General features: G+C 69.9%; 92 protein-coding genes, 7 tRNA genes, 1 other RNA gene and 4 pseudogenes (1 of these 104 running past the window's edge). 58 read left to right on the forward strand and 46 right to left on the reverse strand.

The window, feature by feature from the left end:
- From ACZ7L9_RS09510 to ACZ7L9_RS09520, 3 genes are all read right to left on the reverse strand, one after another.
- On the reverse strand, positions 1-1,004 hold the 5' portion of the coding sequence (locus ACZ7L9_RS09510; RefSeq protein WP_471413952.1) for a radical SAM protein. Its footprint begins 115 nt before the window's first position; the window shows 1,004 of its 1,119 coding nt (coding positions 1-1,004); its start codon is at positions 1,002-1,004; the stop codon falls past the left edge of the window.
- Positions 992-1,246: a hypothetical protein gene (locus ACZ7L9_RS09515; protein WP_471413953.1), complete on the reverse strand. Its 255-nt coding sequence runs from the start codon at positions 1,244-1,246 to the stop codon at positions 992-994. The genes ACZ7L9_RS09510 and ACZ7L9_RS09515 overlap by 13 nt, the downstream gene beginning before the upstream one ends.
- 74 nt (positions 1,247-1,320) lie before the next feature.
- On the reverse strand, positions 1,321-1,515 hold the full coding sequence (locus tag ACZ7L9_RS09520) for a hypothetical protein (RefSeq protein WP_471413955.1): 195 nt from the start codon (positions 1,513-1,515) through the stop codon (positions 1,321-1,323).
- A gap of 123 nt (positions 1,516-1,638) precedes the next feature.
- Between ACZ7L9_RS09520 and ACZ7L9_RS09525 the strand changes: the two genes are divergently transcribed.
- Positions 1,639-2,985 carry a hypothetical protein gene (locus tag ACZ7L9_RS09525; RefSeq protein ID WP_471413957.1) on the forward strand — a complete coding sequence of 449 codons (1,347 nt, stop codon included), beginning with the start codon at positions 1,639-1,641 and terminating at the stop codon, positions 2,983-2,985.
- Here the strand turns inward: ACZ7L9_RS09525 and ACZ7L9_RS09530 are convergent.
- The 3 genes from ACZ7L9_RS09530 to ACZ7L9_RS09540 all read right to left on the reverse strand — a co-directional run bounded on the left by ACZ7L9_RS09530 (position 2,963) and on the right by ACZ7L9_RS09540 (position 5,054).
- On the reverse strand, positions 2,963-3,496 hold the full coding sequence (locus ACZ7L9_RS09530; RefSeq protein ID WP_471413958.1) for an NUDIX hydrolase: 534 nt from the start codon (positions 3,494-3,496) through the stop codon (positions 2,963-2,965). The genes ACZ7L9_RS09525 and ACZ7L9_RS09530 overlap by 23 nt on opposite strands.
- Before the next feature lie 167 nt (positions 3,497-3,663).
- On the reverse strand, positions 3,664-4,758 hold the full coding sequence (locus ACZ7L9_RS09535; RefSeq protein ID WP_471413959.1) for an LPO_1073/Vpar_1526 family protein: 1,095 nt from the start codon (positions 4,756-4,758) through the stop codon (positions 3,664-3,666).
- Positions 4,755-5,054 carry a hypothetical protein gene (locus tag ACZ7L9_RS09540; protein ID WP_471413960.1) on the reverse strand — a complete coding sequence of 100 codons (300 nt, stop codon included), beginning with the start codon at positions 5,052-5,054 and terminating at the stop codon, positions 4,755-4,757. Before ACZ7L9_RS09540 ends, ACZ7L9_RS09535 begins: the two co-directional genes overlap by 4 nt.
- Positions 5,055-5,418: 364 nt before the next feature.
- On the opposite strand from ACZ7L9_RS09540, the gene ACZ7L9_RS09545 reads away from it, so the two are divergent.
- Entirely contained in the window at positions 5,419-6,573 is a 1,155-nt protein-coding gene (locus ACZ7L9_RS09545; protein ID WP_471413962.1) for a hypothetical protein, read from the forward strand.
- A 474-nt stretch (positions 6,574-7,047) separates the two neighbouring features.
- Here ACZ7L9_RS09545 and ACZ7L9_RS09550 read toward each other — a convergent pair whose 3' ends face one another.
- Positions 7,048-7,959: a bifunctional DNA primase/polymerase gene (locus ACZ7L9_RS09550; RefSeq protein ID WP_471413963.1), complete on the reverse strand. Its 912-nt coding sequence runs from the start codon at positions 7,957-7,959 to the stop codon at positions 7,048-7,050.
- Positions 7,960-8,287: 328 nt separating this feature from the next.
- Between ACZ7L9_RS09550 and ACZ7L9_RS09555 the strand changes: the two genes are divergently transcribed.
- The 8 genes from ACZ7L9_RS09555 to ACZ7L9_RS09590 all read left to right on the forward strand — a co-directional run bounded on the left by ACZ7L9_RS09555 (position 8,288) and on the right by ACZ7L9_RS09590 (position 16,216).
- The gene (locus ACZ7L9_RS09555) at positions 8,288-8,599 is read left to right on the forward strand and encodes a hypothetical protein (RefSeq protein WP_471413965.1); all 312 of its coding nucleotides are present in this window, start codon (positions 8,288-8,290) and stop codon (positions 8,597-8,599) included.
- A gap of 235 nt (positions 8,600-8,834) precedes the next feature.
- On the forward strand, positions 8,835-10,010 hold the full coding sequence (locus ACZ7L9_RS09560; protein ID WP_471414133.1) for an acyl-CoA dehydrogenase family protein: 1,176 nt from the start codon (positions 8,835-8,837) through the stop codon (positions 10,008-10,010).
- The gene (locus ACZ7L9_RS09565; RefSeq protein ID WP_471413968.1) at positions 10,007-10,966 is read left to right on the forward strand and encodes a bifunctional MaoC family dehydratase N-terminal/OB-fold nucleic acid binding domain-containing protein; all 960 of its coding nucleotides are present in this window, start codon (positions 10,007-10,009) and stop codon (positions 10,964-10,966) included. The genes ACZ7L9_RS09560 and ACZ7L9_RS09565 overlap by 4 nt, the downstream gene beginning before the upstream one ends.
- A 1-nt stretch (position 10,967) precedes the next feature.
- Positions 10,968-12,047 carry an acyl-CoA dehydrogenase family protein gene (locus ACZ7L9_RS09570; protein WP_471413970.1) on the forward strand — a complete coding sequence of 360 codons (1,080 nt, stop codon included), beginning with the start codon at positions 10,968-10,970 and terminating at the stop codon, positions 12,045-12,047.
- Complete coding sequence (locus ACZ7L9_RS09575; protein ID WP_471413971.1) at positions 12,044-12,463, forward strand: MaoC family dehydratase; 420 nt, start codon at positions 12,044-12,046, stop codon at positions 12,461-12,463. Before ACZ7L9_RS09570 ends, ACZ7L9_RS09575 begins: the two co-directional genes overlap by 4 nt.
- Positions 12,460-13,626: a lipid-transfer protein gene (locus tag ACZ7L9_RS09580; protein ID WP_471413973.1), complete on the forward strand. Its 1,167-nt coding sequence runs from the start codon at positions 12,460-12,462 to the stop codon at positions 13,624-13,626. Before ACZ7L9_RS09575 ends, ACZ7L9_RS09580 begins: the two co-directional genes overlap by 4 nt.
- A 142-nt stretch (positions 13,627-13,768) precedes the next feature.
- Positions 13,769-14,422: a SigE family RNA polymerase sigma factor gene (locus ACZ7L9_RS09585; RefSeq protein WP_471413974.1), complete on the forward strand. Its 654-nt coding sequence runs from the start codon at positions 13,769-13,771 to the stop codon at positions 14,420-14,422.
- 144 nt (positions 14,423-14,566) lie between these two features.
- Positions 14,567-16,216, forward strand: coding sequence for a long-chain fatty acid--CoA ligase (locus ACZ7L9_RS09590; protein WP_471413975.1), 1,650 nt, complete (start codon positions 14,567-14,569; stop codon positions 16,214-16,216).
- 95 nt (positions 16,217-16,311) lie between these two features.
- Here ACZ7L9_RS09590 and ACZ7L9_RS09595 read toward each other — a convergent pair whose 3' ends face one another.
- Together ACZ7L9_RS09595 and ACZ7L9_RS09600 are read right to left on the reverse strand one after the other, a co-directional pair.
- Positions 16,312-20,331 (reverse strand): response regulator, encoded by a 4,020-nt coding sequence (locus ACZ7L9_RS09595; RefSeq protein ID WP_471413977.1) that lies wholly within the window; start codon positions 20,329-20,331, stop codon positions 16,312-16,314.
- Positions 20,332-20,512: 181 nt separating this feature from the next.
- Positions 20,513-20,959 carry an SSI family serine proteinase inhibitor gene (locus ACZ7L9_RS09600; RefSeq protein ID WP_471413978.1) on the reverse strand — a complete coding sequence of 149 codons (447 nt, stop codon included), beginning with the start codon at positions 20,957-20,959 and terminating at the stop codon, positions 20,513-20,515.
- Positions 20,960-21,159: 200 nt separating this feature from the next.
- On the opposite strand from ACZ7L9_RS09600, the gene ACZ7L9_RS09605 reads away from it, so the two are divergent.
- Together ACZ7L9_RS09605 and ACZ7L9_RS09610 are read left to right on the forward strand one after the other, a co-directional pair.
- Positions 21,160-21,250 (forward strand) — tRNA-Ser (locus ACZ7L9_RS09605).
- Between the two features lie 207 nt (positions 21,251-21,457).
- Positions 21,458-21,530 (forward strand) — tRNA-Arg (locus ACZ7L9_RS09610).
- 171 nt (positions 21,531-21,701) lie between these two features.
- Here the strand turns inward: ACZ7L9_RS09610 and ACZ7L9_RS09615 are convergent.
- Positions 21,702-21,959: pseudogene (locus ACZ7L9_RS09615) on the reverse strand (site-specific integrase); the annotation flags it as partial.
- Between the two features lie 330 nt (positions 21,960-22,289).
- Here ACZ7L9_RS09615 and ACZ7L9_RS09620 point away from each other — a divergent pair.
- Both ACZ7L9_RS09620 and ACZ7L9_RS09625 read left to right on the forward strand, forming a co-directional pair.
- On the forward strand, positions 22,290-23,654 hold the full coding sequence (locus tag ACZ7L9_RS09620; protein WP_471413980.1) for a beta-propeller fold lactonase family protein: 1,365 nt from the start codon (positions 22,290-22,292) through the stop codon (positions 23,652-23,654).
- A 559-nt stretch (positions 23,655-24,213) separates the two neighbouring features.
- Positions 24,214-25,242, forward strand: coding sequence for a YVTN family beta-propeller repeat protein (locus ACZ7L9_RS09625; protein WP_471413982.1), 1,029 nt, complete (start codon positions 24,214-24,216; stop codon positions 25,240-25,242).
- A gap of 410 nt (positions 25,243-25,652) precedes the next feature.
- On the opposite strand, the gene ACZ7L9_RS09630 is transcribed toward ACZ7L9_RS09625, so the two are convergent.
- Positions 25,653-26,849 carry an NAD(P)/FAD-dependent oxidoreductase gene (locus ACZ7L9_RS09630; RefSeq protein WP_471413983.1) on the reverse strand — a complete coding sequence of 399 codons (1,197 nt, stop codon included), beginning with the start codon at positions 26,847-26,849 and terminating at the stop codon, positions 25,653-25,655.
- 94 nt (positions 26,850-26,943) lie between these two features.
- Complete coding sequence (gene sigJ, locus ACZ7L9_RS09635) at positions 26,944-27,888, reverse strand: RNA polymerase sigma factor SigJ (protein WP_471413985.1); 945 nt, start codon at positions 27,886-27,888, stop codon at positions 26,944-26,946.
- Positions 27,889-28,232: 344 nt separating this feature from the next.
- Between sigJ and ACZ7L9_RS09640 the strand changes: the two genes are divergently transcribed.
- The 3 genes from ACZ7L9_RS09640 to ACZ7L9_RS09650 all read left to right on the forward strand — a co-directional run bounded on the left by ACZ7L9_RS09640 (position 28,233) and on the right by ACZ7L9_RS09650 (position 30,913).
- Entirely contained in the window at positions 28,233-29,114 is an 882-nt protein-coding gene (locus ACZ7L9_RS09640) for a DUF2797 domain-containing protein (RefSeq protein ID WP_471414134.1), read from the forward strand.
- Positions 29,115-29,192: 78 nt separating this feature from the next.
- Positions 29,193-30,071, forward strand: coding sequence for an amidohydrolase family protein (locus ACZ7L9_RS09645; RefSeq protein ID WP_471413986.1), 879 nt, complete (start codon positions 29,193-29,195; stop codon positions 30,069-30,071).
- A gap of 101 nt (positions 30,072-30,172) precedes the next feature.
- A complete protein-coding gene (locus tag ACZ7L9_RS09650) occupies positions 30,173-30,913 on the forward strand; it encodes a response regulator transcription factor (protein ID WP_471413987.1) in 741 nt (246 codons plus the stop codon).
- A 180-nt stretch (positions 30,914-31,093) separates the two neighbouring features.
- Here ACZ7L9_RS09650 and ACZ7L9_RS09655 read toward each other — a convergent pair whose 3' ends face one another.
- On the reverse strand, positions 31,094-31,963 hold the full coding sequence (locus ACZ7L9_RS09655) for an endonuclease/exonuclease/phosphatase family protein (protein WP_471413989.1): 870 nt from the start codon (positions 31,961-31,963) through the stop codon (positions 31,094-31,096).
- A 133-nt stretch (positions 31,964-32,096) separates the two neighbouring features.
- Between ACZ7L9_RS09655 and ACZ7L9_RS09660 the strand changes: the two genes are divergently transcribed.
- Positions 32,097-33,626 (forward strand): MFS transporter, encoded by a 1,530-nt coding sequence (locus ACZ7L9_RS09660; RefSeq protein ID WP_471413990.1) that lies wholly within the window; start codon positions 32,097-32,099, stop codon positions 33,624-33,626.
- 122 nt (positions 33,627-33,748) lie between these two features.
- Positions 33,749-34,516: a TetR/AcrR family transcriptional regulator gene (locus ACZ7L9_RS09665; RefSeq protein ID WP_471413991.1), complete on the forward strand. Its 768-nt coding sequence runs from the start codon at positions 33,749-33,751 to the stop codon at positions 34,514-34,516.
- 143 nt (positions 34,517-34,659) lie between these two features.
- Here the strand turns inward: ACZ7L9_RS09665 and ACZ7L9_RS09670 are convergent.
- The 4 genes and pseudogenes from ACZ7L9_RS09670 to ACZ7L9_RS09685 all read right to left on the reverse strand — a co-directional run.
- Positions 34,660-34,878: pseudogene (locus ACZ7L9_RS09670) on the reverse strand (pyridoxamine 5'-phosphate oxidase family protein); the annotation flags it as partial.
- Between the two features lie 7 nt (positions 34,879-34,885).
- On the reverse strand, positions 34,886-35,701 hold the full coding sequence (locus ACZ7L9_RS09675; RefSeq protein ID WP_471413992.1) for a YceI family protein: 816 nt from the start codon (positions 35,699-35,701) through the stop codon (positions 34,886-34,888).
- Positions 35,702-35,856: 155 nt separating this feature from the next.
- Positions 35,857-38,256: an MFS transporter gene (locus ACZ7L9_RS09680; protein WP_471414137.1), complete on the reverse strand. Its 2,400-nt coding sequence runs from the start codon at positions 38,254-38,256 to the stop codon at positions 35,857-35,859.
- A 104-nt stretch (positions 38,257-38,360) separates the two neighbouring features.
- Positions 38,361-38,882, reverse strand: coding sequence for a MarR family winged helix-turn-helix transcriptional regulator (locus ACZ7L9_RS09685; RefSeq protein WP_471413993.1), 522 nt, complete (start codon positions 38,880-38,882; stop codon positions 38,361-38,363).
- A gap of 446 nt (positions 38,883-39,328) precedes the next feature.
- On the opposite strand from ACZ7L9_RS09685, the gene ACZ7L9_RS09690 reads away from it, so the two are divergent.
- Complete coding sequence (locus tag ACZ7L9_RS09690) at positions 39,329-39,538, forward strand: hypothetical protein (protein ID WP_471413995.1); 210 nt, start codon at positions 39,329-39,331, stop codon at positions 39,536-39,538.
- A gap of 41 nt (positions 39,539-39,579) precedes the next feature.
- Here the strand turns inward: ACZ7L9_RS09690 and ACZ7L9_RS09695 are convergent, their stop codons facing one another.
- The 9 genes from ACZ7L9_RS09695 to ACZ7L9_RS09735 all read right to left on the reverse strand — a co-directional run bounded on the left by ACZ7L9_RS09695 (position 39,580) and on the right by ACZ7L9_RS09735 (position 45,365).
- Positions 39,580-40,437, reverse strand: coding sequence for a hypothetical protein (locus ACZ7L9_RS09695; RefSeq protein WP_471413996.1), 858 nt, complete (start codon positions 40,435-40,437; stop codon positions 39,580-39,582).
- Between the two features lie 90 nt (positions 40,438-40,527).
- Positions 40,528-41,394 carry an RNA polymerase sigma factor SigF gene (locus tag ACZ7L9_RS09700; protein WP_471413998.1) on the reverse strand — a complete coding sequence of 289 codons (867 nt, stop codon included), beginning with the start codon at positions 41,392-41,394 and terminating at the stop codon, positions 40,528-40,530.
- 236 nt (positions 41,395-41,630) lie between these two features.
- Positions 41,631-42,515, reverse strand: a complete 885-nt coding sequence (locus ACZ7L9_RS09705; protein ID WP_471413999.1) for an RNA polymerase sigma factor SigF — start codon at positions 42,513-42,515, stop codon at positions 41,631-41,633.
- A 197-nt stretch (positions 42,516-42,712) separates the two neighbouring features.
- Entirely contained in the window at positions 42,713-43,006 is a 294-nt protein-coding gene (locus tag ACZ7L9_RS09710; protein ID WP_389984150.1) for a Dabb family protein, read from the reverse strand.
- Positions 43,007-43,015: 9 nt separating this feature from the next.
- Positions 43,016-43,180 carry a hypothetical protein gene (locus ACZ7L9_RS09715; protein WP_471414000.1) on the reverse strand — a complete coding sequence of 55 codons (165 nt, stop codon included), beginning with the start codon at positions 43,178-43,180 and terminating at the stop codon, positions 43,016-43,018.
- A gap of 479 nt (positions 43,181-43,659) precedes the next feature.
- Positions 43,660-43,744 (reverse strand) — tRNA-Ser (locus ACZ7L9_RS09720).
- A gap of 45 nt (positions 43,745-43,789) precedes the next feature.
- The gene (tadA, locus tag ACZ7L9_RS09725) at positions 43,790-44,218 is read right to left on the reverse strand and encodes a tRNA adenosine(34) deaminase TadA (RefSeq protein WP_471414001.1); all 429 of its coding nucleotides are present in this window, start codon (positions 44,216-44,218) and stop codon (positions 43,790-43,792) included.
- A 159-nt stretch (positions 44,219-44,377) separates the two neighbouring features.
- Positions 44,378-44,950, reverse strand: a complete 573-nt coding sequence (locus ACZ7L9_RS09730; protein WP_471414138.1) for a tRNA adenosine deaminase-associated protein — start codon at positions 44,948-44,950, stop codon at positions 44,378-44,380.
- A 187-nt stretch (positions 44,951-45,137) separates the two neighbouring features.
- Positions 45,138-45,365 carry a hypothetical protein gene (locus ACZ7L9_RS09735; RefSeq protein WP_471414003.1) on the reverse strand — a complete coding sequence of 76 codons (228 nt, stop codon included), beginning with the start codon at positions 45,363-45,365 and terminating at the stop codon, positions 45,138-45,140.
- Positions 45,366-45,467: 102 nt separating this feature from the next.
- Between ACZ7L9_RS09735 and upp the strand changes: the two genes are divergently transcribed.
- Positions 45,468-46,103, forward strand: a complete 636-nt coding sequence (gene upp, locus ACZ7L9_RS09740) for a uracil phosphoribosyltransferase (protein WP_093900065.1) — start codon at positions 45,468-45,470, stop codon at positions 46,101-46,103.
- A gap of 64 nt (positions 46,104-46,167) precedes the next feature.
- On the opposite strand, the gene ACZ7L9_RS09745 is transcribed toward upp, so the two are convergent.
- The 3 genes from ACZ7L9_RS09745 to ACZ7L9_RS09755 form a co-directional block, all read right to left on the reverse strand.
- Positions 46,168-46,755 carry a LytR C-terminal domain-containing protein gene (locus ACZ7L9_RS09745; RefSeq protein ID WP_471414140.1) on the reverse strand — a complete coding sequence of 196 codons (588 nt, stop codon included), beginning with the start codon at positions 46,753-46,755 and terminating at the stop codon, positions 46,168-46,170.
- Positions 46,756-46,944: 189 nt separating this feature from the next.
- Positions 46,945-47,241 (reverse strand): type II toxin-antitoxin system VapB family antitoxin, encoded by a 297-nt coding sequence (locus ACZ7L9_RS09750; protein ID WP_072488263.1) that lies wholly within the window; start codon positions 47,239-47,241, stop codon positions 46,945-46,947.
- A gap of 261 nt (positions 47,242-47,502) precedes the next feature.
- Positions 47,503-48,120, reverse strand: coding sequence for an HhH-GPD-type base excision DNA repair protein (locus ACZ7L9_RS09755; protein WP_471414005.1), 618 nt, complete (start codon positions 48,118-48,120; stop codon positions 47,503-47,505).
- A gap of 187 nt (positions 48,121-48,307) precedes the next feature.
- Between ACZ7L9_RS09755 and ACZ7L9_RS09760 the strand changes: the two genes are divergently transcribed.
- Positions 48,308-49,138 carry an eCIS core domain-containing protein gene (locus ACZ7L9_RS09760; RefSeq protein ID WP_471414006.1) on the forward strand — a complete coding sequence of 277 codons (831 nt, stop codon included), beginning with the start codon at positions 48,308-48,310 and terminating at the stop codon, positions 49,136-49,138.
- 6 nt (positions 49,139-49,144) lie between these two features.
- On the opposite strand, the gene ACZ7L9_RS09765 is transcribed toward ACZ7L9_RS09760, so the two are convergent.
- On the reverse strand, positions 49,145-50,479 hold the full coding sequence (locus tag ACZ7L9_RS09765; RefSeq protein ID WP_471414008.1) for a COG1470 family protein: 1,335 nt from the start codon (positions 50,477-50,479) through the stop codon (positions 49,145-49,147).
- Positions 50,480-50,690: 211 nt separating this feature from the next.
- Between ACZ7L9_RS09765 and ACZ7L9_RS09770 the strand changes: the two genes are divergently transcribed.
- From ACZ7L9_RS09770 to ACZ7L9_RS09800, 7 genes are all read left to right on the forward strand, one after another.
- Positions 50,691-51,317: a helix-turn-helix transcriptional regulator gene (locus ACZ7L9_RS09770; protein WP_471414010.1), complete on the forward strand. Its 627-nt coding sequence runs from the start codon at positions 50,691-50,693 to the stop codon at positions 51,315-51,317.
- A gap of 290 nt (positions 51,318-51,607) precedes the next feature.
- Positions 51,608-53,566, forward strand: coding sequence for an HYR domain-containing protein (locus ACZ7L9_RS09775; RefSeq protein ID WP_471414011.1), 1,959 nt, complete (start codon positions 51,608-51,610; stop codon positions 53,564-53,566).
- A gap of 28 nt (positions 53,567-53,594) precedes the next feature.
- The gene (locus ACZ7L9_RS09780) at positions 53,595-54,416 is read left to right on the forward strand and encodes a Pvc16 family protein (protein ID WP_471414012.1); all 822 of its coding nucleotides are present in this window, start codon (positions 53,595-53,597) and stop codon (positions 54,414-54,416) included.
- Positions 54,413-56,464 (forward strand): ATP-binding protein, encoded by a 2,052-nt coding sequence (locus ACZ7L9_RS09785; protein WP_471414014.1) that lies wholly within the window; start codon positions 54,413-54,415, stop codon positions 56,462-56,464. Before ACZ7L9_RS09780 ends, ACZ7L9_RS09785 begins: the two co-directional genes overlap by 4 nt.
- 121 nt (positions 56,465-56,585) lie before the next feature.
- Positions 56,586-57,365, forward strand: a complete 780-nt coding sequence (locus ACZ7L9_RS09790; protein WP_471414015.1) for an alpha/beta fold hydrolase — start codon at positions 56,586-56,588, stop codon at positions 57,363-57,365.
- The gene (locus ACZ7L9_RS09795) at positions 57,362-58,741 is read left to right on the forward strand and encodes a cytochrome P450 (RefSeq protein WP_471414016.1); all 1,380 of its coding nucleotides are present in this window, start codon (positions 57,362-57,364) and stop codon (positions 58,739-58,741) included. The genes ACZ7L9_RS09790 and ACZ7L9_RS09795 overlap by 4 nt, the downstream gene beginning before the upstream one ends.
- A gap of 151 nt (positions 58,742-58,892) precedes the next feature.
- Positions 58,893-59,465, forward strand: coding sequence for a hypothetical protein (locus ACZ7L9_RS09800; protein WP_471414017.1), 573 nt, complete (start codon positions 58,893-58,895; stop codon positions 59,463-59,465).
- A gap of 12 nt (positions 59,466-59,477) precedes the next feature.
- On the opposite strand, the gene ACZ7L9_RS09805 is transcribed toward ACZ7L9_RS09800, so the two are convergent.
- Positions 59,478-62,993, reverse strand: coding sequence for a phage tail protein (locus ACZ7L9_RS09805; RefSeq protein WP_471414018.1), 3,516 nt, complete (start codon positions 62,991-62,993; stop codon positions 59,478-59,480).
- 263 nt (positions 62,994-63,256) lie between these two features.
- Here ACZ7L9_RS09805 and ACZ7L9_RS09810 point away from each other — a divergent pair, with 263 nt between their 5' ends.
- The 13 genes from ACZ7L9_RS09810 (at position 63,257) to ACZ7L9_RS09870 (ending at position 75,392) form a co-directional block, all read left to right on the forward strand.
- A complete protein-coding gene (locus tag ACZ7L9_RS09810) occupies positions 63,257-64,807 on the forward strand; it encodes a phage tail sheath family protein (RefSeq protein ID WP_471414019.1) in 1,551 nt (516 codons plus the stop codon).
- 78 nt (positions 64,808-64,885) lie between these two features.
- On the forward strand, positions 64,886-65,329 hold the full coding sequence (locus tag ACZ7L9_RS09815) for a phage tail protein (RefSeq protein ID WP_072488539.1): 444 nt from the start codon (positions 64,886-64,888) through the stop codon (positions 65,327-65,329).
- Positions 65,329-65,799: a hypothetical protein gene (locus ACZ7L9_RS09820; RefSeq protein ID WP_471414020.1), complete on the forward strand. Its 471-nt coding sequence runs from the start codon at positions 65,329-65,331 to the stop codon at positions 65,797-65,799. The genes ACZ7L9_RS09815 and ACZ7L9_RS09820 overlap by 1 nt, the downstream gene beginning before the upstream one ends.
- Positions 65,796-65,939 carry a DUF6760 family protein gene (locus ACZ7L9_RS09825; RefSeq protein ID WP_093896703.1) on the forward strand — a complete coding sequence of 48 codons (144 nt, stop codon included), beginning with the start codon at positions 65,796-65,798 and terminating at the stop codon, positions 65,937-65,939. The genes ACZ7L9_RS09820 and ACZ7L9_RS09825 overlap by 4 nt, the downstream gene beginning before the upstream one ends.
- 29 nt (positions 65,940-65,968) lie before the next feature.
- Positions 65,969-67,744, forward strand: coding sequence for a hypothetical protein (locus tag ACZ7L9_RS09830; RefSeq protein ID WP_471414021.1), 1,776 nt, complete (start codon positions 65,969-65,971; stop codon positions 67,742-67,744).
- Between the two features lie 51 nt (positions 67,745-67,795).
- Positions 67,796-68,233: a phage tail protein gene (locus ACZ7L9_RS09835; protein ID WP_356483220.1), complete on the forward strand. Its 438-nt coding sequence runs from the start codon at positions 67,796-67,798 to the stop codon at positions 68,231-68,233.
- Positions 68,234-68,238: 5 nt separating this feature from the next.
- Positions 68,239-69,042, forward strand: a complete 804-nt coding sequence (locus ACZ7L9_RS09840) for a CIS tube protein (protein ID WP_471414023.1) — start codon at positions 68,239-68,241, stop codon at positions 69,040-69,042.
- The gene (locus ACZ7L9_RS09845) at positions 69,042-71,030 is read left to right on the forward strand and encodes a VgrG-related protein (protein WP_471414024.1); all 1,989 of its coding nucleotides are present in this window, start codon (positions 69,042-69,044) and stop codon (positions 71,028-71,030) included. The genes ACZ7L9_RS09840 and ACZ7L9_RS09845 overlap by 1 nt, the downstream gene beginning before the upstream one ends.
- A 36-nt stretch (positions 71,031-71,066) precedes the next feature.
- The gene (locus ACZ7L9_RS09850) at positions 71,067-71,360 is read left to right on the forward strand and encodes a PAAR domain-containing protein (RefSeq protein ID WP_471414026.1); all 294 of its coding nucleotides are present in this window, start codon (positions 71,067-71,069) and stop codon (positions 71,358-71,360) included.
- Positions 71,361-71,366: 6 nt separating this feature from the next.
- Positions 71,367-71,780, forward strand: coding sequence for a GPW/gp25 family protein (locus ACZ7L9_RS09855; RefSeq protein ID WP_471414028.1), 414 nt, complete (start codon positions 71,367-71,369; stop codon positions 71,778-71,780).
- A complete protein-coding gene (locus ACZ7L9_RS09860; protein WP_471414030.1) occupies positions 71,777-73,735 on the forward strand; it encodes a putative baseplate assembly protein in 1,959 nt (652 codons plus the stop codon). Before ACZ7L9_RS09855 ends, ACZ7L9_RS09860 begins: the two co-directional genes overlap by 4 nt.
- A 5-nt stretch (positions 73,736-73,740) precedes the next feature.
- Positions 73,741-74,274: a phage tail protein gene (locus ACZ7L9_RS09865; RefSeq protein ID WP_471414032.1), complete on the forward strand. Its 534-nt coding sequence runs from the start codon at positions 73,741-73,743 to the stop codon at positions 74,272-74,274.
- A 575-nt stretch (positions 74,275-74,849) separates the two neighbouring features.
- The gene (locus tag ACZ7L9_RS09870; protein WP_471414033.1) at positions 74,850-75,392 is read left to right on the forward strand and encodes a discoidin domain-containing protein; all 543 of its coding nucleotides are present in this window, start codon (positions 74,850-74,852) and stop codon (positions 75,390-75,392) included.
- A gap of 48 nt (positions 75,393-75,440) precedes the next feature.
- Here the strand turns inward: ACZ7L9_RS09870 and ACZ7L9_RS09875 are convergent, their stop codons facing one another.
- The 6 genes from ACZ7L9_RS09875 to ACZ7L9_RS09900 all read right to left on the reverse strand — a co-directional run bounded on the left by ACZ7L9_RS09875 (position 75,441) and on the right by ACZ7L9_RS09900 (position 83,800).
- Positions 75,441-76,784, reverse strand: coding sequence for a diaminopimelate decarboxylase (locus tag ACZ7L9_RS09875; RefSeq protein ID WP_471414034.1), 1,344 nt, complete (start codon positions 76,782-76,784; stop codon positions 75,441-75,443).
- 175 nt (positions 76,785-76,959) lie between these two features.
- Positions 76,960-78,627 carry a PucR family transcriptional regulator gene (locus tag ACZ7L9_RS09880; RefSeq protein ID WP_471414036.1) on the reverse strand — a complete coding sequence of 556 codons (1,668 nt, stop codon included), beginning with the start codon at positions 78,625-78,627 and terminating at the stop codon, positions 76,960-76,962.
- Between the two features lie 36 nt (positions 78,628-78,663).
- A complete protein-coding gene (locus tag ACZ7L9_RS09885; protein WP_471414037.1) occupies positions 78,664-79,902 on the reverse strand; it encodes a cytochrome P450 in 1,239 nt (412 codons plus the stop codon).
- 60 nt (positions 79,903-79,962) lie between these two features.
- Complete coding sequence (locus ACZ7L9_RS09890) at positions 79,963-81,357, reverse strand: NAD(P)/FAD-dependent oxidoreductase (protein WP_471414038.1); 1,395 nt, start codon at positions 81,355-81,357, stop codon at positions 79,963-79,965.
- Positions 81,347-81,598, reverse strand: coding sequence for a ferredoxin (locus tag ACZ7L9_RS09895; protein ID WP_471414039.1), 252 nt, complete (start codon positions 81,596-81,598; stop codon positions 81,347-81,349). Before ACZ7L9_RS09895 ends, ACZ7L9_RS09890 begins: the two co-directional genes overlap by 11 nt.
- A 687-nt stretch (positions 81,599-82,285) precedes the next feature.
- Positions 82,286-83,800 carry a carboxylesterase/lipase family protein gene (locus tag ACZ7L9_RS09900; RefSeq protein WP_471414041.1) on the reverse strand — a complete coding sequence of 505 codons (1,515 nt, stop codon included), beginning with the start codon at positions 83,798-83,800 and terminating at the stop codon, positions 82,286-82,288.
- A 67-nt stretch (positions 83,801-83,867) separates the two neighbouring features.
- On the opposite strand from ACZ7L9_RS09900, the gene ACZ7L9_RS09905 reads away from it, so the two are divergent.
- Positions 83,868-84,467: a TetR/AcrR family transcriptional regulator gene (locus ACZ7L9_RS09905; RefSeq protein WP_471414042.1), complete on the forward strand. Its 600-nt coding sequence runs from the start codon at positions 83,868-83,870 to the stop codon at positions 84,465-84,467.
- Positions 84,468-84,983: 516 nt separating this feature from the next.
- On the opposite strand, the gene ACZ7L9_RS09910 is transcribed toward ACZ7L9_RS09905, so the two are convergent.
- Complete coding sequence (locus ACZ7L9_RS09910; protein ID WP_471414044.1) at positions 84,984-87,755, reverse strand: hypothetical protein; 2,772 nt, start codon at positions 87,753-87,755, stop codon at positions 84,984-84,986.
- A 937-nt stretch (positions 87,756-88,692) separates the two neighbouring features.
- On the opposite strand from ACZ7L9_RS09910, the gene ACZ7L9_RS09915 reads away from it, so the two are divergent.
- From ACZ7L9_RS09915 to ACZ7L9_RS09925, 3 genes are read left to right on the forward strand one after another with little or no spacing between them, the layout of a single operon-like run.
- Positions 88,693-89,538: a hypothetical protein gene (locus ACZ7L9_RS09915; protein ID WP_471414045.1), complete on the forward strand. Its 846-nt coding sequence runs from the start codon at positions 88,693-88,695 to the stop codon at positions 89,536-89,538.
- On the forward strand, positions 89,531-92,701 hold the full coding sequence (locus ACZ7L9_RS09920; RefSeq protein WP_471414047.1) for a hypothetical protein: 3,171 nt from the start codon (positions 89,531-89,533) through the stop codon (positions 92,699-92,701). Before ACZ7L9_RS09915 ends, ACZ7L9_RS09920 begins: the two co-directional genes overlap by 8 nt.
- A gap of 9 nt (positions 92,702-92,710) precedes the next feature.
- Positions 92,711-97,807 (forward strand): hypothetical protein, encoded by a 5,097-nt coding sequence (locus ACZ7L9_RS09925; RefSeq protein WP_471414049.1) that lies wholly within the window; start codon positions 92,711-92,713, stop codon positions 97,805-97,807.
- Here ACZ7L9_RS09925 and ACZ7L9_RS09930 read toward each other — a convergent pair.
- Complete coding sequence (locus ACZ7L9_RS09930) at positions 97,728-98,231, reverse strand: histidine phosphatase family protein (protein ID WP_471414141.1); 504 nt, start codon at positions 98,229-98,231, stop codon at positions 97,728-97,730. The genes ACZ7L9_RS09925 and ACZ7L9_RS09930 overlap by 80 nt on opposite strands.
- A 10-nt stretch (positions 98,232-98,241) precedes the next feature.
- A pseudogene (locus tag ACZ7L9_RS09935) lies at positions 98,242-98,592 on the reverse strand (SDR family NAD(P)-dependent oxidoreductase); the annotation flags it as partial.
- Between the two features lie 367 nt (positions 98,593-98,959).
- Here ACZ7L9_RS09935 and ACZ7L9_RS09940 point away from each other — a divergent pair.
- Both ACZ7L9_RS09940 and ACZ7L9_RS09945 read left to right on the forward strand, forming a co-directional pair.
- The gene (locus tag ACZ7L9_RS09940) at positions 98,960-99,139 is read left to right on the forward strand and encodes a helix-turn-helix domain-containing protein (RefSeq protein ID WP_471414142.1); all 180 of its coding nucleotides are present in this window, start codon (positions 98,960-98,962) and stop codon (positions 99,137-99,139) included.
- Positions 99,140-99,147: 8 nt separating this feature from the next.
- Positions 99,148-100,149 carry a tyrosine-type recombinase/integrase gene (locus tag ACZ7L9_RS09945; RefSeq protein ID WP_471414143.1) on the forward strand — a complete coding sequence of 334 codons (1,002 nt, stop codon included), beginning with the start codon at positions 99,148-99,150 and terminating at the stop codon, positions 100,147-100,149.
- A gap of 64 nt (positions 100,150-100,213) precedes the next feature.
- On the opposite strand, the gene ACZ7L9_RS09950 is transcribed toward ACZ7L9_RS09945, so the two are convergent.
- Positions 100,214-100,301, reverse strand: a tRNA-Ser gene (locus ACZ7L9_RS09950).
- Positions 100,302-100,434: 133 nt separating this feature from the next.
- Between ACZ7L9_RS09950 and ffs the strand changes: the two genes are divergently transcribed.
- From ffs to ACZ7L9_RS09980, 6 genes are all read left to right on the forward strand, one after another.
- Positions 100,435-100,529, forward strand: an RNA gene (ffs, locus tag ACZ7L9_RS09955) — signal recognition particle sRNA small type.
- Between the two features lie 74 nt (positions 100,530-100,603).
- Positions 100,604-102,799, forward strand: a complete 2,196-nt coding sequence (locus ACZ7L9_RS09960; RefSeq protein ID WP_471414050.1) for a DNA polymerase III subunit gamma and tau — start codon at positions 100,604-100,606, stop codon at positions 102,797-102,799.
- Between the two features lie 116 nt (positions 102,800-102,915).
- Positions 102,916-104,166 (forward strand): phosphoribosylamine--glycine ligase, encoded by a 1,251-nt coding sequence (purD, locus tag ACZ7L9_RS09965; RefSeq protein WP_471414052.1) that lies wholly within the window; start codon positions 102,916-102,918, stop codon positions 104,164-104,166.
- A gap of 283 nt (positions 104,167-104,449) precedes the next feature.
- A complete protein-coding gene (locus ACZ7L9_RS09970; RefSeq protein WP_471414053.1) occupies positions 104,450-106,255 on the forward strand; it encodes a M48 family metalloprotease in 1,806 nt (601 codons plus the stop codon).
- Between the two features lie 372 nt (positions 106,256-106,627).
- Positions 106,628-108,091 (forward strand): N,N-dimethylformamidase beta subunit family domain-containing protein, encoded by a 1,464-nt coding sequence (locus ACZ7L9_RS09975; RefSeq protein ID WP_471414054.1) that lies wholly within the window; start codon positions 106,628-106,630, stop codon positions 108,089-108,091.
- A gap of 119 nt (positions 108,092-108,210) precedes the next feature.
- Entirely contained in the window at positions 108,211-109,125 is a 915-nt protein-coding gene (locus tag ACZ7L9_RS09980; RefSeq protein ID WP_471414055.1) for a phosphoribosylaminoimidazolesuccinocarboxamide synthase, read from the forward strand.
- 255 nt (positions 109,126-109,380) lie between these two features.
- Here the strand turns inward: ACZ7L9_RS09980 and ACZ7L9_RS09985 are convergent.
- From ACZ7L9_RS09985 to ACZ7L9_RS10005, 5 genes and pseudogenes are all read right to left on the reverse strand, one after another.
- Positions 109,381-109,453: transfer RNA gene (locus ACZ7L9_RS09985), tRNA-Gly, on the reverse strand.
- Positions 109,454-109,475: 22 nt separating this feature from the next.
- A pseudogene (locus ACZ7L9_RS09990) lies at positions 109,476-110,054 on the reverse strand (response regulator transcription factor).
- Positions 110,055-110,142: 88 nt separating this feature from the next.
- A tRNA-Gly gene (locus ACZ7L9_RS09995) sits at positions 110,143-110,215 on the reverse strand.
- A gap of 98 nt (positions 110,216-110,313) precedes the next feature.
- Positions 110,314-110,385 (reverse strand) — tRNA-Gly (locus ACZ7L9_RS10000).
- A gap of 198 nt (positions 110,386-110,583) precedes the next feature.
- Entirely contained in the window at positions 110,584-110,919 is a 336-nt protein-coding gene (locus ACZ7L9_RS10005) for a histone-like nucleoid-structuring protein Lsr2 (RefSeq protein WP_471414056.1), read from the reverse strand.
- 393 nt (positions 110,920-111,312) lie between these two features.
- On the opposite strand from ACZ7L9_RS10005, the gene purS reads away from it, so the two are divergent.
- The 4 genes from purS (at position 111,313) to ACZ7L9_RS10025 (ending at position 115,330) form a co-directional block, all read left to right on the forward strand.
- Complete coding sequence (gene purS, locus ACZ7L9_RS10010; RefSeq protein ID WP_037695153.1) at positions 111,313-111,573, forward strand: phosphoribosylformylglycinamidine synthase subunit PurS; 261 nt, start codon at positions 111,313-111,315, stop codon at positions 111,571-111,573.
- Positions 111,570-112,250: a phosphoribosylformylglycinamidine synthase subunit PurQ gene (gene purQ / locus ACZ7L9_RS10015; protein WP_093894672.1), complete on the forward strand. Its 681-nt coding sequence runs from the start codon at positions 111,570-111,572 to the stop codon at positions 112,248-112,250. Before purS ends, purQ begins: the two co-directional genes overlap by 4 nt.
- Positions 112,247-114,496, forward strand: a complete 2,250-nt coding sequence (gene purL, locus ACZ7L9_RS10020; protein WP_471414057.1) for a phosphoribosylformylglycinamidine synthase subunit PurL — start codon at positions 112,247-112,249, stop codon at positions 114,494-114,496. Before purQ ends, purL begins: the two co-directional genes overlap by 4 nt.
- 195 nt (positions 114,497-114,691) lie before the next feature.
- Positions 114,692-115,330, forward strand: coding sequence for a TetR/AcrR family transcriptional regulator (locus tag ACZ7L9_RS10025; RefSeq protein WP_471414058.1), 639 nt, complete (start codon positions 114,692-114,694; stop codon positions 115,328-115,330).
- Positions 115,331-115,343: the final 13 nt, after the last annotated feature.

Raw genomic sequence — 115,343 nt, forward strand, 5'->3', positions numbered from 1 at the left:
CCGCAGCCACCGGTGCGAAGCATCTGGGCATCGGCGATGCCGGGCAGACGGAGGAGTCCGTCCAAGCCCTCGGTCATGAGGTTGATGGGGTTCTCGCGGCCGACCTTGCACATGGTCGCCAGACCGTGCGGGTCGACGTGGAAGAAGGTGTGACCGGCGGGGCAGCCCTTGAAGACGCTGCTCTTGTCCAGGAAGCCAGGGGCCTGCGCGGCGAGGGGTTCGGGCGTGCCCGTGTACGTGGGGGAGATCGTGCCGTACTCCTGACGGCTTGCCCCGTACCGCTCCGCGAGGGCGCGCATGGCGTCCAGCTCGTGGGCGTTGTGCCGGGTGATGATCAGCGCCAGTTCCAGCGCGATGCCGGCCTCGCGTGCCGCGACGAGCCCCTTCTCGACCAGCTTGAACGCTCCCGCCTTCCGGGTGAGCGAGTCGAAACTGTCGGGGGTCGCCCCGTAGAGGGAGACGGTCACCTTGTGCGGCGGCAGGTCGCGCAGGAGCTCGATGATCTCGGGGCGGTGGAGCCGGGAGCCGTTGGTCAGGATCTCGATCAGCATCCCCGAGCGGTGGGCGAGCGCGTACGCGTCCAAGAAGTCCCGGTCGATCAGCGGCTCGCCGCCGGTGAACTGGAGCCACAGCACTCCGGCGTCCCGCAGCAAACGCAGGAGCCGGACCTTGTCCGGCCAGGGCAGTCCCTCGAACTTCCGCTCCGCGAGGTAGCAGTGCTCGCAGTTGAAGTTGCAGCCCTTGTTGATCTCGTATGTGGCACGGCCGTAGCCGAGACGGGTCTCAGGGCGTACGAGCACGGCGTCCCGCATGGCCGTGTCCGCCAGTTCCACGTTCCAGGCCGCTCGGGCGTGGTCGAGGAGCCAGGCGGGCAGAGGGCTGCTGCTCTCTGCGGTCGAGGCCAGCTCTTCGTACAGCGTCCGGGGGATGCGCATGCCGCCCTTGGAACCGGGGCGGGCGATCAGGAACGTTCCGTTGTACGGGCTCGCGATCAGCTGGGGCACGGGACCTCCTCCAAGGTGTCTTCCCAGGTGTGCTGATCGGAGTGGTCGGCGAACAGGCAGCAGCCCTCACCGTCGGGCCCCGGGGCGACCGCCGGGCAGTCCGGCAGTACGGCCAGCTCCAACGCCGTCGTACCGGGCCAGCGGAGCCACAGCGCGGTCCCGTACTCGCCGGCGTCCGCAAGGAGGCCGAAGTGCTCACCGTCGTCGTGCGCGGACAGCTGGCACTGCACGGCCCTGTCCACACACTCCGCAGCCGACCTCTCCCGCGCTTCCCGCGCCAGATCCATGGGCACCCAGCGCCAGTGCGTGCACCGCATCACGACACCCGCCGAAGGGCGCCCACCGAGTACTGCTCCGCGCACCGACGGCAGGCGCACGGCGGGAAGCCACCCGGGTTGTCCGGGAGTGCCGGGTCGTCATCCACGCGTACCTCGGTAAGAGGCCCCCACGTCTGGCCGGAGTCGCGCGAGACCCGCAGCGTCATCCGTACGTCGTCCTGTCCGTTCGCCATGGTCAGGAGCATCGCGATCCGGAGGCTCCACCAGAAAGGCCAAGCGGATTACCCAACTTGGGTACCATCAACCTTGGTTGACCAAGTGCAGCGATCCGTAGTCCTCATGCCGGAGCGTGCCCGATGCCCGAGCCACCTCGCTCGAAGGAACTCCCGGTCAGCCTGCTCACGGATCCAGCGATGATCGAGGCATGCCGGGCGAGGGACTTCGGCCGCGTCTTTCAGCTGGTCAAAGCGCGAGCAGGCATCTATCCGTCGATGATCGCGCGTCGCTGCGACCTCACCCCGAGCCGTGTGGGTGAAGTGATCGCCGGACGAAGGCAGTTGCTGCACATGGACGTGATCGAACGGATCTCGGACGGGCTGCGCATCCCCGGGCACATGCTCGGCCTTGCCCGACGCTCCTGGGAGACCCCGCAGAGTCTGACGGTCACGCCCCGAGAACCGGCCGAGGCCCCGGTCCCAGTTGTCGAGCCCCTGGCCGCAGGGCTGCCGGGAGCGGATGTGGACAGCATCCTCGCCATGGCGGCCGAGCGGGACCTCAGCCCGTCGACTCTGGACGCGCTGCACTCGTCGATCGCGGACTACTGGCGCCGGGACGACGAACACGGTGGCGAGACCTTACGGCCCGCGGTCGTCGGCCAGCTCCGGTACGTCGTCGATCTCCTCAAGGAGCAACGTCCAGCTCCTCTGCGGGACGGCCTGCACAGCATCGCCGCCGAACTGGCCCGGCTCACCGGATGGACCTACTTCGACGCCCGCCAGTACAACCAGGCACGCGCCTACTTCACCGAATCCCTCGGCCTGGCCAAGGCCATCGACGACCATCGGTTCATGGCCAACGTCCTCGCCTGCATGAGCCTCCAAGCCACCTACCAGGACAAGCCCGGCGACGCCCTCGCACTCGTCACGGCGGCCCAGGACCAGGCCCGAGCGGTCACAGGGACGACACCGCGCGTCCTAGCCATGCTCGCGATGCGCGAAGCCTTCGCCCACGCCACCCTCGGCAACCGCAGCGCCACCCATACGGCGATCTCGGAGGCCCACACCCACTTCGGTCGGATCAGCACCGGCGATCCGGACCCGGCTTGGGTCGCCTACTTCGACGAGCCGAAGCTGATCGTGGACACCGGCATCGCGCACGGCCGCCTCGGCGAAGCCGCCCTCGCCGAACCACTGATCGCGGACGCCCTACGCCGTGAACACGAATCGAATCACCGAGGCCGCGCCTTCCACGCTTTCTGGCTCGCCCGTACCCAGCTCCAGCGCGGCAAACTCGACGAGGCGTGCCACACGGCCATGGACGCCTTGGCCCCGGCGGCGGCCGTCAGTTCGCAACGAGTCGCAGGCCACCTCAGTGAGTTCTACGAGCAGTTGGAGCCTTTCCGCCGGGATCCGGCCGTGGTGGCGTTCGAGGCCCGGCTTCGGGAAGTGCTGCCCCGTCAGGTCAGCGGATCGCCTCGTCCATGAGCACGTAGAGCAGCCCGACGAGGGAGCCGCTGCTGACGATCTCGCGGCGGTCGATCATGCCCCGTACATCGGCCAGCGGGATCCACTCGATCCGGTCCGACTCGTTCTTCTCGGTCGGCGGTCCTTCGTACGTCGCGCCGTCGGCCCGGAAGACGTGGTGCTGGGAGTCGGTGATGCCGTTGGCCGGCTCGGCGTAGATGAGCGGCTTGATAGGGCCGGGCCGCCAGCCGGTCTCCTCAAGAACCTCACGCGCGGCGGCGTCGGCGGGACTCTCCCCTTCCTCGACGAGACCCATCGGCAGTTCCCAGGCCCACGAGTCCGTGATGAAGCGGTGCCGCCACATCATCAGGATCTCCTGCCGCTCGTTGACAACGGCAGCCACGGCCAGGTGCCGAAGCTTGACGACGTGGTACTCCCATCGGCGTCCGTCCGGTTGCTCCACATCGGTCAACCACAGGTTGACCCACTGGTTCTCGTAGATCGGACGTTCCCCGTGGATCTTCCACTGCATCGCTGCGGCCCCTCTCGATCGGCGTCCAGCATCGCAGAGCCGCCTGCGCTCTGCGACTGTCGTCTGGCAGTCAATAGAGCTGATTTGCTGCCCAATGTGACTGGGCTCTGGGATGGGGGGGAATCGGTTTGATATCAGCCCGGGCTTGGGTGGACATCTTCCGAGCGTCAGACGAAGCGGGGTGGTCTGACTCTCGGGGTCTCCTTCAGGAGAGAGTCGAAGGGCAAGTAAAATTCTGGGACTGCTCGTCGCATGTTTGCGTGGCCAATGGCCGAGCCTATTGCAGTGTTGAGATATCCAGGGATGCCCAAGGTGTTGCAAAGGTCGAGGGCGTGGGATAGCTCGGCTGATTCGATAGAAAGAAGTCTTTCAATCTCGTGTTCATTGATAACTGGCCCCACGAGTGCGCGCATCGCCGTCTCTTCGATGTCCTGCATTCCGTGGACTTCGAGGAGATCTAGGAGCTCTATCTTAGTGATAGCGTTTACCGTGTAGCGATACTCGTCGGCCTTTGTCAATCTAGCGATAGGGGTGCCCATCAAAAGGTGGGCGTCGATCATCTCCTTATCCGTAAAGCCTCGATTGAAGAGCCCGGGAAGGTTCATTCCGGCATATTTGCCCAAGGTTAAAGTTCCCATGGTGGGGATGACGCACCCCAAGCCCGCAAGATAATCTAGATCCGATGGCCGGATTGACTCGATGCTCTCGATGAGCGGCCTGAGCATGCCAGCTATTGCTGATGCTATTTCGCTAACACTGCTCGCATGTGCTGGCATAATTTGCTTCATCAAGAGATTGCAGGAGAGAAGAGCGAGGTGCGGACCAGAAAGACTCTCCGCCAGGTCTATCGCCTTGGATACAGCTAGCTGTGCCGTACTTCTCTCTTGATTATGTTTCAGTCGCTCGAATAGCAATTCGATCAAAACGTCGCCAAGCTCAGGATCTCCGCTTTTGGCGTAACCTGACTGAGCGGAGAACAGCACAGACTGTATGCCAGGGTCATTTAGTTGACCGAGAGGAGGGTTATCCCATCCGTAGATCCCGTCGATGAAGTGATCGATGAACTCTCCAGCACGGAGTTGGGCTGTGCTCCATGCCTCATTGGCCAGCCGGGTGAAGTTTTCCCGAAACACCTCCATGGCCGTTTCCCTTGCGATATCTTTCGCATCTCGGTATCCGATCCCGATGTGGACCCCCCCGCCAGCCTGAACGTTGATCGACTTATCGCCGCTTGATTGCTTCTGGGTGATCCACTTCCTCATCGCGGACTGCCGAATCTGTTATCATTGCCGATCGAAATGTCGGACCCGGCTTGAATGTTTACGGAACTTGCGCCGCTCTGCTGTGACTGTCGCGTGGGGTTATTTTGTACAGCATTTTCACGCGTGCTGAATAGCTGATGGAACCCGATGGCGGCCGCAGTAAGGCCGAAAATGGATCCGACGATGCTGCCTAGCATCGCGGCCCTTTCGAGCCCGAGCCACACGCTGAGACCGATGATTCCGATACCGGTGATGGCGGTCCCGCCCCAAAGCATCCGCCGTTGAGTGATCGTCATGGTCCAAGTTTCCACGCGTCTCCTTGGCCTGTCAGCTGTTTGACGGAAGAAGTTGGCTCCTCTACGCCGGTGCTGCTCGTGTTGCGAAGTCGGTGAGATGCGTACATGTGACGACCAAAGTGGCTGGAGTCCGGGACGGTGAGCTGAACGAGGAGCCGGCGGCATAGCAACCTCTGAGATCTTCAGTCGCCAACCGGCTGCGCTATCTCTTACAGCGGAGGTGGCATCACGGCTCGGCGCCCACCTGTGGTAACCGCAGCAGTCTGTTTGCCTCAGAGGTTGCCGGCCGCACCCGCACGGACATCCCCAAGCCAAAGTTCAGAAAGGCATACCCTAAGCACCGTCCGCCTGTAATAATGCGAAAATGAATTCTTCGGCGGCGCTAGAGCTGAGCCCGGGTTCCCTTCAGGCGATCGTTATTGATGCAAATGCTTTTGGTAAAGGTCTACCCAACCTGGACCTTCTGCGTCGATTGGCTGACCTGGCTACTCGTGTTGGGATTGAGACATGGGTGCCTGAGCCGGTGGCATGGGAGTGGGCTGAGCATTTGTCCCGAGAAGTTGAGGCTTTTCGCGTGACGGTCTCGCCCATATTTCGCACAATGCAGAAGGGGGGCCTTGCAGCAAAAATGCCTATTCTGCCTCAAGGGGGCGATAGAGGAATTTCTGGGGAGTTCCTCGGGAATCTCTCTGCTGTCCCTGGAATCACTCTTGTCAAACTTACTGGTGACTCGGCGATGGAAGGTCTGCGTGATCAGATACTTCAAACAGGGCCGGGGCGTCGCAAGGACGGCGTCAAGACCGGCGCGTCGGATTCCGCTTGGTTGAGGGATGTTTTGCGCAAGGCTGGGGGAGACTTTGAGAGCATTGTGCTCCTGAGTAGCGATCGGGATGTCGCGGCGACGTGTAGAGAGCTTCGTGTGAACCCTCCGCGTATGCTGAACATCCATGATCTGAATAAGACCCTATTCCAGTTTGTGAGCGGGCCTGAAGGTTTGGCCCGTCGAATTGAGCTACACTTCGCCGAATTGATTTCTGATCTGCGGGCGAACACCTATGATGGCTGGGTGGAGCCAGATATCGATCTCGGCCATTTTGATGCGGATCCGAGCTTCCTTTTGGAAGACCTCCAGGGGGCTCAGTGTCAGATTCACAGCGTTACGCTCCGTCATCTGCATGAGGTTCTTAGTGTGACGGACATCGGAACCGAATTCGAGTTCGACGAAGAACGTGGTGAAGGTGAATCCGGAGCGCTTAGGGATCTCACTCTGGATGCCGTTGTTGAATTTCGTGCAGACATCGATGTGTCTATCTATGATATTGACGCCGATGGTGAGATTCAGATGGATGTGCATTCGCTCTACGATGTGAGGATTGTTGCTTCGCTTCTCGTGGAAATCTCGCAGGGGGTAATCAGCTACTGCACTCCGCTAGCGAACTCTCGCATCGAAGCCCTAGAGAAGCCTCAACGACTGGCGCCATCGTTGACGCCATGGCCGGCGGGCCGCGTGTTTGAGTGACGCGTACCCAGTTGTTCCTTGTGGGCGTAGTGCTGGAGCCGGTGGACCAGGCATGGACCACGTCGGAGAGTACCCGGGCAGGGAAGAGGCAAAGGGCCAGTTCAGACGAGTGAAGTTATCCGTAGTACAACTCTCTTGAAAACCGTCGTGGCAGCGATGTCACCGTGGGTTCAAATCCCACACCCACCGCCACACGTCGGCGAGCGCGCTGACCGGAAGGGGCGCCCCTCATCAGGGGTGCCCCTTTCTCGTGGGGCCGGGCGTTCTGGGCCGGTGGTCCACAAGTCGTTCGGCCTGTGCGCCTGCGGGGCCACTCCGAACGGTCCGGGCTTCGGCGGCGGTGGTACGGGCAGCGGAAGGTTCTGTGCTCCTGGCGTTGCCCCGTACGCATTCGGCCCGACGCACGGGTGGGGACCGTTGAGTACGTCGGTGTCCGCTCGATGAGAGACCAGATGCAGTCGATCTCGTTGCCTGTCACGTCGTCGGGCTCGACGGTCCGGACGGGGCGGTCCCGGGCCCGTTCTCGTAGCTCGTGGCGAGGCGGGCTGCCGAGGCGATGGTGGAGCGGGCTTCGCGTTCGGTGAGGCCGGTGCGGACGGCGGCGTGGGTGAGGGCGTCCGCCAGGGCGTCGCCGAAGCCGTGTTCGTAGGCGCGGCAGGCTGCCCAGAAGAGCCGTGTGTTGCGCTGGCCCTCGTGTGCCGCGAGGACGAACCGGACCAGTCCCCGGCCCTGTTCGGGCCGGGCCGCGGGGTGGTGAGGGCGTGCGGGGGGCTTGAGCAGGTGCAGGAGTGCGCGGGGGCAGGGGGCCGGCGGGAGGTCGGCGGTGCCCGGGGCGAGCCGGTACGTGCCATGGGCGGTGACCGAGCCGGGGCCCACCAGGTAGCCGCCGGCGCCCCGGACGTCGATGCCGGGGGCGAGGCGGCTCGCGGAGTTCGGTACCCAGACGCCGGGCGGGCCGGTCAGCCAGATGTGGCGGCCGCCGCTGGGCGTGAGCACGATGACGGTCGGCGGGATGGTGAACAGGTGGTGCAGCGCGAGTTGCCGGAGCGATGCGGCGGAGTCGCTTCTGCCGGTGGTGTCGATGTCCAGGTCGATGCCGATGAGGTGGTGCGGGGGCCGGCCGCACGCGATGCCGTAGCCGGTGGCCCAGGGGGCGGCGGCGAAGAGGGCGCGGACGGCGGCAAGGTTCGTGGTGGCGTCGTGGACGCCGTGTCCGGGAAGGCCGCAGGCGCCCCGGCAGGTGACCGGCCGGTCCTCGTTCCGGTGCGGAGAGGGCAGGGCGGGGAGCTTTCCGGCGGAGAGCGGGATGACGGGGAGCCCGCGCTCGGCGGCGGAGAGTGCGTGAGCCAGGGCCAGGGTGGCGGTCTGCCGGTCGATGGTGGCCATGGCTTTATTTTCGTACAGATGTTCGAGGAAGGGAAGAGTGTGAGGGTGTCGGTCGGCTGGGGTGCCGGAACGCTTCTTCTCTTGCGGGGTACGGGATCGGGCGGGGCCGGTGGCTGTGGGAGGGGGTGCGGGAGCGGTGCGAGCCGAGGCTTTGGCGGCGCTCGAGGGTTTATCAGATGTTCCTCACGCTTGCGGGGGAATCGGATCGTGTGGGTGGTTCGACGGGGATCCGGTGGGCAACTCTGCCGTCGCGACGTCGTGACCAAGCCGGGGCGGTCGGCCAACTGCCCCGGAACAAGCCGTACTTTCGGTTCCTGGAGGAATTGACATGGCAAGCATCCGTACCGCTCGTGCCGTCGCCGTTGTTGCAGCCCTGCCTCTCGCCGCCGCACTTTTCAGCGGCGTGGCCCAGGCCGACAGTGGCTCGTTCGCGAACGACGGATCGAACGCGGCTGTTGCCACGATCGCCGGCAGCGGCGTCGGCGGTAACAACTCCGGCAATTCGTCCACATCGCAGCAGCAGGCCGTCGGCTCCGGCGCGTCGAACCGGAGCAACTCCGCGCAGGTGAACGGATCGGCGTTCACCGTGGTCGACCAGCACAACGAGTACCTCGCGGTGAACTTCACCAAGCTCTGGTGAGCCGGGGCCCGGTCATGGGCCGGTCGGGGGGTCGGTTCACGGCTGGTTGAACGGCGGCCTGCGCGAAAGCACCTGGGTGCACTCGCGCAGGCCGCTTCGCGTTGTACCGGTGGCCGTGTCGGGGTGTCGTCGACCTTGACAGGGCAGGCGGATCTGACGGACAGTCAGAAACCCTGAGTGTGTGCCCGAATCCGTACGTCCGTATCCGTACGCCTGTGTCCGGGAGGCAGCTGTCGTGCACCTCGCCCAGACGGAGCGTCAGCAACAGCTGCGCGCCGAACTCCGTACGTACTTCCGCAAGGTGATGCCCAGGAGGGATGCGGGGGCGGCGCCCGGGGCCGAGGCCCCGGCCGGGCAGCGCCGTCTGCTGCGCCGGATCGGCGCGGACGGGATGCTCGGACTCGGCTGGCCAGTCGAGTACGGCGGCCAGGGCCGCGGAGCCGACGAGCAGTTCGTCTTCTTCGACGAGGCCTACCGGGCGGGGGCGCCCGTCTCGATGGTCACCCTCAACACCGTCGGACCGACGCTGATGAAATACGGGACCGACGAGCAGAAGGCGTACTTCCTGCCCAGGATCCTCCGCGGCGACCTCGTCTTCGCCATCGGCTACAGCGAGCCGGAGGCCGGTACGGACCTCGCGGCGCTGCGCACCAGGGCCGTGCGGGACGGTGACTCCTGGGTGATCGACGGGCAGAAGATCTTCACCAGCAACGCGCAGAACGCGGACTGGATCTGGCTCGCCTGCCGTACGGACCCGGATGCGCCGAAGCACCGGGGCATCTCGATCATTCTGGTTCCGACGGACGCCCCCGGGTTCTCCTGGACGCCGATCGAGACCGTGGGTGGGCTGACCACGACGTCCACCTACTACGACGGGATACGGGTGCCCGTGACCCATCTGGTCGGCGCGGAGAACGACGGCTGGGGGCTGATCACCAACCAGCTGAACCATGAACGGGTTGCTCTCGCCGCCATCGGAATGCAGGCCGAGGACTTCTACGAGGCGGCACTCGCCTTCGCCCGCACCCCCGACCCGGTCACGGGCCGGCGTCCGGTCGACGAGCCGTGGGTGCGGACCCGGCTGGCCGAGGCGTACGCCCGGCTGGCGGCGACGCGCCTGCTCAACTGGCGCCTGGTGGGGGATGTCGGCGCGGGTTCCCTGGCGCCCGGCGAGGCGAGCGGCGTGAAGTTCGTGGGGACCGAGAGCGCGGTCGAGGTGTACCGGATCTGCCAGGAGATCACGGGCGAGGCCGGGACGATCCGGGGCGGTTCGCCCGGCGCCTTCGGGGACGGGGAGCTGGAGCGGATGAACAGGGCGGCGCAGATCAACACCTTTGGGGGCGGAGTGAGCGAGGTGCAGCGGGAGATCGTCGCGACCATGCGGCTCGGCATGAAGAGGGGCAAGCGGTGACGGGCGCGCGGGAACGGCGGGCGGAACGGGGCGGGCCGGACCGGTTGTACGAGCGGCTCAAGGTGTTCGAGGGGCGGGCCGCCGCGACCGCGGGCGTCGGCAAGGATCCGGTCAACGAGCCGATGATCAGGCACTGGTGCGAGGTGATGGGGGACACCGGCCCCGCCTACGCGGGACCGGACGCGATCGCCCCGCCGACGATGCTGCAGGTGTGGACGATGGGCGGTCTGTCGGGGCACACCGACCGCTCCGAGGCGTACGAGGAGCTGTTCGGGCTGCTCGACGGCGCGGGCTGCACCTCGGTGGTCGCGACCGACTGCGAGCAGGAGTATCTGCGGCCGCTGCGGCCCGGCGACCGCATCACGTTCGACGCGGTGATCGAGTCCGTCTCGGAACGCAAGACGACCAAGCTGGGGACGGGGTACTTCGTGACGACGCGCATGGACGTCCGCGCGGAGGGGGAGCTCGCCGGGACACACCGCTTCCGGATCCTCAAGTACGCGCCGGCCGCGGCGAAGGGGGCGACGCGTCCCGGCGGCCGGAGCCCGCGCCCGAGGCCGGTGATCAACCGGGACAACGCCGGGTTCTGGCAGGGCGTCGCCGAGCACAGGCTGCTGATCCAGCGGTGCGGCGAGTGCGCCACGCTGCGCTTCCCCTGGCTGCCCGGCTGCAACGCGTGCGGCTGCCAGGAATGGGACACGGTCCAGGCGAGTGGCGACGGCACGGTTTTCAGCCACGTTGTGATGCACCACCCGCCTTTCCCCGCCTTCAGCGCCTCCGACGGGGGCGGGCCGTATGCGGTGGCGCTGATAGAGCTGGCGGAGGGGGTGCGGATGGTCAGCAATGTGATCGGGGTGCCGTACGACAAGGTGCGGACGGGAATGCCGGTGCGGCTGGAATTCCTCCGCGCAGACCCGGAGTTGGAGCTTCCGGTCTTCCGGGGAGGCGAGGGCTGACATGGACTTCGTACCCACCGAGGAACAGGCCGCGGCGCAGGGGCTGGCGGCGCGGATCTTCGGGGATCTGTCCACGCACGAACGCCTGGCCGGAGCCGGCACGGGGACGGACGCCGAGCTGTGGAAGGAACTCTGCGCGACCGGACTGACCGCGGCGGTCGAGGAGATCGGGCTGCTCGGCCTGGTGCTCCTGCTGGAGGAGCAGGGCCGGACGACGGCGCAGGTGCCGTTCGCGGCGAGCTGTGTGTACGGGCTGCTCGCCGTCGCCTCGCACGGCACCGACGAGCAGCGGGACCGGCTGCTGCCTCCGCTGCGGGACGGCACGGCCGTCGCCACCGGGGCGTTCCCGGCACGCGGCGGGACGCGGGCGGACGGCGAGGGGTGGCTGAGCGGCAGCGTGCCGTACGTGCCGTGGCTGCGGGACGCGTCCCTCGTCCTCGTCGCGGACTCGGACCGGGGGCTGTGGATCGTACGGACCGATGATCCGGGTGTGGCGACGGAGCCGGTCGAGACCACGGCACCGTGGTCGGCCGCGCGGCTCGTCCTGGACCGGGCGCGCGGGGAGCGGCTCGGTGGTGACGGGGCGCCCGACGCCGTCGGCGCGCCCGAGCCGCTCGGGCGCGCCGGGGCGTACGAACACGTGCTGGCCGCAAGCCGGATCGCGTTCGCCGGGCTGCAGGCAGGGGTGTGCGCCGGTTCGCTGGCCCGGGCCGTCGCCCACACCAACACCCGGGAGCAGTTCGGGCGTCCGCTCTCCACCAAGCAGGCGGTACTGCTGCGCGCCGCCGACGCCCATATGGACACCGAGGCGATCCGGGTCACCGCGTACGAGGCTGCCTGGCGGCATGACGCGGCGCTGCCGTACGGACCGCAGGCGCTGACCGCCGCCTGGTGGGCGTCGGAGGCCGGGAAACGGGTCGTGCACGCCGGACAGCATCTGCACGGCGGAACGGGCGCGGACCTCGACCACCCCGTACACCGTCACTTCCTCTGGGGCCGTCAGCTCGACGCCTATCTGGGATGCGGCAGCGAAGTACTTCAGCAACTCGGCCAGTCACTGGTGAAGGAGGGACCGGAGTGAAGGTCGGCGAGAAGCTGGCGCCGCTGGAGATCGCGGTGACCCGCACCCTGATCGTGGCGGGGGCCCTCGCCTCCCGCGACTACCAGGACGTGCACCACGACGCGGAACTCGCCCGGGAGAAGGGCTCCCCGGACATCTTCATGAACATCCTGACGACCAACGGCCTGGTCGGCCGGTACGTCACCGACCGCTTCGGCCCGTCGGCCGTGCTCCGCAAGGTCGCCATCAGACTGGGCGCGCCCAACTACCCGGGGGACACCATGGTCCTGAGCGGCACGGTCACCGCCATCGGGGACGACGGGACGGCCGAGGTCTCGGTCGTCGGAACCAACGGTCTGGGCAGGCATGTTACGGGCACGGTGACCGTGACCGTGCCCGCTAGGGCGACCGGCAGCGTTCCCCAGGGGGCGGCATGAGCCTGCGCAGAGCCGACGTACTCGGCGGCAAAGCGGCGGTCGTGGGGATCGGGGCGACCGAGTTCTCCAAGGACTCCGGTCGCAGCGAACTCAAACTGGCCGTCGAGGCGGTGCGGGCCGCCCTCGACGATGCCGGGCTGACCCCCGCCGATGTCGACGGTCTGGTCACCTTCACCATGGACACCAGCCCCGAGATCACCGTCGCGCAGGCGGCCGGCATCGGTGAACTGTCGTTCTTCTCCCGTATCCACTACGGCGGCGGGGCGGCCTGCGCCACCGTCCAGCAGGCGGCGATGGCCGTGGCGAGCGGAGTGGCCGACGTCGTGGTCTGCTACCGCGCGTTCAACGAACGTTCCGGGCGCAGATTCGGCTCCGGCGTGCAGCAGCGCGAGCCCACCGCGGAGGGCGCGGCGCTCGGCTGGAACATCCCCTTCGGGCTGCTCACGCCGGCCTCCTGGGTCGCCATGGCCGCCCAGCGCTACCTGCACGCGTACAACCTGACGCCGGAGGTCTTCGGCCATGTCGCGGTCACCGACCGGCGCCATGCCGCCCGCAACCCCGCGGCGTACTTCTACCGGAAGCCGATCACCCTGGCCGACCATGCCGCGTCGCGGTGGATCGTCGAACCCCTGCGGCTGCTCGACTGCTGTCAGGAGACCGACGGCGGGCAGGCGATCGTCGTCACCAGCGCGGAACGGGCCCGGGACCTGCCCCAGCCGCCCGCCGTGATCGTCGCCGCCGCCCAGGGGGCCGGGCGGGCTCAGGAACAGATGACCAGCTTCTACCGCGACGGTCTGACCGGGCTGCCGGAGACGGGGGTGGTCGCCCGGCAGCTGTGGCGCAGTTCCGGTCTCTCCCCCGCCGACATCGATGTGGGCATCCTCTACGACCACTTCTCACCGTTCGTCCTGATGCAGTTGGAGGAGTTCGGCTTCTGCGCACCGGGCGAGGCGGCCGACTTCGTCGCGGCCGACGCGCTGCCCCTGAACACGCACGGCGGCCAGTTGGGGGAGGCGTATCTGCACGGGATGAACGGCATCGCGGAGGCGGTCCGGCAGATCCGGGGCTCATCGGTGAACCAGCTGTCCGGGGCGGCCCGCACCCTGGTCACGGCAGGAACCGGCGTACCCACCTCGGCGCTGATACTGGGCGCGGACGACTGACTGGGGGATCGACCCTGAGCCCTGAAGACGACGGATCCACCTACAGGAGGTCCAGCAGGCCCCACCCCTACACCCTGAGGCGGACGCCGTTTCGGGACCTGGGGCCGATCCCCGGGGCGGCACCCGCTCCTAGCGTGGAGCCATGACCACGCCAGTCTGCACGGGCACCTCCGGGGGAGCTGCCATCACCGGACACATCCCGCACGGCTCGCACGCGGCGCACGCGGCGCACGCCGCGCAGGCGGCGCAGGCGCCGTTCGCCTCGCGCGCTTCGTCGTACGCCTCACGGGCTCCGCACGCGCCGTATCCGTCGTTCTCCTCGTTCGTAAGGGCACGGGGGCCCGTACTGCTGCGCGCCGCCCGCTCGCTCACCGCGAACCCGAGCGATGCCGAGGATCTGCTGCAGACCGCTCTCACCAAGACGTATGTCGCCTGGGAACGGATCGAGGACCACCGGGCGCTCGACGGCTATGTCCGCCGGGCACTGCTGAACACCCGGACCTCGCAGTGGCGCAAGCGCAAGGTCGACGAGTACGCCTGCGACGAACTGCCCGAGCAGGAGGCTCCCGGAACCCCCGACCCGGCCGAGCACCAGACGCTGCACGACGCGATGTGGCGTGCCGTGCTGAAGCTCCCGGACCGGCAGCGCGCGATGGTGGTCCTGCGGTACTACGAGGATCTGAGCGAGGCCCAGACCGCCGAGGTGCTCGGGGTGTCCGTCGGCACGGTGAAGAGCGCGGTGTCGCGGGCGCTCGGCAAGCTCAGGGAGGACCCGGAGCTGGCCCCGGTCCGTTGACCCCGGGCGACGACGGCGCGGCCGGCGGACCCGGTTCTGCCGGACGACACCGATTCGTACTCCCCGGACTAGTGACATACCGCTTGGTATGTGAGCAGAATCAGCGGAACCCTACTGCCACGTAGCGCCCACCGGGAGGACGCCGTGCTGAGCACCATGCAGGACGTACCGCTGACTGTCACCCGCATCCTCCAACACGGGATGACCATTCACGGGAAGTCGCAGGTCACGACCTGGACCGGCGAGCCCGAGCCGCAGCGGCGCAGCTTCGCCGAGATAGGCCGGCGGGCCACCCGGCTGGCGAACGCGCTGCGCGACGAGCTCGGTGTCGACGGCGATCAGCGGATATGCACCCTCATGTGGAACAACGCCGAACATGTCGAGGCGTACCTCGCGATCCCCTCGATGGGCGCCGTCCTCCACACCCTCAACCTCCGGCTCCCCGCCGAGCAGCTGATCTGGATCGTCGAGCACGCCGACGACAAGGTCGTCATCGTCAACGGCTCCCTGCTGCCGCTGCTCGCGCCGCTCCTTCCCCATCTGACGTCGATCGAGCACGTGATCGTCACGGGGCCGGGCGACCGTTCCGTCCTGGACGGCGCGGCGGCCCGGGTGCATGAGTACGAGGAGCTGATCGCCGGCCGCCCGACCAGCTACGACTGGCCCGAACTCGACGAACGCCAGGCCGCCGCCATGTGCTACACCTCCGGCACCACCGGCGACCCCAAGGGCGTCGTCTACTCCCACCGCTCCATCTACCTGCACTCCATGCAGGTCAACATGGCGGAGTCGATGGGGCTGACCGACAAGGACACCTCGCTGGTGGTCGTCCCCCAGTTCCATGTGAACGCCTGGGGGCTGCCGCACGCGACGTTCATGTCCGGCATCAACATGCTCATGCCGGACCGGTTCCTGCAGCCCGCCCCGCTCGCCGACATGATCGAGCGCGAGAGGCCGACCCACGCCGCGGCCGTTCCCACCATCTGGCAGGGGCTGCTCGCCGAGGTCACCGCCAACCCGCGCGACCTCACCTCCATGGCCCGCGTCACCATCGGCGGCGCCGCCTGCCCGCCGTCTCTCATGGAGGCGTACGACAAGCTCGGCGTCCGCCTCTGCCACGCCTGGGGCATGACGGAGACGTCGCCGCTCGGCACCATGGCCAACCCGCCCGCCGGGCTGACCGAGGAAGAGGAGCGGCCCTACCGCGTCACCCAGGGCCGCTTCCCGGCCGGCGTCGAGGCGCGCCTGGTCGGCCCCGGCGGCGAGCTGCTGCCGTGGGACAACGAGTCGGCCGGTGAGCTGGAGGTGCGCGGCGCCTGGATCGCCGGGGCCTACTACGGGGGCGCGGACGGCGAGGACCTGCGCCCCGAGGACAAGTTCAGCGAGGACGGCTGGCTGAAGACCGGCGACGTCGGTGTGATCAGCGACGACGGCTTCCTCACCCTGACCGACCGGGCCAAGGACGTCATCAAGTCCGGCGGCGAATGGATCTCGAGCGTCGCGTTGGAGAACGCCATCATGGCGCACCCGGAGGTGGCCGAGGCGGCGGTCGTCGCCGTCCCGGACGAGAAGTGGGGCGAGCGTCCGCTCGCCACCGTCGTGCTCAAGGACGGCGCCACCGCCGACTACGAGGCGCTGAAAGGGTTCCTCGAAGAGTCCGGCATCGCCAAGTGGCAGCTCCCGGAGCGCTGGACGGTCATTCCGGCGGTGCCGAAGACGAGCGTCGGCAAGTTCGACAAGAAGGTGATCCGCAAGAAGTACGCGGAGGGCGAGCTGGACATCACTCGGCTCTGACCGGGCCCGGGCCCGGACGGGGTTGTATGACGAGGGCGGCACGGGAGAACCCGTACCGCCCTCGTCGTGACCCCCGGCCGTCCGCCGGGCAGTGGTCAGTTCGTGCCGATCTTCGCGAGCAGGTCGACGATGCGCGACTGCACCTCGTCGCTCGTGGAACGCTCGGCCAGGAAGAGCACGGTCTCGCCCGAGCTGAGCTTCGGCAGCTCGGACCCGGTCATGTCGGCGGAGGTGTAGACGACCAGCGGGGTTCGGTTCAACTGGCCGTTGGCGCGCAGCCAGTCGACGATCCCGGCCCGGCGGCGGCGTACCTGCATCAGGTCCATCACCACCAGGTTGGGTCGCATCCGAGTGGCGAGCGTCACCGCCTCGTTGTCGGTGGAGGCCCGCGCGACCTGCATGCCGCGCCGCTCCAACGTGTCCGCCAGCGCCAGCGCGATCTCCTCGCGCTCCTCGATCAACAGCACCCGCGGCGGATGCTGTTCGCTGTCGCGCGGGGCGAGCGCCTTGAGGAGTACGGCCGGGTCCGCACCGTATGCCGCCTCCCGCGACGCCTGCCCCAGACCGGCCGTCACCAGCACCGGGACCTCGGCCGCCACGGCGGCCTGACGCAGTGACTGCAGTGCCTTGCGGGTGATGGGACCGGTGAGCGGGTCGACGAAGAGCGCGGCGGGGAACGCCGCGATCTGGGCGTCGACCTCCTCGCGGGAATGCACGATCACCGGCCGGTAGCCGCGGTCGCTCAGCGCCTGCTGGGTGGAGACATCGGGCGCGGGCCAGACGAGCAGCCGGCGCGGGTTGTCCAGCGGCTCCGGGGGCAGCTCGTCGTCGACCGGCTGCGGCGACGGACGGTTGGCGACCTCGACCGCGCCACCCGGACCGTCCAGTGGCTCCGGCCCCTCGGCGCCCTCGTCGGGCGCCCCTATGGCGTACGCGCGTCCCTCGGCCTCCGGAGGAGCCGACAGCAGCTGCCCCGAACCCGGGTTCGGGCCCTGAGCGGCGTCGGACGGAGCGGCCGGGGACGGAGCGGCCAGGGAGGGCGCGGCCGGGGTGGGCGCGGCCGGGGAGGGCACGGTCTGCGGCGGTGCGGCCTGCGGGGTGCGCTCGCCCTCCGGCGGGGCGGCGAGCTTACGGCGCCGTCCGGCACCACCGAGCGTCTGGTTCTGCTGGTGCGCGATGCGCTGGGCGAAGGGGACGCCCTGCCCGAGCGTCCGCACGCTGAACGCGCGCCCCTGCGTCGAGTCCGACGAGCCGCCGGGCATCGGAGCCTCTGCGGGCAGCGGCTGCCTGCGCGCGTCCGGTACGGGCGCGATGTTCTGGGGACGGCTCTCCGCGACGCCGGTGGAGTCGGCGGCGCCCGCGACCGCCGTGGTGCCGGTGGTGTGTGTGGTGTGCCCGGCCGCGGGCCACTCCGGATCGCCGCCGGGGTGGCTGTCGGGCCGGTCGTCGGCCTGCGGGGTCTGCGGGGCCTGCTGAGGCGCGTCGGCGTGACGCGCCCGGCGCCGCCCGGTCGGTGCGGGGTGCGCCTGGGGCGGGGTGTGCTCCTCGTCCGGTGCGATGCGTACGGCGTCGTGGCGTCCGGGCAGTGACGCGTCCGCGTCGACGGCCGCGGACGGGGCCCGGTCGGCATCCGCGGGCGGCAGAGCGAACGCGGTACGGGGCCCGGCCGGCTCGGCCTGGGCGGACCGCTCCTGCGTGGCCGCCAACGCCCGCCGCGCCCGCCGCCCGGTCGGCTGAGGCGCCGGTGCGGGCACAGCCCCGTCCCCGACCTGCGAGAGGCCTTCGGAAGCGGCGGCGGAAGCGGAATCGGAATCGGAGGAGGCGGCAGAAGCGGAAGCCGGCAGTGCCAGCTGGTTCTCGCCGCCCTGGCGCGCCCGGTGTCCACCCGCGGACACCGGTATCGGCCCCTCGGCCGGAACCGGAACACCTTGCGGCGGCACGGTCCGGCCACGCTGCGGACGGCCACTGCCACCCTGTGCGCCCTCGGCCGCCGTCACCACCGCCCCTTCGGACGGCGCGGAGGCGGCCGTAGGCAGCGCCAGCGCCTGCCCCGTCCCTGCCCCCTGCTGCTCGACAGCAGACTCCCCGGGCCGCGGGCCCTGCTCGGGCAGCTGAGCGGGAAGCCCATGCTGAGTACCGGTCTCGGCCGGGCTCGGCCGCCCCCGCCTGCGCCCCGAGCCCTCGCCCTGCTGGACGGGAATCATGTCGTGCGCGTCCTGCGTCTCCTGGGCCGCCGGTTCACGACGCGCCCGGCGCCGCCCCGTCGGCTCGGCTGCCGCGGTATCCCCGGAACCGGAACCGGACTCGCTTCCCGCCCCGGAACCACCCACAGGGCTCTCCAGGAACGCGTCCGTGGACGCCCGCCGCGCCCGCCGCCGTCCACCTCCCGCCGTACCCTGACCGGCCATCGGCTCAGCCCCCGGCTCAGCCCCCGGCTCGGGCACAGACCCCGCCTCCGGCTCGGGCGCCGGTGGCATCACCGTTCCCGAGCCCTTGCCCAGCGGCACTTCGAGTACGTACGCGCTGCCGCTCATCCCCGGCACCTCGTGCGTCTGGAGCACGCCGCCGTGTGCCCGTACGATCCCGCGCACGATCGGCTCGTGCACCGGGTCTCCCCCGGCGAACGGTCCGCGCACCTCGATCCGTACGACCTCACCGCGCTGCGCGGCCGCGACGACGACCGTCGAGTCGACGTAGCCGCCGCCCGGCACCACGCGGGCCTTGCCGGTCGAGTCGACCCCGGCGACATCCGCGACCAGATGGGCGAGCGCGGTCACCAGCCGGGCCGCGTCCACCTCGGCCTCGATCGGCGGGGCGTGCACCGCGAACTGGGCCCGCCCGGGACCGATCAGCTCGACGGCCGCATCGATACCGGCCGTCACGACCGAGTCGAGCAGCACGTTCGCCTTGACCAGGTCCTCCGAGCCGGCGTCCAGGCGCTGGTAGCCGAGCACGTTGTCGACGAGCGTGGTCATCCGGGCGTAGCCCGCGGCCAGGTGGTGCAGGATCTGGTTTGCCTCCGGCCACAGCTGGCCGGCCGGGTCGGCGGCGAGCGTGGAGAGTTCGCCGCGCAGCTCCTCCAGCGGCCCGCGCAGCGACTCGCCGAGCACGGCGGTGAGCTGGGTGTGCCGGGCGGTCAGCGCGGCCAGCTGTTCGGCCTGCGCTTCCAGTTCGGCGGTGTACCGCTCGGCCCGGTCGGCCTGTTCCGCGCTGTGCCGTTCCGTCAGGGCGGTGACCTCGGCGGTGTGGCTCGCGGTCAGTTCGTCGACCTCGGTCCCGTGCTGCTCGCGAAGCTCCTCGTACGGGCGGCGGTCGGTGAACGTCATGACCGCACCGACCAACTGGTCCCCGTCCCGGACCGGCGCGGTGGTCAGGTCGACCGGCACCTGCGCACCGCTCTTGGACCACAGCACCTGCCCGCGAACCCGGTGCTTGCGGCCGGACCGGAGGGTGTCGGCGAGCGGCGACTCCTCGTACGGGAACGGCTCGCCCTCCGCCCGCGAGTGCAGGATCAGCGGATGCAGCTCCTGGCCGCCCAGATCGCTGGCGCGGAAGCCGAGGATCTGCGCGGCGGCGGGGTTGACCAGGACGACCCGGCCGTCCGTGTCCGTACCGACGACACCCTCGGCCGCGGCCCGCAGGATCATCTCGGTCTGCCGCTGCGAACGGGCCAGTTCGGCCTCGGTGTCGACCGTGCCCGACAGGTCCCGTACGACGAGCATCAGCAGCTCGTCACCCGTATAGCTGCCGCTGTAAGTGCTCTGGAAGTCGTTGTACGCGGCCTGCCCGTCCTCAAGGCTGGCGCTGGTGACCTCGACCGGGTACTCGGTGCCGTCGGTCCGCCGTGCGGTCATCCGCGTCGGCTTCGTACGGCCCCGGTCGTCGGCGGACTCGGGGCGGCGCATCGACCCCGGGATCAGCTTGGAGTCGAACTCCGGCAGCAGATCGAGGAGCCCGCGCCCGACGAGTGCGGTGCCCGGTGTCTCGAACATTTCGAGGGCGATCGTGTTGGCGTTGACGACCGTGCCGTTGCAGTTGACGAGCAGCAGCCCGTCGGGGAGTGCATCGAGTATGGCTGCGAGGCGAGCAGCGCCTCGGGATGGCCTGCTGCTCACGACGACGCTTCCTCCCTGGTTACCGCACCTTGCCGACAGCGGGCCCCATCTTGCCCCTCGGGCCGCAGGCTGTCACGGAAGGAGTCTAAAGGCAGCGAAGGGGCGCAGGTCGGCGGATGAGGAGGAGCTCTCACCAAGGTTGTGTGCACGGGGTGCTGCGGAAAGGCGTACAGACCCCCGCTCATCGGACGTTGGGGAGCACGGGCCGCAGATTGTTCCAGCGTGAGATCTCGCAGCCGCTGCTCCGCGCGAAGACGGTGTCGATGCTGCGCCCGCGCCAGGTCCCGGTGACCCGGGCGGTGGCCGGCCCCCCGAATTGCTGCGTGCACATCGCGTCCCGGGGCACCGGTGCGAACGGGGCCGCGCCCTCGTCCGCCAGCGCCTCCAGCCGGTCGCAGGCCTGCTGCGCCGCCGGGTGGCTGCCACCCGTCGGTCCGCACTCCAGCTCGAAGACGCCGTCGGCCGCGAGGTCCCCCGAATCCAAGACGGTCACCGTCAGCCGGGTGCGGGCATCGTCCCCGTGCGGCAGCGGCAGCGGCAGGGACCCGGTGGCTGCGGTCGCGGCCGGCATGGCGGCGGACAGCGCGGCGAGGGACGCGACGGCGGTGAGGGCGAGACGGCGCAACATGCGGACTCCTGTGCTCGAGCACTTCGACGGGGGGCGAACAGCCTCCGCCCTCACTAACGCTCCGCACGCCACGGCGTTGCGCAACCGCAGGCGCTTTGCCCTCGTGCCCGCCTGCCTAGTACCGTAGGCAGCGGTTGGTGACGCGGCGCTCAGTTGTGTCATCATCTGCACGCACCACTCGCGCTCGCGCGAGGTGTGCTGGAGGCGTCGCCTAGTCCGGTCTATGGCGCCGCACTGCTAATGCGGTTTGGGTCTTAAAGCCCATCGAGGGTTCAAATCCCTCCGCCTCCGCTCCATCACCGAAGCCCCGTGCCACTGGCACGGGGCTTCGGTCGTATCCGGACCCGGGCGGCGTACGGCGTGCGCCGCCCGGCACCGCCAAAACAGGGTGTTTTCGCAGGTCAGAGGTGGTGTGGCTTAAGGATTTCGCGCTACGGCGCAGGTCATGTAATGTTGTTCCCGCAACGCCGACCAGGCAGAAAAGCCCGGAACGCACAAGCACTCGTAGCTTAACGGATAGAGCATCTGACTACGGATCAGAAGGTTGCAGGTTCGAATCCTGCCGAGTGCACATCAGGCGAGAGGCCCTCAGGAGAAATCCTGAGGGCCTCTCGCGTTGCCCGTACAGCAGCGAAGTGCAGCAACCGTGTCAGCCGGTACCGCCCATCGCGTCGGACAGTCGGCCGATCGCGTCGCGCACCTCTTCCTCACTCGCTTCGGCGTAGACCTCCATCGTCATGGCGAAGTCGATGGACTTCCACGTCGGCCCCAGCACCTCCCCGCGCCGCAGGCCGGGCGTCAGCACGAGAACCCAGGCTGCGAAGAGGTGGTCATCGCGAGCGGCAGCGTCCGCGAGGAACTGGCCGGCCTCAGCGACGGACCACGGCTTGATCCGGCGGCGACGCGGCTTGGGCACCTTCACCGGCGACGCGACGTTCTTCCCGATCTCCTCTTCCGTGACCGCGTGGGTCAGTGCGGCCCACAGGGCGTCGCGGGAGGCCGACCGGCCTCTCGGGCCCGAGCCGGAGACGGCGCCCCCGTCCAATCGACCAGACGAACCGGCAGGAACGTGTCATACCGTCACAATCATCCCATGAGTACTAAGCTCACCCGCGGTCACAGTGAGTGATCCGCGGTCTGTCGACGGCGCCAGTGGCGTAGGCCGGAGGCCGCTCCGATCAGCGAGGTGGAGGTGCCGGTGAATAGGCGCAAGCGCAAGCAGACTGGGTCCTACCACGGTCCGGGGCCCAAGAAGGACGGACTTCGACCGCGGCCATGGGCCTGGGCGTGGCTGCGCGCCTGCATCGCAGGGCTAGCCATGCTGACGGGAGTGGCCTTGCCGACCCTGGCCACGTCCCCGGCCTGGGCCGCGCCAGGCCCGAACGCCTACGTCACCAACTTGGGCTCGAACAATGTGTCGGTGATCGACACCGCCACCAACACGGTCGTGGGCAGCCCCATCACCGTCGGCACCCGCCCGGAAGGAGTCGCGATCACTCCGGACGGCAAGCACGCCTACGTCACCAACAGCGGCTCGAACAATGTGTCGGTGATCGACACCACCACCAACACGGTCGTGGGCAGCCCCATCACCGTCGGCACCACCCCGATCGGTGTGGCGATCACTCCGGACGGCCTCCGCGCCTACGTCACCAACGACAACTCGAACAATGTGTCGGTGATCGACACCACCACCAACACGGTCGTGGGCAGCCCCATCACCGTCGGCTCCAGCCCGTTCGGTGTGGCGATCACTCCGGACGGCCTCCGCGCCTACGTCACCAACAACGGAGGCAGCACGGTGTCGGTGATCGACACCACCACCAACACGGTCGTGGGCAGCCCCATCACCGTCGGCACCAACCCGTCAGGTGTGGCGATCACTCCGGACGGCCTCCGCGCCTACGTCACCAACAGCAACTCGAACAATGTGTCGGTGATCGACACCACCACCAACACGGTCGTGGGCAGCCCCATCACTGTCGGCACCAACCCGAGGGGTGTGGCGATCACTCCGGACGGCCTCCGCGCCTACGTCGCCAACTTGGGCTCGAACAATGTGTCGGTGATCGACACCACCACCAACACGGTCGTGGGCAGCCCCATCACCGTCGGCACCAACCCGATCGGTGTGGCGATCACTCCGGACGGCAAGCACGCCTACGTCACCAACTTCAGCTCGAGCAATGTGTCGGTGATCGACACCACCACCAACACGGTCGTGGGCAGCCCCATCACCGTCGGCACCCAACCGGCCGGTATCGCGATCACCCCGGCCAGCAAGCAGCCTTCCTTGACCATCACCAAGAGCCACACCGGGAACTTCACCCAAGGCCGGGACGGCGTCTACACCATCACCGTCGGCAACGCCACTGGGGCCAGCCCGACCAACGGCACCACGGTCACCATGCACGACATCCTCCCTGCAGGGCTCAGGGCCGAAAGCATCCGCGGCAAGGGCTGGACCTGCACCCGGTCCACCCTCACGTGCACCCGCAGCGATGTCCTCCCCGCCGGGAGCAGCTACCCGCCCATCACCTTGAAGGTTGACGTCTCCTGCGCCGCCCACGATCGCGTGACCAACACTGCCACGGCCACCGGAGGCGGCGACGCCACCACCCACACCGCCACCGACCCCACCAAGATCAAGCGCCATAAGTACGACAAGCGCTGCGATCACCACGACCACTGGTAGAGCGAGTTCCCTTGAGATCCTGCGTGTCTGACTGCGTGACAACGATCGCGCGCCCCCGTCGCGCACCAGGATTGCTTCGGGAGTAAACGGCCGTGTCGACACAATTCGAGGTCCTGGCGCGGTGGTCACGGCTGGTTGCTGTACAGCAGCGAAGTACAGCAACCACAGGAACCAACCCCGTCCGATAGCGTCCCTGGGAGGCCTCGGCGCGACCGCCATGACCGTCATTGACCGATCCACATAGAGCTACGAATCAGAAGGTTGCAGATTCGAACCCCGCCGAGTGCACACCAGACCAGAGGCCCTGTGGAGTGATCCACAGGGCCTCCTCGATACGAGGGAGCCGGGCCCGGAGCAGGAGGCGCCCTTGCTCCAGTTGCCTGCACTTGACCGTCCTCGTCATGCGGTATCGGGGCGTGCCTCTCAGGCGTTCGCCATCAGGCGTGATGAACTCCCCAACAATTCGGTCACTTGTCTTCGGCGCCTCCGTGACTTGGCAGGACGTCGCTGCTCGCCAGCGTCGGGGGAACGAGGGGAGCCGGTTCGAACGGAGGTTGAGATGCGTCAACGTGCGGCTTCGGGTCCCAGACGATTCCAAGCCCGCTTCGTCGGGCTCGCCTTGCTGCTGGTGGGCTGGCTGGTGGGCTCGGCGGGCATGGCTTCCCAGGCAGCGGCCGGCGGACAGCACTGCGTGAAGGCCTACGTGGCCAACACCGACTCGGACAACGTATCCGTGATCAATACCTGCGCCAACACGGTTGTCCACACCGTCGGTACGGGCCCCGGCCCCGATGGCGTAGCGGTCACCCCGAACGGCAAGACCGTTTATGCCGCCAACAACAGCACGAACACAGTGTCAGTCATCGACGCACGCACCGACACCGTCAGCGCCACCATCACCGTCGGCGCCAATCCGCGCGGGGTGGCGGCCTCACTGGACGGCGAACACGTCTACGTCGCCGACTTCGGTTCAGGGGACGTGTCGGTCATCAGCACCCGCACCAATACCGTCACCGCCACCATCGCCGTCGGCGACCATCCGATCGGCCTCTCGGTGACACCGGACAACCGTCGGGTGTACGTCTCCGACTTCTCCACCGGCACCGTGTCGGTGATCAGCACCCGCACCAACACCGTGACCGCCGGCGTCGCCGTCGGCCTCTTCCCGGTCGGTGTGGCAGCGTCCTGGGACAAACGCCACGTCTACGTCGCCAACCAAGGCTCGGGCACCGTGTCGGTGATCGACACTCGTACCAACACCGTGACCAACTCCATCACCGTCGGCCCCGTTCCCCAAGGACTGGCCGTTGCCCGGCAGGGTCATCGGCTCTACGTAGCCAACTTCGGCAATGGCACTGTCTCAGTGATCAACACCCGCACCAACACCGTCACCGACACCGTCACCGTCGGCACTCAGCCGCTCGGCGTCGCGATCACCCCGGACAGCCGCCACGTCTACGTCGCCAACTCCGGTGACGGCACGGTCTCGGTGATCAACGCCCGAACCGACCGGGTCACCGCCACCATCACCGTCGGCAGCAGCCCGCACGGCGTGGCAATCCAGCAATCCCAGGGCTCCGTGGGATAGTCCCGCAGCCCCGTTCGCGCGATCGTGGAGCACCGTCCTGGAAGCAACGCCGCCCGAGGGCGGCGCGAGCGAGGACCGGGCCTTCGCACAACGGCCTGCCCGATCCTACGGACCAGAAGGTTGCAGGTTCGAATCCTGCCGAGTGCACAGCAGGTCAGGGGCCCTCAGGAGAAATCCTGAGGGCCCCTGGCTTCTGTGCCGGCGGCAGTCTTGACGGGCCGTGGAGCAAAAGTGCGCCGAGGCCGGGCGGTCGGGGCGAGCGCCCAGTTCGAGTCGGCGAGCCGGAATCCGCGGTGATCCTTCGCGGGTTCCGGCGGCCACGTGGCCGGGGCGGCAGACCTGCGCGGCTTCACCCACCTGTTCGGGCCGGGGCCCGAGTTGTCGTCCATGTGCGCAGAGGCCCGGCCGGATCAGGCCGACGCCTTGACGGCAGAGCCCGCCCGGGCCCGCTCCTGCACGACGCGGCGGCGCCGGGCCGGCATCCCGAGCGTCGGGTTGGCGACGCCCCAGGCCGCGCCTTTGCAGACCAGCTCCTTGTAGACGGCGGCGAGCCGTCCGGTCAGGGCCGCCCGGACGGCGCGGTCGTCGGCGGTGACGTACTGGATCACGCCTTCCTTGCGGCCCAGTGAGATGCACTGGTTGAAGTAGCGGAGCGGCGCGTTCGGGAGCTTCCCGCCGGTCAGGCGTGCCGCGATGGCGTCGGCGGCCTGCCACGCGGTGGGGGTGCCCGAGGCGCACGACATCCGCAGCGGCTTGTCGCCGGGGCCCATCACCATGGCCGCGTCGCCGATGGCGTACACGTCCGGGTGCGAGACCGAGCGCATGGTCCCGTCGACCACGATCCGGCCTGTGCCGGTGACCTCCAGAGAGGTGGCCTTCGCGATCGGGTGGACCGCGAAGCCGGTGGTCCACACGGTGACCGCGGCCGGGACGGACCTGCCGTCGGCAGTGGCGACGCGGTCGGCCTCCACGCCGGTGACGGCGGTGTGCTCGTGCACGGTGATGCCGAGCCTGTCGAAGACCTTCCGCAGGTGGCGGCGGCCCCTGGGCGAGAGCCAGTCGCCGAGCCCGCCGCGGGCGGCGAGGGCGACGTCGAGGTCCGGGCGGGACTCGGCGATCTCGGTCGCGGCCTCCAGGCCTGTGAGGCCGCCGCCGACGACGACCACGGGCTGTCCGGCGTCCAGGCCGGCCAGGCGCTCGCGCAGCCGGAGCGCTCCGGGGCGGCCGGCGATCTCGTGGGCGTGCTCGGCGGTGCCGGGGACGCCTTGGCTGTTCCAGCCGCTGCCGAGGGCGTACACGAGGCTGTCGTACCCCAGCTCCTCGGCGCCGTTCGCGTCGATGACGGCGACGGTCTGGCGGTCGACGTCGACGCCGGTGACCTTCGCGAGCTTCAGTTCGACGCCGGTGCCTGCGAACATCTCGCTGAAGGGCCGGGGTTCGAGGTCCTGGCCGACCGCCAACTGGTGCATCCGGACGCGCTCGACGAAGTCGGGCTCGGCGTTGACGAGGGTGATGGCGACGTCCTCGCGGCGCAGCCGCTTGGCGAGGCGCCCGGCGGCGATGGCTCCGGTGTATCCGGCTCCGATGACGATGATGCGGTGCTGCATATCCTGGCTCCTGTCTCGCGCGGGTTCGCCACTTGAACCGGGCAGCCCGCCGTTTACTGACAGGAACGCGGTGTGAAGCACCTCACATCGGGAGTCAGAAGGCGTGGAGCAGAGGCTCCCCGTGGTCGGTGGCCGCCCACCGCTGGGTCGCGCGTTCGAGCTTGTCGGGGTTGACCTGGTTACGGAACGCTGCGATGCCCTCGGCGGTGACCTCCAGGCACATGATGCCGATGACCCGGCCGTCGAGGACCGCCACGACGGCGGGGGCGCCGTTGGCGGTCGTGGCGTAGACCTCGGGGGAGCCGCCGGCGATGGCGCGCTTGGCCTTGCCGGGTTTGAACAGGCCCCGCATGAACTTCGCGACCGCGAGGGCGCCCTCGAACGCCTTGGCACGGGCGGGGACCTTTCCGCCGCCGTCGCCGATCGAGATGGCGTCTTCGGTGAGCAGCCGCACGAGCGGCTCGGTCCGGCCGCTGGTGGCGGCCGCGAGGAACCCCTCGATGATCCGCCGGGCGGCGGCCTCGTCGATCTCGGTGCGGGCCTTGCCGTCCGCGATGTGCTTCTTGGCGCGGTGGAAGATCTGCTGGCTGGCGGCCTCGGTGATGTCGAGGATCTCCGCGATCTTCCGGTGCGGGTAGTCGAAGGCCTCCCGCAGCACATACACCACCCGCTCGTTGGGGGAGAGGCGTTCCATGAGGGTGAGGACCGCGTACGAGACCGATTCGCGCTGCTCGGCGGTGTCGGCCGGGCCGAGCATCGGGTCCCCGGCGAGCAGCGGCTCGGGCAGCCATTGGCCCACGTAGGTCTCGCGCCGGGCACGGGCCGAGGTGAGCTGGTTGAGGCACAGGTTGGTGAGGGCCTTCGTCAGCCAGGCCTCGGGGACCTCGATGCGGTCGATGTCGGCGGCCTGCCAGCGCAGGAACGTGTCCTGCACGGCGTCCTCGGCATCGCTCGCGGAGCCGAGGAGGCGGTAGGCGATGGCCTTCAGGCGGGGCATGGAGGCCTCGAACCGGTCCATGTGGTTCACGGTCAGAGCCATGGCCCGGATCCTAGCTCTCACGGCGCGCGACGGGCCCTGGGCTGCGGCCGTGCGCCACTCGACCGATGCTGTTCGACCTGCCGGACGCAGTGGATCGCGGTGACCGGATCGAACGCTTCATCCTTCGTGCCTACGGGGACAAGGCGCGCTTGCCGCATTGAGCGGCGTACAGCAGCCGAGTACCGCAACCCGGCACCGTTCCCGTCCGCTACCGTCTCTCCGGGGCCTCGTAGCGGCCGGAATGGCCGTCGCCGACCGATCCGGCCAGAGCTACGGATCAGAAGGTTGCCCTCTTGGCTTTCCCTCCACAGGAATCGGAATCCGGGAGTTCACGCATGGGGTGCATGGGGTGGCAGTGCACCGGACTGCGATGGCCGGACGCACAGGGGGTGCCCGTGCTGGGGTGGCGGCGGGGCGGGGCCGTGCGGGTTAGTGCCCAGGCGTACGGGACGGAGCTCGGGTTCCGGGCCGTGGGGCAGCGGCACTGTGCCGGGGCACGCGGGAACGCGTGTCCGGTGGGGGCCGTGGTGTCGGGGCGGAGCACGGGAGCGCGGTGTCCGGAGTGTGCGCGGCTGGACCGGGCGCACTCGGTGGCCGCCGACACGATTGCCGACGACCCTCGGACGTACCGCGTGTATCTCGCCTGGTTCGGGCCGGGGATGGTGAAGGTCGGCATCACCGCCGAGGAGCGGGAGGCGGCGCGGCTGCGCGAGCAGGGGGCCGTGGTGTTCAGCTGGCTGGGGCGGGGGCCGTTGATGGCGGCGCGGCGGACCGAGGAGCTGCTGCGGTCGGCGCTCGGGGTGCCGGACCGGATTCCGTACGCCAGGAAGCGGGCCGTGCGCGCGGCGCTGCCGGGGGCGGCGGAGCGGCGTGCCGAGGTGGCGGAGCTCTACGCGCGGGCTGCGGCGCTGGAGGGGGCCGGGTGGCCGGAATCGTTGGAGCGGCTGCCGTTCGAGCCGGTCGATCACGCCGGGGTGTTCGGGCTGGACGGCGCGGTCGAGGTGGCGTGGGCGGTGACCGAGTTGGTGGACGGGGGAGTGGTCGCGGGGCGGCTGGTGGCGGCGGCCGGGCCCGATCTGCATCTGGAGACGGTGACGCACGGGGTCGTGGTGCTGGACACCCGGCTGATGACCGGCTGGGAACTGGGCGGCGCCGACCCGCGGGCGGGGGTGGGCGTGCCGGTGGCCGACATCGGGGGCGGCGGCGTGCAGGACGGGCTGTTCTGAGATCGTCGGGACCGGATGGTCAAAACCGTCGGGGCGGACGTGGGAATCGTCGGGTCCGGGCGGTGAAAGGGGCGAGTGATGAGTGGTGACGCAGACGACGTCGTACGGTTCCGGGAACGGCTGGGGCTGCCCGGGATCATCGACGTCCATACGCACTTCATGCCGGATCGGGTGCTGCACAAGGTCTGGGCGTACTTCGACTCCGCGGGGCCGCTGACCGGGATGGAGTGGCCGATCGAGTACCGGCACGACGAGGACGAACGTCTCGCGCTGCTGCGCTCGTTCGGCGTGCTCCGGTTCACCTCGATGCTCTACCCGCACAAGGCGGGGATGGCGGCCTGGCTGAACGGCTGGGCGGCCGACTTCGCGCACCGGGTGCCGGACTGCCTGCACACCGCGACGTTCTTCCCGGAGGAGGGCGTGGAGCGGTACGTGCGCGAGGCCGTGGAGGCGGGGGCGCGGGTCTTCAAGTCGCACGTCCAGGTGGGCGCGTACGACGCCAACGACCCGCTGCTGGAGCCGGTGTGGGGGCTGCTCGCGGAGGCCGGGGTGCCGGTCGTGATGCACTGCGGCTCGGGGCCGGCGCCCGGTAAGCACACGGGTCCCGAACCGGTCGGCCGGCTGCTCGCCCGGCATCCGCGGCTGCGGCTGATCGTGGCGCACATGGGGATGCCGGAGTACGCGGAGTTCCTGGAGCTGGCGGAGACGTATCCGGAGGTACGGCTCGATACGACGATGGCCTTCACGGACTTCACGGAGGACTTCATGCCGTTCCCAGTGGCCGAGCGGGGGCGGCTCGCGGCGCTCGGGGACCGGATTCTGCTGGGCACGGACTTTCCGAACATCCCGTATCCGTACGCGCATCAGCTGCACGCCCTGGAGCGGCTGGAGTTGGGGGACGACTGGCTGCGGGCGGTCTGTCACGGCAACGCGAGCGCGTTGTTCGACGTGCGCTGACGGGTGCGGGAGGGCGCTGACGGTCGGTGGAGGGCCGTTTTCTCAGGGAATTCACAGAATCGGGAAAGGGCCCTCTCAGAGGAGCCTCACAGGGTGGGGCCATGACGACGACGACCTCGCCCCAGGGGCGTACCGAACTGCTGAGGACGGACCGCACCCCCGTCCGTGTGCTGGTGGTGGACGACGAGGCTCCGCTCGCCGAGCTGCTCTCCATGGCGCTGCGCTACGAGGGCTGGGAGGTGCGCAGCGCCGGCGACGGGGCCGGTGCCGTACGCATGGCGCGCGACTTCCGGCCCGACGTGGTGATCCTCGATGTGATGCTGCCCGACACGGACGGCTTGGCCGTACTCGGCAGGCTGCGGCGGGAGCTGTCCGAGATCCCCGTGCTGTTCCTGACCGCGCGCGACGCGGTGGAGGACCGGATCGCGGGGCTCACGGCGGGCGGCGACGACTACGTCACCAAGCCGTTCAGCCTGGAGGAGGTCGTGGCGCGGCTGCGCGGGCTGATCCGGCGGTCCGGTACGGCGGCCGTGCGCAGCGAGTCGACCCTCGTCGTCGGCGATCTGGCGCTGGACGAGGACAGCCACGAGGTGAGCCGGGGCGGTACGTCCATCCACCTCACCGCGACCGAGTTCGAGCTGCTGCGCTTCCTGATGCGCAATCCGCGGCGGGTGCTGAGCAAGGCGCAGATCCTGGACCGGGTGTGGAACTACGACTTCGGCGGGCAGGCGAACGTCGTCGAGCTGTACATCTCGTATCTGCGCAAGAAGATCGACGCCGGACGGTCGCCGATGATCCACACCCGCCGCGGGGCGGGGTATCTCATCAAACCCGGTGAGTAGGCGCACATACCGGCGGCGGAGGCCGTGGACGCTGCGGAAGTCACGGCCGGCAGCGCCACCTTCTACGACCTGACCCGGCCGAAGAGCGGCGCCCAGGTCCTGTCCTGCCGATCTTCGCGGCCCCGGGCCGATCCGCGAAGATCGACAGGACAGGACCTGGGCGAGCAGTCGGGCAACGGCTCAGCGCCGCAGCAGCAGATCCGCGACAACCGGGCGGTGGTCCGAGGCGAGAGTCTCGGCCACCGCCGCGTCGCGTACCCGTACGGAATCCTTCGACACCGCCACGTAGTCGATCCGCTGCGCCGGATCCTGCGCCGGGTACGTCGGCCCGCCCGGCTCCACGTCCGTCAGTTCCTTCCACAGCGGGGCGAGTTCGGGAGCGGCCGGTGCCGCGTTGAAGTCGCCGAGCAGGATCTGCCGCACCTTCTGCCGCCCCGCCCCGGCCCCCGGTGCCTCGTCCTCGGCCATGATCCGGCGGGTGTCGGCGACCTGGGCGGCCCGTACGGACGGGTCGGCGCGGTAGTCGAGATGCGTCACATACACATGCACGGGCAGCCCCTTCACCCGCAGGACCACCTCGCCGAAGCCGGGCGCGAGGGCCGGTACCGGGTTCGGGTCCTGGGTGGAGAGCCGGGTGATCTCGTGGTTCTCGGCGCTCACGATCCGGTGCCTGGACAGCACCGCGACTCCGAATTCACGCCGGGGCGCACCGGGTGCCGCCGGATCGAGACTGTAGATCGGGGCGAACGAGACGTACATGTGCAGCCGCTCGGCCAGCTCACCCGCCAGATCGCGCCACTCGCTGCGGGTGCCCCAGTGGACGTCGACCTCCTGGAGCCCGATCACATCGGCGTCCAGTGCGCGCAGTGCGGCCGTCTGCCGGTCGAGATCGAAGACGTTGTCCATGCCGGCGCCCGCATGGATGTTGTACGTGACCACGCGCAGCGGTACCGCGGATCCCTGCCCGGCGGCCGATGCGGGAGGCGCGAGGACGGCCCCCGAGAGGCCCGCTGCGATGAGGACGACCACCGTACGACGACGCAGTGACATACCACTCCAGCCCTTGTCGGATCAGCGGCGAGCACGGTATCGCGCGGAAATGAGTTGTACACCGTACGAGGCGGCTATACGGTGTACGTCTTGCACCTGTACACCGTATAAGAAACCAGGATCAGGAGTCCGCATGACGGCGACCGCCGCCGAGCAGCACCACTTCTCGCCGCCGAGCCATCCGCAACGCTGGCTGATTCTCGGCGTCATCTGCCTTGCCCAACTCACCGTGCTGCTCGACAACACCGTGCTCAATGTGGCGATCCCCTCCCTCACCCGGGAGCTGGACGCCTCCACCGCCGACGTGCAATGGGTGATCAGCGCCTATTCGCTGGTCCAGTCGGGTCTGCTGCTCACGGCCGGCAGTTGTGCCGACCGCTACGGCCGCAAGAAGATGCTCACCGCGGGGCTCGCCCTGTTCGGCATCGGTTCGCTGGTGGCCGGGCTGGCCCAGTCGTCCGCGCAGCTGATCGCCGCCCGCGCGGGCATGGGCATCGGCGGTGCGCTGCTGATGACGACGACCCTGGCCGTCGTCGTGCAGATCTTCGACGACTCCGAGCGGGTCAAGGCGATCGGCATCTGGTCGACCGTCAGCTCGCTCGGCTTCGCCGTCGGACCGCTGATCGGCGGCGTGATGCTCGACCACTTCTGGTGGGGTGCGATCTTCCTGATCAACATTCCGGTCGCCGTCATCGGCCTGGTCGCCGTCATCCGGCTCGTCCCGGAGTCCAAGAACCCCAGCAGTGAGCGCCCCGACGTGCTCGGCGCGCTGCTCTCCACCATCGGCATGGCATCCGTCGTGTACGCGATCATCTCCGGTCCGGAGCACGGCTGGGCGTCGGGCCGGGTGCTGCTGACCGCCTTCATCGGGGTCGCCGTACTGACCGGGTTCGTGCTGTGGGAGCTGCACATCCCGTACCCGATGCTGGACATGCACTTCTTCCGGAACCAGAAGTTCATCGGAGCGGTCGCGGGCGCGATCCTGGTCGCCTTCGGGATGGGTGGTTCGCTGTTCCTGCTCACCCAGCAGCTCCAGTTCGTCCTCGGCTACGGGGCGCTGGAGGCCGGTCTGCGTACGGCTCCGCTGGCGCTGAGCGTCGTCGCCCTGAACCTCACCGGGCTGGGCGCGCGGCTGGTGCCCAAGCTGGGCACGCCGGTCACCATCGCGGCCGGGATGAGCCTGCTGGCTGCCGGACTCGCCGCGATCGCGCTGCTCGGCGGCAACGGCTACGGCGGCATGCTGCTCGGCCTGGTCGTGATGGGCGCGGGCATCGCGCTCGCCATGCCCGCCATGGCCAACGCGATCATGAGCGCCATTCCGCCGGAGAAGGCGGGCGTGGGCGCCGGGGTCAACGGCACGCTCGCCGAGTTCGGCAACGGCCTCGGGGTCGCCGTGCTCGGCGCGGTGCTCAACTCCCGGTTCGCGACGCTCGTGCCCGCGGCCGTCGGGGCCGCCTCGCTGCCTGCCGCACTGGCCTCGGCCACCGATGCCGGCGAGCGGGGGCGGATCACGGACGCCTTCGCCTCGGGGCTGGAGACCAGCCAGCTCGTCGGGGCGGTCGCGGTACTGGCCGGCGGCCTGCTGGCCGCAGCGCTCCTGCGCCGTGCGGAGCGGGGGGAATCCACCCGGGCGGACTCGGCCGGGGCCGCGACGGCGGCATAGCATCGAGGCGGGGCGCATCGGACCGTACGAATCCGCTTCGGGCGCGCAGGTACACAACCGGGCCGTGCGCGCGAAAGATACGTATCCGATCCGCCCCGCCGGCAAGACGAGGAGAGTACGCCATGGTGTCCGCGGCCGACCGTGCGAAGAACCCTGCCAGGACCAGTGTGTGGTTGGAGCAGCGGACACCGTCGCGCGCCCGTAAATCGGACCAGCCGGCCGGCCTCGACCGGGAGAAGATCACCGCGGCGTCGGTCCGGCTGCTGGACGCCGAGGGCCTCGCCAGGTTCTCCATGCGCCGGCTCGCCGCCGAGCTGGACGTCACCGCGATGTCCCTCTACTGGTACGTGGACACCAAGGACGATCTGCTGGAGCTGGCCCTCGACTCGGTCTACCGCGAGATAGCGCCCCCTCGCGAGGACGCGCACTGGCACGAGCGGCTGCGCGAACTCGCCGTCTGCTACCGGGAATTGCTGGTCCGCCATGTCTGGGTGTCCCCGCTCGCCGGTCACTTCCTCAACATGGGCCCGTACTCGATGCTGTTCTCGCACGCCATCCAGGACGTGATCCGGGCGACGGGGCTGCCGCTGCACCAGCAGACGGGCGCGCTCTCCGCGGTCTTCCAGTTCGTCTACGGATTCGGCACCATCGAGGCCCACTTCGTGCAGCGCAGCGTGGAGACGGGGGTCAGCCAGGACGAGTTCTTCCAGCAGGCGTTGGGCGCCATCCGGAGCCAGCCGCAGCTCAGCCGGATCGTCGAGGACTCGAAGGACCTGATGGACGCCCGCGGCGGCGACACGGTCGAGGAGATGCGCGACCGGGACTTCACCTTCGCCCTGGACCTGCTGATCGCCGGCATCGAGGCGATGCGGGACCGCGAGGGCCGCTGAGCTCGTCCCTCAGTACCCGCGCACGGCCGACGGCGAGCTCGGATACGACGGAGGCGTCCACCGTCGGTGCGGCCGGCAGCCGGGCCCGCGCGAGCAGGTCCGGCGCCGGAACACGTATGCGGGTGCGGGCGCGCATCCGGCCGTCAGCTGCCGGACGCCAGATGGGCGGGGAAGCCGCCGGTGGCGACCGGACCCCACCGCTCCGGGGTGATCCGGTTGATCGACTTCCCCTGCTTCACCATTGCCGCCCGGTACTCGTCCCAGTCCGGGTGCTCACCCGAGATGTTCCGGAAGTACTCGACGAGCGGCTCGACCGAATCAGGTGAATCGATCACCTCGGCCGAGCCGTCGATCTGCACCCACGCCGGACTACGACGGCAGGGACTCACCCTGCACGGCCTGGATGTCGAGCCCCACCCGCAGCGTCGTACCGATCGCGGAGATGCCCGCCTGCACCACCTGGTTGTAGTTCATGGCGAAGTCCTCGCGGCGCAGCTCCGCCGTCGCGCTGAACGCCGCGCGCACCCCGCCCCACGGGTCCGGGCCCGTCCCGAGGTAGCTCAGGTTCAGGTCGACCGGGCGCACGATGCCGTGCATCGTCAACTCGCCGTGGACCAGCCAGCGGTCGGGGCCCGCCGGAGTCAGGCCGTTCGAGCGGTACGTGATCTCCGGGAACTGGTCCGCGTCCAGGAAGTCGGGCGAGCGCAGGTGCTTGTCGCGCATGCCGTTGCCGGTGTCGATGCTGGCCGCGCCGATGACGGCGTCGACCCGCGACTGCTGTACGTCCTCCGCGATCTCGATCCGGCCGCCGAACTCGGTGAACCGGCCGTGCACGCTGGAGATCCCCAGGTGCTGCGCGACCGCGCCCACCGAGGAGTGCGCCGGGTCCAGCGACCAGACGCCCGGCGGCGGCAGCTCCACGCCGCCCTGGCGGGCCAGCACCACCGTGCCGGCCTCGACCCGCCCGCTCGCCGTGACGAGGGCGGTGGAGGCGGCGGGGGCGTACCCGACCGCCGTGACGATCACCGTGTACGCGCCGGCCGGCAGCGGGGTCTCGGTCCGCACCGCCCCGTCCTCGTCGGCGGTGGCCCGCAGCACCTGCGCGCCGGTCATGTCGGTGACCGTCACGACCGCGTGCTGGACCGCCCAGCCGTCCCGCGTACGTACCTGTGCGCGAAGTCCCATCCCGTTTTCTCTCCTTGCTCAATGACTCAATGAGTCGGGCCCCGGGGCAGGGGACGGCAGGCCGTCCCCTGCCTGCCGTCCCCACCACCGGGGCCCATTTCCACCGGCCGGTACAGCGTCTCCGCTCGAAACGCCGACCCGCCAGGGGTCTGTGGTTACTCGCCGGGGTGGGCGAGCTCGATGTCGTGGCCGTCGACCCCGCGACCGGCCACGGTCAGTGCGCCGGCCACCGGCGGGTAGCCGGTCGCGATGACCGAGTACTCGCCCGCGTCCAGGTCGGTGAAGGCGTACGCCCCGTCCTCCCCGGTCGTCGAGGTGGCGACCACATTGCCCGCCGCGTCGACCAGCGTGACCCGCGCGTCCGGCAGTGGCCGCCGGCCGGAACCGGCCCGCACGACACCCTGCACCAGCGCACCGGACTGCAGCGCGGCCTCGATCCGGGTGACGCCCTGGCCGCCGATCTCCACCGGCAGCGCCAGCGGACGGAACCCGGCGGCGTTCACCGCGACGGTCACCGAACCGGGGACCAGCCCACCGAAGGTGAACTCGCCCGTCTCACCGGAGTTTCCGGTGGCCAGCACATCGCCGCGCACATCGGTCACGATGACCATGGCGCCCGCGACGGGCGCGGCGGTCTCGGCGGTCCGCACGATCCCGGCCAGACCGCTCGTACCGGAGAGCAGGATGTCGTACGAGAGCGGCTCGTCACCGACGACCACGGTGGACGCCTGCGGCTGGAAGCCGTCGGCGGACGCGATCAGGACGTAGGAGCCGGAGCCCGGCGCGTCCAGACCGTAGCTGCCGTCGGCCTGGGCGACGGAGCGCCCCAGCTGCCGGCCGGCCAGCGAGATCAGCGTGACGGCGGCCCGGGCGACGGGCGCACCTTCGGAGCCGCGCACCACACCGTGCACGGCCGTGCCCTGCAGGGTGGCGACGGGGGCTTCCAGGGTGGTGACCGATGCGGCCGGGGACACCACCGGGGAGGACGGAGCGGTGGCCGGAGCCTCGACCGCCTCCGCGACGGGGGCCTCGGCCGTGGCCGGGGCGTCGCTCACGGCGTTCTTCTTCAACGCGACCTCCTTGATGAAGATGGTGATCAGGAAGGCGATCAGCGCGGCCGGGGCGGCGTACAGGAAGACATCGCCGACACCGTGACCGTAGGCGCTCTCGACGACCGTGCGGAACGGTTCGGGCAGCGCCTGCACGTCGGGGATGCCCCCACCGCCGGTGCCGCCGTGGCCCATGGCAGCGCCCTTGGGACCGAGCTCCGCGAGGCCGTCCTTGACGTAGTGGGTGACGCGGTTCGCCATGATGGCGCCCAGCGCCGAGACGCCGATCGCACCACCGAGGGAACGGAAGAAGGTGACGACGGAGCTGGCCGAGCCGAGGTCGGACGGAGCGACCTGGTTCTGCGTGGCGAGCACCAGGTTCTGCATCATCATGCCGATGCCGAGACCCATGACGGCCATGAAGACCGCGATGTGCCAGTACGTGGTGTCGTACCGGATGGTGCCCAGCAGCCCGAGCCCGGCGGTGACCAGGAAGCCACCGGTGACCAGCCAGGCCTTCCAGCGGCCCGTCCTGGTGATGATCTGGCCGGAGACGGTCGAGGAGATGAACAGGCCCGCGATCATCGGGATCGTCATGACACCGGACATCGTCGGCGACATGCCGCGCGCCAGCTGGAAGTACTGGCTGAAGAAGACGGTGCCCGCGAACATCGCGATACCGACGAACAGCGAGGCCAGCGAGGCCAGCGTGATGGTGCGGTTACGGAAGAGGCGCAGCGGGATGATCGGCTCGCTCGCCTTGGACTCGACGGCGATGAAGACCAGAGCCAGCACGGCGGATCCGGCGAGCATCACGCCGGTCTGCCAGGACAGCCAGTCGTACTTGTCGCCCGCGAAGGTGACCCAGAGGAGCAGCAGCGACACGGCGGCGCTGATGAAGAACGCGCCGGTCCAGTCGACCTTGACCTCACGCTTCACGACCGGGAGCTTCAGGGTCTTCTGGAGCACGATCAGCGCGATGACGGCGAACGGCACACCGACGTAGAAGCACCAGCGCCAGCCCATCCAGCTGGTGTCGGTGATGACACCGCCGAGCAGCGGACCACCGACGGTGGCGACGGCGTACACCGCACCGATGTATCCGCTGTAGCGACCGCGCTCACGCGGGGCGATCATGGCGGCCATCACGATTTGCGCGAGGGCGGAGAGCCCGCCGACGCCGATGCCCTGGACGACACGGCAGGCGATCAGCATGCCGCTGCTGGTCGAGAGACCGGCGACGACCGAGCCCGCGACGTAGATGAGGAGCGCTATCTGGACCAGCAGCTTCTTGCTGAACAGGTCGGAGAGCTTGCCCCACAGGGGGGTGGTGGCGGTCATGGCCAGCAGCGAGGCCGTGACGACCCAGGTGTAGGCGCTCTGGCCGCCGCCGAGGTCGGAGATGATCTCCGGAAGGGCGTTGGAGACGACCGTCGACGACAGGATCGCGACAAACATACCGAGCATCAGCCCGGCCAGCGCTTCCATGATCTGACGGTGAGTCATCGGCGCGCCGGACGGGGTGTCGGAAGATCCCCCGTGCTTGGCGTGGCCGCCCCGCACACCGGCTGGTGTGGTCGTAGCCATTGAGTTCCTTGTCTTTGCTTCTGTTACACAGGTGTACGGGTGTGCAGGTCGTTGTCGCTGCCGGCGGGCCGCGGGCGACAGTCGCCGATGTGCTTTCCCGGGGCGCACTCCCCGGGGCCGCGGCAGTCGAAACTGGTGCGCAGCCGGGCGAGCAGCGTGATGAGCTGTCCGACTTCGTCGTCGGACCAGTCGGAGAGGTTGTGGACGAACAGTTCCGTGATCCGCTGGTTCAGCTCGATGAGCAGGTCGTGTCCGGCGGGGGTCAGCCGCAGGATGCGGGACCGCTTGTCCGCCGGGTTCGAGGACCGCTCGATCCAGCCGTGCTCTGCCACATGGGCGACATGGCGGCTGGTCACGGACATGTCGACGGCCATCAGCTCGGCGAGCCTGCTGATCCGCATTTCGCCGTGCTCACGGAGGAGTGCCAGTACGGCGGCGGAGCCGCCAGGACATTCGGGGGGCAGCATGCGGGCAAGACCCCGCTTGACGACTCCGACGGCGCTGAGCTGCCGGGCCAGTTCTTCGTACTGACTTCGTACGGCCACGGGCCCCCCAGACATCTCGGTACATCTTGTTGCTTAGGGCAACCATAGAAGCCGTTGGTTGCTGAAGGCAAACGAAAGAGGGCTTGCAGAAGTAAAGGAACGCAAAAGGCTGCGTAGGGCTCGGGTCAAACGCCCAGCGTGCGGGGGGAGGGCCGGGGCGGGTGTGTCTCCTGCCACAGGTGGGGCGATCGGGTGCGCGTTCCAGGGCGCGTGCGCGGCGGTCCCGCGGCGCACGCAGGGGTGCTGGGGCGATGGGGGGCACGCGCTGCGCGGGGACGCGGGTACGCGCGGTGCACGGGGCGCCGGTACGCGGGGTATACGCCCCTTTCGCACAGACTTCGCGGCGGGGTGCGCGTCGCTCCCGGAGCCGGTCCCCGCTTCCGGCCACGGTCCTTCGGTGACCCGGGGGTTGGGCCGTAACGCCGAGTTCGCTAGGGTCCTGGCCCATGGCAAATATCCCCCACGCCCCGCAGGGCCCCGAGGGCAATAACGACCCGGCCGGCAGTACTCAGATGTTCCGCGCCTTCGTCGACGAGGGCGAGCCGCAGCGCCGGCAGCAGCCGGCCGCTTCGGCCGGACCGAGGACCGGAGTGATCGCCGTCGTCGTCGCGGTGATCGTGGTCCTCGGGGCGGTCGCCTGGCTCGCGCTCGGCTGACCGGCGCACCGGTTTCCCCGTAGCGCTTCCGCCTCCACCCGTCACTTCAATACGGCGGTGACCTCCCGGGTCTCGACATGCATCCCCAGGGGCACCCGCCAGGCGTCCACGCAGACGGTGTACGTCTTCGTCCGTGCGGCTCCCGCGTCGATCGGCGCGGGCAGCGGCGCGGACGACTCGACGGTCGCCCAGTCGATCCCCAGCCCGCCGATGACGTGCGTGGCGAAGGTGACCGTCCCGGACCGCGCCGGTGATCCTCCGGTGTTACGGAACTCCACGGTCACCTTCTCGCACCAGCGCTCGTCCGCGGCCGCCCGCTCCGGGGCGCCCACCACCAGCACGGCAGGCCCCGCGGGCGGGGTGGAGCCGGGTGCGGGTGCGGATGGGGGCGCGGGGTCCGTGGAGCCGCTTCCCGTACCGCCTGAGCCGCCCGTACTGCCGCCTCCGCTCTTGCTACCGCTTCCGCTGCTCGTACCGCCCGTTCCGCCCGTGCTGCCCGCACCTGCCGTGCCGGGAGCCCCCGGCGTCCGGCCGGTTCTGCCGCCCGCGGCGCCTGTACCCCCGTCGGCGGAACCGTCGGCGGAACCGTCGGCGGAGGCGTCCGGCGAGGGCCCGCCGTCGGTCCGGCCCCCGGCACTCCCGCCGCCCTTGTCGCCCTTGCCGTGCTCGCCGTCCTTGCCGCCCCTGCCGAGCGGCACCAACGTCACTTTCCCCGACGGCGCCACCGCCCCGGAAAGCGGTCTCTCCGGGCCCGTGCCCGCCGCGCCGATCGCCACGTAGCCGTCGTTCGCCGTACCGCCGCCGCAGGCGGCCAGCGTGCCGCCCAGACACAGCACGGCCGCCGAGGCGGCGATCACGGAGCCCCGGCGGCCGGTCGAGTCGCGTATCTGACGTCGCATCGCGCCAGTGTGGCTGACGGTCCGTCAAATCGGAAGCCTTGCGCCGCGGTGCTGCGGTCCGCGGCGCTTAGAAGATCGGCAGGACAGGGCCTAGTCGGCGATGAGCCCTTCCCTGAGCTGGGCGAGCGTACGGGTCAGCAGGCGCGAGACGTGCATCTGCGAGATGCCGACCTCCTCGCCGATCTGCGACTGGGTCATGTTGGCGAAGAACCGCAGCATGATGATCTGGCGTTCGCGCGGCGGAAGCTTGGCCAGCAGCGGTTTGAGCGACTCGCGGTACTCGACGCCCTCCAGCGCCGAGTCCTCGTACCCCAGCCGGTCCGCCAGGGAGCCCTCGCCGCCGTCGTCCTCGGGCGAGGGCGAGTCCAGCGAGGAGGCGGTGTACGCGTTGCCGACGGCCAGGCCGTCGACCACGTCCTCCTCGGAGACGCCGAGGGCCTTGGCCAGCTCCGGCACGGTCGGCGAACGGTCGAGCTTCTGGGCGAGCTCGTCGCTGGTCTTGGTCAGCGCGAGGCGCAGCTCCTGGAGCCGGCGCGGGACGCGCACCGACCACGAGGTGTCGCGGAAGAAGCGCTTGATCTCCCCGACGACGGTCGGCATCGCGAACGTCGGGAATTCCACGCCTCGTTCGCAGTCGAACCGGTCGATCGCCTTGATCAGGCCGATCGTGCCGACCTGGACGATGTCCTCCATCGGCTCGTTGCGGCTGCGGAACCGTGCCGCGGCGTACCGCACCAGCGGGAGGTTGAGCTCGATGAGTGTGTCCCGTACATAGGCACGCTCCGGGCTGTCCGTTCCGTCGGGGCCCGGTACGGGCTCCAGCGCGGCGAGCCGCAGGAACAGGGAGCGGGACAGGGTGCGGGTGTCGATGGCTTCCGGCGAGCTGGTGAGCACAACGGGTGCGGGTGCGCTCTTCGTGAGCGTGAGCACCTTCGAGCTGCCCTGTTCTGCGGACATGCCACCCCCTTGAGGTCGCGGTCGGTCGCGTGGAGCCGCGACCATCGGAGGAACGCAGCCTCCACCTGAATACCGGAGGCGGGGCCACGGCAAACGCGGTTCCCGCAGAATGTCACATGTCGGCAACACGCTGTAGTGACATGTCGACAAGTCTTTGTCGCATCTGCGCAGTTAACGGGGGGTGTGACGCAATTCCGGCCGTCCGAACCGAACTTCGAGTGCTCTACCCGAACCGGTTAGGCCTCGATCCTGTTTGCGGATCGAAGTCGGGCGAAGCTACGGGCCAGCAGCCTTGACACGTGCATCTGGGAGACCCCCAGTTCCGCACTGATCTGCGACTGCGTCAGATTGCTGTAGTAGCGCAGCAGCAGGATGCGCTGTTCGCGTTCGGGCAGTTGTACGAGCAGGTGCCGGACCAGGTCACGGTGCTCGACCCCGGCCAGGGCCGGGTCCTCGTAGCCGAGCCGGTCCAGCAGTCCGGGCAGACCGTCGCCCTCCTGGGCGGCCTCCAGTGAGGTCGCGTGGTAGGAGCGGCCCGCCTCGATGCAGGCCAGCACCTCGTCCTCGGAGATCTTCAGCCGCTCGGCGATCTCCGCAGTGGTGGGCGAGCGGCCATGAGCGGTCGTCAGGTCCTCGGTGGCGCCGGTGACCTGGACCCAGAGTTCATGCAGCCGACGCGGGACGTGGACCGTGCGTACGTTGTCCCGGAAGTACCGCTTGATCTCGCCCACGACGGTCGGCATCGCGAAGGTCGGGAACTGGACACCGCGTTCGGGGTCGAACCGGTCGATGGCGTTGATCAGGCCGATCGTGCCGACCTGGACGACGTCCTCCATCGGCTCGTTGCGGCTCCGGAAGCGCGCGGCGGCGTACCGCACGAGGGGCAGGTTCGCCTCGATCAGCGCGGCCCGTACCCGGCCGTGCTCCGGAGTGCCCGGCTCCAGGTTCTTGAGCTGTCCGAAGAGGACCTGGGTCAGTGCCCTGGTGTCGGCGCCCCTGGTCCTGCCGGGCGTCGTCGCGGTGCTGTCGGGGGTCTCGGTCTGGACCGTCCGGGCTGCTTGGGCCGTCTCGGCGGTCTGGACGGTCTGGGGAGGCACTTGAGGCGCTGTACTGGCCGGCACGATGACGCCACCCCTTTGCGGTCAACTTCGGTCAACTCATCCGTCAAAAGCGGTCATAGCATCACAAGACATGTCCACTGTGTGCAAGCACCGCATAGCGTCGTGTTGGGATCAACTTGGTTTAAACACTAAGAAAAGCCCCTCACCGCAATGGTGAGGGGCTCGGGGGACCGGCTACGGCAGGCGGAGCAGGCGGATCAGAACGGATAGTCGGCAATCACCCAGGTGGCGAACGCGCGCCACTGAGCGGCGGCGGCCTGATGGGCCGGATGCTCGATGTAGCGCTTCAGGGCGTCCTCGTCGGCGACCGCGGAGTTGATGGCGAAGTCGTACGCGATCGGCCGGTCGGTGATGTTCCAGGCGCACTCCCAGAACTCCAGCTCGGGGACCTGCCCCTCCAGTTCCCGGAAGGCCTGCGCCCCGGCGACGACCCGCGGGTCGTCCCGCTCGACGCCGTCGTTCAGCTTGAACAGGACCAGATGGCGGATCATGGGGTACTCCTACTTCACGAGCTCGGACATGAAGTCGCCGACGCCCTGTGCGGCACTCGAAATGCCCTCGAACCCTACCTGGACAAGTTCCGCCGCCCGGGCCGGGGACGTGATGATCGTGTACGCCACGAAGCCGACTATCACGTAGAGAGCTATCTTCTTCGCTTGCACCATCAGCCCCTGCCTCCCCTTCGATCCCCTGTGCAGTCGGGCGAGTCTATCCGCACGAATGGCCGTATCCCTCTGTGGTTTCCGACCACTCACAGGGCCTTTAAGGACCAAGGGCCCGGCCATCGGGGTCCTTTGCCCGCTCGCGGGGCCTCTGCGAAGCCGCAGGATGGAGGCTGGGCCCCGCGGATCCGGCAGGAATTCCGAGGGGCGAGGGACAGGACCGTCACTGTGGGGTCCTCGCCGCGAGCTTTCCCCCCTGACCGCGGCGAGGGCTTGAACGGCCTGTTCTTCCCGGGGGAAGCGGCTTGTCCCCCCGATGCCGCTTCCCCCGACCAGGACTTCGCGGACCGGTTGTGGTCCCGGTACGACGACCGTCGCGCCCGGGCCGGCAGCCGGTCCGCGTGCGTATCGGGACGAGTCGGTACGAGTCGGTGCGGAAAACTCGAAGGGCCCGACGCGATACGCCGGGCCCTTCACAAGAGCGGTAGCGGAGGGATTTGAACCCTCGGTGAGTTTCCCCACACTCGCTTTCGAGGCGAGCTCCTTCGGCCGCTCGGACACGCTACCGAGACAGAGCTTAGACCATCGGGGAGCGTGGACAGAAATCCGATGTCAGAGGTCGCGGAAGAACGCCGTCAGCCGGTCGGCGCAGATGTCCTCCAGCACTCCGTGGATCACCTCCGGGCGGTGGTTGAGCCGTCGGTCGCGTACGACGTCCCAGAGCGAGCCCGCCGCGCCCGCCTTCTCGTCGCGCGCTCCGTAGACCACCCGGTCCACGCGGGCCTGGACCAGTGCCCCCGCGCACATCGTGCAGGGCTCCAGGGTGACCACCAGGGTGCATCCGGACAGCCGCCACCGGCCGAGTGCCGCCGCGGCACGGCGGAGGGCGAGGACCTCGGCGTGCGCGGTCGGGTCGCCGGTCGCCTCGCGTTCGTTGTGTCCCGTGGCGAGCAGGGTGCCGTCCGGGCCGAGTACGACGGCGCCGACCGGCACATCGCCGGCCCGCGCCGCCAGGTCGGCCTCGGCCAGGGCGCGGCGCATGTGCGCCCGCCACGGGTCTCTTACGGGATCGTGCGGATCTTCTAGGGGGTCGTGCGGGCCTCTTGTGGGCTCGCACGGTTCGCGTGGTTCACGCGGTTCGCGTGGTTCACGCGGTGCCGGTGGTCCTTGCGGGTGCGGTGGTTCGCTCACCCGCGGACCCTAACGGACAGCCTCCATGACCTCGGCCGCACCCAGCGCGTCCGCGATCTCCACCAGTGCGTCCGTACGCAGCATGAGCAGCTCCGCCTCGGGGAGCCCGAGGTCGGCCAGGACCCCGGTGTCACCGAGCGGGCCCGCCGGTACGGCGTCGGCATCGAGTCCGTCGTCGTCATCGTCGTTGGTGTCGTCGTTGTCGTTGTCGTTGTCGGGGGTGATGTCCGGTTCGCCGTCCTCCGTACCGTCGAGGCCGACGAGCTCTTCGAGGGCGGCAATCGTGTCGTCGGCCCCGGGTTCGCGGCCGAGCAGTTCATCGGTGAGCAGGATCTCCCCGTACGAGGAGCGGGCGGCGGCGGTGGCGTCCGAGATGAAGATACGGGGGTCTTCCTCACCGTCCACCCGGAGGATGCCGAACCAGGCGTCCTCCTGCTCGATGAAGACGAGCACCGTGTCCTCGTCCACCGAGGCCTCGCGGGCCAGATCCGTCAGGTCGGACAGGGTCTCCACATCGTCGAGTTCCGTGTCGCTCGCTTCCCACCCGTCTTCGGTGCGCGCGAGCAGTGCGGCGAAGTACACCGTGACTCTCCCACTGGTCATAGGGGCGTCGGTCCGGCGGGAGGGCAGTCGGTGGTCCGGCTGTCCTGCGTCCCGCCCATCGGAATCGTGGCAGAAACAAGGCCTTTGCGAGAGGAGTTCGGCCGTTGCGTCGGCCATCAGTTCTCCTGGACGCCGCCACCAGGGGGACGCCGGGCCGCCGTCCGACCTACCAGCGGAAGGTCCGCATCCGCATGGCCTGGCGCATCCGGGCGGCTCGCACCCGGCGTGGCTGGACCCGGTCGCGGAGCGCCTTCGCCTCATGAAGCTCGCGCAGGAAGTGGGCGCGCCGCCTGCGGCGCGCCGCCTCGGTCTCCTGCGGGTCCTGCGAGTCCTCGGCGTCCTGCGGGACCGGCGTGTCCGGCTGGTCCCGCTCCCGCTGTTCACTGTCCGGCATCGGCTCATCACCCCAAGGCTGGGTCGTATGCCACCACCTTCCCTCCGAACGTGCGGTTGATGCCAGCGCACGAGTGCGGGAGGCCCGGTTACTGTTGAGCCCATGCGGATCCACGTCGTCGACCACCCACTGGTCGCGCACAAACTCACCACCCTGCGCGACAGGCGCACCGACTCCCCGACCTTCCGGCGGCTCGCCGACGAACTGGTCACCCTGCTCGCCTACGAGGCCACCCGGGATGTGCGCACCGAACAGGTCGACATCGAGACCCCGGTCACACCGACGACCGGTGTGAAGCTGTCGCACCCGCGGCCGCTGGTCGTACCGATCCTGCGGGCCGGTCTCGGCATGCTCGACGGCATGGTGCGGCTGCTGCCGACCGCCGAGGTGGGTTTCCTGGGCATGATCCGCGACGAGGAGACGCTCCAGGCGTCCACGTACGCGACGCGGATGCCGGAGGATCTCTCGGGCCGCCAGGTGTACGTCCTGGACCCGATGCTGGCCACCGGCGGCACGCTGGTCGCGGCCATACAGGAGCTGATCAAGCGCGGTGCGGACGATGTCACCGCGGTCGTGCTCCTCGCGGCGCCCGAGGGCGTCGAGGTGATGGAGCGCGAGCTGGCGGGTACGCCGGTGACCGTGGTCACCGCCTCGGTCGACGAGCGGCTCAACGAGAACGGCTACATCGTCCCGGGCCTCGGTGACGCGGGCGACCGGATGTACGGCACGGTCGACTAGGACCTTTGTCCGGATCAGGCCCGAGCGAGTCGTGCCGGGCTGCCGGGGCCCGGCCCGGCAGCCGTCAGCAGGACGGTGCGGGGGACGGATTCGTAAGGGCCGTGAGCGCATCGGCGGCCGACCGGGGCGTGCTGAACGCCGTGAACTTCGTACCGAGAATCAGATCGACGTCCGCCGTCCGGCGGGCGTCGGTCTTGAGGACGGCCCCCTGCAACTGCGTGCCGAGGACCGGGAACGAGCCGTTCGTGGCCGACGGAGCGCCGAGCAGCACCCCCGGGCCGGCGACCTTCTTGTCGTACGCGGCCGGGGCGTTCCCCACCTTGCCGATGGTGAAGCCGCGCTTCTTCAGCTCGTCGGCTGCCTTCTTGGCGAGGCCGCTGCGCGGTGTCGCGTTGTAGACGTTGACGGTGATCTTCGCGGGCTTCGGCAGCGCCTTCGCGGGCGGCTTGGCTGACGGGCAGTCCGTCTTGTGGTCGGCGGCGCTGGCCTTCCTGTCGCCGCCCGTGAAGACGTCGATGAGCTGCATCGTGCCCCATCCGGCCAGCCCGAGGGCGACCACGGAAGCGGTGGCAGCGAGGATCAGTTTGCCGCGACGCCGAGGGCGGCGCATGCGCGGGTACTTGTCGCCCGTGATGCGGTACTTTCCGCCCATGCCGGGGGGAGTGAGCATGCTCATGGGCGCAGCGTAGTGCGGCCCGGTGATGATGCCTACTAAATGATCAATGGATCGCACCCGTCCGGGTGCGAAAGCACCCGAACGAACCCGGAGCGGGCCGTCCACAGGGCTTGCGAGTCCGTACGGGGCTCCGCGGGGATTCCGCGGCGCACCCGCGAGCCTTCGTCAGCCGAGTTCGAGCACCCGGGCGTGGAGTACCTGGCGCTGCTGAAGCGCGGCGCGGACCGCGCGGTGCAGTCCGTCCTCCAGGTAGAGGTCGCCCTGCCACTTCACGACGTGCGCGAACAGGTCGCCGTAGAACGTCGAGTCCTCGGCGAGGAGGGTCTCCAGGTCCAGGTTGCCCTTGGTGGTCACCAGCTGATCGAGGCGGACCGGGCGCGGCGCGACATCCGCCCACTGCCGGGTGCTTTCCCGGCCGTGGTCGGGATATGGCCGCCCATTTCCGATGCGCTTGAAGATCACACGGAAAGCCTACCGGGCAAGAGCCCCCGGGCGCAGCCATGCGACGGGACTGCGGTGCTGGTGATATCGCCATAAACACAGGCATTCCGGAATGGTGGCCGTGATGAGTGGCACGGCACGGGTGGAGGCGCGGGTTCGGACACCGGCGGCGCCGGAGTGTTGCCGGCGCAGGAGATGTTCTCGGCGGCGGGCGCGCGGCGCTCTTGTCTGCGCGCGGCGTCGTAGCGCGTCGTCAACTCGGTGTCGTCTACTCGGGCTCGTCTACTGCTCGGCTGCGCGTTTGGCCGCCCTGGCCGCCTGTTTGGCCTGCTGCTTGTACGCGCGGACCTCGGCGAGTGAGTCCGGGCCGGTGATGTCGGCGACCGACCGGTGCGAGCCCGCCTCGCCATACGGTCCGGCCGCCTCCCGCCAGCCCGTCGGCCGGACCCCGAACTGCTTGCCCAGCAGAGCCAGGAAGATCTGCGCCTTCTGCGTGCCGAACCCCGGCAGGGCGTTCAGCCGTTTTCGCAGCTCGGCCCCGGTGGAGACATCGCTCCACACCGCGCTCGCGTCGCCGTCGTACTCCGCCACCAGGTATTGGCACAACTGCTGCACCCGCTTGGCCATGGAGCCCGGATAGCGGTGCAGGGCGGGTTTGGTGGTGAAGAGTTCGACGAAGGCCTCCGGGTTGCAGGCGGCGATCTCATGGGCGTCCAGGTCGTCTCCGCCCATCCGTACGGCCAGGGCGTACGGGCCGGAGAAGGCCCATTCCATCGGCACCTGCTGGTCCAGCAGCATGCCGACCAGAGCGGCGAGCGGGCTGCGCGCCAGGAGCTCGTCCGCCGCCGGCTCCTGGGCGATCCGCAGGGTGATGTCCTGGTCCTTGTCGCTCTTGGTCATGCCTTCGATCATCCCGACGGTGGAGTGGCCCGGCCACTCGAGCGCGTCCCGGGTGCCCGAAGGGGCAGCGGCGGCTGCCCCCGGCCGGCGGGATCCGGGCTGGACGAGGCAGTGGCACGTCGTGAAGGTGGAGTGGTGAGGCCATCACGACGCGCCTTCGACCGGGGCGCGGTCAGGAGAGACGACGATGCACGCACAGGAATGGGACCAGGAACACGACCACGAGCGTGATCACGGGTACGGCCAGGAGCAGGTCCACGACGACGCCCCGCACGAAGCGAGGGCGGCCGGGGGCCGGGAGGCCGCGGACACCCCGCACCTCTACCGTGCGGCGGCCGCGGGGCGGGCCGATGTGGTCGGCGCCGGCGGCATGAGCGTGCTCCAACGGGCGGTCGGCAACAGCGCCGTGGGATCGATGCTCCAGAGGCAGGAGGAGGACGAGCGCTCCCCCGTGCACAACGTGATCTCGTCCGGCGGCGGGCAGCCCCTGGACACCGATACCCGCACCGACCTGGAGGGGCGGATGGGCGCGGACTTCTCCGATGTGCGCATCCACACCGACTCCGCCGCGCACGAGTCGGCGAAGGGCGTGGGCGCCCACGCGTACACGGTCGGCAACAACGTCGTCTTCCAGCGTGACGCGTACGATCCGTCCTCGCCGCAGGGCCGCACCACGCTCGCCCATGAGCTCACCCATGTGATTCAGCAGCGCAACGGCCCGGTGGAGGGTACGGAGGCGCCGGGCGGTATCCGGGTGAGTGACCCGTCCGACCGCTTCGAGCGGGAGGCCGTCGCGAACGCCGACCGGGTGCTGTCGGACCCGGCTCCGGCGTCGGATTCGGCTCAAGTGGCTCCAGCCGGCGCGGCAGGGCATGAGGCACCCCCGGTCGCGTCCCCCGCTGTGCAGCGGGCGGCGACGGAGGACGAGGACGAGCAACCCGCCGATGTGCAGGGCTCCTTCGTCCAACGGGCGAAGGAAGGGGCCGAAGAGGAGGAAGAAGAGGCCCCGCCCGCCTGACCGGAGTCAGCCCGCGGTGTCCGTCCGCATCGTGCCGCCGAGGAACAGCGACTCCGCACACCGCGAAGGCGTCGGCGCGTTCACCGGCTTGCCCACCTTCCGGCAGTCGACGGTCATCGTGACCTTGCCACCGGCGGGCACCAGGATCGGCGTGACGAAGTGGTAGTCGGAGTCGCGGAAGTTCTCCAGCGCGAGCCGGAGCACGGGCGTGTCCCGCCCGGAGGAGACCACGAGCGTGCCCGCGTCGCCCTGCGGGTTCTGGACCACGATGTCGGTCAGCTGGAAGGTGTGCCCGGTGGGCACCTGCAGGGCCGTCGAGGTGTTCGACCCACCGCCCACCGAGTCCTTGACCTGCACCTGCGCACTGGTCGGGGCGGCGGCCGCCGAGCCGTCGGAGGCGCCGTCGGACGCGCCGGGGTTCGGCGAGGTACTCGGCTTCGGTGAGGCGCCGTTCGCACCGGAGGAGTCGCCGCCGCCCGAATCCGCCCCGGCCGTGGGGCCGGGGCTCGGGGCGTTGCTCTTGTCGGCCGCGGCGGCGGACCGTACCGCTTCCGGCGTGATCGCCTCCCGGGCCGCCGACTTCACGGCCGGTCGCAGCAGCGCGTACCAGAGCCCGACCAGCGCGATCAGCAACACAGCCGCGGTGATGAGGGCCCGGGGAAGCCAGCGCGGCAGGATCGGCTCCTGCTGGTACGAACCGTCCAGGACCACCGGCGCGACCGGGTCCTGACCCTCCGCCACGTCCGGCGTGGCGACGACCTGGAAGGGATGCGTGACCGGTGTACCACGCCACACGCGCTTCGCCGGCCGGATCCGCAGCCTTCCGAACTCTGCCCGGCCGGGCGCGATCTGCAGCGTGTCCGCCGCGAACGTGACCCGGGCCCGCTCCGTACCCGACCGGGCCCCCAGCCGCACGGTCGCGGGGGTGTTTCCCCGGTTGTCGACGGCGAGTTGGTGCCTGCCGCGCCACGCACCGTGCGAGCTGCGCGGTACCAGCTCGGCGGTCGTCTCGGTGAACGGGAGTACGGTCACCCGTCCCTCGGGCACCACCGTGTCGCCCTGCTCGCTGGTGGGCACCACCCGGATCCCGAAGGGCGTCTCCCCTGTGAGTACGGTCGAGTCGCGGGGCGGACGCAGGACGAGAGAAACGGCTTGGGTGTCGCCCGGATACAGCGACAGGGTCGCCGGCTCCACCGTCGACCAGTCGGCACAGGCGCCGACCACCTCGAAGCGGTATTCCTCGACGGTGCTGCCGGAGTTGAGGATCCGCAGGGGGAGGGCCGTCTCCTCGCCCGGTGCGGCAGTGACGGACGAATCGTCGAGGCTTGCCGTGAGACTCATAGGGCGCACCGTAGGGTCGGCGCCGAACGTCGACATCGGCCGTGAAGGAACACTTCCGGGCAGATTCTGTGCCCGGATCGGCTTTCTTGTTTCCCTGTAGGTATACGCGGGAATCTTTTGACCGCCTCAAGACGAATGAGGCACACCAGAACAGCCGTGTTGGTTGTGTTCAGTGTGATGCCATCGGCTGTTGCCCAGGGGGAGCATTGCCATGGAGCGCATCACTGTCGCATTACGGGCCCAGGATCCGATCTCACAGGCGGGCGTGGCCAGTCAGTTACGAGCCCGGCCGGAGGTCAGCGTGACGGACTGGGGGGAGGGCGACTCCTCACCCCAGATCGTGGTCGTCGTCGTGGACGCGGTCGATGACGAGGTGCTGACGATGCTGCGCCACATCCAGCGGACCAGCACCTCACGCACCGTCCTCGTCACCACGGACATCGACGAGCAGAAGCTGGTGAGCGCCGCGGAGTGCGGTGTCGCCGGTGTGGTCAGGCGTTCCGAGTCGACCCCGGAGCATCTGGTCCAGGTCATCAGGACGGTGGCGCGGGGGGAAGGCCATCTCCCGTCCGACCTGCTGGGCAGGCTGCTGGAGGAGGTCGGACGCCTCCAGGGACAGGTGCTCGGTCCGCGCGGACTGCACTTCACCGGTCTCGCGGCCCGCGAGGTGGATGTGCTGCGCCTGGTCGCGGAGGGGTACGACACCGCCGACATCGCGACGAAGCTGGCCTATTCCGAGCGCACGATCAAGAACGTGCTGCATTCGGTGATGACCCGGCTGCAATTGCGGAACCGGTCGCATGCGGTGGCGTACGCGATGCGGCAAGGGCTGATCTGAGCCGACCCGCGCGGGTTCGCGCGGCACTTCGGTAGATCCCCCGCTGCACGAAAGGGCAGCGTGGGCTTCCCGAGGGTGTGACTCCCGCACCGCTGTGCGTCCGCCGCCGGTGCAGGACCCTGACGTCCGGTATGCCGATCGGGCGAGGGTGGGGGAGGACTTCCGTGCGCTGGTTCCAGCCGCTTCGGCGGGTGCCGCGGTCGCGGCGGGACGGATCGACCCGGACCAGGCCGTCCGCTTCGCGCCGCACCCTCACCGCGCTCCGGGTCCCGGCCCTTGCGTTACTTCTCGTGGCCACCGGCATCGCCCCCGGTTCGGCCGTCACGTCGGGGGCGCCGTCGGTGGCGGAGCCCGAACCCTGGGTCACTCCCGCCGAGTTCACCGACGCGGTCGACCCGGGCGGCTCCACGGGCGTGGACAAGCAGGTGCGTACGCCGGCGATTCCGCCGAGGCCCGATGTGATCCTGCTGGTGGACGGCACGGGCAGCATGGAGGTCCCCATCCAGCGGGTGAGGGAGCGGATCCCCGAGATCACGAAGGCGATCCGCGACGAGCAGGCGGATTCGCGCTTCGCCGTGGCCACCTTCGGCGACCAGCAGGTGGACCCCGACGCCGGCTTCAAGGTGCTGCAAGGACTGACCTACGACCTGGGCGAGGTGCAGACGGGCGTCGACCAGCTCAAGGCCGACATGGGCAGCTACAGCATCGGCCCGCCCGAGGACTGGATCTACGCCCTGTGGAAGCTGGCCAACGGTGGTGACGGAAAGACCGTGTTCCGTCCCGACTCCAGCCCCGTCGTCGTGCTGGTCGGTGACGCGTCGAGCCACGACCCCAGCAACGGCCGGTCGTTCAGCGACGCCGAGTTCGCCCTTCAGGACGCGGGGGTGCGGCTGATCGCGGTCGGTCTGACCAGTGACAAGGGCGACGGCCTCAACGGCAACGGTCAGATACCCGAGTACCCCAATGACAAAAAACATGATCCGGACCAGGCCCTGCGACTGGCGACCGCCACCAATGGCCGGATGATCGAAGGCATCGAGGGCGATGACGTCGTGGACGCCATCATCGAGGGGTTCCGCAACCTCCCCACCAATGTGAGTTACCGCCTCGACAACTGCGATCCGCATCTGTCCGTCAGCCTCGACCCACCCACTCAGCAGCTCACCAGCGGGGACACGGCGCACTTCGCCGAGAACATCGACGTCTCCGCGGACGCGCCCCAAGGCACCCGGCTGACCTGCACCGTCCAGTTCCTGATGGGCACTCAGTCCCCGGGTACGGACACGATCGGGCCGGCCGCGGCGGCCGATCCCGACTTCCAGGAACAGATCAACATCGATGTGAACGACATCGACGCGCCCGTCGTCACCGTGGACGACCTGACCGTCCGGGCCAAGGACAAGAAGGGCGCGCGAGTGACGTACGACGCCACCGCCCAGGACGCCACCGACGGCACGCTTCCGGTGACCTGCACCCCTGCCTCCGGTTCCCTCTTCCCGGTCGGACGCACCACGGTGACCTGCTCGGCGACCGACTCGGCGGGCAACACGGGGACGGACACGGCGGAGATCGAGGTCCTGGAGGCCCCCGTCCTGCCCTCGGCGGATGTGGCGATGAAGGTCGACGTCAGCCCGGACCGTACGTACACCGGCCGCCCGGCCCGTGCGCGCTTCGTCATCACCAATGCCGGTCCGGACCCGGCGACCGGCGTGGTCATCGGCTCCACCTGGCCGAAACCGTCCAAGGGGAAGGACCGCAGCCTGCCCGCGCTGACCCGTTGCACAGCGGCGAAACCGTGCACCATCCCGGCCGGTGGCCGCATCGAGGTGACCCAGACCGCGACGTACCGCGCGGCGATCACCGGGGACGTACGGGCCACCGTGCGCGGCACTCTGCCGGACCGCCGCAAGGCCAACAACCAGGACACCGACCGGCTGCGCGTCCTGAAGCCCTCGCTGACCGTCACCCCGCAGGTCGCCAAGCCGGGCCAGCCGGTGCTGGCCCGCGGCAAGGACTACCCGCCGGGAGCGACCGTACGTTTCACGTGGAACACCGGCATCACCCCCGGGGGAGCGACCGCCACGGTGGGCCGCGACGGCACCTTCGAGGTGCAGGTCCTGGTCCTGCGCAAGGACAAGCTGGGTCCGCGCAAGCTGAGGGCGGACTCGCGCGACCTCGACCGGCTGCAGAAACCGGTCCTGGTGGTGCAGCGGAATCTTCAGCCACCGGACTTCGCGGGTCGCGCATGAGCGCCTGTGACCACACGGGAGTGATCGGGTGATCCACGAGGTCGACGACGTACTGCGGGCGTTGATCAGGGCAGAGGTACTCGAAGGCGGCCAGATCGCGGTGGTCTTCGACGCCCCGACCCGGGAATGGGCGGCGAAGGTCAACGCGCCCATGGTCAACCTGTATCTCTACGACATCCGCGAGGACATGCGCAGGCGCGAGCGGGGTCTCCACAACGACTACGACGAGCGCGGCACGATCATCGCGCGCCGCCGCCCGCCTCGGTTCTTCAAGCTGTCGTACCTGATCACGGCGTGGACGAAGCGCCCCGAGGACGAACACCGGCTGCTCTCCTCGCTGCTCGGCTGTCTGCTGCGTTACGAGGCGCTGCCCCCGGAGCGGCTGGCGGGCACCCTGGCGGAGATCGGGGCGCCCGTACCGATGTCGATCGCGCTGCCGCCGCCGGAGGACCGCTCGTTCGCCGACGTGTGGAGCGCGCTGGGCGGAGAGTTGAAACCCTCGCTCGACCTGGTGATCAGCGTGCCGGTGACGGCGTCGCCCAGCTATGTGGTCGGGCCGCCGGTGGGGGACGAGGGGCTACAGGCCCGCTTCGGGGACGTACCGGAGGGGACCGAGCCCGTATCGGAAGCGATGCCGGGCCGCGGGGGCCTCCCGGTGTACGGAGGCCGTCCGGGGCGGCCGGGCGGGGATGCCGCCTCGCGCATCCCCGATGCGGAACGACGACGCGGCCTGTCCCTCCGCATCACGGAGACCCGGAAGGCCCGTACGGAGACCCGGAAGGTCGGTACGGAGGCCCGGGACTCTCGCACGGAAACCCGGAAGGCCCGTACGGAGGACAGCGCCGAATGACCACCGCGGGTGATCCGAACCTGCGCCATCTCCTCGCCCGCGCGGTGGCGGTGGAGCAGCGCATCCGACGGGCGGTCGAGGCCCGGCAGCTCACCGATCCGGACCCGGACGACGCCTTTCGCGGCCTCTACCTCACGGACGAGAACATCGCCCGCCTGCTGGACGAGAACGAGGCCCGCGCCTTCCCGTACCCCGTACCGTCCTCCGCTCCGGACTACGACGAAGCGTCGGCGGGACAGGGACAGTCCAGACTCACGTCCCTGGCCGACGAGTTCGGCCTCACCGCCCTCGACATCGAGATCCTCCTCATCACGCTCGTACCGGACCTCGACGACCGCTTCGAGGCGTTCTACGGCTACCTGAACGACGACGTCACCCGCCGCCGCCCGTCCATCGGCCTGACGCTGGGCCTGTGCGGGCTGTCCCCAGCCGACCAGCTGGCGCGCGGTCGGCTGTCGGCCCGTGCCCCGCTCCGCGAGGGCCGCCTCCTCCTGGTCGAGGACCTGGACCGTCCGTTCCTGACCCGGGCGCTGCGCGTCCCCGACCGGGTCACCGCGCACCTCCTGGGCGACGACACCCCCGACCCTCGGCTGGCCGATCTCCTCGCCCCCTGGCACGCCGTACCGGGCGTCGGCGACCCGGCCCCGCTCGCCGGGGCCCTCGCCCACGGTGCCTCGCTGGCCTACCTCCGCGAGGACCAGGGCGGTGCGGGCACGGCCCTCGCGGCCTCCGCGCTGACCCGGGCCGGCCACCGGGTCCTGGGCCTGGACCTGGCGCGGCTCGCCGAGGACCCGGCCCCCGCCGAGGCGGTCCGCTCCCTGGTCCGCGAGGCCCGGCTGACCGGAGCGGGCGTGGTCTGCGCCCCCCTCGACGCGGTCTCCCGCGAACACCCGGAACTCCTCCGGCTGCTCACCGGCACCCCGGTCCCCACGATCCTGGTGGGCCGGGCCCCCTGGGACGCGGCCTGGTCCGCCGCCCCGCCCCTGCTCCTGCACGCCCCACGCGTGGAACCGTCGACCAGAGCGGCCCTCTGGACCGACGCGTACGACGCCCCCGTCCCCGAGACCATCGACGTGGACCGGCTGCTCTCGCCGTTCCTCCTCACCCCGGAGCAGATAACCCGGGCCGCCCGGGGCGCCGCCCAGACCACCCACCTGGACGGCGGAACCCTCACCCCCGACCACGTCCGCCAGGGCGCCCGCGCCCAGAACGCGGCGGGCCTGGACCGCCTGGCCCGCCGCATCGAACCCACCGTCACCTGGCACGACCTGGTCCTCCCGCCGGACACCCACGCCCAACTCCGCGAACTCACCGCCCGTGCGAGGCATCGCGACCGGGTCCTGGGGGAGTGGGGCATGCGCCCCGGCGGCGGCAGGGGACGGGGCGTGTCCGCCCTCTTCGCGGGCGACTCCGGCACCGGCAAGACGATGTCGGCGGAGGTCATCGCCGCGGACCTGGGCCTGGACCTCTACACGGTCGATCTGGCGACGGTGATCGACAAGTACGTGGGCGAGACGGAGAAGAACCTGGAACGGATCTTCTCCGAAGCGGCGGGCGTGAACGGAGTCCTGCTCTTCGACGAGGCGGACGCGATCTTCGGCAAACGCTCGGACGTGAAGGACGCCCACGACCGCTACGCGAACGTCGAGAGCGCGTACCTGCTCCAGCGCATGGAGTCCTTCGACGGCCTGGCCATCCTCGCCACCAACCTCCGGGCCAACCTGGACGACGCGTTCACCCGCCGCCTGGACCTCGTCATCGACTTCCCGGTCCCGGACCCCGAGCAGCGCCTCGTCCTCTGGGAGCGCTGCCTGGGCCCCGTACTCCCCCGGGGCAAGGACCTGGACCTCGCCTTCTGCGCGGAGAACTTCGAGCTGGCGGGCGGCAACATCCGCTCGATCGCGGTGACGTCCGCGTACCTGGCGGCGGACACGGGCGAACCGGTGACGATGCCGACGCTGATCCACGCGATCCAGCGCGAGTACCAGAAGCTTGGCCGGCTGACCCTGGCGTCGGAGTTCGGGCCGTATCTGGAGCTGCTGGCCTGAGGTGCGACACCTCGCCCGGTCCCGTGCGGGTGCCCTTGCGCCGCACCGGAGTTGGCGCCACCGTGGGCGGGGGCCGGTCGACGATCGGCCGGTTCCTCTCCGTACGGCGACGGGAGTCAGCGTGAACGCATGGTCTGTTCTGCCCCACGAACTGCACGGCGACGGCCCGCACAAGGTGATCGCGGTGCACGGCTGGCTCGCCGACCGCTCCGCGTACGCTCCCGTGCTGCCGGACCTCGATCTCGGCTCGTTCCAGTACGCGGTGGTGGACCTGCGGGGATACGGCGAGGCCCGGGACGCGGACGGTTCGTACACCACGGCCGAGGGGGCGAAGGACGTGCTCGCGCTGGCCGACCGGCTCGGCTGGGAGCGGTTCTCGCTGATCGGTCACTCGATGGGCGGCTCCGTCATCCAGCGGACGCTGGCCGCCGCGCCGGGGCGGGTGCGCAGGATCGTCGGGGTCTCGCCCGTCCCCGCGTCCGGCCTTCCTCTCCCGCCCGAGCAGTGGGAACTCTTTGCCGAGGCGGCGCACACCCCGCAGAACCGGCGGATCATCCTCGATACCACCACCGGAGGCCGCCGCCCGGCGGGCTGGCTGGACCGCATGGTGCGCCGCTCGGTCGACTGCAGTGATGCCAAGGCGTTCCGGGCCTGGCTGGACTCCTGGGCGGGCGAGGATTTCCACGACCAGGTCGAAGGTGCACCCGTGCCCGCCCTTGCTGTCGTGGGCGCACTCGACCCGGCGCTGTCCGCGGAGTTGCAGCGCGCCACGTGGATGCGCTGGTTCCCGCGGGCGGAACTGGTGGAGCTGCCGTCGTGCGGCCACTACGCGATGGACGAGGCCCCGCTCGACCTGATCCGCGTGGTGGAGGACTTCCTGCGGGCGGACGCGGAGGCATGAGCGCGCCCGCCGCCCCCGAAATGCCCGCACCGGACATCTTCGATCCGAGGCAGTACGCGCAGGGCATCCCCCACGACCGCTACCGCCACCTGCGCGACCACCTCCCCGTGGCATGGCAGGAGGAGCCGGAGGTGCTCGGCTGGCCGGCGGGCCCCGGCTTCTGGGCGGTCACCCGGCACGAGGACGTGGTTCAGGTCCTGAAGGACTCCTCGACGTACTCCTCGTACCTGGGCGCCACCCAGATCCGCGACCCGGACCCCGCCGACCTGCCGTTCATCCGCCGCATGATGCTCAACCAGGACCCACCGCACCACCGGCGACTGCGCGTACTCGTCAGCCGCGCCTTCACCCCGAAGCGCATCGACCGCTTCGAGACGGTCGTCCGCGAACGCGCCCGCTCCCTGCTCACCCGCGCTGTCGCCGAGGCGCGGTCCGGCGATGGCACCTGCGATCTCGTCACCCAGGTCACCGATGACTACGCCCTGCTCAACCTCACCGACCTGCTCGGCGTACCGGACACCGACCGCGCGCTCCTCCTCCACTGGACCCAGCGCGTCATCGGCTACCAGGACCCCGACGAGGCCGGAACACCGGAACCGGGCCCGGACGGCAAGCCGGTCAACCCCCGCTCCCCTTCGTCCCTGCGCGACATGTTCGACTACGCGCACGCCCTGGCCGCCCACAAGCGCCGCCACCCCGCCGACGACGTGATGACGTCCCTGGCTGCGGACCCCGAACTGACCGCCCCCGAACTGGAGATGTTCTTCTTCCTGCTGGTGGTGGCCGGCAATGACACCGTACGCAGCGCGGCCCCCGGCGGCCTGCACCTCCTGGCGGAGCACCCCGACGCGTACCGCCGCCTGCGCGACGGACAGGTTGGGTTCGCGGGTGCCGTCGACGAACTCCTCCGCCGCCACCCCCCGGTCCTCACCTTCCGCCGCACGGCCACCCAGGACACGGTGTTGGCGGGCACCCGTATCCGCACCGGCGACAAGGTGGTCGTCTTCCACGCCTCCGCCAACCACGATGAACGCGTCTTCCCCAACCCGTTCACCCTGGACCTGACCCGCACCCCCAACCCCCACGTCTCCTTCGGCGACGGCCCGCATGTCTGCTTGGGCGCGCACTTCGCGCGGCTACAACTGCGGACGCTGTACGAGGAGGTGTGCCGGGCCCTGCCGCCCGGAAGGCTCCAACTCGCAGCCCCGCCAGGCCGATTGGTGTCGAACTTCATCAACGGGGTGAAATCGCTGCCGGTGCGGGCGGCCGATGCCCGATGCGCCAGCAACCTGTCGACTTCTTTCATGGGATCATTTTGTTACAAGGGCGAACCTAAATTTCCAGCGCCCAATCGGGATGAATCATCTCTCGATTGAACTCTTGCTGAGCCCTTTCCAAGATATTTTTCTCCCCGAGGTTTGAGGAATATCGAAAAATCTCTCAGATATTCCGTCGGGGAGATGTTTTCGATCCCGACAGTGCGGGTAAAAGTGGACTGCTTGCACAGCACGGGTGAAGGGATTCGGTATGATCTCCAGTCGACTGGTTTTCGTCAACGAAGTTTCAGCTGACGCTTTCAGTGATTTTGCTGAAAATCAGCATAACTGGACGCTGAACGATGAGCGCGACCCTGACGCCGATTTTGATGAGGATCGACCTAGCATTTCGTGGACGACCCCCGTCGGGCTCGTCACTTTCATCGACGACACGGTGGTTCGTTGTCAGTACGTAGAAATGGCCGTGTCGTCGGTGGTTGATGTTGAGTCGAAAGTGCGTGAAAACTTCAGCTGCTACGACAGGGCGGAGGCGCTTGCCAATATGGATCTAGAACGGAATGAAGAGTGTGTTCGGCGCGACTACCGACTCGTTGCTTGCGTAGCAGGAGAATACAATCATCGAGTATTCGAGCTGACGATTGAGGGGCTTCGATCCAAGAGGAGTGACATTCGCGAATCTGCACTGATTATTCCGCAATACACACATTGGGTGAAATTTCTTCCTGAGGTGACCCGGCTTGGCGAGTCGGACCCTGACGGTACTGTACGGCGAATTGCTGGAGGGATTGCTGTGCTCCTGGAGTTCGTGGCAGAGTTGGAATAGTTGCAACAAGGGTTAGAATTTTTTGAGGATCACCTTAACTTTCTTGAGTTCATTCAGCTCATCTCGGAGTTTCGTATTCCAGCCGGATATTGCGTCAGCGACTTTCACGCGGTCCTTCGGTCCAAGTTTCGCTAATTCTGCTCTTATTGTCGGATCGGCAATTGTCAGTTCCACAACGTCGATTCCCCATTCCTTCAGGCGTTTGAGACCTTCCGCTCCGACGCCGGGTCCAGTCTTCACCACCTGCCCTTTCGCTCCGGTCCCTTCAACCGGCTTGCCTGTGTTGGGGTCAATAGCCTTTCCGTGGTAGAGGCCGATGGATTGAACTTCTACTCCGAGATCCCATTTTTTCTGGTTCTTGGCGAAATCCCGAAGCGCCCCGATCTGGGGAGCGCAACGCCCGCATGGACTCCGAGTGGTTTTCAAGACCAGTTGGGCTCTGGGGTTTTTCTGGCCGGGTTCGATTTCGTTCAGCCGGCTGCCCACGTAGGAATCCCAGTTGGCTCTCAAGTCCTGGCAGAGTACTTCCTCGGCATGTAGACCACTCCCGCTCCCTGTCTTGTCGAATGCTGTCAATTGCGTCGGTGTGTGCAGGGTGCCAATGGCAAATGTGTCCCCGTACCCTACTTTTTTGCCAGAATCTTCCATCGTTGTCTTTCCGCTGAGCCAGACATCTTTTGGAACGTCGAAGGTTGCCTCCGGGTATCGTTTTCCATTTATTACATCTCGTACCGTCGGAGAACCGGGATCAATTTTAGTGGTTCGAATGAGTGTGACCGGACTTGCGGCCATTGAGATGTCGAACTGCCCGGGGCGAGAGGGGGAAGGCTGAGCTTCGAGCATGTCGAGGCCCTGACTTCGGCGCTTTGCAAATATAGACCGGAGTGCCGCCGTCACCTTCTCGTCAGGTGTGCCATCGGGGATGGCGGAATTGATGTCTGCGGTTACTATTTCTCGAATTCTTGGATTTTTATTGTTCTTTTGTTCTTGATTCTTACCTTTCCCGTCTTTCCCTTTGAGTTTGTTCCAGAGAGCTTTGCCCTTCTTGACGATGAAGCCCACGATCTTGTTTATGGCTCGGTTGACCGGCCTGGCCACCGCGTGGAAGACGCTCTTGACCTTGTTGGCCAGGCCGCCGATGCCCAGGAGCGAAGCCAGGAAGCCGATCAGCAGCGGGACGCTCGCCGCCAGGGCGGCCTCGACCATCTTGGGGACGCCCGCCGAACCCCCATTGGCGATGGCTATCACCGCGTCCAGGACCGCGTTGACGAACTCCACTATCTGGGCGCCCTGGTTCACGATGAACGTGACGATGTCGATGATTCCCTTGACCGCGCGGACGAAGGCGGAGGCGGGGTTGAGGAGGGAGATGATCCAGGTGATCCCGGCGATGATGACGGTGGGGATCAGGTAGCTGGTGAGTTTCTCCAGGATGGTGGCTTTGAGGTCGCCGGCTTCCTCGGTGATTTCCTTGACCGCCCCTGCGGGGCCTTCGCGGGCGAGGGTCTGGGCGACCGGGACGGATTGTTCGACGGCGGACATGGCCTGGTCGGGGAGGCCCTTGCGGGTGATGCGGGCTCGGATGTTGGCCCAGGTCAGGCCGAGGAGGGAGGCGATGAGCTGGATGATGCCCTTGAGGTCGAACTTCTGGGGGAGTTCGAGGCCGGCCTTGACCGCGGTGCCGAGCAGCCAGGAGACGACGCCTGTTTTGAGGTGTTCGGCGACGTTGGTGATGAAGAGGTTGAGGCCCGCGCCTACGGCTCGTACCAGGTTGCCGAGGAACCCGATCGGGTCCTTGATGATCTTCATGATGGCCGAGGCGGCCTTGGCGAGGATGCCGAGGAGGAGGTTCTTCAGCTCGTTGATCGTCTTGATGACGCCGACGATCGCGTCCTTCGCCTTGTCGACCAGGCCCTTGTTGGCTTCCTGGAGCTTCTTGATCTCCTCGTCGACCTTGTTCAGGGCCGCCGTGTACTTCGTGGCCAGGTCCTGGACCAGTTGCTCGGACTTCTCGTTGACGGTGGCTTCGAGGTCGTCGAACTTTCCCGCGAAGTCCTTGGCCGCGTCCTCGCCGAACTGGCGCAGGTCGGCGGGGAGTTTGTCGACCTCGGCCTTCAACTCCGCACGGCCCTTGGCGATGCGGGCCTTGGCCTTGCCGAGTTCGGCGCCGATGACGTCGGCGACCGAGGAGATGACCGTCTGCATCTTGGCGACGTAGAGCTTGCGGGCTTCCTGGAAGAGGTCGTTGGCCTCCTTCGGCATGCCCATGAGCTTGTCCTTGGCCCACTTCGCCGGGCCGAACATGCCTGAGTAGCGTTTGTCCTTGTACGCCTTCATCCGGCGTTTGTGGTCGGCGGTGAACGCGTCGCGGGCCGCCTTCTCACCCGACGTGAACGCGGTGTCGACCTTCTTGTCCAGGCCGGAGAGAGTCTCCTCGACGTCCTTCTTCGTGCCGTCGTAGACCTTCTGCAGTTTCGCCGTGACCTCGGCGCGTTTCTTCTCGTCCTTCGACTTGGTGTCGCCCTTGCCGCCGTCGACCTGTTTGCCTGCCGAGGTGCGGGTCGCGGTCAGGGCGTTCATCGCCTGGGCGCCGGACGCCGCTGCGCCTGCTTTGGCCGTGGACAGTTGCTGGGTTTCGGCTGCCTTGCCCTTGGCGGGGGCCTTCTCGGAGTCCGTCTCGGCGGTCTTCTTCGCGGACAGGGCCTGGTCGAACTCCGGCTCGTTGCCCTTGGCGAGCTGGTCCTCGGTGACCTCGGCGTCCGCCATTGCCTTGTCGTTCTGGGCCGGGCCCTCGGAGAAGTCCGTCACGGAGGCGGGCTGTTGGGCAGGGACCGCGTCCGCCGCGGCCGGGGCGCCCGGGTTGGCGGGGGGCTGGTCCGGGGTCATCGGGGTGACCGGCTTGTCCTTGGCCGCCGAGGTGTCCGGTGGGGCCTTGGTCGCGGTGTCGATGTCCTTGGCGGACTTCTCCTTGCCGTCGCTGACCTTGCCGTCGACCTCGTCCTTGATCTTGTCGGCCTTGCCCGACTTGGAGAACTTGTCGGCCTGATCGAGGTTCTTCGGGGCCTGCGCGTCGATCGCCTTGTTCACCGCGTCGATGAACGCCTGCTTGTTGAACTCGCCCGGCTCGGCGGCGTTCATCTTCTCCGCGTTCGCCGCCTTGCCCTGGGCCTCCTTGTCGTCCGGCGGAGCCACGGCTGCGTCCTGTGCCGACTTCGACTCGGTGGCAGCGGGGGCGTGTGCGGCCAGGCGGATTTTCTTGGCCGCTACGTCGGCTTTCACCTTGCGGAAACCGGGGGCCTGAGCCGGGGACGGCTTCACCGGGGCCGTGTAGCGCTGCGCCACCAGGCGGGAGACCGCTGCGTTGCCCGCCGCTCGCTGCAACCGCTGCAGGTCGCGCGGGCCGGCTGCGGGGGCGGGGCGGTCCCCCGGCGGGCGTTCCGGTGGCGTCGTCGTACGGGAGACATCCGTACCCGCAGGAGTGGCCTTGGCACGGGCAGCGCCGGGGTCCTTCGCCGGAACCGCCTTCATCCGCCCTCCCGGCCCACCACTTCCCCGGACATTCGGCACTCGACGCACTCGGGCCCTGCCGCTGTACCAGCGTGCGCGGATGGCGGATCGCGTACGCAGCACGCCGGGACGAGGCCGGGGGCAGCGCCCACCGGCACGTACAGCACGTGGGCATTGCCTGATCGGGCAGCGGCCGGTGCACGGGCGGGCGGCCGTGTGTCCGTTCCCGGTGATCGCGGCTGTCGCGAGAATTGCGGGCGTTCCCCGGCCAAGGAGAGACTCACATGCCGTCGTACCTGTCCCCGGGCGTCTACGTCGAAGAGATCGAGTCCGGGTCCCGGCCGATCGAAGGGGTGGGCACCTCGGTCGCCGCCTTCGTCGGTTTCGCCCAGAAGGGGCCGTTCGACGAGCCGACGCTGATCACCAACTGGAGCCAGTTCGCCGGCACGTTCGGTGACTTCGTCGACGGTACGTATCTGGCGTCGGCCGTGTACGGGTTCTTCGCCAACGGCGGCGGCGTCTGTTACGTGGTGCGCATCGGTGACGGTACGGAGCCTCCGGGGGAGGACGGGAGCGACGGGGCCGGCGGGCAGCTGCCTGCCGGGTCGGAGACGCAGCTCGGGCCGTACGCGGTGAAGCCCCGCCCCGGTGTGGCCGGAGAGCTCACCGTCGAGGTGACCGAGGTGGAGGGGGACGATCCGCCCTCCGACGTCTTCCAGCTGATCGTGAAGCGGGACGGGCAGGTAGCGGAGACGTACCCGAGCGTCACGACCAAGCGCAGCAAGGAGAACGTCGCCACCCGGGTCAACGCCAAGTCGGAGCTGATCGAGATACGGGAGTCCGGGCGCGGCGCCGCGCCCGCCAGGCCCGAGCCGCAGAGCGTGACGCTGGCACCCGCGGCGCCCGCCTCGCCCGGCTCCGGTGCGCTGACCCCCGAGCTGTACGTCGGTGATCCCGACCGCCGGACCGGTCTCGGCGGGCTCGAAGCCGTCGAAGAGGTCACGACCATCGCCGTGCCGGACCTGATGAGCGCGTACGAACGCGGGCTGCTGGACCTGGAGTCGGTCATCGCCGTGCAGCAGGGGCTGATCAGCCACTGCGAGCTGATGGGCGACCGCGTCGCCATCCTCGACCCGCCGCCGGGACTGAGCCCGCAGCAGATCCGCGCCTGGCGGACCGACCGGGCCAACTTCGACTCCAAGTACGCCACGCTCTACTACCCCTGGATCCGGGTCGCCGACCCCTCGTCCGGGCGCGCCCAGCTCGTTCCGCCGAGCGGCCACATCGCCGGGGTCTGGGCGCGCAACGACGAGTCGCGGGGTGTGCACAAGGCCCCCGCCAACGAGGTCGTCCGCGGTGCGGTCGCCCTGCAGACCCAGCTGACCAAGGGCGAACACGATCTGCTCAACCCGATCGGGCTGAACTGCATCCGGTCCTTCCCCGGGCGCGGCATCCGGGTCTGGGGCGCGCGCACGCTGGCCTCCGACCCGGCCTGGCGCTATCTGAACGTCCGGCGCCTCTTCAACTACCTGGAGGAGTCGATCCTCGCCGGTACGCAGTGGGTCGTCTTCGAGCCGAACGACGACGCCCTGTGGGCCCGTATCCGGCGCACGGTCTCGGCGTTCCTGGTCAACGAGTGGCGCAAGGGAGCGCTGTTCGGGCTCACGCCGGAAGAGGCGTTCTACGTGAAGTGCGACCGCGAGACCAACCCGCCGGAGAGCATCGAAGCAGGTCAGGTCATCTGCGAGATCGGGGTGGCACCGGTCAGGCCGGCCGAGTTCGTCGTCTTCCGCCTCTCCCAGCTGACCGGGGGCACCGGCGGCGTCGACGAGTAGCTCCCGCCGGGAGCCGGGCCGTAGCAGCGCGGCCGTCCTGAGGTCCACCAAGCGGTAAAAGCCGTAAAGGAGCCTGTTGTGCCACTTCCCGATCTCGACAGCACCGTCGGGGCCTCCTTCGGCCTCGAATTCGACAGCGTCGTCATCAAGCAGATCACCGAGGTCAGCGGTCTGAAGATGGAACAGGACGTCATCGAGCTGAAGCAGAACACCGCCGACGGCCGCTACGCCATCAAGAAGCTCCCCGGCAGGCCGAAGGCCGGTGAGGTGACCGTGACCCGCGGCCTCACCGAGGACAACAGCTTCGAACGGTGGATCAAGGACTCCCGGTTCGGCCGGATGACCGCGGCCCGCCGCAACGGTGCGGTCATCGTGTACGACCACGAGGGCATCGCCATCAAGCGCTACAAACTCATCAACGCCTGGCCGAAGTCCCTGGAGATCGGCACCCTCAAGGCCGGTGACACCTCGGTCCTGACGGAGAAGCTCGCGATCACGTACGAGAGCATGGAACTCGACTGATGCGACGTACAGCACAGGTGCCGGCTCCGGTCGAGGGTCTTGACCGGCCGGATGCGCATCTCCCGGCCGGCGGGAGCGGGCGTTCCGGGCAACGGGACACGCTCCGTACCGAGTTCACCTTCGAGCTGCCCCGCGGGTACGTCGACGAGGCGGGCGTCGTGCACCGCACGGGCGTCATGCGCCTCGCGACCGCACGCGACGAACTCGTCCCGCTGCGGGACGACCGGGTACGCGAGAACTCCGCCTATCTGTCGGTCGTACTCATCGCCAGGGTCGTCACCCGGATCGGCACGATCGACGACATCCACCCCGGCATCATCGAGGACCTCTTCGCTTCCGACCTGGCCTTCCTGCAGGACTTCTACCGGCGGGTCAACGCCGAGGGGCACACCCGCGCCGCCGTCACCTGTCCGTCCTGCCAGGAGGAGTTCGCGGTGGATCTCGCCGGTGGCCGCCTGGGGGAATCGTGACGTACGCGGCCGACCTGCTCTACGAGGAGGTCGCGTACCTCGCCTATCACTTCCACTGGCCGCTCGATGAGCTGCTGGATCTGGAGCACCCGGAACGACTGAGGTTCGTCGCACAGATCGCTCGCCTCAACGGGCAGTAGCGAACAGCGCAGGGAGGGCGGGAGAATCCATGGGCCTGATGTCCTGGCTGCGAGGTGGCGGGCGCACGGAGACGGGTACGGGGACGGCTGCCGGTGCGGAGGCCGGCAGTGCGAGTGCTGCTCCGGCGGCTTTGCCGCGCGAGCGGGGCGAGTGGGCCGAACTGCCGCCCATCCAGCGGAGCCTGGGTGCCCTGGGCCTGGTCATCGACCCTTCCGGGTTCGAGGGAGCGCTCTCCACCCGGCAGGACACCTCACTCGGTACGCCTCTGGGGCATCTGGTCAGTCCGGACGCGCCCACCGGGCTGGTGCACGGGGTCACCACCCCGGCCGCCCCGGCCACCGTGGACCGTCCGTCACCGGTGCAGCGGTCCGTGGAGCGGCCGGTGGAGCTGTCGGTCCGGGCTCGGTCCGTCCCCCTGTCCGTGCCTGTGCAGCGGGCTCCCGCGGGTGGTACGCCCGCCATGACGTCGGCCGGGGAGTCGGCCGTGGCGGAGCTGCCGGTACGCCAATTGGTGGGCGAGCAGCCCTTTGTGCCGGCCTCGGCTCCGGAGCCGGCACCCGAACCGGCCGCGCCCGGGCCCTCGACCCCGACCTCGCCCCCGTCCCCGCCCGTACAGCGTTCGGTGCTGCCTCCGGCAGCGGACCGGCCCCGGCGTGCGTCCGGTCTCGGTGCACCCATGTCCGCACTGCCGCCAACGGCGCAGCGACTGCCTGCCACCGATGGTGCGGATGGTCCGGATGCGGCGGAGTCCGGGGTGATGCCGGTTGCCCGGAGCGCGGCGGACGGCGGGGCCGGTGAGGTCCCCGAGGCTGCTCAGGTGCCCGCGGCCCCGGAGCCGGCCCCTGACTTCGACGGGCCCACCGCGCCGCTGCTCGGCGACTCTCCCTTGCGCCACGCCGCATCGGAGTCCCCACCGTCGGCTCCCCCGCCGGCGGTGCAGCGGACCCCCGCCGTGCCCGCACAGGCGCCCCTGTCGCCGCCCCCGGCCGCAGAGCCGATTGCGCCGTTGCTCGCCGGCCGGCCCTTGACGCTCCAGTCCGGGCGGAGCGGCGGGGCGGGCGCCGTACAGCGTTCGGCCGTGGACGGTGCGGCAGCGGTCGCGTCCGCCGGTACGGGGTCTGCGCCCGGACCCGTGCCGCCGTCCCTGCCCGATGCCGTTCCGGTGCGGTGGACGTCCGCCGGGTCGGGGGCGCCGTCGGCGGCGGTGACCTCATCCGTATCCGTACCGGCTGCTCTGCAACGTATCGCCACGCCTCCGGGGCAGGCGGCAGGTACGCCCTCCCCGCCGCTTCCCGCCTTGCAGCGTCAGGCGGTCGGGGGGCCGCCGGTGCCTCGTTCATTGCCGGGTTCCGGTAGCGGTACCGCACCGGCCTCACCGTCCGTACCGTCAGCGCCGTCCGGACCCGCTGCGCCCTCCTTCACCTCGGCCGGTTCGGTCGCCGTGGCCGCCGGAGTGGCTCAGCGGATGGCCGACGGCAGCGTCGTCTTCGGGTCGCCGCCACCGTCGTACGCGCCGCCCGTCGTCCAGCGCGAGACCGAGACCGAGGAGCCACCGCCACCGGACCCGCCCCAGGAGCCCGAACCCGAGGCCCAGCCGGGACCGGAACCCGGGCCCACGGCCGAGGCCCACGGTGCGCCGGGCGCTTCCGCGGCCGCGGCCGCGGCCGCCACCGCCCACACAGGAGCGCCCGTCGTCACCGACGAGCTGGTCCGCGCCCTGTACCCGCCGCTCAGCAGGCTCTTCAAGGCGGATCTGCGGCTGGAACGGGAACGGGCGGGGTTTCTGATCAACACCCGGCACTGAGGAACGGCGATGAACAGCAGCGACACCACAGGGAATTGAGAGGTACGAACCATGGCCGCCGCCCAGGACAACGATCCCGCCGTCAGCGTCTGCTTCGTCGTCACGATCGACGACATCGAGCTCGGATCGTTCAACACATGTGACGGGCTGGGCTGTGAAGTGGTGCTCGAAACACGGGAGGAGGGCGGCAACAACGGGCATCTGTGGCAGTTGCCGACCCGCCTGAAGTACTCGAACGTCAAGCTGTCCAGGCCGCTCACCAAGGAGACCGAGAAGGTCGCGCGCTGGTTCGCCACCATGACGACCGGATTCAGCCGCAAGACGGCGCACATCGAGGCCCGGACCGGGGACGGGCAGAAGGTGGCCCAGTGGGGGCTGCTGGAGGTCGTGCCCGTCCGCTGGACCGGCCCCTCCTTCACCCCCGAATCGCCCAAGGTCGCGATGGAGACGATCGAGATCGCGCATCACGGCTATGTGATGGAGGGCTGAGCGTCGTGAGCGGTGCGGGTCCCATCGCCTTCAGTGCCGCCGGCACGTCCGGGGCATCGGCCGCGAAGGCGGGAAAGGGGGGTTCGGCCAGGCCCAAGCTGGAGCACGCCTATCTGGAACTGCGGACCCCGCCGACCGGTGGAGGCCTCACCCCCGGCGGCCCGTGCGGGCGGATCGACTTCCAGTTCAACCCCAAGGAGCTGAGCCTGACCAAGGCCGCCTCCTGGAAGCGGAGTCCGGCCAAGGGCGCGAAGAGCTCCGGTCCGCCGGAGTACCAGGGCTCGCAGCCCAGCAAGCTCACCGTGGAGATGTTCTTCGACGCCAGTGACACCCAGGACACCCGCGTGGTGACCTCCGTGGAGCAGCTCTTCGCGTGCTGCGTGCCGACGAACGAGACCCGTCAGCAGCAGCGTTCCTCGCCGCCGTGGGTGGTCTTCCACTGGGGCGGGCTGACCGGCTTCCCGGGCTACGTAAGCCAAGTGCAGGCGAAATACACCCTGTTCACCACGTCGGGTGTGCCGATCCGGGCCGTCTGCCAGGTGACGATGGAGGAGATCAGCGGCGACACCCCCGGACAGAACCCGACCTCGGGCGCCCTCGCGGCCCGCCGGGTCCACCGGCTGGGCGCCGGGGACTCGCTGCCCTCGCTCGCCCAGCGCGAGTACGGCGACCCGGCTGCCTGGCGGGTGATCGCGGAGGCGAACGGCATCGACGACCCGATGCGGCTGGCCCCCGGACGGCAACTGCTGCTCCCCGCCCTCGACGAGCTGAACCGGCTCGAAGAGGCCAGGGACGGAGGGCGGTCCTGATGGCGCAGCCGGGCGTCGCGACGGCGCTGGTGGTGGAGTTCGGCGGCAGTCCGCTGCCGCCGAAGTTCGTCAACACGCTGGTCGAGGGGTATGTCGACGACAGCCGGACGCTCCCCGACCTGTTCCTCCTGCGCTTCCGCGACCCGGACCGGGTGCTGCTGGACCAGACCGGGCTGAAGATCGGCAGCGAGGCCAGGCTGCTGGCCCGCGCGGGCGGCGACTCGGCACCGAAACCGCTGCTCAAGGGGGTCGTCACCGCCCTGGAGGTGGAGCTCGACGAGACCGGCACCTTCACCGTCGTACGCGGGCTCGACGAGTCGCACCGGCTGTTCCGCGGACGCCGGGTGGCCAGCTACCAGAACATGACGCTCGCCGACATCTGCGCCCAGGTCGCCCAGCGCGCCGGACTGAAGCCGGGAACCGTCGACGTGGCCGGTCCGGTGCTCGAACACATCGCCCAGCCCAACGTCACGGACTGGGAGTTCATCCGGGACCTGGCCGAGGAGGCGGGCGCCCAGGCGTATGTGCTCGACGGCCGGTTGCACATCACCCGGCCCGCGGAGGCGAGCGGCGCACCGGACGGGTCGGCGCGGGCCGACCGCGATCCGCTGGTCCTGGAGATGGGCAGCAATCTGCTGCGCTGCCGGGCCGGGGTGTCGTCCGCCGAGCAGGTCTCCGAGGTCGAGGTGCGCGGCTGGGACGTCAAGACCAAGCAGCCGCTGGTCGGGCGGGCGCCCGCAGGGAAGTCGGCGACGCTGGAGCTGGGGGTGAGCGCGGCCGAGATGTCCGCGCCGTTCGGCGAGGCGCGCTTCGTGGTCACGGACGCGGCGTACGGGGCGCAGGCGCAGGTGGATCAGGCGGCGAAGGCCCTGGCCGAGCGGATCGCCGGGTCGTTCGCGGAGCTGGAGGCGGTGATCCGGGGGAACCCGGAGGTGCGGGCCGGCAGCGCGGTGGCGCTCAACGCGGTGGGGGCGCCGTTCGAGGGGCGGTACACGGTCACGTCGTCGCGGCATGTCTTCGACCCGGTGCGCGGGTACGAGACCTGGCTCACCGTCTCCGGTCAGCAGGAGCGTTCGCTGTTCGGGCTGACCGGCGGAGGGCCGGGGTCCGGCGGGTCCGGCGCGGCGGCCGGGGGCGGGTCGCGCTGTGCGGGGCTGGTCAGCGGGACGGTCACGGACACCCATGACCCGGAGGGTTCGGGCCGGGTCAAGGTGCGGTTCCCCTGGCTGTCGGACGAGTACGCGAGCGACTGGGCGCGTACGGCCCAGTCGGGCGGGACGAGCGGCGGCGAGGCGTTCATCCCCGAGATCGGCGACGAGGTGCTGGTGGGGTTCGAGCACGGTCACCTGGACCGTCCGTACGTCCTCGCCGGTCTGTACAACGGGAAGGACCGGCCGTCGCAGGGCAGCGGCGGCGGTGGCGGCACCGGCAGTGGCGGTGCGGGAGGCGTGGCCGGTGCGGCGGCCGGAGCCGTGACCGGCGAATCGTCCACCTCGGGATCCGCCCCGGAGTCCGCCCCGGGAGGCCCGTTGGTCGACCCGACCAGCGGGGCCGTCAACCGGCGTTCGATCGCCTCCAAGAGCGGCAACCAACTGGAGATCCTGGACGACGCCAATGGGCCGCAGGGCGTACGCCTGCTCACCGGCGACGGAAAACTGAAGATCGATCTGGACCGCAAGGGCACCGTGATCGTGATCAACAGCGACGGCAGCGTGAACATCGAGGCCAAGCAGCAGGTGTCCATCAAGGCGGCCCGCGGGGTCGCGCTGGACGGCGGGCAGGGAACGCTCGAACTGAGCGGTGACAGCGTCACGTTGAAGTCCCGCAGCGGAGTGAGCGTCGACGGCGGGAACGGCGAGGTCAAGCTCTCCACCGGCGGCACGGTGGATGTCCGGGGCGCCCAGGTCGCGGTCGACGGAACGCAGCGCACCGACATCAAGGGCGGCAGTTCCCTGTCCATCAACGCACCCATGGTGAAGATCAATTGACGGAGCGGACGCGCTGAGCGAGAGGAACGGACTTCCATGTCAGCAGCCGCGGCGGCAGCCGCACGGGTCGGCGACCCCACCGGACACCCCGGCACGGTCGGGCCCCCCGGCGTCCCGTCCGTGCTGATCGGCGGGCTCCCCGCCGCCACGGTCGGCACCCCGCACCTGTGCGCGTCGCCGCCGCCCGCGGTGCACGCCCCGTCCGCGATCGCGCCGCCCGGCAGCGCCACGGTGCTGATCGGCGGGCAGCCCGCCGCCCGCGTCGGGGACCAGGCCGCCTGCGGCTCACCCGTCGTGTCCGGGTGCCCGACGGTACTGATCGGAGGCTGAGCGTCCATGGGTCAGGAGTTCATCGGCGCGGGCTGGGCCTTCCCACCGCGTACCGACGCCACCGGTTCCATCGCCCTGGTGCGCGGCGAGCACGAGCTGGAGGAGTCGATCCGGCTGATCCTGGCGACGTCACCGGGTGAGCGGCCGATGCGGCCGGAGTTCGGCTGCGCCATCAACGACTACGTGTTCGCCCCGGCGGACGCGGGCACGGCCGGGCAGCTCGCGTACGAGGTGCGTCTGGCACTGGACCGGTGGGAGCCCCGGATCGAGGTCACCGAGGTCGTCGTCCGGTTCGACGAGGCGGACAACGGGGTCCTGTACATCGACATCGGCTACACCGTACGAGGCGCCAACGACCCCCGGAACCTGGTCTTCCCGTTCTATGTGATCCCGCAGCACGAGGAGGTGGACGGCGCGTGACGCTGCCCAGTCCGCATCTGGACGACCGCCGCTTCCAGGGCCTGGTCGACGAGGCGAAACGGCTCGTCCAGCAGCGTTGCCCCGAGTGGACCGACCACAATGTGTCGGACCCCGGCGTGACGCTCATCGAGGCCTTCGCGACCATGGTCGACCAGCTCGTCTACCGGGTGAACCGGGTGCCGGAGAAGAGCTATCTGACCTTCCTCGACCTGATCGGGGTCCGGCTCCACCCGCCCACGGCCGCCCACACCGATGTGACGTTCCGGCTCTCGGCGCCGCAGCCCGAACCGGTACGGGTACGGGCCGGCACGGAGGTGGCCAGCGTACGCACGGAGACCGAGGAAGCGGTGGTCTTCACGACCGTCGGTGAACTGTCCATAGTGCCGTGCGAGTTCGCCCATCTCGCCACCTGGCCGACGTCCGGCGACGCAGTCGACCGTACGGAGGAACTCACGCTCGGCCGGGCCGTCCCCTGCTTCGACACCACGCCCGCACCCGGCGACGCCCTCTATCTGGGCCTGTCGGCCGCCGTCCCCTCGGGCGTCGTCGTGCTCCGGCTGGACTGCGCCGTCGAGGGCGTCGGCGTGGACCCGCTGCGGCCGCCGCTGCTCTGGGAGGCCTGGGACGGCAGCGCCTGGACGGTCTGCGAGGTCGAGAAGGACGACACCGGCGGCTTCAACCGGTCCGGAGAGCTGATCCTGCACCTTCCAAAGGGCCACACTCCGGCCGTCGTCGTGCGCCGGACCGGCGGCTGGCTCCGCTGCCGGCTGGTGGAGGCCGCCCCGGGGCAGCCCACCTACATGGCGCCCCCGGTGGTCCGCCGGATCACCGCGTTCACGATCGGCGCGACCGTCGGGGCCGTGCATGCCGAGACCGTCACCGACGAGGTGCTCGGCCCGGCCGAAGGCGTACCCGGGCAGACCTTCACGGTGAGTCGCCCACCGGTCGTTCCCGGCGAATTCGTCGTCGAGGTCGCGGATCCGGCGGGGGGCCCGCGGGGCACGGAATGGACCCGCGTCGACGACTTCGCGCACTCCGGACCCGAAGACCGGCACATCACGCTCGACCCGAACTCGGGGCGGGTCGAATTCGGTCCGGCGGTACGGGAGCGGGACGGCTCCATCCGCCACTACGGGAAGGTGCCGCCGAAGGGCGCCACCGTACGCGTGCGTTCGTACCGCACCGGCGGTGGTCTGCGCGGCAACGTCGCCCGCTCCACGCTCCGGGTGCTGCGCAGCGCCATCCCCTACGTGGCCCGGGTGGAGAACCGGCGGCCCGCGCTCGGCGGAGTCGACGGCGAGACGGTGGACAGCGCACGCGTGCGCGGGCCCATGACACTGCGGACCCTGCACCGGGCCGTCGTACCGCACGACTACGAACTGCTGGCCCGCGAGGTCGCCCCCGACGCGTCCCGGGTCCAGTGCATCCCGGCCGGCGGGGACTCGGACGTAGAGGCGGGCGGGGTGCGGCTGCTCGTCGTGCCGGCCGGGCGCAGCGACGAGCAGGGCCGGATCCAGTTCGATGAACTCATCCCGCCGCAGCACACCCTCGCTCTGATCGCGGGCCATCTGGACGAACGGCGGCCCATCGGCGCCCGGTTGGTGGTCGAACCGCCCTACTACCAGGGCGTCACCGTGGTCGCCTCGGTCCAGGCCCGCCGGGGCGTCGTGCTGGAACAGGTACGCGAGGAGGCGCTGGCGGCCCTGTACAGCTACTTCAACCCGCTGAGCGGCGGACCGGGCGGCCAGGGCTGGCCGTTCGGCCGGCCGATCCAGTCGGGTGAGGCGTTCGCCGTTCTGCAACAGGTGCCGGGCGTGGACCTGGTGGAGGACGTACGGCTCTTCCCCGCGGACCCGGTGACCGGACAGCGCGGCGAACCCACCACGAAGATCGCACTGGACCGGCACGCACTGGTCTTCAGCTACGAGCACCAGCTCCGGGTACAGGGGGCCTGACCGTCATGCGTACAGCCGTGAACGGCCTGCCGACACCGCACCCGCTGATCGAACAGCTCCCGGCGGTCTACCTGGAGCAGGATTTCCTGCGACGGTTCCTCGCGGCGCTCGACGAGGTACTCGCCCCGGTCCTGCTCTCCATCGACAATCTGCCCGCCCACCTCGATCCCCGCAGCGCGCCCGAGGACTTCCTCTCCTGGCTGGCCCAGTGGGTGGCCGTCGACATCCGCCCGGACCACCCGGCCGAGCAGCGGCGCGAGACGGTACGCGGCGCGGTGGAGCGGCACAGCAGGCGCGGCACCCGGCGCGGTCTCGCGGAGGCGGTTTTCCTGGAGACCGGGATCGAGCCGGACATCGTGGAGAGCGGCGGTACGGCGTGGTCGTCGACGCCGCACACGCAGTTCCCGGGGGGCTCGCGGCCGTGGGTGACGGTCCGGGTGCGGGCCGCACAGCCGTACCGGGTCGACAGGGTGCGGCTGGAGGAACTGATCCGTACGGAGATTCCGGCGCATGTGGGCTTCGACCTGGAGGTCTCGTGATCTGTGAAGCGTGCGGACAGAGCAATGCGCCGGGGACGCAGTTCTGCACGTCGTGCCAGGCGTTCCTGGAATGGGAGAGGGCGGGGGACAGTTCTGCTGCTGCCCCTGCTGCCCCTGCTGCCCCTGCTGCCCCTGCTGCCCCTGCCGCGCCTGTTACGCCCGTCTCCGCGCCCCAGCCACCGCCTGCGCCCCAGCCACCACCGGGGCCCCAACCCCAACCCCAACCCCAACCCCAACGCCAACCCGAGCCCCCCGTCGCTCCGGCCGCCCCGCGTCGTCCCGGGGACGAGCCGGACGAGTCGGTGCCCGGGCCCGAGGCGCTGCCCGACGTACCACCGCCACTTCCGCACACACCCCCGGGCCCACCTCCCGCCACCCCCGTCCGCTGCCCCAACTGCCGTACGGAGAACGCCCCGGACCGTACGCTGTGCATCCGCTGCGCACTGCTCCTCGACCCGGGGCCGCCGCCCGAGGCCCGGCCTCCGTGGTGGCGCCGGATCCTTCGCAGGCGACCGCGCCAGGCGCCCACCGCCGGTACCCGGCCGCGGCGCAGGCTGTGGCGTCGCCCCCGTCTGATGCTTCCGATCCTGCTGATCGTGGTGGCGTGCGGCGTCTGGTTCGCTCTTCCGCATCTGTCCAGTTGGTTCGGAGTCGCCAAGGACGAGACCGGAACGCCGGAGGCGGTGCCGCCCACCCGGTTCCGGGCCTCCAGCACGGCGCCGGGCCACCCGGCGGGCGCGGCGTTCGACGGCTTCAACAACCGTTACTGGGCGCCGTCGGCCGCGGGCCCCGAAACGGGGGTGGGCCAGTATCTGGAGTGCGACTTCGAGCAGCCCGTACGGGTGCTGAAGCTGGTGGTCTTCTCCGGTACGTCGACCAAGATGGACGAGTTCCTCACCCAGGCCCGCCCGGCCAGGATCACCGTCCAGCTCACCTCCGCCGACGGAACCCGGGTCAGCAGGAAGCTGAGGGTCAAGGACCAGCCCGGCCAGCAGACGTTCGACCTGCGCGGTTCGGAGATCGTCCGGGCCAGGCTCACCACCGACACCACCTACGGAGCGGGCCGTGGCCGCCGACTGGCCGTCGCCGAGGTCGAGTTCTTCGGCCGCAGGCCGTGAACCCGGAACGCAGACCGGCCCCGCGCCGGGCTCGGAGGAGCTTAGGCGTCAGTCCGTGCCCAGGCCGACCAGCGCGTCCGCGTGCGCGAGACCGCTCTCTTCGACGACCTCGCGCACACTCTGCGCCTCCCGCACGAGCGCGAACCGCACCCGTCCGTCGGTGCCGGTCCGATAGCCGTAAACAGCGGGCCGGGGCAGTGAGTTGTACGAGAAGTGCGACGAGAAGTAGTACGCCCCGGTGTCGTACAGCGCCACCACGTCGCCGGGCTCGATGACGGGAAGCTCGCGCCCGGCCGCGGTGAGGTCCCCGGCGAAACAGCAGGGACCCGCGATGTCGACGACCTCGGTCGGGCCCTGCTTGGGGCGGCCCGAGGCGTCGAAGACCCCGACGCGCAGCGGCCAGGATTCGGGCATGAACACGGTACGGGCGGCGACCTGGGCCCCCGCGTGCGTGACCGCGATCTGCCGTCCCCCGGCGGACTTGGTGTACTCGACGATTGTTCCGATCGTTCCGCTCTTGGCGAGCAGGGAGCGTCCGAACTCCGTGACCAGGGTGTAGCGGCCGTCGAACAGTCCGGGTACGGCGCCGCGGAGTTCGGCCACGTAGTCGGCGTACGTCGGCCGGTCGTCCTCGCCGGCGAAGTTCACGGGCAGGCCGCCGCCGATGTCGAGCCCGGTGATCCGGGCGTGGCCCAGCTGTGCGTTGATGCGTTCGGCCAGTTCGTAGGCGGCGCGGATGCCCTGGGCGATGAGCGGCAGCGGGCAACCCTGGGAACCGACGTGCGCGTGCAGCCGGTTGAGCCAGGGCCTGCGCGCGAAGGCGTCGATCACCGCGTCGACGGCCCCGGGATCGCGCAGCGCCACACCGAACTTCGAGGTTGCCGTCGCGGTGCTCACCGCACCGATGGCACCCGCCCCCACCTGCGGGTTTACCCGCAGCCCGATCGGTCCGGCGGGTTCCCGGCCGGCCAGCAGGCCGTCCACCCGGGCCAGCTCCTGGAAGTTGTCCAGGTTGATCGCGATGCCATGGGCGAGGGCCGACTCCAGCTCCTCGACCGTCTTCGCGGGGCTGTCGAAGACCAGCCGGTCGTACGGGAACCCGGCCGCCAGGGCCTGTTCCAGCTCACCGGGCGAGGCCACCTCGCAGCCCATCCCCGCATCCGCGAGCAGCCGTAGCACCGGCACGAGTCCGCACGCCTTGGCCGCGAACGTGTGGTGTACGGTCGCCGGCCCCTCGAACGCCTCGTTCAGCGCGTCCACCGCGGCCAGCACACCGTCGACGTCCAGGAGGCCGACGAGGGGTGCGCCGGGGCCGAGCAGCCCGTCCTCGACGGCACGTGCCAGCGCCGCCGCACGGGCGCTGCCGCGCTGATGGGCCGAACCGGAAGTCACGTGAACCACACTCCATAGGTCGGTCGTGCACTGCGTCCGCCGAGCGGCAGGCCGCCACGCACAGCTTCGGTGCGCGAGGCCCGGCATGTCTTCGTCATGGGCGACCACGCAGTGCCGGTTCGGCTGTACCGTCCGACAGCGCAAGGATCACCATGGTCCGACGGCGGGCTCGTCCTCAGCCGGACCGCCGGGCGAGCCGCAGACCGATGTCCGCCAGCAGCCGCACGGTGGGGTCGGCCAGATCCACGCCGAACAGGTCCCGGGCCCGGCGCAGCCGGTACCGCAAGGTGTTGGGGTGCACGTTGAGGCGTTGCGCGGCCCTGCCCGTGTCCCCGAACGCGTCGAGGTGGGCGGCGACCGAATCGCCGTACTGCGAACCGTGCACCCGATCGTGCTCCACCATCGCGTGCACCGGCCCCGACAGCGACTGCCACAACGGCTCCACCCCGTCGAGCAACCGCAGCAGCGCCGCGTCGGCGCCCACCTCCGCGTATCCCGCCACCGCCGACACCACCTCGGCGGCCGGCAGCGTGGCGGCCCGCTCCCGCAGCACCCGTACCACCAGCTCCGCGGCCTCGCGCGACGCGGGCAGACCCGACAGGTCCGCCACCACCGGCCCGACGCCCGCGAACACCACACTGCGCGGCACCGAGCGGACCGCCACCAGCAGGGTGCGCGCCGGATCGGCCTTCCCGTCCCCGGCGGGCACCAGGACGTACAGCCGCTCCCCGGACCGCGCGGTCACGCATCCGGGCCGGTACACGGCGGCCCGCAGCGCGAGTACATCCAGCACCCGCTGCCCCGCGGCGGAGGCCGCACCGGAATCCCGGCTGTCGTGCGCCTCGGCGACCAGCACCGCGTATGGGCGGTCCGGCGCGACGCCGGCATCGTGCGCGGCCCGGACGTTTCCCTTCAGGAGCGCGTGCACCGCCTCCTCGCGCGCTCCGGCCGCGGCCCGGCCCCACGTCCGGTGGTGGGAGAGGTGGGGCACGGCGGCCCGGGCGGCCGTGCGCAGTGCCGCCACCGCGTCCTCGGCGAGCGGGCGGCCGTCGGCGACGGCCCAGATGGACCCGAGCACCTCGGACCCGTGGCGCACCGCGATGGCCAGCCGCTCGGCCGACCGCTCGTCGGCGGGGCGCCGCACCACGTCGTCGGTGCCCCAGAGCGCCTGGAAGAAGCCGCTCTCGCGGAGTTCGACGACCCGCCAGCGAGGGACCTCCTGACCCAGGATCGTCAGCCGCCGCATCGGATCGGGCTCGTGGTCCAGCCGCGAGTACGCCAGCACCCGCGACTGCGGATCCTCGATCGTGATCGCACCGCCGACCAGGTCCGCCACGGTATTGGCCAACCCCGAAAGGTCGCCGAGCCGCAGCCCGTCCGCCCCGTCCGACCCGGCTGCCCCGTCCACCCCGGCGCACCGGGCGGGGGCGCTGTGCACCAGAGCCGTCCGCAACTGACCCAGCACCTCCGCCCACCGCCGCTCCGGCCGCCGGGTCAGCAATGCCGTACGGCCCCGGCCGGCCGCCTCCACCAGCGCCGTCCGCGGCCCGCGACCGCCCCGTCGCAGCACCACGGCCGCGGCCCCGGCCCGCTCCGCGTCGCGCAGCACGTCGATCGCGTCGGGCGAGGAGACCTCCACCCCGACCGCGAGGAGGATCGCCCCGGGCGCCGCCCAGGCATCGTCGTCCCGTTCCTCGCCGGGATCGTGCAGCACCACGTCGGCCACCGGCACGCCGGTACCACGCGGCGCCACGACGACATCGAGCATCCCGGGTGCGATCAGCCCGAGAAGCTGCTCCAGCGAGGGCCACGCGTCGTGCCGGTCCGGTTCATGCGCAGGCATCCACCCATCATGGTCGGCGGTCCCCGACGTGAGCCACTACTGGGTGCGGAGCCCGTCGAACGCGATGTTCAGGTGACGGGGGCCGCGCAGCACGGCGTTCTGCCGGTACGGGGGCGGATCCTCCACCAGCCGGGGGCCGTCGAGCCTGCGGGCGAGCGCGGTCAGGGCGAGCTGTGCCTCCAGGCGTGCGAGGGGCGCGCCGAAGCAGTTGTGGATGCCGCTGCCGAAGCCGAGGTGCTGGTTGTCCTGCCGGTCGGGGTCGAAGCGGTCCGGATCGGGGAAGCGTCGCGGGTCCCGGTTGCCGGAGGCCAGGACGAGCCAGAGGGAGGCGCCCTTGGGGATGGTGGTGCCGGCGATGTCGATGTCCGCGAGGGTGGTGCGCTGCGGAAGCAACTGCACGGGGGGTTCGAAGCGCAGGAGTTCCTCCACGATCGGCAGGGCCGCACCGGGGTCGTTCCGCAGTCGTGCCAGGACGTCGGGGTTGCGCAGCAGGGTGAGCATCCCGTTGGTGATGAGGTTGACCGTGGTCTCGTGACCGGCGATCAGGAGCAACGCGGCCGTGCTGAGCACTTCCATCCGGGTCATCTGCCCGTCCGGGCCGTACTGGGTGACCAGTGCGGAGAGCATGTCGTCGCCCGGTGCGCCGCTGCGTTCGTCGATGAGCCCGGACAGGTACTTCCCCAGCTCGGTGCGGGCCTGCTGGGTGACGCGGCGCTGCTCGCCGGGGTCCTGGCCCGGGTCCGGGTCGAGTCCGGCGGCGATGGTGTCGGCCCAGGAGTGGAAGAGCGCCTCGTCCTCGCGCGGGACCCCGAGCAGTCGGCAGATCACGGTGACGGGAAAGGGGTACGAGAAGTCGTCGACGAGGTCGACCTGGTTCCGGTCCCTGAAACCGTCGATGAGGTCGGAGACGATCCGGGTCAGTTCGCCGCGCATGTTGTGGACCCGCCGGGGGGTTTCCGGCGGCCCGAACGGGCGCATCGTCATGCGGCGCAACCGGTCGTGCTCGGGAGGGTCGAGTCTCAGGAAGGCGGGCGGCAGGGCCGACGCCTCCTCCTCCTGGAGCAGTGTGCCCGCGGCACTGGGGGAGAGGTTGCGCGAGTCCGAACTGATCCGTGGATCGTGCAGCAGACTCTTGATCTCCCAGTACGTGCTGACGACGAACAGGTCGGCCCCCTCCTGAAGCACCGGTGTCTTGCGGAGCTCGGCGTACAGCGGGTAGGGGTCCGCGCGGCTGGAGTAGTCGATGATCTGCCGCAGGAGCGTGGCTTGCGTCATGGTGGTGTCCTTGGTGGCGCGTCCTTGTGGGCGTGGGACAGCGGGCTTCTCGGGCCTCGATCAGGCCCGTGCGGGGACGAAGGTGATCCGCTGGTCGGTCGGTGAGTAGCCGCTCACGGTGACTGACGGTCCGTGGGTGGGCAGTGAGGGGTCCGGGAATTCGGCCGGGACCGGGCGCAGACCCTCGGGACGGCGGTCCACCGAGGAGTAGGCCGGCGGGAACGGCGCAGCCGACTCGATCTGGCGCTGGTAGAACTCCAGCCACTTCGTCTGGTCGAAGGTGACGGCAGCGATCACGCGGCCCTGATATCCGTACACGCAGGTGAAACGGTGATCGGAGAGCGATCCCTGCGCGACGATGATCTCCTCGCCCAGCGACGGGACGCCGACCGACTTGATGTTGACGCCGAACTGGGCGGACCAGAAGGCCGGTACCCACAGGTGCGGGCGGCGCTCCGAGCTGCTGCTGATCATGTTGTGTGCCGCGGTCTCGGCCTGAGCGACGGCATTGCCCCAGTGTTCGAGGGACAGGAACTGGTACCCGAAGAGCGCGTGCGGGGACCGTGCCACGTCACCGGCGACGAAGACGTCGTCGGTCACGATGCCGCGGACGTCGAAGGCCCGGCACCCGGCGTCGCAGGCGATTCCGCGCGGTCCGGCGCCGAGCCCGGATCCGGCCAGCCACTCGGTGTTCCGCGTCGCGCCGAGCGAGACCACCGCGACGTCCGTGTCGAGGGTGGTGCCGTCGGACAGATGAGCGCGCCGCAGGCGCCCTGCCGGGTCGCCCTCCAGGCTCGTGACCATGATTCCGCAGCGCAGGTCCACGCCGTGCTCCCGCTGCAGCTCCGCGGCCGCCCGGCCGACCACCCCACCGAGGGCGCCTACGAGCGGCGCCGCGCCGCGTTCGGCGACGGTCACCGGCAGCCCGCGCTCGCGGCAGGCCGACGCGATCTCCGAACCGGTGAAGCCGGCGCCGATGACGAGCACCCGGCGGGGGGATGCCGCCAGCCGCCGGTGCAGCCGGGCCGCGTCGTCACGCGTCCGCAGGACGAAGACCCCGTCCAGCTCGGCCTCGGCCTTGTGCGGCCAGGGCCGGGCGTGAACGCCGGTGGCGATCAGCAGCCGGTCGTACTCCACTTCGTCCCCGTCGGCCAGCCGCACCCGCTTGGCCGCCATGTCCAGTCCGGTGGCGGCGACACCGAGCCGCCAGTGGGCGTCGAGTTCGAGACGCCGTGGCAGCGCGGTGCGATCGGCGGTGGCGTGGCCCAGCAGGACCTGTTTGGAGAGCGGCGGCCGGTCGTACGGTTCATGGGGCTCGTCGCCGATCAGCGCGAGCGAACCGGTGAAGCCCTCCTTCCGCAGGGTCTCCGCAGCCCGGAGACCGGCCAGAGAAGCGCCGACGATCACGATCCGCCCCTCGCGCCTCAGCCACGCCAGAGCGCCGTCACCGGACACCGGACAGCCCCTCTCGCAGGGGGCCTTGTCCGGCCCGGTCCGACGCGTCGCCCAGGTCGTCCACCAGGATCGCCCGCACGGGACACGCGGTGGCGGCGCGCATCACCTGCTCCCGCTGCGTCCCGTCGGCGTGCGGGTTGTACAGCAGCGCCTCTTCGCCGTGCATGGCGAAGACATCGGGTGCGAGGAAGGCGCACTGGGCGTAGCCCTGACACCGGTTGAGATCGACGACAATCCTCATCAAGGGGCCGCCCTTTCTATGAGTACCCCCGCCTGAGCTCCCCTTAGCCTGCGAGCACCGTTCAGGATCCGCGAGCAATGGCGGACCAATGGGGTCATCGAGCGCCTTCCGGGAGCGCGCGGGGCGTCGACGGCAACCGTGCGCGCCTCCTTGGCCACGTAGTGGCCGCTCGCTGCGCCGGCAGAAGGCGTGGACCATGCCCCGCGTGCAGGAGCTCGGGATATTTCTCAGGAAGAGGTGGCAAACCCCTTGACCTGGCTCAAATAGTGAGGAAAATCGTCAATACACCAGAAAACCAGAGCGAGCCGCACCGTTGGTGAAGACGTTCACTGATACGCGTGACTCACTTATTGGCTCTGGCCAGGCCCCCGGCAGATCCTCTCGATCCCGGAGTTTTCAGCGACGGCTGAAATTCACGGAACCCCGAAGGACTACCGGGGACTGCATGTGTCCGGGCCGTTTCGCGCGGGAGGGCGAACCCGCTCGGGAGCCGCAGGTGGGTGCCGCGCATCCCGCGACCGGACCAGACGCAGGCGTGCAAGGGGTCATCAGGCCTGAAGTCGAGATGCAGCCGGCTCTTGGGATAGGCCTCGGCTTCTGGCTGCTCGTCTACGTCGTGACCGACCTGTTGGGGCACCGGCTGGGCCCCCACCAGCGCGTCCTATGCGCGGACGCCGCCTGAGCCGGTCATCCTCGGCCGGTGGCGACGTCGAACGGGGCCGGGGTGTGACCCTCCCAGATCAGCCTGGAGACCTCTTCGGGATAGGGCACCGTTGTCGACTCGGCGTCCAGGACGCGGGTGAGCCGCTGATCGGGGTGGTACGCCGCCCATCCGGGGTCGCCGGTGCCGGCGAACCGGACCCATGCGTCTCCGAGCTCCTGGGAGACCCGGAGGACCGCGGGACTGGGTACGTCGCCGAACACCCCTCTGCCGGTGGGGCTGTCCAACGTGCCGAAGGCGAGGGGCACGTCGAGACTGTGACAAGCCCCCAGGGCACCGCAGAACGCGGTCGAGGCCAAGCAGAGCTCGAAGAGGTACGACGTACCGCCGGCCACCGTGTTGGCCTGCGCCAGGTGGAGAGACGGCATCCGGAACAGCGCGTCGGATTCCACCGACTCCAGCAGCTCGCCGGCGGTGGCTCCCGGGAAGGCGGTCCGGTAGGCGGCCGCTCCGTGCGGCTTCGGGGCGAACAGGTCGAGGGCGGTCCGGGCGTCGTCGTCGGTGAAGGTCCCCCACCGGCCGGTCATCACGGAGAAGAGCCGGAACTCGTCCCGCGTGTGCCCGACGAGGAGCTCGATGCCGTCCGTGCGGCCGCCTCCGCCCAGCGCGGACCACGGTGTCTCCGGCAGGACGTCGGTGTCCACCACGGGGCAGACGGCCACTCCCAGCTGGGCCAGTCGACCCCAGCGCGCGGGGTCGGTCGCGAGGTCGGCGCCGAACGCGGTGAGCTCATCGGCCAGACGCCACGGATCGACGTCGCTCACGGCGTCGGCGGTGGGCGGCATCCCGAGCCGGCCCGCGAGCACGGCGGCCACCTGTTCGGCCAGCGCGGGAGTGATGTGGCTGCCCGGCACCGAGTGGGTGATGGCCCGGCGGAACAGCCCACGCGCCGACCTCATCGTGAGCAGAGCGGCGATCGACCCCGCTCCGGCGGACTGGCCGGCCACGGTGACCAGGGAGGGGTCGCCCCCGAATCGTCCGATGTTGCGCTGCACCCACTCGAGCGCGGCGATCTGGTCGAGGAGTCCCCGGTTGGCCGGAGCGCCTGCCAAGTGGGCGAACCCCTCGACGCCGACCCGGTAGTTGACGGTCACCACGACGAGCCCGGCCCGGCAGAGCCGCGCGGCGTCGTGCGTCGGGTCGCTGCCCACGCCCGTGATGTAGGCCCCGCCGGGGATCCACACCATCACCGGCAGGCCCGCCGCCCCGGGATCCGCGGTGGAGACGTTGAGCGTCAGCCAATCGGTCCCGTGCGCCGACTCGGCCTGGACCGGCCCGGACTGCGGAGGCAGCGGACCGAACTCGGTGGCCTGTTGCGTGCCGTCCCAGGGCGCCGGCGGTGCGGGTGCGGCGAAGCGGAGGCCACCCACTGGGGGGCGGGCGTAGGGAATGCCTCGGAACTCCGCCATCCCCGAACGCCAACGCCCCTCGACCGCACCCTCCGTCGTACGCACGCGGGGGTGGTCCGTTGTGGCACCCATGTCGCTCCCTCCGTTACCCTTTCCAAGTCAGCTGTATTGTTACATGTATCCGGGAGAGGAGGTGGACGTGCCGAAGCAGGTCGACCACCGCGGTCGTCGGGAAGCGATAGCCCGTTCCCTGTGGCGGGTGGTGGAGGAGCGCGGACTGGCCTCGGCGACCATGCGCGAGGTCGCCCGCGAGGCAGGCGTCTCCCTCGGACAGGTGCAGCACTACTTCTCGTCGCGGACCGCCATGCTCACCTTCGCCATGGAATTCGCCTCGGAGCAGACCTCGCAGCGGGTCGCGCACAGCCTCCGCGCGCTCGACCAACCCCCGCACCCCAGGGACGTCCTGCGAGTGACCCTCAGCGAGATGCTGCCCCTGCATCCGGACTCCCGCGCTACAAGCCGAATGAGCGCCGCCTACGTCCTGGAGACACTGCACGACCCGGAACTGCACGAGCAGGTCCGCGACGGGCTGCGCAATGGACGGGCCATGATCGAGCACCTGATCCGTCAAGCGATCGCCGACGGCCACATCGCCCCGGACCGCGACCCACTCGTCGAAACGGACCTCCTGCTCGCCCTCACCGGCTTCACCACGCTCCTCGACCTCCACGTGATCGAGGCCCATCAGGCGCTCACCGCCATCGATCAGTACCTGGACCGGCTCTTCACCCGCACGTAGTGACGACCCGAGTGGGCATGCCGAGGCCCGATGCGGCGCGACGAGTTGAACCTGTCGCATGACGTCCGAGTCCGCTGCATCTCGACAGGACTCGCCGCTGTGGTTCAGGCCTCCGACCCGCGCGGGAGCCGGTCCCCAAAGGCGCATGGGCTGATGCTGTTGGTCAGCGGGGCAAAGGGCGGGTGCTTCGCGCGGTTGCGCTCGATGCTTCGCCAGCAGACCTCGGGGTCGCGTGGGGCGGCCTTGTCCAGGTCGCGGCCCATAGTGTCGTCGGGGCCTTCGGGCACAGCTACCCCAGCTGGGACTCTGCTGGTAGTAGCGGTCGAGTCCGGTCCCGGCGTCATTCTTGCCCGTCGCCCCGGAGGGAGCCGCAGTGGCCGTCGAGGGGGAAGCGGGTTTCCGTGGCCCCCGCGTGGCCCCCTCACGCCGATGGCACCGGCCCCCGTGGCGGGGGCCGGTGCCATCGTCCAGGTGGTGCGCTCAGGCACTGTCAGCGCGGGACGTGGACCCCGGGCGTCAGCCCTGGCGCGCGTCCGTGACCTTCCCCGTGAGGAGGGGGCCCTCCATCCACTCGTCCTCCTTGAGGATGTACACCTGCATCCGCAGGGACTTCTCGGACTCGGTCAGCGCGTTGGTGACCGTGGGCACGGACACTTCGGTGCTCGTCTCGCCCTTGGGGATGGACACCCAGAGGGAGGGACTGTCCGTGGACAGGGGCCGCTCCGGGTCGGCTGCCTCGCCGAGCTCGGAGAGCCATTCCTTGTCGACGTCCTTCGTGGACAGTTCCGTGCCCTCGGGCACCGGCAGGAGGTCGAACCGCGTCTCGATGTTGGTGTCGGCGGGCTCTGAGAGCTCGACCTTCCAGGTGAGCTTCTCGCCCTCGGTGACCGAGTCGGCGACCGGGGTCACGGTGACCGTGGGCATGGGGTCGTCGTTCTCGACGAGCACGCCCCCGAAGGCGCCGCCGACCGCCGTGCCGCGCACGGGCTTGGCCGCGACCTCGTGACGCAGGTCGTAGTTGTAGCGGGTGTTGCCCTCGACCGTGATCGACACGCCTGCGGAGCCACCGGCCTTCACCGCCACGGTGCGGACGGTGGACTTGTAGGTCTCCGGGTCGCGGACGGCGAGCTTGATCACGCCGGTGCCCTTGCCGGTGACCCGGACGGGCACGCGGTAGGTGCGGGTGCCGGAGTCGCCCTCCTTGACCGTCAGCCTGCCGATGTCGACACGCGGGAGCGCGACGGGGCGTACCGCCGGGGTGCCGGGGCGCCAGCCCCAGGCGTCCATCAGCCAGAGCTCGCCGGAGCTGCTGCGTGGAGTGAGCTCCAGCGACCGCGCCCGCTTCAGGTCGACACCTGCGCTGACGGCGGCCTTCAGCGGGACGCGGACCTCACGCGCCCAGTGCGCGGCCGTCGAGTCGGAGCCGGGAAGGCCGTCGACGGTGACCTGACCGAGCCTCACCCGCTTGCCGGAGGTGTCGGTGAGGGCGACGTCGAGCCGGGTGCCCCGGGTGTTCGGCGGCACGATCACCCGCAGGGCGAGCGCGTCGGAGCCCGCCAGCGAGAAGGCGTGCTCCGGCGTCAGGCGGACCGGGGTGCCCGGCTTGGTCCAGCGGGCCGTGACCGCGTTGCGGCCCGGCTCACTGGTGGTGTCCGCCCAGGACGCGAAGTGTGGCGAACCGCCGGGGGCGGAGTCCGGCCTGCAGGCCCGGGCGGTGCTCGTCGTGATCTGCCGGCACACGCGCCCGTTCGTCACCGAGAGCGGGTCGTCGGGCCGGATCGCCGGGATGCGGTTGGCGCCGACGGCGTGGGTCAGGATCAGGGCGGGGCCGGCCGAGGGCGCCCGCCGGTCGGAGCCGTCGAGCAGCGGGCGGACCCGGTCGTCGCCCGCGAGGAAGAGCCGCGCGGCGGCGGCGATGTAGGTGGTGCCCGCCGCCTGCTGCTGCTTGGCGCTCAGCCGGGTCTTGGCCTGTGCCGAGCAGACTGGGTCCGGGTTGTTCTTGTCGTCCCAGAAGTCGTCGGCGGCCGGGGCCTCGGCCTGGCCGGGCGTCCACTCCGTGTTGAAGTAGTTGTGGTTGGCGCCGACCATGTACACCGCACTGTGCAGCGCCGTGCCCCGGCCGATGCCCCGGGTGCCGTCGAGGTAGATCTGGCCCTGGAGGTCGCTCACATCGCCGTCACAGCCCGGCAGGATGGTCATGGAGGGCACATCGGGCGTGGGGTTCTGGCCGAAGATGGTGGGGCCGATCAGGACGGTGCCGCGGATCCGCCAGCTCACCGGCCCCCGGTAGCCGTCCTCGGCGGGCGGCGGCGGGGAGACGCTGTCGAGAGCGGCCCGGTTGACGCCCTCGCCGCCCCGGGAGTGACCGACCAGCAGCACCTTCGAGAGGTCCGCGGGCTCCGTCGCGCGCACGGCCTTGGGGGCCTTCGCGGGGTTCGCGCCCCACTCCGCCCAGCGGGCGAGGTGCTGGCGGACCAGGGACGAACGGGCTTGCGCCCCGAAGTCGGCCGCGCGGCCGTCCTGCGCGTTGACACCGTTCGCGGAGATGGAGACCGTCACATAGCCCTGGGACGCCAAGCGCTTCTGGTCGTGCAGAAAGCCGCGGTAGCTCGGGACCTCCTTGTTGCCCGGCTTGCACGGCCACTCCATGCCCGCGCTGTTCTTGCCGGGCTCGTAGCAGGTGGCGCTGCGGCCGTGGAGGAAGAGCGCCATCGGCCGCTTCCCCGGCGCGTTCGTCGGGCCGACGACCGTGGCACGCATCTCCACGGGCTCGGCGTAGCCCGGCAGCCTCACCGACTTCAGGGCGTACTCACCGCTGGTGGTGCGGTACTTACCGGCGACACCGGGGTCGACCGGGTTGGCGGGGAACGGTTCCTGGGGCGCCGCCGCGGCCGACGAGCGCCGCTGACCGGGTGCCTGGTGGGCCCCTGCGGCGTCCAGCCGCCGCGAACCGGCGACCACCTGGAGTTCGCTCACCGGGCCGACGCCTGCCCCGTCGAGGCGGAGCCGGAAGGTGCGTTGGTCGGGGGAGGGCTTCGGGACGCCGAGGGTCCGCTCCCCCGAGCGGAACTCGACCAGGGCGCCGCCCATGCCCACGGGCTCGGGCGAGCTCCAGACCAGCTCCCCGCCCTCGACACGCCACCCTTCCGGCAGCCGCTCCCCGGAGGCGCCCGGCGGCGCGCCGGGTATGGAATCGGCGGCCGGTTGCGCGTGCGCCGGCCCTGGCGCACCCGCCGCCAGCGCCACGGCCGCCAGGGCAGCCGTCAGTGCGCGTGAGACCTGTCTCACGATGGTGTCTCCTCGTCGTTGGTCGTGCTTCAGCGCCCCAGGAACCCCAGGAGCCCCCCGCACCGGGGAGAGGGTGACGTGTCGTCACCGGTTGTCCCACCTCGGAAACCTGACAGGAATCTGACAGGAGCCGAACATGAGCCAAACAGGAGCCGGACGGGAGTCATGGGGCCGGTCCGCTGATCGAGGAATCCTGGCCCGGAGCGGCGGTCCGACGTCCGTACGGCGGGACGCGACCTGCCCGCTGCGACGCGAATCACCTGGCTCTTCGTGGCTGCACTGGCTTCCGTGGTCGTCGCCCCGCCGGCCTTCATGCTGAAAAGGTGCTCAAGGACAGGACAATCCGAGGCTGTCTTCGTAACCGGCACGGCGTTCGCCGACTGCATGGTCTTGTGCCTCGGGGTGCTCACCGCGGCCTTCGGTACCTGACCGGACGGCGAGCAGAACGCCAAAGGCCCGGACAGGCAGCGCTGTCCGGGTCGTAAACGGTTCGAACCCGTCACCCCACGACTTCGACGTATTGCCCGGTGAGAGCAATGGCGGAGGATACGAGATTCGAACTCGTGAGGGGTTGCCCCCAACACGCTTTCCAAATGTTCGTCCGGGGGTCCAGCGGGGGCCGCAGGCGTCCTGACCTGCGGAGGAGTGTTCGGGGTGCTCTCGTCCGGACGGGGCTGGACGGGGGTGAATGAGACCAGAACTGAGACCACAAGCCCCGGCCGTCTTACGAGGTCAGTCCCTCTGGCGCCTCTCGTGCATGAAGGGGACATCCTCTCAGCGACAGGTGATCCAGAACCCACGTTCAGGGATCGCCGACACGTACATCGGGTGTGGGTGCAGGAGATGTCCGCTAGCGCACCAGCCTCCAGGTGCTCAGGCGCTACCCTTTTGGGGTGCTGGTCTGGGATGTTCTGGACAGTCAATGGGGGAGGCGAGCGTGGCCCATATCGTCGGCGTACACGGCATCGGTTGGTCCTGGAAGTCGCGCGAGGAGATGCACGAGACTTGGCACGGTGCGCTGAGCACCGGCCTGCGGAACATCCGGTATCCCGACGCCGGGGCGGTGACGTTCGAGGCGGCCTTCTACGGGCACCTGTATAACGGCGGCACGGGCAAGTCCGGCGGTGATGTGCTCTATACCGCCGCCGACGTGGCCGACGGCTTCGAGTACGAGCTGCTGGAGGCCATGGCACGGGAGGCGGACCCGGCGGCCTTCGACGAGGAGAACGCCGAGCCGGCCTCCAAGGGGCTCGTTGTCCGCGGCGCGCAGGCCTGCCTCGACATCCTGGAGAGGACGCCGTACCTCGGTGGCATGACGGCCTCGCTCCTCATCCGCCAGATCAAGCAGGTGCACCGGTACTTCGAGGACCCGGCACTGGGTCAGGAGATCCGGGGCGAGCTGGAGGCGGCGATCCAGGAGGACACGCGGGTGGTCCTCGCTCACTCGCTGGGGAGCGTGGCCGCCTATGAGGTCCTGTGGAACCTCAAGGGCGTCCGGATCGACACCCTGATCACCATGGGCTCGCCGCTCGGGCTCAAGTCCATCCGGCGCCGCCTGGCCCGCTCGGCCGACGCGGAACCGGGGCGCCCGCCGTCCGTGCGCCGCTGGGTTAACGTGGCCGCCGAGCAGGACGTCGTCGCCCTGCGCAAGCGCATCACGACCCTCTACGGCGGAGACGTCGAGGACTTCGTCGTCACCAACCCCCGGCTCCACATGCACGACTGCACCCGCTACCTAACCAACCTGCGGACCGCTCGCGCAGTCGAGGCAGCTCTTGGGTGAGCGGTGGTTCTTCCTGGCGGGGGAAGGCGCATACGGCGAGGAAACCGGCCTGGCGCGACTCGAACACGTCCCGGACGAACTGAACTTGATGCGCCGCACGCTCCAGGACCTGGGGATGCGGGAGATTCCCAGGCCCGAGGGAGCGGCCGGGGAGCGGGGCTTGGAGGACGTGTGCCACGACCTCGACAAGTGGTTGGAGCCGGTGAGCCGCGGCGAGCAGGAGCCACCACTGTCCCTGTTCGTCTACTGCACGGGGCACGGCGTGCGGAAAGGCGTCACGTGGGGCCTGGCCCTGCCGACGTCCACACGGCGGACGAAGGATCTCCTTCAGCCGGCGGACATCATCAACACCCTGTACGGGGAGAAGCTCTTCGAGCAGGCGGTCATCGTCCTCGACGCCTGCTACTCCGAGCCCGGCGCGGGCGGTGCCATGGAGACCCTTCAGAGTCAGGCAGCCGTCGGGAGCGTCGAGTACGACGCCTGGGTGATCGCCACCGCCCGCAGAACGCAGCAGGCCCAACAGATGGCTTTCGCCCGCGTCTTCGCCAAGACGCTCTCCCGAAGCGACGGCACGCAAGAGTTCATCGAGCCCTCTGTCCTCGTGGAGCAGCTCAATGCCCATCTGCCGACGGCCAGCCAGGAAGTCTGGGTGCACTCCGCCGGCCGTCGGGGCTGCCGCGCGCTGCCGGATCCGGCGTACATGCCCCGGACATCGCCCGACTGGCTCGACCGGGACCTCGACGAGTGGTCCCACCTCGCGCGCGGCCGGAGCAGGCCGGGCCAGGAAGGCTGGTACTTCTCGGGCCGGACGAAGGAGCAGCGGCGTCTCCGCGAGTTCATCGCCGGCGGCGGCCCGGCCGGGCCGCTCATCCTCCGGGGCGCGGCCGGAGTCGGCAAGAGCGCGCTCCTCGGACACCTGGCCGTGTGCGGGAAGACCGAGTGGCGGCGGTTACTGCCGCCCGTCGCCCGGCGCGGTCTGGTCCTCCCGGACGACTCGGTGCACGCACTCGTGTCCGCCCAGGACGCCAGCGTGTCGGGACTGGCCCGGCGGATCTCCAAGGCGCTCGGCCTCGACCTGGGCAACGCCCCGACTCCGGACGAGCTGTGCGAGGCCCTGGAGGGCCTGCCTCCCCGGACCGTTCTGGTGGACGACCTCCATCTGGCGGACGACGAGCCCGCGGCCGTGGTCACGGACCTGCTCGACCCCCTGGCCGAGTACGCGCGCACCACCGTCATGGCCTCGGCCGGCCACGCCGCCGCCGCCGACGCGGTGTGGCAGAACCTCCAACTGCCGGTGTTCCAGCTCGACACCGACGTCGAGGGCGTCCGCACCTATGCCCGCGCACGGGGCGCCGACGAGGTCGCCGCCGCCTGCCACGGACACTTCGGGGCGGCGGTTCACGCCGTCGACGACTTCCTCGGCACCCCGCACGGCCGCGACGGCGGGACGCGAGCGCGGCAAGCGGCCGGGAAGGAGCTGAAGAACTTCCATCAGAGCCTGCTCGCCTCCCGTGGCCGCCCGGAGGACTGGTGCCGGGCGATGCTGGAGCCGGTGCGGGCCGCGGCGGCGTGCGGGCACGATGCCGGCCTGACGGCCGAGCACTGGGCGGCGCTCGCCACGGCTGCGGACCGCTCCGGCGGGACGTACAGCCCCGAGGAGGCGAGGGAGGCCGCGGAGCTGTTGGGCACCTCGGTGACGGACACCGCGGGTACGGGTGCCGATACGGGCAAAGGCAGGGGCCCCGGCTCCGCCACGCCCTCGTCGTGGCGCCTCGCCACCCCTTTTGCGCCGGAGTCGTGCGGGTCGGAGTTCGCCGAGGCGGTACGGGACTGCCTGCCCGTGCACGCGTCGGGAGCCGGCACGGGCGGAATGTCCGGCGAGCCCGGGATCGACTGGGCGGCGGACACGGCCCTGACCGCCCTGTTCGCGGCCGCCGCCCAACGCTTCGACCAGAAGTTCGTCACCGAACTGTCCTCGCTGCCCTTCTGGGCCGCGCTGCCGGGCGACGCCCTCGCCCGGCAACTGGGTGACGGTGGGACCCGGGTCCTGCCGGAACCGGTCGGTGCGGGCGTACGGACCCAGACGCCCGGACTGCACCAGGCGGAGCGGGTGTTCCAGCTGAAGCTCAGCCTCCTCAGGTCCGGAGACGATGGCCGCGGTCTGAACCCGCGCGGGGCCGGCGCCGGCGTCGATGTCCTGTGGGCCACCCCCAAGGACGGCGTGGCCGTGCCCGACCTCTTGGCGGTCGCGTCCGGCGCGTCCGGCAACGGCTATGTGGTGACCACCCACGGCGACGCCTCGATACGGCTGTGGGACCTGGCGGACGGCACACCGCTCGCCGAGGCGGTGCGGTCCGAGGACGACGGCATCGCCTCGCACCTGGCGCTCGCCGTCGTCGACGACGAGCCCGTCGTCGCGCTCGTCGCGGACGGCGCGGGACTGCTGTGGCGGCCGCTGACGGGCCGGGACCCCGAGCCGCTGGCCGCGCTGGACGGGGCGACGGCGTTCTCGCTGCACGGCGACGGCCTGCTGGCCGTCGCCAGGGGCGCGCGGATCGAGTTCGTCGAACCGGGCGCCACCGGACGGACCAGGTCGTTCGCCGTGCCGGGGTCGAGCCGCGTCACCCAGGTCCACCTGGGAGGCGAGGCCGGCGACAGACGGCTCGTCGCCACCACCGAGTTCGGCACCGTGACCGCGCGCGTCCTGGACACGGGAGTGACGGCGGTACGGCGCCAGCCGCTGCTGATGCCCTCCGCTCAGCACGCCGTGGTGTCGTCGAGCGGCCGCACCGTGGGCATGCTCGATCGCAGCGGGGGGCTGTTCGTGTGGGACGAGAACCACGGGACGAGAGGGCTCGGCATCCCCGCAATGCGCGACGGAACGCTCGCGTTCGCCGTCGGCGACAGCCTGGCGGCCGCGTCCGGTGGCGCGCAGAAGCCCTGGCTGTGCCTCCTCCCGGCCACGTCCGGTGACGAGCGGCCGGTCTCCCGGCTGCCGCTGCCGGACCAGACCGTCGCGCTCGCCTTCGACACGGACGGTTCCCGCCTGGTGGTGACCGATCTGCGAGGAGTGTTCTGTCTCGACGTCCGCCCCGATCCGCCCCGACCGGCCACGGTCGATCCCGATCCACCCGGCCTCGTCCCCGACGACCGACCGCAGTGAGGAGGCAAGATGACGGCCCTGGACTCCGTCTCGGCACGTGAGGGTGTCGTCGGCGCGCTGCTCGCCCTCGACGACATCCTGACGAAGCGCGAGGAATCCGCCCTGCGCACGTCCTACGGCGTTCTGCTCGAACGACTCCACGCCCAAGGCCTCCGGCCCCTGTACGAGGAAGCGGAGCGGAGGGGGCTGTACGGCGCAGCGCTGGGCATCCCGGACCGGTTCGTGACCGGCTCCGGCCGCACCAGTCTCGAACGACTGGTCGACATGGTTCTGGAACCAGAGGCCTGCGAGGGCCCGTACGCCAAGCTGGTCTCGCACCTCCAGGGCATCGAGGGCATGGAGGACGACCTCGTCCGCCTCTACGAGCGGGCCTGCGCACCCGACAGCGGCCCGTACGTCCCCGCACAGCGCACGTCCGAAGAAGGCACGTCCGGGGAGGCCGCCACTCCCAAGGGCCCGCCCGCCGAGTACCTGGATGTCACCGTCCTCCGCCCGGAGGCGGACCCGGACCTGCCGCCCACGGCCTGGGCGGCCCGCCTCGCCCTGGAGAGCAAGGCCGGTGACGCTGCTGCCGGTCACGACGACGCGGTCCGGGAGCTGGCCGGCATAACCAGGAAATGGCGGTCCGTCACCCCGGTCACCAACAGGGCCTCTGACGGAGGCTCCGAGCCCGTACGGAACTTGCTCCTCCAGCTGGGGCGCGACGAGGAACTCGCAGGGGACCCGAAGCCGAGACTGGCGGCCCAGGGCCTGCTGCCGCCGAGCCGCGTCGACGACACCACGGTGACCCTGCCCGCTGCCCTGCGGCTTCTTTCGCGGACACTCGCCGCCCCCGAACTGCCCCACCCCGCGCCCGGCATGTCGGCCGCCGGCGCGTACTCGTCGTCCCACCTCGGCGCGACGACGCAGTTCCAGCCCATGGAGCCCGGCGAGGCGTCCCTGCGCGCCGACGCTTGCGGCGGCACGCTCGTCCATCCCGGCCACGGCGGCTGGTTCCGTACCTCCGCCGGGGGCGGCACCCCGACCCTCGCGGTCGCGGACCCCGGCCTCACCCTGGCCGGCGCGGCCCGCGCGTACTGGGGCGCGACCTGGGACGCGTGGACGCAGAACTGGCACGAGAGCGCCCTGAAGGCCACCGGATGGAGTCTCTCGGACTGGTCGCTGGCGCAGCCCGACGGCCAGCCGCTACCCGACATCCGCACGGACCAGGTCGACAGCCTCGTGGCGGTCTTCCAGGACCCGGAGCGCAAGGTGGCCGTGCTGGGAGGACCGTCCGGCTCCGGGAAGAGCTGCATCGCCCGGTGCACGGCACGGTCGCTCGCCGAGGCCGGCCGGCGCGTGATCGTTCTCGTCCCCGACGATCGGGCGTTCCCGAGCGGCGACGTCCTCGCCGGAGTCGTACGGCACGCCCTTGGCAGTGTCGCACCCTGGGAACAGCCGGAGACCGGCTGCCCCGTCGTCATCCTCGACGGCATCCGGCCGATGGGCGAGACGGACGTCGACCGCATGCTGCCCGCCGTGTCGGCGGAGCTCGGCGTCAGCGTGCTCGCCTGCCTGGGGTACGACCTCAACTCGTTCCACGAATGGCAGGCGGCGAACCTCACTGTCGTCCCGTCCATCGTCCGCCCCGCCGGCCTCCTTGACCTGGCCGGGCGCGCCCGGGAGATCCACGGGGACAAGGTCGCCGCCAACCCCCGCTTCGTCGACGCCCTGGCGCGCCGCTTCCCCCACGACCTCGCCGGATTCGTCAAGGGACTGTGCGACTACCGCGGCGGGAACGACAGGCCCGAGCGCCTTGAGGAGGAGCTGCGGCAGAGGTTCACCGATGATGTGGGGGCCGACGCACAGGACCTGGCTGCCGTCGTCGCGGCCGTCTCCCTGCTCGGCGGGAACGTGAGCGTCCCCGAGCACGAGCGCCCCGACCTCTACAAGATCGGTGCGGCTCCCGACGGAGCCCCCGACCGGCTCCGCTTCCCCAGCCCCACCGACTGCCGCACGATCCTGGACGCCTACGCCGAGGCCGTCCACCCCGACGAGGCAACCCGGCCACGCCGCCACGACCTCATCGCCGACCTTGTCGCCAAGGAGTTCTTCCGCGACCTGGGCGACAACCGCAGCGGGTTGCTGCCCATGCTCCGCGGAGCGCGCCTGTACGACGAGCGCGTCTGCCGGAGCCTCGCGGAGCGCCTGCTGCGCCCCGACCACGAGGACGACTTCGCCAAGTGGCGGCGGAACGCGTCACCGGTCGGCATCGCGCTGGTGCTGCTCGCGATGGACTCCTCCCTCGGCGAGAAGGTGATCGGCAAGCTCCTCGAGACCCTCGTGAAGCGGCTGCCGCAGACCACCCCCTCGTCCGCGCGCTCCCTGCTGGCCGTGGTCCGCGCGATCCACCGGCACCGGCACCGCTTCGGCGACACCCAGTTCGACACCCTCGCCGACTGGATGGTGCAGCGGTTCGGAGAGCTCCTGGAGGACAGGCCGAGGCCCAACAACGGCCTGTACAGCGTGTTGGAGCAGTTCAGCCGCTTCCACCATGCGCGCTTCGACGAGGTCGTGGCCGAGCGCGGATCGGCGACCCTGATCCGCCTCAACCCCGACAAGGCCCTCGACTACCGCACGATCAGCCGGGTCGAACGCCTGGTGCGCCGCGCCGGTAACGACATCGGCGTGCCGGAGTACGCCTCCTGGGTCCAGAACGAAGCCGAGGTGCGCAAGCTCCTCGACCACGACCCCGATCCGGCTCGCGGGATCGCGTTGTACCTCTCGAACCTCGTCCTGCGGCTGCGCTACGACCCCGACTACGAGGACTGGGACACGGTCTTCGGCCGGCACGACGTGCGCGTCGGGATCCGGCAGGCGCTACGGCACACGGACGCGGTGGACCTGCGGTACGCGCTGGAGGAGGCCCGGGACTACCAGGTCGCCTTCGTCACCAGGATGCTCAACGACAGGGAGCTCAACAAGGGCGAGGGCTTCGGCGTCGCCATCCACAGGGCCCTGCGCACCGCGACCCCGACGGACGCGGCCCTGCTACTCCGGACGACCAGTGAGATCCACGATTACACCGCCCGCCACGCGCTGTACGGCGATGGTGCGGAGCGTCCCGACGCCGGTCTCGCTCGCGCCCTCGCCCAGCAGGTGAGGGGCCACCAGGACGCCAAGGGCGCCGGTCTGCTCCTGTCGGCGACGGCGCGCGTCGACGAACTGTTCCTGACCGAGAAGAAGGGCTTCGGCCAGTACCTCGCCGAGGAACTCGGCAAGGACTGGGTGAGCGCCCGGCTGGAGGAGGACCCGCGGATCTCCATCCAGTACCACCTGATCAAGGGGATCTGGGAGGCCAACGCCTCCTTCCGGGAGGAGTGCCTCGACCTGTTCGTGGACGTCGTCGCCAGGGCGCTGAACCGCTCGATGCGGCCCTGGGGCCCGCAGGCCGCCCTGCTCCTCGGGCAGGACGAGGAGTTCGGGGCGGCCTTCCTGGAGAAACTGGGCCGGCACGTGCCGGACAAGAAGCTCTTCGACGGGATGAAGGACGCGCCCGTTGCGGACGCCCGGCGCTACTTCCACCAGCTCGGCCGTGCCATGTACCAAGGACTGCCGAGCCAGTACGTCAACGAGCACGACGCGCCTGGCTTCATCGAGAAGATGGCCTCCGCCTCACCCTCGTCGGCGGCGCTGTGCGCGCGTGAGACAGCTCGGACCCTCGTCGACGGGGGCGTGCCGGCGGAGGACGCCGGACTGTGGGTGCTGCAGAAGGACGGCACCGAGACCACGGATTCAATAGGTCGGCGCTGGGGCGCGCAGATCGGTCGCGGAGCCAGTACGAACCAGGTGACCGAGGTGATCAACGTGCTGGCCGGGCTGAACGGCGACACCGCCGTGGCGACCCTCGACTACCTGAAAAGCAAGAAGGTTTCCCTTTCCCGGCGCAAGGACGGTCTGCTGCGGAACAAGGTGCGCCAGGCCGTGTACAACGATCCCGTCGAGGCAGCCCGGCTGCTGACGGCGGTGGAGCGGGTTTCCGCCGGTGCCGGTGCCGATCTGATGCGCGACCTGCAGGGTGAAGGGGGAGCCTGGAACGCCTTCACGAGCGAACTCGCCCACATCCAGCACCCCACCCAGCAGTACCAGGTCGTCCGTCAACTGGTGGCGCTCGGATTGCGGCCGGGAGGCGTGTACTCGAGCTGGGTGGACAAGCTCCGTACCCGGCATCAGGCGACGGTGATGCAGGTGACCAGCCCGGCCGCACTCAGCGACGTCCTGCGGATGGCCTTGATCTGGGACACGGACTGGGCTTGCCGGCTGGCCGCTGACATCCCTGTACAGCGGCTGGCCAGAAGACTCGGCTACGCACGGGTGAAGGACCTGATGCACACGCCCTCTCTGCTGTCGCTGCTAGCGACAGCGGAAGCCGACGAGCCTGTCCAGTGCTTGTTCGATGAACTGGAGCGTCTGCAGCCCGCATCACTTGTGAAGCGCCTCAACGCGCATTCCATCGATGTGCTGCTGGACGTCGCGCTCAGGGTGCGGCCAGACTTCGCCCATCGCCTGGTACCTGCCGTGGCCGAGGCAATTGGCAGGCAGATGCAACGTGACGTAGTTCTCGACGAGGCGGAGCACTGGAACGAGATAGGTTGGATGACGCGCTCCTTGCACATGATGAACAAGGCGGAGCTACTCTCCCGCCAGGTACCAAAACGTAGGCCGAACTCGTCGTACCGGTATGCCGCCGCCTGGGGCGCGATGTGGTTTCCTCGCCAGAAATGGACTCAGGAGATCCTCGGTGATGTGGCCGACCACATCATGAAGCCTTCGATCTCCGGCTCTCATTCGGTCTTCGTTGCCTTCGCCTACGCATCGGCCGAAGGGCGTACCAGCGAGCTGCGGTCCCCGGACGGATCCTGGCCCGACCTCGATGGGTGCAGTTCCCGGGCACTTGCTGCTCTCCAGTTGATGTCTGAGCGGGATCTGGATCTGCGCGCCGCGCTGCTTTCCCATCGGAATACGCTCGTGGCGCAGCTGGACAGGCCTACGTCGCGGACCGACAGCTACATGAGCTCGGCACGTGCGTGGTTCGTCCCCCACCGCGACTCCGCTCGGCAGGCGTGAGAAACGAGTGGCTATGTTCACCAGAACGGGTTCTGGTGAACATAGCCACGGCGCAGTGGCGGGCTCGGGTGTGGAGGTCGGTGAGGCTTTCGCCGTCTTCACAGCGTAGGGACGGGTTGGCGAGGCGTCGGGCTCGCCAGGCTCGGTAGGCGGGCGGGTAGGTCTCGGCGGTGCGGCCGAGGACGATGCTCGGGGCTCGCCATTCGGCGAGAAGGCCGGAGACGGCGACGATCGGCAGGCCCGTGAGGTTCGAGACGAGGGTGGCGGTCTGACGGGCACGGGGGATCGGGCTGGTGACGATCGCAGTGATGCCCTTGGGGAGGAGAAGGGAGCGGCGTACCTGGTCGCGGCCCTCCTGCGTGAGGGTGGCTTCGTGCGGGGCACGATAGCCGGGGCGGTGGCCTTCGTAGGCGCCGTGGCGCATGAGCCAGATGTCAGCCAAGGATCCAGCCTCCGTCGACGCGCAGGGTCTGGCCGGTGATGAAGCCGGCGCCGTCGGTGGCGAGGAAGGCGACGGCCGCGGCGACGTCTTCCGGGCGGCCCCGGCGCTGGACGCACTGCCGGGAGAGCTGCCGGGCGGTCAGGGCTTCCGGGTCGTCGACGACGGTGTCTTCGGTGGGGACGCGGATGGAGCCGGGGGCGACGCAGTTCGCGGTGATGCCGGCGGGGCCGAGTTCGCGGGCGAGGGCGCGGGTGAGTCCTTCGAGGCCGGACTTGGCGCTGATGTAGCCGGCGAGGTCGTGGCGGCCCGCGGTGGCGAGGACCGAGCCGATGGCCACCGTCCTCACACAGCAGGCCCGCGAGCGGCTGCTCGCCCGTCTGGGGAAAAGAGGGAAGACGCTGCGTCATGTGCGTCATGCGGGCCGGAAAACGGCCCCTGAGCTGCGGCCACAGCCATGACGCACACGGCGGTCTCTGCGTCATCCGATGACGCACCTCATGACGCTGCGATGACGCACGCCCTAGCTGCTGCGTCAAGCGAAACCGCAGGTCAGAAGCCTGAATGACGCTGATGACGCAATGACGCAGAAATCCACACCTCGGACACACAGGCGCATCCGCTACCTCTGCAAGGCCCCCAAGCCCGCTCCTTCGGTCCCAGGGAGATCTCCGCATGGACACGGCCCCGTCGACACGTTCGACAACACCCTCGTGCTGCTCACCGTGGAGGAGGCTGCCCGCCGCCTCCGGATCGGCCGCACCGTCTGCTACCGGCTCATCGGCACGGGAGAGCTGGAGTCCGTCCCCATCGGCCGGCTCCGCCTAGTGCCCGCCGTTGCCATCCCCGAGTACGTAAACCGGTTGCGCGCCGCCAACAAGCCCGCCGCCTGAAAGGACCCCTGGTGGAAGAGAAGAAGCGCACCCGCCGGGCCAACGGCGAATCGGCCATCTACTACGGCAAAGACGACCGTTGGCACGCCCGGGTGCCCATGGGCTACAAGGACGTTCTACCGCCGCATGCAGAAGAACGGCAGCAAGGCCATACCGCTCACCAGGCACACCGCACCGCCCGCACCGCCCTCGGTGAGGCGGTGCGGCGCGGCCACGCCACGAAGAACGCCGCCGCGCTGGCCAAGCCGCCGCGGATGGAAGAGGAAGAAACGGAGGTTGAGCCCTACTCCGTGGAGGAGGTGCAGCGCCTCCTGATCGAAGTGAACAAGCGCCGGAACAGCGCCCGCTGGATGCTGGCACTGGCGCTGGGACTCCGACAGGGCGAGACGCTCGGACTCCGGTGGGCCGATGTGGACCTGGACAACGAGTACCTGAAGCTGCGTCGGAACCGGCTGCGGCCCAAGTATGAACACGGGTGCACGGACACCTCGTCGTGTGGCCGGAAGGCCGGCTACTGCCCTGACCGCCTCCAGGTACGGCGTGAGACGAAGAACACCAAGTCCCGTGCCGGGCGTCGCGCCGTACCCCTGCCGGGCCTGCTAGTCCTGATGTTGCGCTCACACAAAGAGGCTCAGGTCCGGGAGCGCGAGTCCGCCGGGAACCTGTGGACCGAATCGGACTACGTCTTCACCAAGCTCACCGGCGGACCGCTGAGTCCGAATACGGAGTACCACGACTGGAAGCGACTCCTGGATGACGCGGCGGTCCGGGATGGCCGGCTGCATGATGCCCGGCACACCGCCGGAACGGTTCTCATGCTGCTGGGCGTGCCGGACCGGGTCATCGACCAGATCATGGGATGGGAACCGGGCGGGGCCGCCCGTATGCGGGCGCGGTACCTCCACGTCCCCGACCATCTGTTGAAGGAGGTGGCCCGAAAGATCGGCGCCGCGATCTGGGGAGCCCCGGAAACAGCTCCTGTGGACAAAAACCAGGACAACGAGGGCTGAGGCAACGTCGAAGGGCCCCACCGCAAGCGGTGGGGCCCTTCGACGTATTGCCCGGTGAGAGCAATGGCGGAGGATACGAGATTCGAACTCGTGAGGGGTTGCCCCCAACACGCTTTCCAAGCGTGCGCCCTAGGCCACTAGGCGAATCCTCCGCGGCAAACAATACAAGACGTTGAGGAGTGCTCGCGAACCCGTTCCCGTCGGGCGTCCGCTTCGGCTCGTCCGGGGTGGTTCGGGAGGGTGGGGGAGTGGACCGACGGGGGTGGGGATCGGCTAAGGTGGGCATCAGCCCCTCACGTGGCGCTATCTGACTGAACTCCCCCAGGGCCGGAAGGCAGCAAGGGTAGGTCGGCTCTGGCGGGTGCGTGGGGGGCCCTTGTGTTTCCTGGGGTGCGGGGCGGCGCTCCGTCCGGACCGGGGCCGGTTGTCGGTCCGCCCGGATAACCTCGTATGTGTGTCGTCCCTTGCGCTGTACCGCCGCTATCGCCCCGAGTCGTTCGCCGAGGTCATTGGGCAGGAGCATGTCACTGACCCGCTGCAGCAGGCCCTGCGGAACAACCGGGTCAATCACGCGTACCTGTTCAGCGGTCCGCGCGGCTGCGGCAAGACGACCAGTGCGCGCATCCTGGCCCGTTGTCTGAACTGCGAGCAGGGGCCGACGCCCACGCCGTGCGGGGAGTGCCGGTCCTGCCGGGACCTCGCGCGCAACGGGCCGGGATCGATCGATGTGATCGAGATCGACGCCGCATCGCACGGTGGCGTGGACGACGCCCGTGATCTGCGGGAGAAGGCGTTCTTCGGGCCCGCGTCGAGTCGTTACAAGATCTACATCATCGACGAGGCGCACATGGTCACTTCGGCGGGGTTCAACGCCCTGCTGAAGGTGGTCGAGGAGCCGCCGGAGCACCTCAAGTTCATCTTCGCGACCACCGAGCCCGAGAAGGTCATCGGCACGATCCGGTCGCGTACGCACCACTACCCGTTCCGCCTGGTTCCGCCGGGCACGCTGCGCGACTACCTCGCAGAGGTCTGTGCCAAGGAGAACAGCCCCGTGGAGGACGGCGTGCTGCCGCTCGTCGTGCGGGCCGGGGCCGGGTCCGTGCGTGACTCGATGTCGGTGATGGACCAGCTGCTGGCCAGTGCGGGCGACGACGGTGTGACATACGCCATGGCGACCTCGCTGCTCGGTTATACGGACGGCTCGCTGCTCGACTCCATCGTGGACGCCTTCGCGGCGGGCGACGGGGCCGCGGCGTTCGAGGTCGTGGACCGCGTGATCGAGGGCGGCAACGACCCGCGCCGCTTCGTCGCCGACCTCCTGGAGCGGCTGCGTGACCTGGTGATCCTCGCCGCCGTACCGGATGCCGGCGAGAAGGGCCTGATCGACGCACCCGCCGATGTCGTCGAGCGGATGCAGGCCCAGGCGTCCGTCTTCGGTGCCGCCGAGCTGAGCCGCGCCGCCGACCTGGTCAACGAGGGGCTGACGGAGATGCGGGGGGCGACCTCGCCGCGCCTGCAGGTCGAGCTGATCTGCGCCCGGGTGCTGCTGCCCGCGGCCTTCGACGACGAGCGCTCACTGCAGGCCCGGCTCGACAGGCTGGAGCGCGGCGCGTCCTTCGCGACCACGGGGCCGGGGCCCGCCATGGGGTACGTACCGGGGCCGGAGGCCCTGGCCCATGCCCCCGTCCCCGTCGCACCGACCGTGCAGCCCGGCGCCGGACCCGCTGCCGCGCGCGCGGCGGTACGGGGGGAGACGCCCGCCCCCGCGGCACCGTCCGCACCCGCCGCGCCCCCAGCACCCGCGCAGCCCGTGCCGACTGCCGCGCCTGCCGCGCCTGCCGCTCCGCAGCCGCCCGCCGAGGCCCCGGCCGCGGCTTCCGCGGGCGGGACGCGTCCCGGTGCCTGGCCCACCGCCGCCGCGCCGGATTCCGGACGCCGCCCCGGTGGCTGGCCGACCGCTTCCGCCCCCGGCCAGTCGCCGGTCCCGCAGGCCGCGCAGGCCCCCGCCCCGGTACAGGCCCCGCCCGCGGCGCCGGGGCCCGCCGCCGCGTCCTCGGGGCCCGGAATGACGCAGGGCGCCGGCCAGGTACGGAACATGTGGCCGGACATCCTGGAGGCCGTGAAGAACCGCCGCCGGTTCACCTGGATCCTGCTCAGTCAGAATGCCCAGGTCACCGGCTTCGACGGCGCCACCCTCCAGATCGGCTTCCTGAACGCGGGCGCGCGCGACAATTTCGCGAGCAGCGGCAGCGAGGACGTGCTGAAGCAGGCCCTCGCCGAGCGGTTCAACGCCCAGTGGAAGATCGAGGCGATCGTCGATCCGTCGGGCGGCGCGGGCACCCCCCCGCAGACCGGTGGCGGCCGCCCCTCCGCCGCCGCCCCTCCGCCGCCGCAGCGTCCGGCCCCCGCGCCCCAGCAGAATTACGAACCCCGGCCCGCCCCCACCCCGCACCAGCAGCCGAGCGCCGCACCCGCCGCCGAGCCCGTACCGCAGTCGTACTCCGCGCCGGAGCCCCCGCGATCGGTCGCTCCCGAGGACGACATCCCGGAGGCCGACGACCCGGACCTCGTCGACTCGGCGCTCTCCGGGCACGACCTCATCGTCCGCGAGCTGGGCGCCACGGTCGTGGAGGAGTTCACCAACGAGTAGCAACGAATGGCCGGTGCGTTCCGGGCTGCCCGGGTCGCCCGGCCGGTGTGCCCGGAAGTGTCCACGGAGCGGCCGTCCGTCAAGGCCGCCGCGCCCCGGCGGCTAGGCTGCACCCCGTGAAGGTCCTCGTCATCGGCGGCGGCGCCCGCGAACACGCCCTGTGCCGCTCTCTCTCCCTCGACCCCGACGTCACCGCTCTGTACTGCGCTCCCGGCAACGCCGGTATCGCGGAGGTGGCCGAACTGCACCCGGTCGACGCACTCGACGGCGGCGCCGTCGCGCGCCTCGCCACCGACCTGGGCGCCGAACTGGTGGTCGTCGGCCCGGAGGCGCCGCTCGTCGCCGGGGTCGCCGACGCCGTGCGTGCCGCGGGCATCCCCTGTTTCGGCCCCTCCGGTGAGGCGGCCCAGCTGGAGGGCTCCAAGGCATTCGCCAAGGACGTGATGGCCGGGGCCGGCGTCCCGACCGCCCGCAGCTACGTCTGCACCACCCCCGCCGAGATCGACGCCGCCCTTGATGCCTTCGGCGCCCCGTACGTCGTCAAGGACGACGGTCTCGCCGCGGGCAAGGGCGTCGTCGTCACCGACGACGTCGAGGCGGCCCGCGCCCACGCGCTGGCCTGCGACCGCGTGGTCATCGAGGAGTTCCTCGACGGCCCCGAGGTCAGCCTCTTCGCGATCACGGACGGCACCACCGTGCTGCCGCTCCAGCCCGCGCAGGACTTCAAGCGCGCCCTGGACGACGACGAGGGCCCCAACACCGGTGGCATGGGTGCGTACTCCCCGCTCCCGTGGGCCGACCCCGAGCTGGTCGACGAGGTCATGCAGTCGGTGCTCCAGCCGACCGTCGACGAGCTCCGCCGCCGCGGCACCCCGTTCTCCGGGCTGCTGTACGCGGGCCTCGCGATCACGTCGCGCGGTGTCCGGGTGATCGAGTTCAACGCCCGTTTCGGTGACCCCGAGACCCAGGTGGTCCTGGCCCGCCTGAAGACCCCGCTGGCCGGTGTCCTGCTGGGCTCCGCCAACGGTTCCCTCGACGAGCTGCCCCCGCTCACGTGGCGCACCGAGGCCGCCGTCACCGTGGTCATCGCCTCGCACAACTACCCGGGTACGCCGCGGACGGGCGACCCGGTCGAAGGGCTCGACGACGTGGCGGCGCAGGATGCCCCGCATGCGTACGTCCTGCATGCCGGGACCAGGCTGGACGGCGACACGATCGTCAGCGCGGGCGGCCGGGTGCTGTCCGTGACCGCGACCGGCAAGGACCTCGCCGCCGCCCGCGAGCGGGCCTACACAGCGGTGTCCCGGATCCGGCTCGACGGCTCGCAGTTCCGTACGGACATTGCCCGGAAGGCCGCAGAAGCCTGAGACCGGACGATCCGGGCACGGCCGCGGAAGCCTGAGCCGGACACCACGCCCAAGCCCACTGACGCGCCGCTGCCCCAAGGACAGCGGCGCGTCAGCACCTTTACCCAAAGCCATTCCATCGAGTGACGGCTGAGCTATCCGGATGACGCCTGCCGAGGCCCCAACTAGGGTGCGGCGCAAGCATTCCGGCACTTGGCCCACTGGCATTGCGATGTCAGTGACGGGTGCCACAGTGGGGGAGTGAACAACACCGCCGCGGGGGCAGAGGGGGTGACGTCCGGCCGTGTCCGGTACCGGTACAAGTGAGGAGCTGGGTGCGCAGAGTGCGCGCGCCCGAGCTCTCGCTGTGCTGCGCATCCGCAGCAGAGCGACAGCGGCGGCCATCCTGCCCGCGGCGGCCGCCGTCGTGCTGCTCGTCGCCGGCGCCCAGGGCCTTGCCGTCGGCAGCGGCTGGGACACGGCGCGCTGGGCCGTGACGGCCTGCGCGGTCCTCGTGCTTCTGCTCGCCGCGGCGGTCGCGCTGGCGGTCGTACGGGCGAGGCCGGCGGTCAGCCCGACCGTTCCGCTCGCCGAGGAAGCCGCCCCCGATCTCTACCGCCTGGTCAGGGACCTCGCTGACCGGCTCGGGGTCCCCCCGCCCTCGGCCATAGCCCTTACGCCCGACTGCGACAGCTGGCTGGAGGACCGTACGCACCCCGCGGCGCAGCCCGCGGCCGGCCCCGGAGCGGATCGCGGGGCGGATCCAGCGGCACGTCCGGCGGGCCGGACCCGTCGCCGGGTCCAGGCGGCTCCGGTACTGGTCATCGGTTCGCCGTTCCTGTGGTGGATGCGGGTCGCGGAGCTACGGGCGGTGCTCGCCCCGGTCGTCGCGGGCACGGGCCCCTCCGCGCATCCCGACATAGCCGCCGCGCGCCGTTTCGTACGAGGGCTGGACGGAGTGGTTGCCGACGCCGCCGTGCCCGTTCCCGGGCCGCTGTCCGGGGTGCGCGGGGTGCCGCGCGTCTTCGTCGGCCGGATCGCCCGGCTGCTGCTGCGCAGTTGTCGCGGTCATGCCGCGGAGATGGAGCGGGGCGTCGCCGCCGCCGCGTCGGTTCGGGCACAGGCTGTGGATTACGGTCTGCGGATCGTCGCCCAGGAGCAGGTCGGCCTCGCCTACGCGGGCTGGGACCGGCTGCTCACCCGGGTCGCGCTGCCTGCCTGGCAGATGGGCCGCTGGCCGTCCCGGCTGGACGCGGGCGTCGTATCCGCGCTCACCGAGCTCTCCCGGCGCGACCGGCTCGCCGGCGGATTCACCTCGCGCCTCGGCGAACGTCCCGCCTGTGACCTCCTGGAGGAGCCGGGCGCGGCCGACGAGGCGGCGTCGCTGCTGGCGGCCCGGCTCTTCCACGGCGGCCCGGCGGAATCCGGTCCCGACTGGTCGCCCGTCGACTGGCAGCAGTATCCGGAAGAGGTCGTCGACCGGAAGTGGCGCACCGAGGCCGCACGCCTGCACCGAGTCCTCGACTCCATGGGCACCGCGCCCGCATCGGCCGCCGAAAGTCGCGGCCCGGGCCCCGATTCCGGCCCTCCTGCATTCCCCACGGAGATCGGCGCCACCGCCATCGACGCCGGAGTGCCCACGCTGGCGCGTGTCGTCGAGCATCTGACAGGCCGGAGCGGGAGCGGCGAGGAGCTCGCGGCCGGGATCAGCGCCGCGATGGCCCGCGAGGATGCCGCTGCCCAACGGCCCCCGGCCGGCGACACATCGGGCCCGGCGGCCGTCCGCGGCGGTGCTCACGCGGGCGGGGACGCACTGGACATCTGGGGCCTCGGCCCCCTCCCGATCTTCCCCCTCCAGCCGCCCCGTACGGGCACAGAGCTGCTCGCCGACCATGTCGCGGCGATGGTCTGCTGCGCCGCTGTCGACACGGCGGGTGCCGCCCCCGGACTCGACTGGCTCGACGGTCCAGCGCTGCTGGTCGAGGGCGAGCGCCGGGCGGATCTGGGCGTCTGTGTCCTCAGCCTGGTCGAGGACGGAGACGCGGGACCGCTGCGTTCCTGGCTCGCGTCGGTCGGCGTACGGACCGACAAACCCGTCCGTCTCGTCTGAACCACGGGCCTCGCCAACAGGCTCGAGAGCGGAGCCGGACTCCCCGACGGATGCGACGACAGAACCGGACGCGACAACAGAGCCGGACCACAGCGGGCCCACCCCTCGCAGGGGCAACGCCGCCGGGGCCATCGCACCCTCAATACCTGGAAGGGCAGGTTCCGTTCACGTCAATTCGCGACGAACGGTGACGGAGTGCGTGCGTTATGTGATGTGCTGGGGATTGACGCTGACAGTCGGCGCATCACTGTTGGCGCACCGATGGCGCACGGCCGGAGTCGGTCACCGGTGACATCGCCGTCGACCGTCACCGATGACGATCAGCCGGTGTCTCACTGCTGTTGTCCGGGGGACCCGAGGGAGGGAAGCGATATGGGGGCGGAGCAGATTCGTCGATGGGAGTCGGGTGCTCTCGCGCATGCCGTCTCCGATCCCTTCGGCCAGGGTCCCCTCCCCTGGCTGCGTGGCAGTGAGAACTACTTCGACGACACCGGACATGTCGTTCCCTGGTACGTGGACCCCACGCTGGCCCGCGGCTCGACCGACGGTGGTACGCGTACGGCCGACGACGTGCACCGTCAGATCAAGGGCTTCATCTCCACGGGCGCCGCGGCCCCGGGCGAGGCGATCGACTTCCACGTCACGGTCGACCCGCCCCAGCAGTTCTCCGTGGACATCTACCGCATCGGTCACTACGGGGGCGATGGCGCCGCCAAGATCACCACAAGCCCCCGGCTCTCCGGCATCGTCCAGCCCGCCCCGCTCACCGCCGACCGCACGGTCTCCTGCCACAACTGGTGGCAGTCCTGGCGGCTGCAGATCCCCGCCTACTGGTCGATCGGCGCGTACGTCGCCGTGCTCACCACGGTCGACGGATACCGCTCCCACATCCCGTTCACGGTGCGCGACGACCACCCGGCCGATCTGCTGCTCGTCCTGCCGGACATCACCTGGCAGGCGTACAACCTCTACCCGGAGGACGGCCGCACCGGCGCCAGCCTCTACCACGCCTGGGACGAGCAGGGCCGCCTCCTGGGCGAGGAGGACGCGGCGGTCACCGTCTCCTTCGACCGCCCGTACGCGGGCGCCGGCCTGCCGCTCCACGTCGGTCATGCCTACGACTTCATCCGCTGGGCCGAGCGCTACGGCTACGACATCGCGTACGCCGACACCCGCGATCTGCATGCGGGCCGGATCGACCCGGGCCGCTACCGGGGCCTGGTCTTCCCCGGCCACGACGAGTACTGGTCGGTGCCCATGCGCCGTGCCGCCGAACTCGCCCGCGACGGCGGCACCTCGCTCGTCTTCCTCTCTGCCAACACCATGTACTGGCAGGTCAGCCTCTCCCCGTCGCCGTCCGGCGTCCCGGACCGGCTGCTCACCTGCCGCAAACGACGCGGCCCGGGAAAGCCCGCGCTCTGGCGCGAGATCGACCGCCCCGAGCAGCAGCTCCTCGGCATCCAGTACGCAGGCCGGGTCCCCGATCCGCACCCACTGGTCGTACGGAACGCCGAGCACTGGCTGTGGGACGCGACGGGCGCCGGCGAGGGCGACGAGATCGACGGCCTGGTCGCGGGCGAGGCCGACCGCTACTTCCCGCGCACCGCACTCCCCGAGCATGAGAACCGCATCCTGCTCGCCCACTCGCCGTACCGGGACAGCGAAGGAGTCAAGCGCCACCAGGAGACGTCCCTGTACCGGGCACCGTCCGGCGCGCTCGTCTTCGCCTCCGGCACCTTCGCCTGGTCCCCGGCGCTGGACCGCCCCGGCCATGTGGACCCCCGCATTCAGCAGGCCACCGCCAATCTCCTCGACCGCATCTGCAAACGCAGCTGAAACATCGCCGGGGCCCGCCAACGGCACTCGGCGATGCCACGCACGCCCCCGCTCCACCCCACCGCACCCCGATACGGGAGAATCGGTACGACTCCTGGATCAACCTACGCGGAGGCAGCGTGTCCGGATTTGTAGAAAAGCCCGAGCCAGTGCAGGTCCCGGGGCTCACCCACCTCCACACCGGCAAGGTGCGCGACCTGTACCGGAACGAGGCAGGCGACCTCGTCATGGTCGCCAGCGACCGCATGTCCGCGTACGACTGGGTCCTGCCCACCGAGATCCCGGACAAGGGCCGCGTCCTCACCCAGCTCTCCCTGTGGTGGTTCGACCAGCTCGCCGATCTCGTGCCGAACCACGTCCTGTCCACGGAGCTCCCCGCCGGAGCCCCCGCGGACTGGGCCGGCCGCACCCTGATCTGCAAGTCGCTGCGGATGGTCCCGGTCGAGTGCGTCGCCCGCGGCTACCTCACCGGCTCCGGCCTCGCCGAGTACAACGAGTCCCGCACCGTCTGCGGCCTCGCGCTGCCCGAGGGCCTCGTCGACGGCTCCGAACTCCCGGCGCCGATCTTCACCCCCGCCACCAAGGCGGCCGTCGGAGACCACGACGAGAACGTGAGCTACGAGGAGGTGGCCCGCCAGGTCGGCGAGGAGACCGCCGACCGGCTGCGCCGCAGCACGCTGGACGTGTACAGCAGGGCCCGTGACATCGCGCGCGAGCGCGGGATCATTCTCGCCGACACGAAGTTCGAGTTCGGTTTCGCCCCCACGGCCGACGGCGGCGAGGAGCTGATCATCGCGGACGAGGTGCTGACCCCGGATTCCTCGCGCTTCTGGCCGGCCGCCACCTGGGAGCCGGGCAGGGCCCAGCCCAGTTACGACAAGCAGTTCGTGCGCGACTGGCTGACCTCACCGGCCTCCGGCTGGGACCGCCGAAGCGAGCAGCCGCCCCCGGCGCTGCCCCAGGAGATCGTGGACGCCACCCGGGCGAAGTACCTGGAGGCGTACGAACACCTCACCGGCACGCCCTGGCAGTAAGAGGAGCTCACAAAATGGGCGCCCGGCTCGCGACGCCTGGCACGCACGCTCGCTGCGTTGCCGAAATGTCCTAGTAGCTCCTTCCCCAAGCTCTTGAAGAGCAGGGGAGACCCCATCCGAGGACCTTCCGGCGCCTTGCGATCGCACGCACCAGACGCCGCGAGCCGATCGGACTCCCATTTTGTGAGCTCCTCCAAGCGACTCAGAAAACGAAGAAGCCCCCGGCCGAAAGGTCGGGGGCTTCTTGCTGAACCGAGCGGACGACCAGGTTCGAACTGGCGACCTCAACCTTGGCAAGGTTGCGCTCTACCAACTGAGCTACGTCCGCAAGCGCCGAAGCGCGAGAACCACTATACCCATCCGCGCTCGCGTGCGAGACACACCGCCGCATGTCGGTTCTCCGCCCCGAGCTTCGAGGCGGCCGCCGAGAGGCAGTTCCGTACGGTTCCCTGCGACAGTGACGCCCGCTCCGTGATCTCCGCGACCGGCGCCCCGTCGGCCGCCGGCTCCAGCGCCTCGGCCTCGCGCGCGGTCAGCGGCGAGTCCCTGGCGGAGATCGCCTCGGCCGCCAACTCCGGGTCCACGTAACGGTTTCCGGCGTGCACGGTACGGATGATCCCGGCCGGCCGCCGGGCGCTGACGGTCTTCGGTACGAAGGCCCGCACGCCCGCCGCCCGTGCCCGTTACAGATGGCCCGGCCGGCCATGACTCGTCACGATCACCGTCCGGCAGCCGGGCAGTTCGGCCCGCAGAGGTGTGGCGACACTCACACCGTCGGCGCCCGGCATCTCCAGATAGAGGACCGCCACATCGGGCTGATGGGCCCGACTCATGGCCGGCGCCGCCGGGCCGGTCGCCGCCTCCGCGACCACCACGCCGAGCAGGGCGAGGAGTTCACCGCGCGCCAACCGGAAGGAGACGCCGGCCACGGCCTCGAACCCACCGGCGTAGCTCCGCTGCAAATACGACGAAGGCCCTGGTCGAAATCGACCAGGGCCTTCGAATAATCCGATCAAGAGCGGACGACGAGATTCGAACTCGCGACCCTCACCTTGGCAAGGTGATGCTCTACCAACTGAGCCACGTCCGCATTGCTGCCGCCTATTGTACTCCCGGTAAGAAGATCCATCGGGCGGTGCGAGCACTACTCTACCCGATTCACCGTAGTGGTCGATAAGAGCGATGCAGAGCGGGTGACAGGAATTGCACACTGCGCCTTCCCCCTGGAAGGGGGATGTTCTGCTACTGAACTACACCCGCACGCTGTGTGAGGTTCGGCTTTGCGGCCTTGCCCCTCGGCGTGCTCCAGACTTTAGCCGAACTGCGGGGGTGTAGCGCAAGTCGGCGGCCGCGCGGTGCCGTCGAGGGGTGCGCGGGAGCGCCCGAAGATCGCTCCCGCGCCCGGTCATGACGACCAGTCCGGGCACCCTGCCGGGACGACCCGTCCGGAGCCGGGCCTCAACTGGCTTCGCTGAACGCCTCGTAGACCTTCTTGGGGATCCGGCCGCGGGCCGGCACCTCCATCCCGTGGGAGCGGGCCCAGGCACGCACCGCCGCCGGGTCGGGTGCGAGCGAGGTGTGCCGGTACGAGGTGGGAGTCCTGCCGCGCCTACGGGCATTTGTCTGCTTTCGGCCCGCCGTGATGTACGGCGCCAGAATCTTGCGCAGTTTCTTGGCGTTGGACTGGCTGAGGTCGATCTCGTACGACTTCCCGTCCAGGGAGAAGGTGACCGTTTCCGTCGCTGCTCCCCCGTCGATGTCGTCGAAGAGGGTGACCACTACGCGCTGAGCCACGGATATCGGTCCTTTCCTACGGCATCGGCGCGTCTGGCATGCGCTGATGCCGGCCTTCCGGCTGTCAGGAGGATGTGGGCGGATGTGAGCCGACCGGCGTCGACTGATTAGGGGCAATTCTGCATTCCCCGGTAATCATTTGTACAGCGGTGGGTGCTGCATTGTGAAGCCCATCCAATTAACTCCGCGTGTCAGCCTTCTATGTGTGTCATCGGTGAGGATTTTTTTTTGCAGGACTTTCCCCATGTGTTGTCACGCCGATATCCGGGCGTGAACGACGGTTCTCCATGTCTACCCGCGTAGAAATTCCGGCCAGGTAGGCTGAGGGGACCTGCGGGGGTCTGGGGAGCCCCCCGGAGAAACAGCCGCACCACACCACCACCGGGAGTGCCAGTGGCACGCGTCGTAGTCGACGTCATGCTCAAGCCCGAGATCCTCGACCCGCAGGGACAGGCGGTGCAGCGTGCACTGCCCCGTCTCGGCTTCGAGGGAATCGCGGACGTACGTCAGGGAAAGCGTTTCGAGCTCGAGGTCGAGGGGCCGGTCGACGACGCCGCCCTCGGTCGTATTCACGAGATGGCCGAGACTTTCCTCGCCAACACCGTCATCGAGGACTTCACCGTGAAGGTGGAGAAGGCCGAGGAGTCGAAGTGACTGCTCGTATCGGAGTCGTCACCTTTCCCGGCACGCTCGACGACAAGGACAGCCTGAGGGCCGTACGGGTCGCGGGCGCCGAACCCGTATCGCTGTGGCACCGCGACAAGGACCTGCACCAGGTCGACGCGGTCATCCTGGCGGGCGGATTCTCCTACGGCGACTATCTGCGGGCCGGAGCCATCTCCCGCTTCTCGCCGGTCATGGAGACGATCATCGAGAACGCGCGGGCGGGGATGCCGGTCCTCGGTATCTGCAACGGCTTCCAGATCCTGACCGAGGCACATCTGCTGCCCGGCGCGATGCTGCAGAACAACCACCTGCACTTCATCTGCCGCGACCAGAAGCTGCGCGTCGAGAACGCGGAGACGGCCTGGACGTCGGACTACTCCGCGGGCCAGGAGATCTCCGTACCGCTCAAGAACATGGACGGGCGTTACGTCGCCGACGAGCGCGTGCTCGACGAGCTGGAGGCGGAGGGCCGGGTCGCCTTCCGCTACCTGGACGTGAACCCCAACGGTTCGCTGCGCGACATCGCCGGCATCACCAACGCCGCGGGCAATGTCGTCGGTCTGATGCCGCACCCGGAGCACGCCGTCGAGCCGCTGATCGGCACCGGCCGCACCGACGGTCTCGGTTTCTTCACCTCGATCATCAAGAAGCTGGTCAACGCATGAGCCTGGATACGGTCAAGCACGCGGCCGAGACCCCGGACGTCGCGCAGCCCTGGAAGGAGCTCGGCCTCAAGGAGGACGAGTACGCCCGGATCCGCGAGATCCTGGGCCGCCGTCCCACCGGCGCCGAGCTCGCCATGTACTCCGTGATGTGGTCCGAGCACTGCTCGTACAAGAGCAGCAAGGTCCACCTCAAGCAGTTCGGCGAGAAGGTCCCCGCCAACGACGCGATGCTCGTCGGCATCGGTGAGAACGCCGGTGTGGTCGATGTCGGTCAGGGTTACGCGGTCACCTTCAAGGTCGAGTCGCACAACCACCCCTCGTACATCGAGCCCTACCAGGGCGCGGCGACCGGCGTCGGCGGCATCGTCCGCGACATCCTCGCCATGGGTGCCCGCCCGGTCGCGGTCGTCGACCCGCTGCGCTTCGGTGCGGCCGACCACCCCGACACCAAGCGCGTCCTGCCGGGTGTCGTCGCGGGCATCGGCGGCTACGGCAACTGCCTGGGCCTGCCGAACATCGGCGGCGAGGTCGTCTTCGACGCCTGCTACCAGGGCAACCCGCTGGTCAACGCCGGCTGCATCGGCGTGATGAAGCACGAGGACATCCACCTGGCCAAGGCCTCCGGCCCCGGCAACAAGGTGATCCTGTACGGCGCCCGCACCGGCGGCGACGGCATCGGCGGCGTCTCGGTGCTGGCCTCGGAGACCTTCGAGTCGACCGGCCCGGCGAAGCGTCCGGCCGTCCAGGTCGGTGACCCGTTCCAGGAGAAGCTCCTCATCGAGTGCACCCTGGAGATCTTCAAGGAGAAGCTGGTCGCGGGCATCCAGGACCTCGGCGGGGCGGGCCTGTCCTGCGCCACCTCCGAGCTGGCCTCCGCCGGATCCGGCGGTATGCGCGTCGAGCTGGACACCGTGCCGCTGCGCGACTCCTCCCTCTCGCCCGAGGAGATCCTCATGAGCGAGTCGCAGGAGCGCATGTGCGCGATCGTCGAGCCGCAGCACGTCGAGCGGTTCATGGAGATCTGCGAGAAGTGGGACGTCATCGCCACCGTCATCGGTGAGGTGACCGAGGGCTCCCAGCTGGAGATCTTCTGGCACGGCGAGCAGATCGTCGACGTACCGCCGAGGTCCGTCGCCCACGAGGGGCCGACGTACCACCGCCCCTTCGCCCGCCCCTCCTGGCAGGACGCGCTGCAGGCCGACGACGCCGGCAAGCTGGCCCGCCCGGCGAACGGCGCCGAGCTGCGCGAGCAGGTCCTCCGGCTGGTCGCCTCGCCGAACCAGGCGTCGAAGTCCTGGATCACGGACCAGTACGACCGGTTCGTGCAGGGCAACACCGTGCTCGCGATGCCCGAGGACGCCGGCATGGTCCGGATCGACGAGAAGTCGAACCTGGGCGTGGCCATGGCAACCGACGGCAACGGCCGGTACGCCAAGCTCGACCCGTACACCGGTGCGCAGCTCGCGCTGGCGGAGTCGTACCGCAATGTCGCCGCCTCCGGCGCCAAGCCGCTCGCGATCTCGGACTGCCTGAACTTCGGTTCGCCCGAGGACCCGGACGTCATGTGGCAGTTCGCCGAGGCCACCCGCGGTCTCGCGGACGGCTGTCTGGAACTGGGCACCCCCGTGACCGGCGGCAATGTGTCGCTGTACAACCAGACCGGTGAGACGGCGATCCACCCGACGCCGGTCGTGGCCGTGCTCGGTGTGATCGACGATGTCACCCGGCGTACGCCGGTCGCCTTCGCGGAAGAGGGGCAGCTCCTCTACCTGCTGGGCGACACGCGTGAGGAGTTCGGCGGCTCGGCATGGTCCGAGGTCGTCCACGGCCACCTGGGCGGCATGCCGCCCAAGGTCGACCTGGGCCGCGAGAAGCTGCTCGGCGAGATCCTGATCTCGGCCTCCCGCGACGGCATGATCGACGCGGCGCACGACCTCTCCGACGGCGGCCTGATCCAGGCCGTCACCGAGTCCTGCCTGCGCGGCGGGAGGGGTGCCCGGCTGGTCGTGCCGGACGGTCTGGACGCGTTCACCCTCCTCTTCTCCGAGTCGGCGGGGCGCGCGGTGGTCTCCGTGCCGCGCAGCGAGGAGCTCCGGTTCAACGACATGTGCGGGGCGCGGGGGCTGCCCGTCACCCGCATCGGTGTCGTGGACGGCGAGGAGATCGAGATCCAGGGCGAGTTCAGCATTCCGCTGAGCGAGCTGCGCACGGCGCACGAGGAGACCATTCCGGCTCTGCTCGCCTGACACATCGCCGCTGTGGAGGACGGCCCCGCCCGGTTCATGTTCCCCGGGCGGGGCCGTCCTGTGCCTTCGCCGGTACGGGAGATACGCGGGCGTACGGGGAGGAATCGGACCCGGGCCGCCATTGCTCCGAGCTTTGAAAATGTAGTTGGTCAATAAATGATCTGAGATCAATCTTCATCCTGGTACAGTGAGGCCATGACTGAGGGGATGAGTCTGCGCGAGCGCAAGAAGCTCCAGACGCGACACCGTCTGCTGACCGTCGCCACGGAGCTCTTCGCGGAGCGCGGCTTCGACAAGGTCTCGGTCGCCGAGATCGCCGAAGCGGCCGAGGTGTCGAAGATGACCGTCTTCAACTACTTCGCGACCAAGGAAGACCTCGTCCTCGCTCCCATGGAGGAGCACGTCGGCGATGTCGCGCGGGTGGTCCGGGACCGGGCAACCCGTGAGTCCGCGGTGGCCGCGGTGCGGCGTCAGTTCCTGGCCGCCGTCGAGGCCCGTGACCCCTCGGCCGGGATGAGCGACGCGCCGGTGGTACTCGGGCTGTGCCGGCTGATCCAGGAGACCCCGGCGCTGCTCATCCGGGCCCACGCCTTCTCGATGCGCTCCTTCGACCTGCTCGCCGACGTCCTGGTGAAGGAGGGGGAGGAGCCGCCCATCGCCCGGATCGCGGCCGCCCAGCTGATCGCCACCCGCAACTCCCTCATCGGCGTGAACCAACTGCGGCTGCTGGCGGGGGAGCGGGCGGACGCGGTCGCGCCGGATGCCGTCGCGCTCGCCGAGCGTGGCTTCGAGCTCCTGGACAAGGGGCTCGGCGAGTTCGCCGCCCGGCGCTGATCCCCCGGCGGGC

The organism is Streptomyces sp. NPDC111516, from assembly GCF_055635345.1.

Bases quoted from the DNA above. Each gene is read 5' to 3' on its own strand.
- ACZ7L9_RS09700 (WP_471413998.1), bottom strand. From the start codon at position 41,394: ATGTCCGCAGAACAGGGCAGCTCGAAGGTGCTCACGCTCACGAAGAGC.
- ACZ7L9_RS09895 (WP_471414039.1), bottom strand. From the start codon at position 81,598: ATGAGGATTGTCGTCGATCTCAACCGGTGTCAGGGCTACGCCCAGTGC.
- ACZ7L9_RS09845 (WP_471414024.1), top strand. From the start codon at position 69,042: ATGGCGCAGCCGGGCGTCGCGACGGCGCTGGTGGTGGAGTTCGGCGGC.
- ACZ7L9_RS09745 (WP_471414140.1), bottom strand. From the start codon at position 46,755: ATGGGCGGAAAGTACCGCATCACGGGCGACAAGTACCCGCGCATGCGC.
- ACZ7L9_RS09660 (WP_471413990.1), top strand. From the start codon at position 32,097: ATGACGGCGACCGCCGCCGAGCAGCACCACTTCTCGCCGCCGAGCCAT.
- ACZ7L9_RS09755 (WP_471414005.1), bottom strand. From the start codon at position 48,120: ATGACCAAGAGCGACAAGGACCAGGACATCACCCTGCGGATCGCCCAG.
- ACZ7L9_RS09570 (WP_471413970.1), top strand. From the start codon at position 10,968: ATGGACTTCGTACCCACCGAGGAACAGGCCGCGGCGCAGGGGCTGGCG.
- ACZ7L9_RS09710 (WP_389984150.1), bottom strand. From the start codon at position 43,006: ATGATCCGCCATCTGGTCCTGTTCAAGCTGAACGACGGCGTCGAGCGG.
- ACZ7L9_RS09675 (WP_471413992.1), bottom strand. From the start codon at position 35,701: ATGGGACTTCGCGCACAGGTACGTACGCGGGACGGCTGGGCGGTCCAG.
- ACZ7L9_RS09520 (WP_471413955.1), bottom strand. From the start codon at position 1,515: ATGGCGAACGGACAGGACGACGTACGGATGACGCTGCGGGTCTCGCGC.
- tadA (WP_471414001.1), bottom strand. From the start codon at position 44,218: ATGCGCCGCGCCCTGGCCGAGGCCGACCTGGCGGCGCGGGCCGGCGAT.
- sigJ (WP_471413985.1), bottom strand. From the start codon at position 27,888: ATGGCTCTGACCGTGAACCACATGGACCGGTTCGAGGCCTCCATGCCC.
- ACZ7L9_RS09640 (WP_471414134.1), top strand. From the start codon at position 28,233: ATGGGGTGGCAGTGCACCGGACTGCGATGGCCGGACGCACAGGGGGTG.
- ACZ7L9_RS09785 (WP_471414014.1), top strand. From the start codon at position 54,413: ATGACCACCGCGGGTGATCCGAACCTGCGCCATCTCCTCGCCCGCGCG.
- ACZ7L9_RS09695 (WP_471413996.1), bottom strand. From the start codon at position 40,437: ATGCGACGTCAGATACGCGACTCGACCGGCCGCCGGGGCTCCGTGATC.
- purL (WP_471414057.1), top strand. From the start codon at position 112,247: ATGAGCCTGGATACGGTCAAGCACGCGGCCGAGACCCCGGACGTCGCG.
- ACZ7L9_RS09580 (WP_471413973.1), top strand. From the start codon at position 12,460: ATGAGCCTGCGCAGAGCCGACGTACTCGGCGGCAAAGCGGCGGTCGTG.
- ACZ7L9_RS09645 (WP_471413986.1), top strand. From the start codon at position 29,193: ATGAGTGGTGACGCAGACGACGTCGTACGGTTCCGGGAACGGCTGGGG.
- ACZ7L9_RS09795 (WP_471414016.1), top strand. From the start codon at position 57,362: ATGAGCGCGCCCGCCGCCCCCGAAATGCCCGCACCGGACATCTTCGAT.
- ACZ7L9_RS09735 (WP_471414003.1), bottom strand. From the start codon at position 45,365: ATGCCGGACAGTGAACAGCGGGAGCGGGACCAGCCGGACACGCCGGTC.
- ACZ7L9_RS10025 (WP_471414058.1), top strand. From the start codon at position 114,692: ATGACTGAGGGGATGAGTCTGCGCGAGCGCAAGAAGCTCCAGACGCGA.
- ACZ7L9_RS09870 (WP_471414033.1), top strand. From the start codon at position 74,850: ATGCTTCCGATCCTGCTGATCGTGGTGGCGTGCGGCGTCTGGTTCGCT.
- ACZ7L9_RS09835 (WP_356483220.1), top strand. From the start codon at position 67,796: ATGGCCGCCGCCCAGGACAACGATCCCGCCGTCAGCGTCTGCTTCGTC.
- ACZ7L9_RS09850 (WP_471414026.1), top strand. From the start codon at position 71,067: ATGTCAGCAGCCGCGGCGGCAGCCGCACGGGTCGGCGACCCCACCGGA.
- ACZ7L9_RS09530 (WP_471413958.1), bottom strand. From the start codon at position 3,496: ATGCAGTGGAAGATCCACGGGGAACGTCCGATCTACGAGAACCAGTGG.
- ACZ7L9_RS09880 (WP_471414036.1), bottom strand. From the start codon at position 78,627: ATGCCTGCGCATGAACCGGACCGGCACGACGCGTGGCCCTCGCTGGAG.
- ACZ7L9_RS09630 (WP_471413983.1), bottom strand. From the start codon at position 26,849: ATGCAGCACCGCATCATCGTCATCGGAGCCGGATACACCGGAGCCATC.
- ACZ7L9_RS09550 (WP_471413963.1), bottom strand. From the start codon at position 7,959: ATGGCCACCATCGACCGGCAGACCGCCACCCTGGCCCTGGCTCACGCA.
- ACZ7L9_RS09555 (WP_471413965.1), top strand. From the start codon at position 8,288: ATGGCAAGCATCCGTACCGCTCGTGCCGTCGCCGTTGTTGCAGCCCTG.
- ACZ7L9_RS09770 (WP_471414010.1), top strand. From the start codon at position 50,691: ATGGAGCGCATCACTGTCGCATTACGGGCCCAGGATCCGATCTCACAG.
- ACZ7L9_RS09625 (WP_471413982.1), top strand. From the start codon at position 24,214: ATGCGTCAACGTGCGGCTTCGGGTCCCAGACGATTCCAAGCCCGCTTC.
- ACZ7L9_RS09585 (WP_471413974.1), top strand. From the start codon at position 13,769: ATGACCACGCCAGTCTGCACGGGCACCTCCGGGGGAGCTGCCATCACC.
- ACZ7L9_RS09830 (WP_471414021.1), top strand. From the start codon at position 65,969: ATGGGCCTGATGTCCTGGCTGCGAGGTGGCGGGCGCACGGAGACGGGT.
- ACZ7L9_RS09540 (WP_471413960.1), bottom strand. From the start codon at position 5,054: ATGACGATCACTCAACGGCGGATGCTTTGGGGCGGGACCGCCATCACC.
- ACZ7L9_RS09665 (WP_471413991.1), top strand. From the start codon at position 33,749: ATGGTGTCCGCGGCCGACCGTGCGAAGAACCCTGCCAGGACCAGTGTG.
- ACZ7L9_RS09525 (WP_471413957.1), top strand. From the start codon at position 1,639: ATGCCCGAGCCACCTCGCTCGAAGGAACTCCCGGTCAGCCTGCTCACG.
- ACZ7L9_RS09760 (WP_471414006.1), top strand. From the start codon at position 48,308: ATGCACGCACAGGAATGGGACCAGGAACACGACCACGAGCGTGATCAC.
- ACZ7L9_RS09690 (WP_471413995.1), top strand. From the start codon at position 39,329: ATGGCAAATATCCCCCACGCCCCGCAGGGCCCCGAGGGCAATAACGAC.
- ACZ7L9_RS09820 (WP_471414020.1), top strand. From the start codon at position 65,329: ATGCGACGTACAGCACAGGTGCCGGCTCCGGTCGAGGGTCTTGACCGG.
- ACZ7L9_RS09800 (WP_471414017.1), top strand. From the start codon at position 58,893: ATGATCTCCAGTCGACTGGTTTTCGTCAACGAAGTTTCAGCTGACGCT.
- ACZ7L9_RS09930 (WP_471414141.1), bottom strand. From the start codon at position 98,231: ATGCGCCACGGCGCCTACGAAGGCCACCGCCCCGGCTATCGTGCCCCG.
- ACZ7L9_RS09680 (WP_471414137.1), bottom strand. From the start codon at position 38,256: ATGACTCACCGTCAGATCATGGAAGCGCTGGCCGGGCTGATGCTCGGT.
- ACZ7L9_RS09810 (WP_471414019.1), top strand. From the start codon at position 63,257: ATGCCGTCGTACCTGTCCCCGGGCGTCTACGTCGAAGAGATCGAGTCC.
- upp (WP_093900065.1), top strand. From the start codon at position 45,468: ATGCGGATCCACGTCGTCGACCACCCACTGGTCGCGCACAAACTCACC.
- ACZ7L9_RS09715 (WP_471414000.1), bottom strand. From the start codon at position 43,180: ATGGTGCAAGCGAAGAAGATAGCTCTCTACGTGATAGTCGGCTTCGTG.
- ACZ7L9_RS09600 (WP_471413978.1), bottom strand. From the start codon at position 20,959: ATGTTGCGCCGTCTCGCCCTCACCGCCGTCGCGTCCCTCGCCGCGCTG.
- ACZ7L9_RS09805 (WP_471414018.1), bottom strand. From the start codon at position 62,993: ATGAAGGCGGTTCCGGCGAAGGACCCCGGCGCTGCCCGTGCCAAGGCC.
- ACZ7L9_RS09655 (WP_471413989.1), bottom strand. From the start codon at position 31,963: ATGTCACTGCGTCGTCGTACGGTGGTCGTCCTCATCGCAGCGGGCCTC.
- ACZ7L9_RS09885 (WP_471414037.1), bottom strand. From the start codon at position 79,902: ATGACGCAAGCCACGCTCCTGCGGCAGATCATCGACTACTCCAGCCGC.
- ACZ7L9_RS09535 (WP_471413959.1), bottom strand. From the start codon at position 4,758: ATGAGGAAGTGGATCACCCAGAAGCAATCAAGCGGCGATAAGTCGATC.
- ACZ7L9_RS09900 (WP_471414041.1), bottom strand. From the start codon at position 83,800: ATGGGTGCCACAACGGACCACCCCCGCGTGCGTACGACGGAGGGTGCG.
- ACZ7L9_RS09765 (WP_471414008.1), bottom strand. From the start codon at position 50,479: ATGAGTCTCACGGCAAGCCTCGACGATTCGTCCGTCACTGCCGCACCG.
- ACZ7L9_RS09855 (WP_471414028.1), top strand. From the start codon at position 71,367: ATGGGTCAGGAGTTCATCGGCGCGGGCTGGGCCTTCCCACCGCGTACC.
- ACZ7L9_RS09865 (WP_471414032.1), top strand. From the start codon at position 73,741: ATGCGTACAGCCGTGAACGGCCTGCCGACACCGCACCCGCTGATCGAA.
- ACZ7L9_RS09650 (WP_471413987.1), top strand. From the start codon at position 30,173: ATGACGACGACGACCTCGCCCCAGGGGCGTACCGAACTGCTGAGGACG.
- ACZ7L9_RS09545 (WP_471413962.1), top strand. From the start codon at position 5,419: ATGAATTCTTCGGCGGCGCTAGAGCTGAGCCCGGGTTCCCTTCAGGCG.
- ACZ7L9_RS09925 (WP_471414049.1), top strand. From the start codon at position 92,711: ATGACGGCCCTGGACTCCGTCTCGGCACGTGAGGGTGTCGTCGGCGCG.
- ACZ7L9_RS09975 (WP_471414054.1), top strand. From the start codon at position 106,628: ATGGGGGCGGAGCAGATTCGTCGATGGGAGTCGGGTGCTCTCGCGCAT.